The organism is Helicobacter hepaticus ATCC 51449, assembly GCF_000007905.1.
In the GTDB taxonomy this organism is placed as follows: domain Bacteria; phylum Campylobacterota; class Campylobacteria; order Campylobacterales; family Helicobacteraceae; genus Helicobacter_C; species Helicobacter_C hepaticus.
Genome location: NC_004917.1, coordinates 1 through 115,343, shown reverse-complemented (window position 1 = coordinate 115,343; position 115,343 = coordinate 1). Strand labels below are relative to the sequence as shown.

The window sequence follows — 115,343 nt, the reverse complement described above, 5'->3', positions numbered from 1 at the left end:
GTGCAAGTTTTGAAAACTTTAAGGAAAATTATGAGTGGTTTTTGCGCCGTGTGCGTGAAATTATAGGTTCTAGGTAGGATAAAATGAAGCATAATCAGTGGATTAGTATTTCTGATATGATGGCGGGCATTATGATGATTTTTTTGCTCATTATGGTGTCTTTTATGCTTATTACCCAAAAAACACAAGAGGATTTAAAGATACACAACCAAAAATTGCTAGAGCTTAATCAAGCTATGAGTGAGATTGCAAAAAATTATTCTAATCTTCAGCAAGAGCTTTATGAGGCATTATTGAAAGAATTTAGTAAAGATTTGAAACGATGGGATGCGCAAATTGATGAGGATAATACGATTCGTTTTAATGAGCCAGAAGTGCTTTTTGATACAGGAGCGGCACAGGTTAAAAAACGATTTCAAGATATTTTGAATGATTTTTTTCCACGATATGTAAAGATTCTCTCTTTGCCAAAATTTCAAGATAACATTGAGGAAGTGCGTATTGAAGGGCATACATCGCAAAGTTGGTATGTGGCTCATACTCTTGAAGAACGTTATCTTGGTAATGCTGAACTTTCGCAAGCAAGGGCTTTAGAAGTATTAAAATATTGTTTTAATCTTAAAAGTATCAATAATTATAAAGAGTGGCTTATTAAGGTGTTTCGTGCTAATGGTTTGTCTTTTGCTAAACCGCTTGAAGATGATGACAAATCAAGACGAGTAGAGTTTCGGGTTGTTACAAAAGCGAATAAAGATTTACTTAGAATCCTTGAGATTAGCAAAGATTTTGAGATTAAATAACTTCTTTTTAAGCAAAAAATTGGCATAATTGCCAGTTTAATTTATCTGAAGGTTAAGAAATGAAGAGAACTTACCAGCCACACAATACACCTAGAAAACGCACACACGGCTTTCGTGCAAGAATGAAAACAAAAAATGGTCGGCGTGTTATTAACGCAAGAAGAGCAAAAGGTCGTAAAAGGCTTTCAGTATAGTTTTGTGCAATAGGTAAATATATTTGGCAAGGTTGGATACCCTCAAGAATAAAGCAGAATTTGATTTTGTTTATAGAAATGCTCAACGATTTTTTCACAAAGATTTTGTGCTTTATATGCTTAAATTTTCATCTATACGAGAGTCTTATCCGCTTCGCCAACAAAGAATATTTCAATCTATTCAATCGCGTAATGCAAAATTGCATCTTGGATTAAGTGTTTCGCGAAAAATTGGCAAAGCATATATGCGTAATCTTATAAAACGCCGTATAAAAGCTATTGCTTATGAAAATTGCGCAGATTTTAAAGATGTGATTTTTCTGATTGTTGTAAAGGAGGGTATAAGAGAAATGGATTTTGCTACGCTTAAAAATAATTTACTTGCAAGTTTTATAAAGATGTATAATGCAAAAAAAACTCGTAATATTCGCGTTTTACATCAAATAAGTCATTATGCAGGATAAAATATGTGGATAGTTCGCTGTGCCTTGATACAGGCTGTAAGGTTTTATCAAAAGTGTCTTTCACCTTTAAGCGTTGGGGCTTGTCGGTATTATCCAAGCTGTTCTGATTATACATTGTGGCTTTTGCGCTTTGATAATCCATTGAAAGCAAGTATCAAATCAATGCAAAGAATCTTAAGCTGCAATCAGTTTTTTGAGGGCGGTGTCGCCTATCCTCAAGCATATTTAGAGTTTAAAGATATTGCATTTATGCCAAAAGATGTGAAATATTGGTTTGTTCCTAACACAAATACAAGATTTTTAGATATAATATGCGTTTTGAAAAAAACTTATAAAATGCGAGTTTATATTATTAAAACACTCTCTTATAAAGAAAGAGGTTAAAATTATGTATCGTCCAAACGAACAAGATAATGGTATGTCCCTCACGCGTGTGCTGATAGCAATAGGTCTTTCTATTGCCTTTTTTGCAATATATGCGTATTTTTTTCCACAAAAACCACATCAAAATACTCATCAAGCACATACAGCTCAAAATACGCAAGATACACAAGAATCTATTCAAGCAAGCACTCATACAGAGATAAATACACAGGTTGCTCCACATCAAAATATTCAAGATAGCACACAAAGTGTGCAAAATGAGATTTCTTCTAGTGCTCAAATGCCACATTCACTTAAGCAAACAATTATTGCTCGTGTAGATTCTGATGAGTTTGAGCTTGAAATTGATGCCCTTGGTAGGATTAAGCAAGTCTATCTTAAAGATGAAAAATTTATACGACACGAGCAAACTAGCCTTTTTGCAATGATAGGAGAGGTGCTTGGTATGAAACCTGCCCACAAAGAGAAACGAGATAAATTACCACTTTTTGGGGATTCTCAACTTCATACAATGGAAATGCGTTTTAGTGATACATCTATCAATCAACAAGCTTTTGATACGCCTTATACAGCAAATATTTCATACATTAAGTTAGAAAATGCGCCTGTTGAAATTGTTCTCACGCAAAATCTTGGTAATCTTGTTATTAAAAAATATCTTACTATTCACCCTAATCTTGCTTATGATGTGCGTTTAGAGTTAAGTAAGCCCAATATAGAATATTTTGTGAGTAATGGTATGCGCCCAACTGCTGATACTGATACTTACGCATTTCGTGGAGTCATAACGCGTAATAATATAGATGGTGTTTTGACAAAGTTTGAAGATGGTGATGCAAGTAGTGATTATTTAGCCAAAAATGCAGCGGATATTCGCTCTTCTAGCTTTGTGGCAAGTGTGGATAGGTATTATACAAGTTTGTTTTTTAGCAATGCCCCAAAAGGTTTATATGTTGTGATGAGCGGTGATAATGCACATAATCCTATGCCTTATGTGCGATTTGAAGGGGACGCAGAGTTTGCAGGATATATAGGACCAAAGGAATATCACGAATTACAAGGAATTGAGAATACACTTACTGATGTAGTAGAATATGGGCGTATCACATTTTTTGCAAAACCACTTTTTTTACTTCTTGAATATTTATATGATTTGTGCGGAAATTGGGGTTGGGCGATTGTATTATTAACGCTAATTGTTCGCATAGTGCTTTATCCTTTGACTTATAAGGGTATGGTATCAATGCAAAAACTCAAAGATTTAGCACCTAAAATGAAAGATTTACAAACGCGTTATAAAGATGACCCACAAAAGCTACAAATACATATGATGGATTTATATAAAAAGCACGGAGCAAATCCACTCGGTGGATGTTTGCCATTGATTTTGCAGATTCCTGTATTTTTTGCTATTTATCGTGTGTTGCACAATGCTGTCGAGCTTAAAAGTTCAGCGTGGATTCTATGGATTACTGACTTATCGGCAATAGACCCCTATTTTGTGTTACCTGTATTAATGGGGGTGAGTATGTATATTTCTCAAAAGCTTACACCTTCAAACTTTACAGACCCTATGCAGGAAAAAATCTTTAAAATGCTTCCTTGGGTATTTACTATTTTCTTTATTATTTTTCCATTTCCTGCAGGGCTTGTGTTGTATTGGACAATTAATAATGTATTTTCTATTATTCAACAAATAAGTATAAATAAAATTATGGAGGGTAAAAAAGCAAAAGAAATCGCGGCTCATCACGATGAAAAAACAAATAAAAGGGGATAGTTATGAAAAAAATTGTAGAGAAGAGTTTGGAAGCAGCTCTTATTAAGGCATCAACGGAATTGAGTTGTTCAGTAGCGGATTTGGACTATGAAATTGTGCAAAATCCTTCAAGTGGGTTTTTAGGCTTGGGAAAAAAAGAGGCAATTATTGTTGTGGAATCAAAACACAAAAATTTGTCAAAGCCCATCAAAGAAAAATATACAAAACAAGAGGGACAAGAGCGATTTAAATCTACACAAACCGCAAAAAGAGATTATCATTCAATAACTGAATATGCAACAGATAAAGAAGAATTTACTTCGCAGCAGCTTTGGGGAAATGAGGCACAATGGGACCTACCATCTCAAGATGATGATGCAAATGCAAGAGAAATTTGCAAAGAAATAAAGGAGCTTTTTGCACTACTTCCCTTTGAGATTGATCGCTTTGAGGTAAGAATGGAAGAGAATAATATACTTTTTGTATATATTGATGGACGCGATTGTGCATTGCTTATAGGAGAGAGAGGTTATCGTTACAAAGCACTCTCATACTTGCTTTTTAATTGGATAAATCCTAAATATGGTTATTCGCTTCGTCTTGAAATCGCAGAGTTTTTTAAGAATCAAGAAGAAATGATTGATATATATCTTAAAGATATTATAGATTCTGTTAAGATTAATGGTAAGGCTCAAACCAAAGTGCTTGATGGGATTTTGGTATATATTGCTCTTAATAAATTGCGCGAAATATTTCCTGACAAATATGTATCTGTGCGTCAAAATGACGCTAATGAAAAATACGTTATCATCAATGATTTTAGACGATAGCACTATTGTTGCTATTGCTACTCCTATAGGTGTGGGGGCGATAAGCATTGTGCGCTTAAGCGGAGAGAAAGCTTATCATATAGCTCTCGCTCTTACACACAAAGAATCTCTAAAACCTAGATACGCTCACTTGTGCCATATTTATGATGCACAACAAATGCCTATTGATGAAGCTTTGGTGCTTTATTTTCCAAAACCATATAGCTATACGACGCAAGATGTATGTGAAGTGCAGTGCCACGGGGGTATTGTAAGCGCAAGAGCAATTGTGCAACTTTGTTTGAAACTAGGCGCTAGAATGGCTCAAGCAGGTGAATTTGCTAAACGTGCTTTTTTGGGTGGGCGATTAGATTTGGCACAGGTTCAAGCTGTTGCTGGGCTTATCCAGTCTCAAAGTCTTGAGGCAAATAAGATTCTTATGCGACAACTTAAAGGCGATTTGGGGACATTTGTAAATCGCACACGTGAAAATCTTCTTGAGATTCTTGCTTTTAGTGAAGTGCACATTGATTATAGCGAAGAGGTAGAAGAAAGTTATATACGAGATATTCAGCAAAAATTAGCGTATGTTGAAAATGAATTATCGCATATTTATCACATTTCTCTTACGCGACAATCTATCATTGAGGGTTATACATTAAGCATTATTGGCAAGCCAAATGTGGGTAAAAGCTCTTTGCTCAATGCGCTTTTAAGATATGAGCGTGCGATTGTAAGTGAGATAGAGGGAACGACACGAGATACTATTGAAGAGATGCTTACTATTAAGGGTAGTTTGTTGCGTATAGTTGATACAGCAGGTATTCGTGAAAGTGATGATAAAATTGAACAAATTGGTATATTAAAAACAAAGGAAGCTCTTATGCGCAGCAATATTATTGTTGCTATTTTTGATGGTTCACGTCCATTTGATGCAGAAGATAAAGCAATTATGGAGATTCTCAAAACTCAATGCCAAAACAAATATATTCTTGTGATTATAAACAAAAGTGATTTGCCACTTCAGTGTGAAGAAGAGTTGCTTCATAATTTACTTCGCTTACATAATAAAGCCTTACTTTGTATGCCCTTGCATTTGAGCACAAAATATGAGGGTGTGCAAAAAGTATTAGAATGCTTAGAAGAAGTTGTAAGCACACATAATGGAGATGAAAGTATGATTCTTACATCAAGTTATCAACTTGATTGTATTAAAAAGGCATTAGAATGTATTGTAAAAGCTCATAATGTGCTTGATATAGGGCAGTTAGAGTTATTTTCATATCAGATACAAGATTGTATAGAATCTATTTGTAAAATTACCCACCCTTATGAAAATGCAGAGTTACTTGATAGGCTTTTTGCCACATTTTGTTTAGGCAAATAAAGCCTGTGCATTTAATAGGAACGTTTCAATATTTTTTATGAAGTATGACATAAGATTGCTAAGTTATAAGTTATTTTATAAATAAACTTGACATTAAATGACTAAACTTATATAATGTAGTTCATATAAAACTTAAGGAGTTTAGTATGAATTTATTTGAAAAATTAACAAACCAAATGAAAGAAACGCTTGATAGTGCAGCTTCGCTTGCCTTACATTCAAGTAATCAAGAAATTTCTCTTGCACATATATATTGGGCGCTTTTAAGTAATCATCAAAGTGTGCTCAATCAGGCTTTGAATAAAATGAATATTGATAAAACTGCGCTTGAGCTTCAAGCGCGCAGTGAAGTAGATAAACTTCCCAAAAGCTCACAGGTGCAAAAAGAGAATCTAAGTATCAGTAAAGAGCTTTCAAGTGCGCTTAATCTTGCTCAAGGCGAGGCAATTAAGAATGGTGATAGTTTTATTGCAGTAGATATGTTTTTAATCGCTAATCTTAAAGAGAGCACTTTTGTAGCTATATTTAAGCCTCTTGTGGATATTGCAGAGTTTAAAAAGACATTACTAAGTCTAAGAGGGGAGAGCAAGATAGAATCTCAAAGTGGTGATGATAATTTGGAATCTTTAAGTAAATTTGGCATTGATTTAACCCAAAAAGCATTAGAAAACACTCTTGACCCTGTTATAGGGCGCGATGATGAGATTAATGCAATGATGCAGATTCTCATACGTAAAAGTAAAAATAATCCTATTTTATTGGGAGAGCCAGGTGTGGGAAAAACTGCTGTGGTAGAGGGTTTAGCACAGCGAATTGTGGCAAAGGCTGTGCCTACAAGTTTGCAGAATAAAAAGCTCATTGCCCTTGATATGAGCGCACTTATTGCTGGAGCAAAATATCGCGGAGAGTTTGAAGAACGACTTAAAAATGTTGTTGATGAAGTGAAAAAAGCTGGAAATATTATTTTATTTATTGATGAGATTCACACTATTGTGGGTGCTGGGGCAAGTGAAGGGAGTATGGACGCAGCAAATATACTTAAACCTGCTCTTGCACGAGGGGAGCTTCACACTATTGGTGCAACTACGTTAAAGGAGTATCGCAAGTATTTTGAAAAAGATGCTGCACTTACACGGCGATTTCAGCCTATAAATGTCAATGAACCAAGCATTAATGAGGCATTACAAATTTTGCGAGGGATTAAGCCAAATTTAGAGGCGCACCATAATGTCAATATTACAGATGCTGCACTTGTAGCAGCAGCCAAGCTTTCAAGTCGATATATTACCGATAGGTTTTTGCCTGATAAGGCGATTGATTTGATTGATGAGGCAGCAGCAGAGCTGAAGATGCAAATAGAATCTGAACCCTTAGAGCTAAGCAAGATTAAAAAACACATTGCCAATCTTGAAGTTGAAAAACAAGCACTCAATATGGAAAAAACAAATGTCAATGAGGCGCGTGTGCTAGAGATTGATAAGGAATTGGAGAATTTGCGTGAGGAAAAAATGAGCTTAGAGGGCAAATTTGAGCAAGAAAAGAGCGTTTTTACGCGTATTGCTACAATAAAAGCGGAGCTTGATAGCCTAAAAAGAGAATCTGAACTTGCTAAACGAAGTGGAGATTATAACAAAGCGGCTGAAATTGATTATGGTAAAATCCCTGATATTCAGGCACAGGAAGCAGCCTTGCATAAACAATGGGAAGAAATGCAGCAAAATGGCACTTTGCTTAAAAATGCTGTTACACAAGAGAGTATTGCGGGAGTTGTTAGTCGCTGGAGTGGGATTCCAATTAAAAAAATGCTCCAAAGCCAAAAGGAGCGCATTTTAGGCATAGAATCTGAACTTGCCAAAAGTGTAGTAGGACAAGATGATGCAATAAAAGCCATTGCTAGAGCAATCAAACGCAATAAAGCCGGATTAAATGATGCCTCTCGCCCTATTGGGAGCTTTTTATTTTTAGGACCAACAGGTGTAGGTAAAACACAATGTGCAAAAACTTTAGCAGAGTTTTTATTTGATAATGCCAAATCACTTGTGCGTATTGATATGAGTGAATATATGGAAAAACACGCTGTAAGTAGGCTTGTAGGAGCACCTCCGGGCTATGTAGGCTATGAAGAAGGTGGCGTGCTTACTGAAGCCATAAGACGTAAACCTTATAGTATTGTGCTTTTTGATGAGGTGGAAAAAGCCCATCCTGATGTGTTTAATATCCTTTTGCAAGTGCTTGATGATGGGCGATTGACTGATAGTAAGGGTGTGAGCGTGGATTTTAGCAATACGATTATTATTTTAACAAGCAATATTGCAAGTGATAAAATTATGGAGATTGGGGATAAGCAAGAGCGCCAAAAGGCTGTGAAAGAAGCACTTAAAATGTATTTTAAACCAGAATTTTTAAATCGCCTTGATGATGTAGTTGTGTTTAATCCGCTCGGACTTGCTGATATTACTCAAATTGTGGATATTATGTTTAAGTCTTTGGCTAAAAGGGCGTTGGAGAAAGGTATTAATGTTACCCTTAGTCAAGAGGCTAGAGAGCATATTGCCCAAGTAGGCTTTGATAGCGTATATGGCGCGCGTCCGCTAAAAAGGGCATTATATGAAGAGGTTGAGGATAGATTAGCAGATTTGATTTTGCGTGATGAGATTAAAGAGGGTGATAGAGTGAATTTTGCGCTTAAAAATGGCGAAATTTGCACACATATAGAAAAAGAATAGAAAATTTACACCAAAGAGTGAGAAAATGTTTCACTCTTATATGCGTGTAGATTTTAAGCTATTTGACTTTTTCAAGATATTCGCCTGTTTCTGTATTGACTTTAATCTTTTCTCCTTCAAGTACGTGGAAAGGCACTTGCACGACGGCACCTGTTTCAAGCGTAGCAGGCTTTTTGCCGCCACTACTTGTATCTCCTTTGAAATTTGGCGCAGTCTCTGTAATGGTGAGTTCTACGACAAGGGGCACATCAACAGAAATAGCTTTTTCATTATGAAATAGAATCTGCACGTTTAGTCCATCAATAATCCATTTTGCTACATCGCCTACTTGGTCATCACTCAATGCGATTTGTTCATAAGTGGTCGTATCCATAAATTGGAACGCACCACCATCGTGATAGAGGAATTGCATTGTTTTTTCTTGAAGATTTGGCTCTTCACATTTATCGCCTGCGTGAAAAGTTTTTTCAATGACTTTACCATCAAGGAATGATTTGATTTTTGCTCGCACAAATGCTGCGCCTTTACCGGGTTTGACGTGTTGATATTCGGTAATTCTATATGGAATCCCATCAATTTCAATTTTTAATCCTTTTTTGAGTTCACTCATTCCAATTGCCATATACGCTCCTTAAATAATATAGGGAATTTCAAGGCTTTATTATATCATAAACTCCTAGATTAAAGCACTACCTTATGGCGTAAATATTTAAATTTTTTCAAAAAATCTATCACAGCCAAGTTGTATAATTTCTCTAAAGCCACGTACAGTTAAAAATTCATAAATACCAGCATCTTGAGGATAATTATCTTCTATACCGATAAGATTAATGTTGTATCGTGAAAAATCAATAGATGCTAAAATGCTCATCCCCTCCCTATATATCTTTTTTTGCTAAACTTAATTTTAAACGTGCTAACTTTGCTTTTATAAAGTTTGTCATAAATCCTCCTTTTTATGAGAATTAAATTTTCCCAGCAGAGCCTAAAATGCCCATTCTTTCCACTATTACTTTTTTCATTGCTTCCATTGCAGGTGCAAAGAACTTACGCAAGTCAAATTGAGTAGGGTCTTCTTTAGCTATGAGGCGCACTTGTGCCATAAATGCTATACGCAAATCAGTATCAATATTGACTTTGTTGATACCGCCCTTGACTGCTTCTTGCAAGAATGCAAATGGCACACCTTTGCTTCCTTTCAAATCTCCACCTGTTGCTAAAAATGCTTCACGCACATAATCAGGTATAGCACTTGCGCCGTGTAAAACAAGGGGGATATTTGTTCTGCGCTTAACTTCTTGTAGCCTTGCAAAATCAAGCTTTGGCTCACCTTTAAATTTAAATGCACCGTGGCTTGTGCCAATAGCAGGGGCAAGATAATCTACTTGTGTTTGTTTGACAAACTCTTCTGCTTCATCAGGGTTAATAAGCACCGCATCTTTTTCATCAACAGAAATATTATCCTCAATGCCCATAAGTCTGCCGAGCTCTGCTTCTACACTTACCCCTTTGTTGTGAGCCATTTGCACGACTTCTTTTGTAATTTCTAGATTCTCGTTGAAAGAGTGATGAGAAGCATCAATCATTACAGAGGTAAAACCAGCTTCAACTGCCTTCCGACAAGATTCTAAACTTGTGCCGTGGTCAAGATTGAGCGCCACAGGGATATGAGGATAGCGATTTGATAGAATCTTAACCATTCCAACCGCCATATCAATGCCCATATATTTAATTGCGCCCTCACTTGCTTGAACGATGATAGGTGATTTTGCTTCATTTGCTGCAAGAAAAATAGCATTAAGCATTTCAAAATTGACAAAATTAAATGCACCTACCCCATAACCTTCCTTATGTGCTTTGAGTAATATTTCACTACCTGAAACGAGCATAGCCCCTCCTTTCTTGATTTTAAATGATTTATTTTGTAATTTTGATTTTAGCTTTAGCGCGTAAAGCCTGAATCTTTTGCATCATACCACCTTGAATACTTTGCATTTTGATGCTATTTTCAATAATTTTTTTAGCATCTTTATAGGGAATGACCTTAGGCTCACTTTTGCGTTCAAGATAGATAATATGATAGCCAAATTGCGTAAGAACAGGCTCTTTTGTGTAAGTGCCCGGTTTTAAGTCAAAAGCAGCTTTAGAAAACATAGGATCCATACCCGCACGTTTAAATACGCCTAAATCCCCACCATTTTTTTGTTGTTTTGAAGCTGGGTCAATCGATTTTGCATTTGCAAGTTCTATGAATTTCGCTTCTGCCTTTGCTTTACCTACTTTATCAAGCTCTTTGATAATTTCTTTTGCTTCAGATTCTGATTTTACAAGAATATGTCGTGCTTTACCTTCTTGGTCAATAAATTCTCCTTCATTTTCTTGGTAAATTTTACGAAGTTGAGCATCATTCATTGTAGGGACTTGCGTGCTATTGGCTTGTTTTTTTGTCCATAAATCAATAAGGAGATTATCTTTAATGCTATTAATGGTATCAGTATATTCTTTAGAAGTATCTAGTTTTTCTTGTTTAGCAGCTTTAAGAATAAGTTGCCTATTTATAAGCTCATTAATGAGCATTTCTTTTTCTTGCTCAGAAAGCTTATTATAGTTGAAGTTTGGGATACTTTGTTTGAGAATTTCCATATCTTTGTCTGTAATTGCTACACCATCAACCGTTGCGTAGGTTTTGGCTTGAAGAGATACGCACACAAGAGAGAAAAGTATTGTGGCGAGAAGTTGCTGTTTCATAATATTGCTCCATAATTAAGATTGTGCGATTGTATCAAATAAAGCTAAATATATTGTAAGCTAAGCGCTTCCTATATCATAATGAGGAAGTATTAAGTTTCTGTGCAAGACTACGTGCAAAATCAATGCAAGAGCTAATAGTTGGGATAGGGCTGATATATGCGTTTATACCTTCCTCAAAGTGGGCAAAAGTGCTTCGCCCAATAGCTACTGCCACATAATGTGAATCCCACCCAAAATTTGTTATAAAACTTTCATATGCACTCGGTGCGCTAAAAATAAGCACACTTTTGGGTTTAGGCTTAAGAGAAGGGGGTAAAATTTGAGAATGATTAATATAAGCAATTGCTTCTTGAAGGGGAATATTCGCATTTTTGAGTAGAGAATCTAGCCCAGATATAATCTTTTGAGCGCGAAGATAAAGTGGTGTGCGCCCTTGCAAAAGCGGGATAATTTCTTTAGCAAACTCTTTTCCGTGAGCCTTTTTGCCAACAAAAGCAATAGAGGCATTTTCCTTGTGCAATAATGCAGCGCTTGAGGGACTAATAACAAAGCTTGGAATTTCTCGCCAATGTGCAAGATTGGGATTGTATGAAATGGATTTGGGTGAGGCAGATTCTATAAGAGAAGTTATCGCATAAGAGGAAGTAAAAATAAGCGCATCAATACCTTTTAGGGTATGTGTAATAGGAATAGATTCTATAACATTGCTTATAAGGCTTTTAACACCTTGATGAGCACGCGTCCCAACAAGAACTACCTCATAGATAGCATCTGCATTTTGCATATCTTTATCATTTAACTTAGAATCTGTCATATTATCTCTATATACCTGTTTTTCTCAAAGTATTCCAAAAATACAAGCCTATGCCACCACTTAAAATAAGGATAATGCCAAGTATAAGGCTTATGAGTGTGGCTAATATTTCAGGAAAGAGCACAAAAAGCACCCCGAATAAAATATAGAATCCTCCTATAAATGTGATGCTTGTATTTGTGTTTGAATATACAATACGTGAGAGTTTCCACGCGTGAATAAGCCATAAAGCACCCTTAAGGATAAGCCATAAAGCAATAAAGAGTGGCACGAAATTTTGCGTGATTTCCTCACCTCCAAAAAGTAAGACTAAGCCAAAAGCACACGAAATCACACCATCAAGAAGCATCATCATATAACGTGATGTAAAGAAATAAAAAATGCCGCCAACACCACTAATAAACATAATAAATCCAACAAAATAGGCAAGAAAGGTCATTGTGTGAAGAGGGTTGGCAATACATATGATTCCTAAAACAATCAGGGCCAAACTCAATATAAACCATAAAATACGATTAGAGCGCATATTTTTCCTTTGTTTAAGATGAATTATTTTTTGAAATACTTAGAGCTAAACCAATTGCAATGCAATTTGCAATGAGTGAGCTACCACCATAGCTAAGAAATGGCACAGCTATACCTTTTACAGGCGTTATACCCGAAATGCCAAAGGCATTAATAATAAATGAAAAACCAATTAAAAGCCCCACACCTATGCAAAAAAGATAATACATTTTATTTTGTGCACGATTAGCAATGCGAAAGAGTCTTAATAAAATATAACCAAATAAACACACAAGAGCAAAAAGTCCTATAAATCCTAATTCTTCGGCAATGCCTGCAAGAATAATGTCTGTATGCACATCACTTAAGAATCCAAGTTTGATAAAACCCTCACCTAACCCAGCACCAAAAAAACCGCCGCTTGACATAGCATTAGTGGCGTGATAAATTTGATAAGGTTCAGGTAAGCCGCTTATGCGGAGGTTTTCAGCCCAACCATAGGGTAAAAGTGCTAATACAGAATCTTGTGCGCTTGCCCACCACGATTTGATGCGCAAGATTCTATGCGGGCTTGTAATAATAGCTACAAATGTAGTGCTTATTGTGCCAAGAAATATGACACCAAGTAATCGCAAACTTCCGCCTGCAAAAACAAGCATTACTCCAAGAGTGAGCGCAAGTAGCACAACTTGCCCCAAGTCATTTTGTAATACGGCAATTAGCACAACTGCTACGATAAATAGCGCAAGATAGGGGATAAATATTTTGATTTCATCTTTGATAGAAAGTCGCACATTGCTGACAAATTTGCGCGAAAAGCTCCACGCAAGAAAATAAACAAAACCAATTTTAAAGAGTTCAGAAGGTGCAATAGAGATAAATGGCAGTCTAATCCAACGCTTTGCTCCACCCGCAGAGCTTACAAAGCTTTGAGGAAGAAAATGCATACCTACCATAAGAATGATAGAAACGATAAAGATTGTTACACCTATGTGCTTGAAATGTGTATTGCAATCAATGCGTGAGAGTAACCACATCAGTCCTATTCCAATTATGGCAGCGATAAATTGACGCAATAGAAAATGAAAATGTTCATAATTATAAAGACTTGTGATATATGTTGCCAATGAGTAGGACATTACCACACCGATGCAAATAAGGAGTGTAACTGCATAAAAAAGCTTAGAATCTGCCATAAAACTCACTCTTATCAAAATAAAATTTAGATTTTAACAAAACATTATGAAAATGTAAAATTAAGAAATTACATAGCACTTTGTATGTAAAGCTTAAGGAGGGATAAAGGTGTAGCCTATGGACAAATACCTGTGAGTGTGCTACAATCACAGCTTTAATATTCTAAGATTCTTTAAATTTAAGGTAAGCAATGAAGGCTCTAATTGTGCCACAAGAATATATACGTAATTTTTCCATTATTGCTCATATTGACCACGGCAAATCCACACTCGCAGATAGACTTATTCAAGAATGTGGGGCGGTAAGTGAGCGTGAAATGACTGCGCAAATTATGGATACGATGGATATTGAAAAAGAGCGAGGTATTACCATTAAGGCGCAATCTGTTCGGTTGAATTATCCATACAAGGGGCAAACTTATACACTTAACCTCATTGATACGCCGGGGCACGTGGATTTTAGCTATGAGGTTTCACGCTCTCTTAGCTCGTGTGAGGGCGCACTTCTTGTAGTAGATGCAAGTCAGGGTGTAGAGGCTCAAACCATAGCGAATGTATATATTGCTATGGAAAATAATCTTGAAATTTTACCTGTGATAAATAAAATTGATTTGCCTGCAGCTGACCCATTGCGTGTAGCAGAAGATATAGAATCTACCATTGGGCTTGATTGCACAGATGTGCTTCAAGTAAGTGCTAAAAGTGGTGAGGGCATTAAAAATCTTCTTGAGCGTATTATAGAGTGTATTCCTGCTCCGAGTGGTGATGAAAATGCTCCTACAAAGGCACTTATTTATGATAGTTGGTTTGATAATTATTTGGGAGCGTTAGCATTAGTGCGACTTGTAAATGGAACATTGCGTGTGGGACAAGAAGTGCAAGTGATGAGTAGTGGTAAGAAATATGAGGTGCTTGCGCTGTATTATCCTCACCCTGTGCAGAAGATTCTCACGCAAACGATTGGCTGCGGCGAGATAGGCATTATCTCTCTTGGGCTTAAATCTGTAACAGAAATGGCAGTAGGAGATACAATCACAGATTCTAAGAATCCCACAAAAGTACCTGTTGAAGGATTTCGTCCAGCTAAACCTTTCGTATTTGCAGGGATTTATCCTATTGAAACAGATAAATTTGAAGAATTGCGCGAAGCACTCCATAAGCTCAAGCTCAATGATTCTGCGCTTAGTTTTGAGCCAGAGACAAGTGTGGCTTTGGGATTTGGGTTTCGCGTGGGATTTTTGGGATTACTGCATATGGAAGTAGTTAAAGAGCGATTAGAAAGGGAATTTTCACTCAATCTTATTGCTACTGCGCCAACGGTGGTATATGAAGTTTATATGACTGATGGTTCGAAAGTTCTCGTGCAAAATCCTAGCGAATTGCCAGAAGTGCAAAAGATAGAATCCATTTATGAACCTTATGTGAGGGCAAGTATTATCACGCCGAGTGAATATGTTGGAAATATTATTACATTGCTTTCAAATCGCCGAGGTGTGCAAGAAAAAATGGAATACCTTAATCAATCACGCGTTATGCTGACATACGCGCTACCAAGTAATGAGATTGTAATGGATTTTTATGATAAGCTTAAATCCTGCACAAAAGGCTATGCGAGCTTTGATTATGAACCTATAGAATATCGTCAAGGAGATTTAGTGCGACTTGATATACGCGTAGCGGGGGAAATAGTTGATGCACTTTCAATCATTGTAGATAAATCAAAAAGCTATGAAAAGGGCAGAGCATTAGTAGAATCTATGAAAGAAATTGTCCCTAGACAGCTTTTTGAAGTAGCTATTCAAGCAAGTGTAGGCAATAAAGTCATTGCGCGCGAGAATATAAAGTCTATGGGCAAAAATGTAACTGCAAAATGCTATGGTGGTGATATAACTCGTAAGAGAAAACTTTTAGAAAAACAAAAAGAAGGAAAGAAACGTATGAAAGCTATTGGGAAAGTAGAGTTACCTCAAGAAGCATTCCTTGCTATACTCAAGATTGACGGATAGCAAAATTCGTTAAAATTTGCTATAATCTTACATTTTAATTTGTATTTGGAGAAATAATGAAAGGCATTATATTAGCGGGTGGAAGTGGAACAAGATTGTATCCTACTACTTTGATGCTCTCAAAGCAGCTTTTGCCTATTTATGATAAACCAATGATTTATTACCCGCTCTCTGTGTTAATGCTTGCACAAATTCGTGAGGTTTTAATTATCTCTACCCCCAAAGATACGCCGAGATTCCAAGAGATTTTTGGAAATGGCGAGTGGCTAGGTATGCGGATTGAATACTGCGTGCAAGAATCTCCCGATGGCTTAGCGCAGGGATTAATTCTAGCGCAAGATTTTGTAGGCAGTGATGAAATAGCCTTAATCTTAGGGGATAATGTTTTTTACGGGCAAGGATTCTCGCTAATGCTTTTAGAGGCAAAAGAGGAAGCTAACAAAGGCAAAGCAACTATTTTTTCTTATCGTGTTAAAGACCCAGAACGTTTTGGTGTAGTAGAAATGGACACCAATGGAGCGGTTGTGAGTTTAGAAGAAAAGCCTTGCAAGCCAAAGAGCAATCTTGCTGCCACAGGATTATATTTTTATGATAATACTGCCATAGAGATAGCAAAATCGCTTAAACCAAGCCCACGAGGGGAATTAGAAATTACTGATGTCAATATTGCTTATCTTAAAGCGGGCAAACTTCGTTCTCAAAGTTTAGGGCGCGGCTTCGCGTGGCTTGATACGGGCACGCACGATAGTCTTGTGGAAGCTTCAAGTTTTGTACAAACTATTGAATTAAGACAAGGCTATAAAATCGCGTGTTTAGAGGAAATTGCCTACCACAATGGCTGGATAGATAAAGGGCAGCTTTTACAAAGGGCTGAAAGCTTAAGTAAAAGTGGCTATGGGCAGTATCTTCGCCAACTTTTAGAGGAAAAATAATGAAAAATCTCCTTATCACAGGTGGAGCAGGGTTTATCGGGAGTAATTTTATTCTCTATTTTTTGCATAAATACCCGCAGTATCGCCTTATCAATGTGGATTCTTTAACTTATGCAGGAGATTTGCGCAATCTCCAAGGTGCAGAGAATACGCCAAATTATGAGTTTAGACAAGGCGATATTTGCGATAAAGACTTTATTAAGGAACTTTTTGCGCATTATGATATTGAGGGTGTGATTCATTTTGCCGCAGAATCTCACGTGGATAATTCTATAAAAAATCCAAGTGCCTTTGTAGAAACAAATGTCAATGGCACTTTTAATTTACTGCATAATGCGTATTTAAACTGGTTTGATGCGCCAAGTCGCCCTAAGACAAACAAAGAGCATTGTATTTTTCATCATATTAGCACTGATGAGGTATTTGGCTCATTAGGAGAAAGCGGATATTTTAGTGAATCCACGCCTTATGCACCCAATTCGCCTTATTCTGCTTCCAAAGCTTCAAGCGATATGTTGGTTAGGAGTTATCATCATACCTATGGGTTGAAAACTTTTATCACAAATTGTTCTAACAACTATGGACCAAAGCAGCACGATGAAAAGCTTATTCCTACGATTATCCGTAATGCTTTGGCTGGCAGTGAGATTCCTATTTATGGTGATGGACAAAATATCCGTGATTGGCTTTTTGTGCAAGATCATTGCAAAGCGATTGATAAGGTGTTTCATTCCTCTTATTTTGGGCAGAGTTTTAATATCGGTGGAGAAAATGAGCAAAGCAATATAGAGCTTGCACAAATTATTTGTGAGATGTTGGATAAAAAATGCCCCAAAGAGCGCAGTTACAAAGAGCAAATTACATTTGTCCAAGATAGAGCAGGACACGATAGACGATATGCGATAGATTCTAGTAAAATGACGCGTTTATTTGGGTTCAAACCAAGTGATTTTTATACCAATCTTTCTCAAACAATAGATTTTTATATTTATAAATATACTTCAATTCCTCTTGCGGGGGGGGGGGGTTAATAAACTCTTAATTCTTACTTTTTTGCCTCTTTTATTGCTTTTTATGCACTCCTTTATCTTACGAAAAAGGGAGTTTAGATGAAAGTAAATCACTTCAATTCACACGAAAAAATTTTGCGTTATACCGACAAGATTGATTATTTTATGAATGCGCATAAAACACTTGTTGTTACCGAGTTAGATTTGACAAATAAATGCAATCACCGCTGTCCGGGTTGCTGTGGGCATAATGAAAACAATGCAGAGTTAAGCAAGGAGCAAATTGATGTGATTATTGCAGGACTAAAAAGTCTTGAGAATAAGGGCGTGATTCTATCTGGCGGAGGCGAGCCGACTCTAAGCCCACATTTTAGTTATGCGATAGAGGAGATAAAACGCGCAGGAATGAATATCGGGTGCAATTCTAATGGTGGATTGCTTGATGAGCAAAAGTGTCGTGTGATTGCACAGAATTTGGAGTATTTTAGAATCTCCCTTGATGCGGGAAGTGTGCCAATGTATGAGAAAATACACGGAATGAAACCTCATCATTTCGCTAAAACTTTAGAGAATATTGAGATGTTTGCAAGGATAAAAACACAAATGGATTCTAAAATTAGCTTTGGGATAGGATTTTTAACAAGCCAAGAGACGCGAGAGGATATGGAAAGCTTTGTGAAGCTTATAAAAGATATTACCAAAAGACAAAAAGGCATTGATTTTGTGCAGTTTCGCCCATTTACCGGCGATACTTTTGATATTGCCCCAATCCTTTTGGAACTGCAAAATAAATACGAAGAAGCGGATTTTAAAATCCTAGCAAGTTATCAAAAATATAATCAAATGCACAATGCGGCTAATCGTGGCTATGAGAAATGCCACGGAATGTTTTTTAGCACTTGTATCAGTGCGGATTTCAAAGTTTGGGCTTGTTTGCACTTCCGTCAAAGCCCTGCACATTTGCTCGGAGATTTAAGAGAGCAGAGTTTGGAGGAGATTTGGCGAGGAAGCAGGATAAGAGAAGTGTATGAGAGTATTGATTGTAAGAACTGCCCAATTTTATGCCGAAATGATAATTTTAATAAAACTTTAGATAAACTCCAGCTTGAAGTAATTAACAGCGAATTTTTATAGAATCTTAAGCTTAAATTCTATAATTTTATGCCACAAAAGTTTAAGGGGAGATAATGAGTATTGCTAAATTGGCACGGAGATTAAGGCTAATTGAGGATAAAATTTGCCTAAGGAGATATAATGATAAAAGCTTGTAAAAAATACATAAAAACATTTAAAACGCATTTCAAAAAGTCAAAAAATGCCAAAAAGATAGAAGCAGATAAACAAAGGCTACTAGCACTTTATGAGGAGTATAAATATGTTTGGGAGTAGGAGTTTTATTAGAAATGAGGCAAATGATTTGGTGTTTCTGGGTGAGTATAAAAGAAAATAAAGCTCCGAAGCGTTTATCTCAAAAAATGTCTATGATTTGCTCTTATACCCTTTTTATTATATCTAAAAACTCTGCATAATCTCTAATATACTCACTCTCATCATAATAATCACTAGCAAGTATCATTAGTTTACACCCATAAGAGAAGTTCCGCATTTCTCGCCACATATTTTTGCCAATATACAACCCAACATCAGGGCGATTAAGCCATACAGATTCTTTATTTTTTCCATCATCAAGCACAAACTCACACGCGCCATCTATAGCTATTACAAGTTGTTCTAGCTCTTTGTGAGCGTGGAATCCTCGCGGCAAATCTGGCGAGGTATCAAACATATAATACACTCTTTTTATAGCAAAGGGCAAGTTTTTAAGAGATTCTAAGGATACTAATTTGCCGCGTTCATCGCCTATGGTTTGGAGTGAGAGAAGTTTATAATTCATCTTGTAACCTTAAGCCACATTGAAACTTAAGGGAATAACAAGGTTTATCTTATGCCCCCCCCCCCATACTTTATGAGCATACATCATATAATCATTAATATACTCGCCTTTGTTATAAGGTGTATTGCTCATCACAAGCAACACGCAACCTTTGGAGAAATCAAACATTTCTTTCCATAGCATTTTGCCTACATACAAGCCTTGTTTTGGACTATCAAGAGTGAGGACTTTTTGGCTTTTACCATCATCAATTTTTACCTTGCAACTCCCACTTAGAGCGACAAATAAAAATTCAGAATCTCTATTAGCGTGTCTCCCTCTAACCGCGCTTGGATTAACATCAAAGATATAAAACACTCTTTTAATCTCAAAAGGGCAGTTTTTTTGGTATTCACACGCGACTAAAGAGCCTTTTTCATCGCTAAAATCAACAAAGTCTATCAATTCATAATTCATCATTTTTCCCAATTTGCATTTATCAAATCACATTATACAAAAACTTTTATGAAATTATCCGCATTTTCTCACAAGACAAAACACTTCTAGTTATATTTAAATTATTAAAATTTTATGATAATATCCCAAATACAAATTCTAAAAAGTTTGGAGCAATAAGGCAAAGATAATGAAAACTTATGTGATTATTTTGGCAAGTGGGATTGGGAGTAGATTGAGTGAATCTCTGCTAAAACAATTGAGTAAAATTGCTGGAAGGGATAGCAATGATACACCCTCTCTCTGATGTGCAGAGTAAAAATATAGGTGAGAATACAAAAATTTGGCAGTTTTGCGTAGTGCTACCAAATGCCGTAATCGGCGAGAATTGCAATATTTGTTCGCATTGCTTTATTGAAAATGATGTGAAGATCGGCAATAATGTAACGATAAAATGCGGTGTGCAGGTATGGGACGGAATCACAATTGAAGATGATGTTTTTATCGGCGCAAATGTAAGCTTTACTAATGATAAATATCCCCGCTCTAAGCAATATCCTAGCACTTTTGCAAAAACGCTTATCAAAAAGGGCGCGAGTATCGGGGCGGGAGCGGTGATATTGCCCGGAATCATCATTGGCGAGCGTGCTACTATTGCCGCAGGTGCAGTTGTAACTAAAGATGTGGGCGATGACTGTACGATTATCCCTCAAATTACCTTGCGGGGGGGGGGCGTTATAAATAATCCCTTATTTGCTACTCTTTCAAATATTAAAATAAAATCTAAAAATCCCAAAAACTCATATCAAGCTATAAATAACAGAGTAAATAACCATGGGAAGGCGATGTGATGAACACATATACCTTTCCGCTCATAGGCAAACATATTTCCCTGCGCTTAGTTTGTTTAAGTGATGCGGGTTTTATTTATTCTCTACGGAGTGATAAAAAGGCACAATTTTTAACGCAAACCACAGGTGGAATCTCATCACAAGAGCAATGGATAGCAGAGTATAAAAAACGTGAGGCTTTAGGCAAAGAGTTTTACTTTATTATCCAATCCTTAGAAGAGCAATCTTTTGGAGCGATACGAATCTATGACTTTAAAGAAGATAGTTTTTGTTGGGGAAGTTGGATTATCAAAGATGACGCACCAAGCTACACTGCCATAGAATCCGCACTTTGCTTATATGCTTTTGGGTTTTATACACTTGGATTTGCTAATGCGCGTTTTGATGTGAGAAAGGCAAATACGCAAGTCGTAGCATTTCATAAACGATTTGGAGCAACAATTATTGCCCAAGATGCACTCAATTTTTACTTTAGTCTCTCTAAAGAGGATTTTAAGGCTATACCTAAGGCATTTGTGGCATTTCTGCCCCCACATTTATCAAATTTATCAAAAGGAGAATAAATGAAAGAAAAAATACAAAATGTGATTTTTGAAGCCTTAAGAAATCTCGCTGATGAAATACAGCACGATGAGCTTAAAACGCCTACATTAGAAACAAAAATTTATGGCATAGATGGACATTTAGATTCTTTGGCACTTGTGAGTTTTATCGCAGATTTAGAAGAAATGCTAAGTGCTTTAAATATCCATATTGTCTTAGCTGATGAAAAAACGATGAGTGCGAGAAACTCACCTTTTAAAGATGTGGCAACACTCACTTCTTATATCCTCACAAAAGTTCAAGTTAATGAATAAAGTTATTGTTATAACAGGCACTAGAAAGGGCATCGGTAAGGATTTAAGTGAATATTATTTGCAACAAGGGCATATCGTGTGCGGTTGCTCTCGTGGAAAAGGAAGTATAGAATCTCACAATTATAGGCATTTTGAGCTTGATGTGAGTGATGAAAAGGCAGTAGTAGCAATGATTAGAGAAGTAAAAAAAGAATTTGGAAAAATTGATGTTTTGCTTAATAATGCTGGCATTGCCTCTATGAATCATATTCTTACTACACCTTTTAGCACAATGCAAAATATTTTTAATACCAATGTTTTTGGGAGTTTTTTGTTTTTACGCGAAGTGGCTAAGGTAATGGTGCAAGATTCTAAAAAACACAATGCAGATTTTAAGCGCACTATGCCTTATAGGATTGTCAATTTTGCTACCATAGCAACGCCCCTAAGATTAGAGGGAGAGGCGATTTATGCTGCCTCGAAGGCGGCTTTAGTCAATCTCACGCAAGTTGTGGCAAAAGAATTAAGCGAGTTTGGTATTACGCTTAATGCTGTGGGTCCTACGCCTGTGCCAACAGATTTAATCAAAAATGTGCCAAAGGCAAAAATGGATTCTCTTTTAAATCAACAGGCTATCAAGCGATTTGGAAGCTTTGAAGATGTTTTAAATGTGATTGAATTTTTTTGTGATGAAAAAAGTCATTTTATTACAGGGCAGGTAATCTATCTAGGAGGGGTAAATGCCTGATTTTTTGCAGCGAATATCCTATTTTAAAGAAAATATTGCTTTTATTTGCGATGATAAATCTTATACCTATGCAGCTTTACTTCAAAGTATAGAATCTAAAAGACAATCCTTGCAGATACCACAAGGTAGTATTGTGGCAATAGTGGGAGATTATAGCTTTGCGCAAATCACTTATTTTTTTGCTCTTTATCGCAAAAAATGTATTATTGTGCCCATTCTTCCTAGAAATATGGATTTTGATGTGGGTGAATTTGGTATTGAATTTATATTACAAGTCCATAATGGAGCAATTAAGCGCGTAGATTCTCAAAAATATGAATTACTCCAATCTTTGAAAGATTCTAAGCAAAGCGGGTTAATTCTCTTTTCAAGTGGCAGCACAGGCAAACCAAAGGCTATCGTGCATAGTTTAGATACTTTCCTTGCAGCATATAGTGCAAAAAAAGCAAACCCTCTAAGGGTGCTAAGCGTGTATTTACCTGACCATATTGCAGGTATTGACGTGGTGTGCAATACTCTAGGTGGAGGTGGGACTTTGGTAATCCCTAAGCAAAGGCAGCCACAATTTATTTTAAGTGCTCTAAAGCAATATGAGATTGAGATTTTACCCGCTTCACCGACATTGCTTAGGCTTTTGCTTTTATCAGATATAACCAAGTATGATTTAGATTCCTTAAAGTTAGTTATTTATGGTAGTGAGCCAATGAGTGAAGCACTCTTAGCATCTTTGCACCAAGCATTGCCCCATACGAACTTTAAACAAGGCTTTGGCACAAGCGAAACCAATGCAATGAAAACAAAAAATATGCAAGAGTTTTTTAAAATTGTCAATGCTTCTTATAAGATTGTCAATAATGAGCTTTTTATCAAATCCCCCACACAAGCACTTGGCTATCTTAACGCGGATAATAGTGTCTTTGATGAGCAAGGATATTTTGCTACGGGGGATTTAGTAGAAGTGAGAGAGGAAGAGGGGCAAAAGTATATAAAGATTATAGGACGAGCTAAAGAAGTCATAAATGTTGGGGGCGAAAAAGTGCTGCCTCAAGAAATAGAGGGAATATTGCTAAAAATGCCCTATATTCAAGATTGTCTTGTTTATGGAGAATCTAATGCGATTACAGGGCAAAGCGTGAGTGCGAAAGTCGTTTTAGATGCTAAAGTTTTATTTTCAAATTTAGAACTCAAAAAACAAATAAGAATCTTCTGTAAAGATAAACTTGCAGCTTTCAAAATCCCTACAAAAGTAGAAATTGTAGAATCTTTAGCAATGAGTGAGAGATTCAAAAAATTGAGAAATGTTCGTGGGGGGGGGGCGTTAAATATTTCCCTTTTTGTCATTATTTTGGAGTCTCAAGTGGATTCCAAAAATGGCACATTCACTTTTATTTGCAATACATATTCTCAAAATCGCAAAAAATCGTCTTATTCTCCATATCTAAAAATATGCACAAATCATCTCTTTGTGCCTTCTAATAATTATTATATGCAGAGGGCAGGGTAATGAAAATAGATAATCTTTGCCCTTTTTTAGCAAAAATAGCACAATGTGATGAGCATTTAAATGCTATTATTTATGATGGACAAAGATTTACCTATGGGGATTTATGGGCAGCATTCAAAGAGCAATTAACATTTTTAGATTCTATAAAACCTAGTGTTATAGGTATTGTAGGAGATTATGATATAGAGAGCGTGAGTTTTTTGCTCGCGTGCATACAAAAAAAACATATTATTGTTCCTTTTGTGGAGCATACACCTGAAGATTCGCTCAAGTGCCAAGAAGCACAAATTGATTATCTCTATACAGGGGGAAAAATTACATCAATTCATTCTCCTGTCAAAAAACACACACTTTTAGAATCTTTATTTAGAGAGCATAAGTCGGGTTTAATTCTCTTTTCAAGTGGCAGCACAGGCAGACCGAAAACTATGGTGCATAATTTGGATAATCTCTTAAATGTCTATTTGTCTAAAAAGACCAAAAAGATGAATGTTTTACTTTTTTTACTTTTTGACCATATTGGAGGGTTAAATACGCTTTTTAATACCCTAAGTATGAATGCGTGCGGAGTTGCTATAAAGCATCGTAAAAATATTGATTTATTATGCAAGACTTTATCAGATTATCACATATCGCTTCTTCCCGCAAGTCCAAGTTTGCTTAATCTTATGTTATTGAGCGAAGCACATAAAAAGTATGATTTGAGTGCTTTAAAAGTCATTACTTATGGGACAGAAAAAATGCCAGATTCTTTATTGAAGCGATTAAAAAGTGCTTTTCCAAAAGCGCATTTTCACCAAACTTTTGGGACAAGCGAGGTGGGAATCACACAAACAAAAACCAAAGAAAATGCTATAAAGTTGGAAAATATTGATTATAAAATCATCAATAATGAGCTTTATCTTAAATCTAAAACACAGACTTTGGGCTATCTTAACGCAGATAATAGTGTCTTTGATAATGAGGGATATTTCGCCACAGGGGATTTGGTAGAGATTATAGAATCTAATGGAGAGGAATACCTTAAAATCATTGGGAGAAGCAAAGAAGTCATAAATGTTGGGGGCGAAAAAGTGCTGCCTCAAGAAGTTGAAAACATACTTTTAGAAATGTCAGATATTAAGGATTGTCTTGTTTATGGAGAATCTAATGCGATTACAGGGCAAAGTGTGAGTGTGAAAATAGTGCTTAGTCAAACTAATGCTCTTTTAAATAATATCCAATTAAAAAAAATCATTAGAATGTATTGTAAAGATAAACTTGCAGCTTTCAAAATCCCTACAAAAGTAGAAATTGTAGAATCTTTAGCAATGAGTGAGAGATTCAAAAAACTACGACTTATCGGGGGGGGGGGATAATAGAGTAATATTTTTCTCTATTTGCTCTCTTAAAAGGGCAAATCTTGTGCGTGGGGAGCTTAAGCTATGCGCGTAAGATTCCCAAATAATTTCAATCATCTCAAAGTGTGTATTGCAGGCAAAAATGCGATTGCGCTTAATGCGCTTAAACTTTTGCGCTCAAAATTTGCTCACGATGAGATTTGTATAATCCCAAATCGTGATGATGTGGGCATAGACACTTGGCAACCCTCACTTTTAAAATATGCTTTACAAACAAGTATCCCTGTCTGCACATTAGAGCAAGTGCAGCAAATCCCAAATGTGCTTTTCCTCTCTTTAGAATTTGATAGACTGCTTAAAGTAGAGCAATTTGCTAGCAAGAGGCTTTATAATATCCACTTCTCCGCCTTGCCTAAATATAAGGGCGTTTATACTTCTATCACACCGATTTTAAATGGTGAGCGCACAAGCGGTGTTACTTTGCATTGTATTGATAATGGCATTGACACAGGAGATATTATCGCGCAAAGAATTTTTGAACTAGGCTTGCAAGAGAGTGCGCGGGATTTGTATTTTAAATATTTGGCGCAAGGCTTTTTATTACTTAAAGAAAATGTGGATTCTTTGATCACAGGTGGCTTTAAGCGCACTAAGCAAGATTTTACGCAATCGTGCTATTTTTCACGCACAGAGATTGATGTGAAAAATATCAACATAAATCTTAAAAAAACAAGTTTTCAAATCCATAATCAATTAAGAGCCTTTATCTTTAGAGAATATCAGCTCCCGCGTTTAAGGGGTGTGAGGGTGGCAAAAAGCATTTTAAGCGAGGAATTTATCGGAGCAAATGTCTTTGAGGAAAGTGAGAATGAGTTTATTCTATCGGGTATTGATGGCTTTAAGATTATCGCACAAAAAGTAGATATTCTTGCGGGGGGGGGGGGGTATAATCCTTTATATAAAGCCCTTCTGCTTTATACTTTTTTCAATCTTTTTTTCTACTCAAAAAATTCTTACACATTATTTTGTCTATATTTACATTTATGCACACGCACAAGCATATTTTACAAAAAGGAGCTTGTATGATAAATACGCATAATTTCCCCAAAATTGAGGGCAGATATATTAATTTACGTGAGGCGGAGGTAAGCGATTCTGCTTTTATCCTCTCTTTAAGAACGGATAAGAAAAAAGCGCAATATATTCATAAGACGCAAAATAACTTGCAAAATCAAATAGCTTATATGAATCGCTATAAGAGTTTAGAGAATGAGTGGTATTTCATCGTAGAGGATAAGCAAGGGAAGAGTCTAGGGACAAATAGCATTTATCCTACTTATAATCAATTTGTTTTAGATTCTCATTTATGTTTTTATGAGATTGGACGCTGGATTATGAGCGATGAGGCGAGTTTTTTGCAAGTTTTAGAATCTGATTTGCTCACAAAACAGGCATTTTTTGAGATTTATAAACTAGATGATAAAAATGTCTTTACAACAAATCCCAAAAATACGCGTGTCTTAAACTATCATCTTAAATTTGGTGCGCTTAAAGCGGGATTTGATGAGAAAGAGGGCTTAGAGATTTTGCTTTTAACACAGCAAGATTATCAAAAGCACAAACCAAAAATGACTTTATTATTACATAAGGAGTGAGTATGGAAAATACAATAGAAAAACGCATTTATAGGATTTTAAGCAGTGTTTTGGATATGTGTGTAGATGAAAGCACACATATTTGTATGGAAAATTGCGAACAATGGAGTTCTTTAGCACATATTGATATTGTAATGAGCGTAGAGGAAGAATTTGGCATTTGCTTTAAAGAGAGTGATTTAGCCTCTATTGTCTCTCAAGAATCACTTATTTTAAAGGTGCAAGAGATTTTATCTCATAATAAAAAGGCTTTATAATGATTCGCTTACCTATTCACCATATTGGCATTGCGAGTGCAGATATACATAAAGAGTTAAGTATTTTTAAGAGTCTTGGATTTATCAAAGAAGATGAGTTTATAGATAAGATGCAGGGAGTTAAAGGGATATTTGTGATTCCAAGTGATAGGGCATTGCCACAATATCGCTTTGAGCTTTTAGAAAATTTGCACGAAGAGGGTCCGCTTACAAATTACCTCAAAAACAAGACAAAAATGTATCATATTGCTTATAAGAGCGAGGATATACAAAAAGATATGCAATCCCTGCTAATAGCGGGGGGGGGGGGGTAATATGCTCATAACGCCCATTACGAGTGCAAGTTATTTCAAAAAAATTTGCTTTGTTATGCTTAAAAACCGCTTGCTAGTGGAATTAGTAGAAGAAAAATAAGTGGAGGAAACAATGGAATTAGATGTATTTAAAGAAAATCTCACGCGAAAAGAGATTTTAGAATTTGCAAGATTGAGAGAAAAGCACGCAAATGTATTTAAAAAATGTAAGATTAATATTCATAGAAATCACGCTTTTGAGGCGATTATCAGTATTATCAATCCTTTTTTGCAAAAAAGTGGTATTTTTGGCGAATTTAATCTTAGCTCTTATGATGAGAGCTTTTTGTTTGCCTTTATGCAAGAGGAAGTGTGGCAAAAGGCGGATTTGGAGATAGTGTGGATTGATTTTAATCATTATAAAAACACAGCGATTTTGCCCTATCTTTTAGAGAGGCTAAAGGCATTAAGACATCTTTCTTTAGCTCCTATTTTGGTTATTGCTTTAGATATTGATACGAATATTGATGAAGATTCAGAGGATTTAAAAGCATTTTTAGACATTAGCGATTGTGAGATTGTTTTTATCTCTCATCTTTTAAGTGGGTTTAATAAAAGTGATTTAATAGATGAGGTGAAAAGTAAAATCACAGGCTCAAGACTAAGTAATTTCGCCTGTGTGAAGCTCGCACAGCTACTTGGGCTTGTGTGGATTCCAGCTTTTTTGCTTCCTCATCTAAAGGCAATCGTATGTGATTTGGACAATACGCTTTATCGTGGTATTTTAGGTGAAGATGGTATAAGTGGAATTATAATCAATGAGGATTATCAAAACTTGCAAAAGCAGATTCTCTCCTACAAAAAGCAAGGATTTTTACTTGCCATTGCTTCAAAAAATGAGGAGGAGGATGCAAAAGAGCTTTTTAAAACAAGAAAAGATTTTGTGCTTCAATGGGGAGATTTTGATATGAAAAAAATAAATTGGAATCCTAAAGCCCAAAGCTTGCAAGAGATAGCGCAGAGATTTAATATAGGATTAGATTCTATACTTTTTATTGATGATAATCTCGCTGAAGTGCAAAGTGTGCAAAGTTTGGGTGTAAAAACGATTTTAGCAACCTCACCATCTGAAGTATTAAGAATCCTTAGTCTTTTCCCACAATTAAAAAAGATAAATGTAAAAAGAGAAGACTTACTGCGTTCTTTAGATATAAGAGCAAATGTGCAGCGAGAATCTTTTAAAGAGTTGCCTAAGAGTGAGTATTTTGAAAGCCTTTGTATGCAGCTGGAGTTTTGCATAAATGATATAGATAATGTAGAGAGGATTGAAGAGCTGCTCAACAAAACCAATCAATTTATCGCAAACTACACACGCCCGAGTCTAGAGCAAGTGCGAGGGTGGATTATGGATAAGCAATATTGTGTTGTGTCTATTGCGATGCAAGATAAGCTAAGCGATAGTGGGATTATTGGCATTTTTGTAGGCAAAAGTGAAGAGACTCATTTATGTCTTATTGACTTATGCGTGAGTTGTCGCGCACTTGGTAGAAAGATAGAGGATATTATGCTTTTTCAATCTTTAAGCTTAATGGCAGATTATTTAAAAGTAAAAAAAGAGAATGTTAAGGTGTATTATCAAAATGGAGCGAGAAATGCGCCATTTTTGAGTTTTCTTGACTCTTTGAATAGAGAATCCAAAAGTGAAAATTTTGTGATTCTCAAAGTTTCAGAGCTAGATACAGACGGACTTAAAATCAACATAAAGGAAGTAAAATGAAAAAAGAACAGCAAAGACTAGAAAACATCGCACAAGATTACGATAATCCACTCCAAGCCAAAGAAGTAACGAACTTGGAGATATTTTATGGATTTGAGATTTTTAAGAGATTTTATCGTGGTGGTGATGTTTTAGAAATGGGTCCCGCAGAGGGAGTGATGACAAAGTATTTAGTGGATTATGTAGAGAATCTTGAAGTTTTAGAGGGTTCCTCGCATTTTGCTAAGAATCTAAAAGAGAAATTTCCTCATTTAAATGTGCATAATGCTTTATTTGAGGAGTTTAAGCCAAGCAAGAAATATGATTGTATCATAATGGGACACGTTTTAGAACACGTAGAATCTCCCAAGCAAATCTTAGAATTAGCCAAAAAATGGCTTAAGCCTAATGAAAATAATTCGGGGGGGGGGGGTATAATTCTCTCTTTAGTGCCTAATTCTCATTCTATTCATCGTCAAGCTGCGGTTAAAATGGGTTTATTAAAGAGTGAAGATTCTATGAGTGAGGCAGATATTTTTCACGGGCATAGACGTATTTATGACTTACAATCTTTACAAAAAGAGTTTGATAGAGCAGGATTAAAGGTTATTGATAGTGGTGGTTATTGGCTCAAGCCTTTATCAAACGCTCAAATACAAGCGCATTGGGATTCTCAAATGATTCTTGCATTTATGGAGTTAGGGGAGGCTTATCCACAAATAGCAGGGGATATTTATGTTGTGGCGCAGTAGCATCAAACATTAAATTGTAGGGTTTTGATTATTGTAATAACAACCTTCGGGCATTAAACTTGTGTCAATATTGTTTTAATTTTGCTAAAATAAGGGCAAATATCATTAAGGAACAATAGAAAGAATGAAAAACTTGTTATTTATTTTTGGGACGAGACCCGAAGCGATAAAATTAGCTCCTGTGATGCTAGAATTTAAAAAATATCCTCAAAAATATAATGTTATCCTCTGCAATACAGAACAACAAAAAGAGTTATCTCATCAAGCTTTGAATTTTTTTGGCTTAAAAGCGGATATAAATCTAGGAGTAATGGTAGAAAATCAGAGTTTATCATCATTGCAGGCTAGAATTTTAGTAAAATTAGAAGAGGTTTTTAAAAATCATAAAGTTGATGGGGTATTTATTCAAGGAGATACGATGAGCGTTTTCGCAGGTGCGCTCACTAGCTTTTATCATAAGGCGGCTATTTTTCATATTGAAGCAGGATTGCGTTCTTACGATTTATTTGAGCCATTTCCAGAAGAAGCAATAAGGCAAATGGTAAGCAGAATTACAACCCTGCATTTTGCACCAACGAAAAAATCTGCTAAATCTCTTAAAAAAGAGGGAATAAGCAAAGATAAAATCTATCAAGTAGGCAATACAGGAATTGATGCACTTTCTTTACTCAATAAAAAAGCATTGCAAAGTGCATCAAAATTTTGGAAATCAAAAAATGTGAATGTTATCAGGGGGGGCATAGTATTGGTTACTGCTCATAGAAGAGAAAATCACGGGCAGAGACTAGAGTATATTTTAGATTCTATAGAGGTACTATCTTCCAAATTCCCCTCTCATCAATTTATCCTACCGCTACACCCTAATCCAAATGTAAAAAATAGAGTTTGCCAAAGGTTATCTATACATCAAAATATCATTCTTACAGAGGCTTTAGATTATCCTCAACTTGTTTATATATTGCAAAAAGCAAAACTTGTTTTAACAGATAGTGGAGGCATACAAGAGGAAGCTCCAACTTTTGGTGTACCTATTTTAATCTTGCGCCATAGGACAGAAAGAATGGAGGGTGTCAAAAAGGGATTTGCAAAACTTGTAGGCACAAAGAGTAGTGAGATTATTAAAGAAGCAACAAAGGTTTTGTCTCAAGGTTACACAATAGATGGTGTAAATCCCTATGGAGATGGAAAGGCAAGCCAAAAAATTGAGAAAATTATAAGGAGATTTTTAAATGGATAAATTAGTAAGTATAGTCCTGCCTACTTTTAATGGAGAGGAGTTCCTAGCCCAAAGTATAGAGAGTGTATTAAAACAGAGTTATAAAAATTTAGAATTGATTATTGTCAATGATTGCTCTACTGATAGCACACCTCGCATTATAGAAGAATTTGCAAAAAAGGATTCTAGGATTAAAATCATTCATAATGCAATCAATCAAAAGTTACCAAAGTCTCTCAACATAGGCTTTAATGCGGCAAGTGGAGAATATTGGACTTGGACTTCAGATGATAATTATTATTTAGAAAATGCGATTGAGGAAATGGTAGCCTACCTTGAGGAAAATCCAAATAAAGTGCTTGTTTGCACAGATTATACCATTATCGAGCACAATGGTTTAAAAGAGCAAGATTTCATCGCAAGTGCAAAGATAGAAGATTTGATTTCTTATGATAGTGTAGGGGCGTGTTTTTTATATAGAGCCAAAATAGCAAGACTCACGGGAGAGTATGATGAATCTCAATTTAAAGTAGAGGATTATGATTTTTTTCTAAAAATAGGACTTGCAGGAGAAATAGGAGTAATTCATAAAAAGCATTATGTATATAGGCGACACCCAAATAGTTTAACCCATACCCAATCACTAGGTGAAGTTACTGGGAAAACAGAGAATTTATTGCAGAAATATTTACCCTTATACTTAGAAAAGTATCCAAACTTAAACCTAAATCTAGCATCTAAGTTGAGATTATGTTTTATCAATGGAGATGATACTAAATTGAAAGAATTTTGGAAAGAAGTTTCTCCAAAAGAAAAAAGAGATTTTTATGTTCATTTGAGGAATTGTTATGTCGGACTAAAAGATAGAAAATATAGAGACTATATTTTTAAACTTGGCTTGTTGTATCGTCTAAAGTTTTGGATTTGGTTCTTAAGTAGAAGAAATAAATTAAGGCAAACAAGATGAGAAATATTTATGTTTTTTATCCTACGCAAGTTATCGGCGGCGCAGAATTACTCTTTGTGCGATTGCTTAATTTTATCTCACAGCATTACCCACAGATAAGAGTAGGCTATATTAATTTTACAGAGAGTTGTATCAATGAATTTTTAAGTGAGGGTGTGGAGAAAATCGCAGTAGATAAAAGCATTACTTTGCCTGAAAATTCTACGATTATTGCTCCTCCTTTTTGTCTCTATAAATTTCCAAAAATAAAAACCAAAAATCTTTTCTTTTTATTTTGGGTATTACATATGGAAGAGATGAACGATACAATGTGTTATTTGTCAAGAACAACCCGAAAAAATGTTATTGACAAAGTGCAAACAATGATAACTCATAACGCCTTAATCTGTATGGACGAAGTAACTAGAATTGCTACAAAGGAATTTTGCTCCTATGAGGTGAATGAAAAGATAATTATGCCCGTAGTGCTTGAAGATTATCCCTGCTCATTTACTAAAGAATCTTTAATTGATGAGGAGTGCATTAATCTCGCTTGGGTGGGGAGGCTAAGTAGGGATAAAATTTATGCTTTAATCAATTTAATGGATAATTTAGAAAAATTAAAGATAGAAAAAAAGATAAAGTTACATATCATTGGAGAGGGAGATTCTAAGCATCTTATTGGAGAATATAAGAATTTTGAAATAATTTATCTAGGCACGCTCTCGCCCAAAGATTTGCCTTTGTATCTCCAAAATAATGTGGATATTTGCTTTGCTATGGGAACTTCTATGTTAGAAGCTGAAAAATGCGGTGTCCCTGCTGTAATGGTGTTTTTTACTATGGAAAAATCCTCTAGTGATTGCTTCCTTTGGACATTTAAGCTTAGAAATTATGTTTTGGGCTATGAAATGAATTTAGGTTTAATCCCTGAAAAAGAGCTAATGAGTTTAGAGCAGATTTTAAATGATTTTTTAGCCAATATGTCTCATCGTTCCAAAGAGGCAAGAGAGCATTTTGAGAGTTTTTTGATAGAGAAACATATAGATAAATTTTTGCAATGTGTGAATGAAACTTCGTATTCAAAAAAAATTTTGAGTAAAGAAAAATCAAGAATTAAGGCAGAGCGTATTAAATTAAAATTATTTAAAAAATTAAGGAAAGTTTTGACATAATCCATTTCATTTTTTGTTCTTAAATACCATATTGTGTATTTTGTAAATAGGAGGGGGGGGTATGAACAAAGGTATAAAAGCTACAATAAGACGATGTCTTTATATCAAAAATGATATGTATAAGGGCAATTTAAGAACAAAAATTTATCTCCCTCTTTTTTTCTTTAAATTTCCTTTATTGCTTAAGCGTTTTAAAGATAATCGTGTAGATTATCGCCTCTTTTTTATATTGCCTATTTTGCGTAAAAGAGGCAATCAAGAAAAATTAGAATTCATAGAACAAACACAAAATAACTATAAGACTATTTTGCAAAGGATTCAATCTGCCTCCAAAGAGGGAAAACCTGTTAGAGTAGGGTTTTTAATCATCTCTGATTGTGTATTTTCTGCCCGAGCAATCTTTGAGCAAATGCTTAAAGATTGCACATTTGAACCTTTTGTGCTTGTAATACCTGATACTTCAAGAGGAGAAGAGAGAATGTTTAGAGAAATGACAAAGACTTATAAAAGTCTTTGTGAATCTTACCCAGAGTATAAAGATAAGATTTTACATTCTTATGATGAGACAAAAAAAGATTTTATTGATTTTAGCTCTACTTTGGATATAGCGTATTTTGATAATCCTTATGATTCTATGGTGTATAAATTTTATACGATATTTTATTTATCACAATTTGCTTTAAGTATTTATATGCCTTATGGTTATACAGGGTATTTAAATTATACTTTAGGTGTTTATGCTACTTTGGAATATAGTTTATTGTGGAATATTTATGTAGAAAATCAAAATAATTGTGAATTGATTAAAACTCATCAAATAGCAAAAGTTAAGAATCTCAAACTCATAGGTTATCCAAAGTTAGATTCTTTAGCAAAATTCTTAGCACAAGGGCAAGAAAGTAATAAGGAGAGAAAGCAAATCATCATCGCTCCTCATCATACTTTAACCTTAGAGGATTTTCCTTTATATCTCTCCAATTTTATGCGCCTAAGCGAATTTTTCTTAAAACTCCCTAAGCTTTATCCTCAAATTGATTTTATTTTTCGTCCACACCCTCTTTTATTTACGCACCTCATAAGATTTAAGATTTATGAGCGAGGGGGGGGGAATAGCGAACTCTTTGTGGAAAATTATCTCCAACAAATCGCACAAATCCCCAATATGATTTACCAAGAGGGTGGGGATTATTTCGAGAGTTTTGCTACTTCTTCCGCACTAATCCACGATTGTGCCGGATTTATGGCAGAATGGCTCTACACTGATAAACCTGAAGCCTTTATTATAGAATCTCAAGATACGATTGAGCGAGAATTTACGCCTTTTGGCAAAGAAATATGCAAACATATCTACCTTGTCTCTAGTGAAAAGGACATTATAAATTTTATAGATTCTGTTGTATTACAAGAACAAGATTCTATGAAGCAATCTCGTCTTACTTTTGCCAAAGAATATATCAAAATCAATTATCCCAATGTTGCACAAATGTGTGTTAGGGAGTTGAAATCTTTCTTGCAGGAGTATAGGGAATGAAACGATTTATCTTTGATTTAGATGGAACAATTACCAAAGAAGAAACCTTGCCCAAAATAGCAAAATTCTTTAATGTCCAAGCAGAAATAGATAATCTCACGCAAGAGACAATCGCAGGAAATATTCCTTTTATGGAATCTTTTATCTCTCGTGTGAATATTTTGGGTAAATTGCCTGTGGATAAAATTGCAGATTTGCTTGAGCAAATAGAAATATATGAGCATTTAAATGCGTTTATAAAGGAATATAAACGTCAATGTTGTATAGCTACAGGGAATTTAGAATGCTGGATTGACAAACTTGTAGCAAAGGTTGGTTGTGAGACTTTTAGCTCTAGTAGCATTTTGCAGGATAATAATGTCTTAAAACTCACCCACATTCTCAAAAAAGAATCCATTGTCAAGCAGTTTCAAGCACAAGGGCAAAAAGTGATTTTTATAGGTGATGGGAATAATGATGTAGAAGCGATGAGGTTAGCAGATATTTCCATAGCCTCTGGTATCACGCATAAACCATCACCGGGTGTTTTATCTGTTGCGGACTATGCAATCTTTAGCGAGGAGGCATTATGCAGACTGCTTTATCAGTTGTTATAAGTTGTGCGGGGATTGGTTCTAGGCTGGGGCTTAATTCTACAAAAGCCTTAATAAACATTGATGGTAAATCCTTGATTGCTTGGCAATTAGAGCTTTTTAAAGATGTAGAAGATGTGCGCATTGTTGTAGGATTTCAAGCGTCTTTGGTGATTGAGGAAGTTTTGAAATATAGGAAAGATGCGATTTTTGTTTATAATCATAATTATTTTGATACCAAAACGGGAGCGAGTTTTTATCTAGGAGCAAGGGATGCAAATACTTATGTAATGGAGTATGATGGAGATTTACTCGTTAATCCCCAAGATATGGCAATGCTTTTAAACCAAAGTGGAGAATGGATAGCTTATACAGATATAAGCTCAAGTGAGCCGGTGTTTGTAAGCGTCAATAGTGCGGGAGAAGTGGAATCTTTCTCTCGTCAAAATGGTGATTATGAATGGACAGGACCTTGTTGCATTAAAAGAGAAAATGTAAAATTCACTTCAGGTAATGTCTATAATCAGCTAGAGACTTATCTACCGCTTAGAGGGATTAAAATCCGTGCAGTGGATATAGACACTTATGATGATTATCAAAACGCACTTAAAATCTTAAAACAATGGAGGAGAGAATGAATTTTTTAAAAAAACTCAAGAATAAAATCAAAAGATATTTTACTAAACCTTTTAAACTAGTGATTCCACAAGAATATGCTAAAGATTTGCAGCTATGGAATAATAATAGAGGTGTTTTTAGCACTTCTTATGAAGCCATCTGTGCAGTGATTTCGCAAAATTCCGAGAAAACTCCTTTGTTTTATTTAACAAGCAAATTTTGGAATCTTAAAAGTGTGTTACCTGCGAGATTTGAAGAGCAAAAAACATTTATAGAATCTAGCTTTATTCCTAAGCTCCAAAAGAGTGATACTCTACTAGATATGGGTTGTGCAAATGGAGAATGGACGTTTATATTTGCTCCTTTTGTCAAAAAAATTATGGCGTATGATTATTCTCCTGCCTTGATAGAGGGTGCAAGGGAAATTAATCAAAAAGATTTTGCCCATATTTCAAACATTACTTTCAATCAAGGTGATGTAAGCACTCTAAAAATAGAACAAACTTATGATTGTATTTCTTTTATGGGGGTTTTAACTTGTATTTTAGAATGGGAAAAGTGCGAGAATATTCTATCCAAACTCTATACTGCTTTGCGGGGGGGGGGGCTTATGATTTATAAAGATAATACCAACTCTAGCGCGGAAGATTTTTATTACTATGCAAATGGGAATTATTGGATGGTGGCGCGAAGTCGCGCGAAATATTTAGCACTTTTTGAAAAGTTAGGGTTTAAAATCGTGCAGGAGAAAATTATACATACCGTTACACAAGAGATTGCGAACACTCAAAGAGCAGTAGAATCTTATATGTGTATCTTACAAAAGGAGTAAGCAATGAAATCAAAGCCTTGCAAATCTAAGGTGGAGAGCTTTTACCCACCCAAATGTTGCTCAAATCATCACAAATCTCGCACAATATAAGATTCCACTTACCCAAGAGGAAATGAGACAATGGAAGCAGTTGAAAAATCAAAAATAGTTGGAATCATCGGTGGAGCAGGAGTAGCTGCTACAAATAAACTCAATGAGCTTCTTGAAATAGAGCTTACCCAAAAAGGAGCTTTTAGGGACGCACATCACCCTCAAATCCTTACTTTTCAAGCGACCCAAGCTCCCTCCCGCAGTATGTATTTAGAGGGTAAGGGAGAGGATTTTACTAAAGATTATATAGACATAGCCAAAAGATTGCAAAATTTTGGTGCACAAACACTCTGTATGTGTTGTAATACTGCGCATTATAGCTTTGAAACTATTAAAGCAGCACTTCCACAAGTAAAAATGCTTAACTTAATAGAATCTGCAGTGCTAAAGGTAAAGCAAAGCGGGGCAAAATCTGTTGGTTTAGTCGCAAGTGATGGTTGTTTAAAAGGCAGAGTATATGAAAGATATTTTGAGAAAATCTGTCCAGAAGTGAAAATCATCTATCCGAATGCAGAGTTTCAAAAAAAAGTTACGCAAGGGATTTGTAATATCAAAAATGCTCATCGTTTTGATACTATGGATTCTAAAGCGCGTCCTAAAAATATCTTTAAGCAAGTATGTGAGCATTTACTCGGGGGGGGGGATATAATCCTACTTGGTTGCACAGATATTCGTGTAGATTATTACGAAAAAGAAAATATAGATAGCCTAGAAGTGCTAAAAGATTTAATTTTAAAAGAGGTGTTGAATGAATGAAAAGGCATTAGATTTTTTTAAGGCTTTGAGCAAAGGAGCAAATCAAAATTCTGTAAAACTTGCAAATAACACGGATTTTTCAGATATTGATGCAAAGTTTATTTTAAAATATGCTAATGAGAAATCACATATTTTGGATTTGGGTTCGGGCAGTGGGCTGATTGTAAATAAAATTTATCCTTATGTAGATAAAATTGTTTGTGTAGATAAATTTAAAGAATTTACAAAGTTTATTGCAAAAGAGCAAAAAATTACAATTTACAATGAAGATTTGTTTGATTTTGATACAAAAGAGAAGTTTGACATTATAAGTGCATTTGGGATTATGCACTATGTGAATGAGGAAGAAGTGCAAGTTTTGTATAAAAAATATCAGCAATTTTTAAAGCCTCAAGGGATTTTTATCATCAAAAATCAATTTGGCATTAATGAGACAATCAATATTTCTGGCTATTCACAGGAGCAAAAGAGAGATTATTACTCACAATATCGGTGGATAGAGAGGGAAAAAGAGATTTTGATTTCTTTAGGACATAGAATCGTAGAAGTGTGTGATATTTATCCGCCCGAAGCAAATCGCTGGGATAATACACATTTTTATGCGATTGTAGCTTCTTGTGTTTAAAAATATAGAGCAATTCATCAATTTTCTGTATAATTCCTCCTTTATTTACAAATTAAAAGGAAAGAGCCTTAATGTCTCCTAAAATCTCTATTTTAGCCCCGAGTTTTAATCACGAGAAGTTTGTTGGATTCTTTATACAATCCATTCTAGCGCAGAGTTTTAGTGATTTTGAATGTATCATCGTAGATGATTGCTCCACTGATAGAAATGTGCAGGAGATTTTAAAGTGCAAAGATACGCGCATAAAGCTAGTCCAACACCCTTATAATCAAGGTATTAATGCAAGTTTAAATACTGCCTTTGAAAATGCAAGCGGAGAATATCTCGTATTTTTAGCTACTGATGATATGCTAGAGCCAAATGCGCTAGAAATCTTGCACCAAAGCTTAGAACAAAATCCTAATGCAAAAGCGATTTATCCACAGCTAATGAAAATAGATAAGGATAATCAAAAGTTAGAAATCCTTGAGGTAGCACGAAGAAGCAGATACGAGCTTTTACATCATCTTTTTATGAAAGGAAATTGTTTGACTTCACCGGGTATGGCTCTAAGAAAGTCAGATTTTGCAGAGATTCTCTATCCATTAGATAGGGCAATGTGTAACTACCAAGATGTGCAAATGCACATAAAATTACTTCTACGGGGGGGGGTCGTGCTTCTTGATGAAATTCTTGTGCTCTATCGTTTTGACGAACGCACGAACAATATTAGCGCACTCAACGGAAATACATTTAAACGCGAAAATATGGAGAAATCTAAACTAATGGATACTTTTTTAGAGTTTAAAAATATCGCTGGAGCGGAGGAATTATGCAAAAGTGTTTTTGCTAGGGAAATTAAAACGCTCAATATTACCCCCAATGCGTCAATTTTGGAGTATTTCTTAGGGAGAGTCGCACTTCTCTCGCCCATAGAGTTAAATAGAATGTGGGGTTATCATCAAATTATGGAATCTTATGCAAGCAAAGAGGGTGCGCAGAAGTTAAAAGAACTCCATAACTTTGAGTTTAAGGATTATTTGAAGCTTATAGAATCTCTTGATGAAGCACATACTAAAATTTATCTTAAATATAAGAAATACAAAAGAGCCTTTAATGCTACCCTTGCTCTATCTCTTGTGCTTTGCATACTTTTAATTGCATTGATGATAAAAGGATAATAATGAAAGATGATTTAGTGATTCTACATCCAGATGGTGGAATAGCAAGTCAAATAGCCTTTGTAGCACTTGGCTTAGCCTTTGAACAAAAGGGTGCAAAAGTCAAATATGATTTAAGCTGGTTTGCAGAGGGGGCTAAGGGATTTTGGAATCCAAGTAATGGATATGATAAAGTCTATGACATCACTTGGGATATTTCTAAAGCTTTTCCTGCATTACATATTGAGATTGCAAATGAAGAAGAGATTGAGAGATATAAATCAAAATACTTGATTGATAATGATAGAGTAATAGATTATGCACCCCCTTTATATTGCTATGGTTACAAGGGCAGGATATTTCATTATCTGTATGCTCCATTCTTTGCTCAATCTTTTGCGCCAAAAGAAGCTCAAGATTCTCATACACCTTTTGCCGCATTGCTCCAAGAGATAGAATCTTCTCCCTCTCCTTGTGGGGTGCATATCAGGCGAGGGGATTTATCCCAGCCTCATATTGTTTATGGTAATCCTACGAGCAATGAGTATTTTGCCAAAAGCATAGAGCTAATGTGCCTTTTGCACCCACAAAGTAGCTTTTATCTCTTCAGTGATGATTTAGCTTTTGTCAAAGAGCAGATTGTCCCACTGCTTAAGGGTAAAACTTATAGAATCTGCGATGTGAATAACCCAAGTCAGGGCTATTTGGATTTGTATCTTTTAAGTCGGTGTCGAAATATCATCGGCTCACAGGGTAGTATGGGAGAGTTTGCGAAGGTTCTTTCCCCTCACAATCCGCTTTTGATTACACCTCGCTATCGTAATATTTTTAAAGAGGTAGAAAATGTAATGTGCGTGAATTGGGGAGAGAGTGTGCAACACCCACCTTTAGTATGTTCTGCCCCCCCCCCACTTGTCTCCCAGCTCAAAAGAAATGCGCCGCTTAATTCGCGCTTATATAAGGAGAAAGATAATGCAAGTGCTTGAAAAGTTTAGGATAAAAAGGTTTGCAAATGGTTCCCTTTCTTGATGTCAAAGCGATAAATCAAAGATTGAGTGCAGAGATGGAATCTGCTTTTTGCGAAGTGCTAGAGAGTGGTTGGTATGTTTTGGGCGAGCAAGGCAAAGCCTTTGAGCGTGAGTTTAGCGCGTATTGTGGGACAAATTATTGTGTAGGTTGTGCAAATGGTTTAGACGCTTTGCGACTTAGCATTAAAGCATTTGGATTTGGCGTGGGTGATGAGATTATCGTCCCTGCAAATACCTATATCGCTTCCATTTTGGCAATCACTGATAATGGCTGCACACCTGTGCTTGTAGAGCCAAGCTTAAAGACTTATAATATTGATGTGGATTTGATTGAGGAGCGTATCACACCAAAAACTAAAGCAATTCTTGTCGTGCATTTGTATGGACAGGCGGTGGAAATGCAGAAAGTTTGGGATTTAGCACAAAAATATGATTTAAAAATCATAGAAGATTCCGCACAAGCGCACGGCGCAATCTATCAAGGCAAGAGAGTAGGGAGTTTGGGCGATGTAAGTGGATTCTCATTTTTTCCGGGTAAGAATTTAGGTGCATTAGGCGATGGTGGCTGTGTGGTTACAAATGATGAAGCTTTGGCACAGAGAATCCGCGCATTAGGGAATTATGGCTCACATATCAAATATGAAAACCTCTATGCAGGGCTAAATTCTAGGCTTGATGAAGTCCAAGCGGCATTTTTGCGCCTCAAACTTAAAATCCTTGATGAGGATAATAAGCGGCGACAAGAGATTGCGAGAGTTTATAGAGAGCAGATTCAAAACGAGCGTATTATCCTCCCGCAGGTTCAAAGCGAGGAGGGGGCGGTGTGGCATCTCTTTGTCGTGCGCACGAAAAATCGCGCGCGTTTGCAAGAGCATTTGAGTCAGAGTGGAATCCAAACGCTTATCCATTATCCTATCCCACCGCACAAGCAGCAGGCTTACAAGCAATATAATCATTTGAATCTGCCCATTACCGAGCGTATTCACAAAGAAGTGCTATCCTTGCCTATAAGTCCTGTGATGAGCGATGAGCAAGTAGGCATAGTGATAGATGCTGTGAATGCGTTTAAAGAATAGAATCTAAGGAGATAAAATGCAATATAAAATCGTAGAACTTACCTGTGGCTTAGGCAATCAAATGTTTCAATATGCCTTTGCTAAGAGTTTAGAGCATCATTTGCAAATGCCCATTTTGCTTGATAAAACTTGGTTTGAAGTAGAGGGGAAAAAGCACTCTATTCCCTTTAGTTTAGATATTTTCAATATTGATTTGCCTTATGCGACACAAGAACAAATCGCCTATGCTAAGGAAAAAATCAGGTATTTTGAAAGCAAACCTAAAATAATAAGAAGTATTCTAAAGCGCATAGGCTATCCTAGAGCTACGAATAGTTGTGCTACTTATGATAAATACATAACAGAGTATTTAAAGCCAAATTCTTTTACATATTTTTATGGTTGGTTTCAAAATCCACTTTATTTTAAAGGCATTTCTTCTCATATAAAGAAGATATTATGCCCCCCCCCCCCATTAAAAGCGAAATAAATAAACATAAATTAGAACAGATTCTCCAAGCTAAAAATAGCGTTTTTATCCATATCAGACGCGGTGATTGTCTCACGCATTCGTGTCAAATAGATGTGAGCTATCATAAAAAGGCAGTGGCTACTATTGTAAGTAAAATAAACAATCCTCAATTTTTTCTTTTCTGTGCGGATAGAGAGTTTGCGCAAAATCTTGATTTGGGTTATCCTTTTGTGGATATGACTACGCAAGAGATTGATGAAAATAATCATTATGAAGATTTAATCCTTATGGCGCATTGCCAAAATGGCATAGTGGCAAATAGCACTTATTCGTGGTGGGCAGCCTACCTTATCAACAATCCCCATAAAATCATCATCGCTCCAACGCCTTGGCTACTTGGCACTGATGAAATTATTTGTGAAAATTGGATTAAGATAGAAGCAGCCAAAGAGGTGGTATTATGAAATACTCTCTTAAAACTTTTGTTAGAAACATTAGATATTTAGCGAGGTATAACCTCAAAGAAATGGATAATAAATTATCAAGTTTGCTTACCTTTACTCCCACTCCAACCTATTTTCTTCATTTTGCAGATATGTTGCGCGATGAAATCAAAAATGACTTTGATAAAATCACACCGCCTATTGTGAAAGATAGCTTTGAGACTTTGGAAATTTTATTACAATCTCAAAAAAGCTTTATCCGCTTTGGCGATGGTGAATACGATATTATGGAGGGTAAAAGCATACCCTTTCAAGAATATGATAAATATCTTGCTCAAACTTTGCAAGAAGCTATTACCTCACAAGATGAGAATCTCCTCATTGGTTTGGGCTATGCCTATTTTCACTTACCTTGTAATAATCGTGTTCCAGAGTTTAAATATACTTGGCTCACAGATAATTATCATACCATTAAGAAGTATCTTGTGCCACACAAAGAATATGGTGCGACAGAAATGAGTCAAGTCTATGCTGGATATAAAGACTATGATTTTGAGCGGCATTATGCGCTACTTAAGCAACTTTTTGTAGATAAAAAAATTGTGGTAATTTGCGGGGATAAAGTATTGGCGAATGTGCAATATAGCATTTTTGAGGGAGTTAAAGAGATTTCTTATATCTATGGAGCGACTAAACACGCCTATAAAGGCATTGCTGCACTTAAAGAGCAGATTCTACATTTTAGCAAAGACTATGTGCTTATCTTTGCTCTAGGACCTGCGGGAAAAGCTTTGGGCTATGAGATGTTTAAGCTTGGCTATCGTGTGCTTGATATTGGGCATAGTATTAAGGATTATGATGCGTATAAACGCAATGTGAAAATGGATTTGCAAGGTGTAGCGCAATTTTTTGCCCCTGATGAGTAAATATATGTTGCACAAGATTGCCCCAAAATGAGCAATTTCAAAACAACTTCTCACACAAGGTTTCAAAGGCTTGATAATGTTGCCAAGATTCTATAATGTCTGCTCTCTCACGCTTTAAATCTTGCAAGTCCTTATCACAAATTGCTTTGAATTCCCTTGCCACTTGTGGGTGTGTAGCAAAATATGCCAACACATCTTTTTCACTTAATGCGGCTGATTTTTTGCATTTCACAATGGCTAAAAGTGTCTCTAGTGTCGCTATAAGTTCGCTTTGGATTTGTGCAAAATGCGTTTGAATGATTTGCTCTTCTTTATACGTTTTGACATAGACCTTGCAATTTTCTAAATCGGGATTGTTTTGATAGGAGAGCGGCATAATTTTATTTGTGATGTCTATGTCTTTTGCCCATTTTGTAAGAGTAAGAGTGATTGTGCAATCTTGTATCGGGAGGCAAAGGTGTAAGGGAAAAAGGAAATATAAATGTGCATATGCTTGCTCTTCAAAGAGATGCCTATCTGCCTCTTTAGGTTTTTCAAAGCCAAAGATATGGCTTAAATCCCTCATTGTTTCAAAAGCTTTGTCTTTAGTAATTTCACTCATATCTACATAATGCTTTTGCGTAATATGCGGCAGAGATGTAAGCAATTCATTGAGGATAAAGCAAGATTGGAACTCATTTTGGTTTTGCCACCCAGTAATATAAGATTCTATTTTATCAAGGCAAGGAGAGTTTGCATTGTAAGATTCTTTAGTTTGGGGATTGTAAGCGTTATATTGTAGATAGTCAAAAAGTTTATTATGCCCCCCCCCCCATTATTTTTATATGCTCTTGTGGGTGCGTAACAAAATTAATGATAGATTTAAGAATAGAAATTGGGTCGCGCACTAAAATCAAAGCTGGCACTTTGGCATTAAGAGTGTGGGTATATTTGGCAAAGTCTTTAAAATTATATTCGCACAGCGCAAGGGCTGCATAGGTTGGATTTGTGCTTAATCTCATATAATTTTTCTTGTATCGTTCAAATCCACTTTCTTTGAACTCTACATTTAGCGAAATGTTGCAGTTTTGCAAAAATTGCAACATCGCATTATGTCCTGTGGCGTGGTAGGTGATAAAGTAAAATTGATAGTTGTGTGGAATTGGGCGATTTAGCCTAAACAAAATGGGTGCTATGAATTTCGCAAACTTTTTGAGAAACATATATTGAATACCTACAAAAATGCCTTGTTCTTTGATAAGGGTTAAGGTTTTACTTTTTGGTTTGTGCATTGAGAATCCTTTAAGTGCAAAATAAGCTTAAATTATATCTAAAAATTAAGGGAGAATAGTTTATGATTTGGTTGGCTAAAGTTAAAGGAGTGGGAATGTTTAGGCAGTTAAAAGCAAAGCTTAAAAAGTCAAAAAATGCCAAAAAGATAGAAGCAGATAAACAAAGTGCAAATCCTAAGCATTATCCATTGCAATTATCTCAAAATGAAATAGAATATGTGCGTAACGCACTTAGTAGTGTGGAGGAAACTTGCTAGTTGCTTCACTCACTTCTTATCCCTTAAGAATCCCCACTTTACATTACACGCTTTATTCGCTTTTGACACAAACGCTTAAACCTCATAAACTTATCCTTTGGCTCTCTAAAGAAGAATTTCCAAATAAAGAACAAGATTTACCTTCAAGTGTGCTTGACTTTACAAATCACGGCTTGGAGATAAAATGGTGTGAAAAAAATATCAAATCTTATAAAAAGCTCATTCCAACTTTGCAAGATTATCTTAATGCAATTATTGTAACTTGTGATGATGATGTGATTTATCCTAAAGATTGGTTAAGCAAACTCTATAATGCTTATGTGGAGAATCCACAATATATCCATTGCCATAGAGCACATAGAATCTCCTTTGATGAGAGTGGTAGTTTATTATCTTATATGCAATGGGAATCTTGCATATCTCATATTCAAACTTCACCTTCATTCTTAAATTTCTTTACAGGTGTAGGTGGAGTTCTCTATCCTCCGCATTGTTTATATAAAGATGTTTTAGATGAGCAGAAGTTTTTACATCTCGCACCTCATCAAGATGATATTTGGTTTTGGGCTATGGCATTGCTCAAGGAGACAAAAATCAATGTCGTAGAGGAAAACTATACAGAATTTATGAGTTATGTAGATTATACAAAATGTGGAGCATTGTGGCTAGAGAATGCAAAAGGTGGAATAAATGATAAAGTCTTGCATACTCTCTTAGAATCTTATCCTATGCTGAGGGAAAGGGTAAATATTAATCAATTAAATTGCGACTAAAATAACGGCTTAAGTCATCTGCAAAAAGTGTTACAATCAGGCTATTTTGCACTTCATTAGCGAGTTTTAGACAAGCTATCAAACACGCTCCAGAAGATATGCCTGCTAAGATTCCCTCATTTTTAGCTAGCATTCTTACACCCTCATAAGCTTCCTCATCTGTGATTTTTTGCACACTATCAATGAGTGAAATATCCATTGTATGAGGGATAAAGTTATTACCAATACCTTCAATATTTGCACAACCCTCTTCACCACCGCCGATAATAGAGCCTACAGGGTCGCATAGCACACCTTTTATGCGAGAATCTTGCTTTTTAAGATAACCAACTATACCGCTAAAGCTCCCTCCGCTCCCAGCACCACATACAAGATAATCAATGAGTGCGTCAGAGCCATTTTCACTATTTGCTTGCACTTTTGCCATATCATCATAAATTTCTTTAGCTGTAGTAAGATAATGTGCTTGTGGATTATCAAGATTCTCAAATTGATTAAGACTTAAAGCATAAGGTGTGCAAGATAACATTTCTTGTGCTCTGTCCATAGCACCTTGCATTCCTTTTTCTTTGGGCGTATTGATGACTTGTGCGCCAAGTGCGCGCATTAGAATCTGTTTTTCAATAGAGAATTTATCAGGTACGATAAGAATAGCTTTGCACCCAAAATGTTGTGCCACAAAGGCGATACCAAGTCCTGTATTCCCCGCAGTAGCTTCAATAATAACAGAATCTTTATGTAAAAGACCCTTTTCCTTAAGCTTTTGGCAGATGTAAAGAGCTACCCTGTCTTTTATTCCTCCTGCAGGATTATAGAATTCTAGCTTTGCAAAAATGCGGTTATTGTTTGCAATATTCAAATGAGTAAGTTCTAAAAGTGGTGTATGCCCTATAAGTTCAAGACTTGAACGATAGAGCATACTATACCTTTGCTTTTTTAATGGCTTGATTTAAATCATCAAGTAAATCTTGTGCATATTCAATACCAACAGAAAGGCGGATAAGATGTTCGCTTATACCCATACGCTCACGCACATCTTTGGGGATTGAAGCATGAGTCATAGATGCAGGGTGGCAAAGCAAGGATTCTACACCTCCTAAACTTTCGGCTAAAACGATTGTTTGCGTGGATTTAAAAAAGATTCTATAATCATAATTTTTTTTGAGTTCAAAACTTAGCATTCCTCCACCGCTACGAGCCTGTGAGTTTTGTATTTGATAGCCTTCATCACTTTTAAGTCCGGGATAATATACCTTTTCAACCCCACTATGCTCGCTAAGTGCTTGTGCTAAAAAGAGAGCATTTTCACAATGGCGCTGGAGACGCACCCCGAGTGTTTTCATACCGCGAATAAGCAAAAAGCTATCAAAAGGTGCTAACACTCCCCCAATACTATTTTGTAAAAAGCCGATACGTTCTGCAAGTGCAGAATCATTTACAACTACGAGTCCTGCTATAAGGTCGCTATGTCCTCCAAGATATTTTGTTGCTGAATGCATCACGATATCAATGCCAAGCTCTAAAGGTTTTTGTAAATAAGGCGTCATAAAGGTATTATCTACAATGCTTAAAATACCTTTTTTTTTCGCAAGTATAGCAACCTGCTCTAAAGGCGTAACACTTAGAAGCGGATTTGCTGGAGTTTCAATAAGCACAGCTTTGACTTCAGGCGTAATAGCAGATTCTAATGCTTTCAAATCACGTGTATCAACAATTTTATAGCTAATATTAAAATGTGAAAAAACTTTATCTAAGATTCTAAAAGTGCCACCATAGACATTATTTGAAATGATAATGCAATCTCCACTTTGAAAGAGACTTAAAATCGTGCCAATAGCTGCCATACCCGAAGCAAAAGCGAAGCCAAATTTTCCACCCTCACATTGGGCAATAAGGCTCTCAATGCCATCTCGCGTTGGATTCTTAGTGCGTGAGTATTCATATCCTAAATGTTCTCCGAGCGCACTTTGGGCATAGGTAGAAGTTTGATAGATAGGGATATTAACTGCACCTGTTCGTGGGTCTGTGGTTGCTCCCCCGTGTATCAGCAATGTATCAAGCGTGCTTTTCATACAATATCCTTTATTTACAAATATATTTGACTTGAATTTTTGCTGTGATTTCTTGCTCTTTGGGTGAGGGCAGTTCCCAGCTTACATCAGAAGAAGCACTCATATTGCTTACTTTAGCAAATTCGCGTGGTGCGAGAGTATTATTAATAGCATCAGCACTTACAAGGGTGCATTTCTTATCAAGAATCTTGGAATATTCTTGCGCACTTTCTTTAGCAAGCTTAAGCGCGCCACCAAAGGTTTTATCTTGAGCTTCTTGCCAAGCTTGAGGAGTAGCAATGATATTAACATTAGGAGCAAGGAAGCTAAGATATTTATTTTTATTGATTTTTTTATCAATATCAGCAATAAAGGCATCATAATCTTTTTTTTGCTTACTTGGCACATCGCATTCAAGACTAAAGCTAAGTGTGTAGCCAACGGTATCACGTGCTGCTCCATCTTTATATTGAATATTTGGACGTAAATCGTGATTGCCGCCTTCACAGAATCCTTTTCGCTTACTAAGCGTAATAATGTCATTGAGCGTATTGGCAATATCTTTTTTGGTTGCAGATTCTATCTCACCACCTTTACGCAAAGTATCACTTTCTGTAATGCGAATACTTGCTTTATAAGCATTAGGCATAATATTTTGTGAAAATGAGACATTTTTATACAAACAAAGTGCATCTTTGGGGCATTCATTGGTGTTAAATGCGTTTTTTTCATCACTGCACGCACTTATCATAAGGGTAAATCCTACAATCCCTAATATTGAGGCAAAAGATAAAGCTTTCATAATCACTCCTTGTATAAAATAAGTGTGGATTATAGCTATTTTGGGTAACTTGTTAGTAATCTAGCATACCATCTTGGGGCAAAATTAAATGAATATCTTTGGGGAGGTAACCTAAGAGTTTATCAAGAAATATACTATTGCCTAGCATATCGCCAAGCAAGAGAACATTATCAATAGCAAGATTTGTTTTGGTATCACGCACGAGGGTAGCAAGAAATTCACTTAGAGAATCAAGCACGCCATAAGCAAGAATCTCATCTTCCATATCTGCGCATTTAAAGCTTATGCAAGAGCGGACAATACGATTGTAATCAAGTGAAATTGTATTATCTTTGCGTAAAAGTTTATAATCAATGCGCGGTCCTCTTTCGCGAACAAAACGATAGGCACGATAAAAAAGTGCATTTTTATCAGTTGGAGTGTCATAAGTGGAGCTAAAGCCAAGTATAAATGAAATAACACCAAATATATCAGTAAGATTATGTGAAAGCTGTGATGTTTCGGGCAAGGCAAAGATACGTTTTAAAAGCTGTGGAGAATGTGCCCCAAAGCTTTTAATGAGTTCATCTCCGTTTTCATACGATTGAATAATGTTTTGGAGTATAAGATGAGGATTACATTCAAAGGCAATATCAAGAAGGATTTTTGATTTTTGATCTTTAATAAGAAATGCGCTTGGGTGAGTTGTGCTAAGGTAGATGATGAGATGAGATTGAGGGAGGGAATCTTCAGAGGGTGTAGAAATATCAGTTTGTGTATATGTGTGAAGATGTGCGTTAATGAGAGATTCTAAAGTATATTGCTGTGCAATATGTGTATCAATGAGTATGCCATTATGCGAGATAGTGAGAGTTTGTGCATTGAATGCTTGAGAATGGCAAAAATCAAAAGGCGCTGGATAAGTGTGTTGCATATCATAAGAGAGAAAAAAGTATCCGATATCATCTTGCAAAAGTAATGCACTAATGAGGGCTAGAGGCATATCATAGGGAAGTCCAATTAATACTAAGCCACACTCATCAATAGGGAAGTGTTCTTGGAATACTTCCTTTGGCACAAGATGTGTAAGAGGTTTTTCAAAACTTGCAAGCGTATCAATATGGGCTTGATGTGTGCGAAAGTAAGTTTTAATTGAGGCAATATCACAAAGTATAGTTGTGTGTGTATGGGGAGTGGGAGAAAGAGAGAGAATCTGCAAGCCTCGTTGTGTGCAAAAAGGCACACTTTGTTTTTCCTTAAGCATATTTACAATGTGTATAAAATATGTTTTATCTGGAGAAATAAGCGGTTTGTGTGCATAGGAATTAGGCGGATTAAGAAGTGCGAACATATCACTTGAGGGATTAAGAATCTCTTTTGTCTCTAAGGCGGTATAATAATATGTTTTGGGTGTATGAAATTGTGTGAGAATAGTGTGCGAATCTTGAAATGAATTTTGTATATGCAGAGGTAATTCAGGGAATGCGTGAGGAAGAGATTGGCGAAGAGATTCTTTGCAAAGAGTTGTATAAAATGGTGTTGGTGGCGCGATTGTATGTAATTCGCGAAAGCAAAAATACAATGAGAGTGGGAGTTCAAGTGAAATCTCATTGGCAAATTGTAAAATAAGTTGGGCGTAGGCTTTGCTTTCGTATGGACAATCAAACAAAGAAGGAATAGGCTGATTTGGACAAATTTGCGTATAAGATTCTCTTAAGGCTGGTATGTTGGGGATTAAACAATGTGTATGTTCTGCGTATGTATAAAAAAATGCTTCTAAGTTAAGGACTTGAGCTTTTGAAGCAAGGAGAAAGAGAAAAAAGCTTTCATCTTGATTTTTATTATAGAATCTAAAATCATAAATCATTCATAGCCTCTAAAAGAACCATTAGCGACTTCTTGTAAATCTCTATTGTCAACTTTTTGTGCGTGGATACCATTTTCTTCTAAAAATTCTAGAGCAAGCTTTTCCATAATCTTTGCACCTTCTTTTACAGGTTGCGAGAGAGTAAAAGCTGTATCTTCGCCAATGACTTCAGGAATGATGCCAATAATTTTAACAGGGGGTAAATCACCATTAATTGCGGTAAGACGTAATGTTTGAAGCATCTCTACTTCGTGTGCGCTTCCTGCCCAAGTGATAATATTTGGCACATTATCAAAATCAAAATAATATACCTCACCAATGTTGGCATTATTGACATCTACGCAATCAAGAATAAGAACCTTATCATAAGAAGTAATCAGGGGAATGAGCATAGAAGCAAGTGTGCCACCATCGACAAACTCTACCTCATTTTCCCCGCTAAAGCGATAATTGAGTTTAAGAAAGTTGGCTAAATGCACCCCAATACCCTCATCACCAAAGAGGATATTACCAATGCCAAGCACTAAAATTTTCATACAAGCCTTAAACTTTTACTTCATCAGTGTAGCGTATACCGCTTACAATAGCATCTACACCACCATTTGGGTATTTAATTGAATTCCATACTGCAAAATAAATATGCACTGGAATAAAGATGATAATCGCCCAAGTAAAAATATGATGCAGATTCCGCACACTTGATAATCCTCCACAAAGCACCTCTACCCATTTAAAGCAAAATTCTAAAATTGCTCCAAGTCCATTATTATAAACATTATAATAAAGCACAACTCCCGTGAGAGATATAAGGAATACGAGTATGCCAAGGCATAAATAGGTTACAAATTGTATAGGATTGTAAGTTCCATCAATATGAGGGTGATTGCCTATAAACATATAGGTTTTAATTTGGGCTATCCATATTTTAGGTTGTAGCGCTTGGTTAAGCGAGATTCTTTCAGGCAAAGATTTTTTGTCAAAGAAAAAAAGATAGATTCTAAAAAATGAGATGGCAATAAGCACAAAACCCATAATCAAATGCACGCTTCTGATATAACCTTGCAAGTAAGAAGTGCTTACCGCACCCATACTTTGTTCAATAACAACTTGCCCTTGTATACTTCCTTGCAAAGTAGCTTGTGTCGTATCGGGATTTGACATAATAAAAGGATAAGCGATATAGAATCCTGTAGCAATGAGCGTAAAGATACATAGTGCTCTTAGCCAGTGAAATATGCGCGTGAGCCCAGAAAACTCTTCGTGCATATGAAGCTCTTTTTTAAACATTTCAATTTTATTTGTATTCATATCGCCTCCTTTATCGTAGTCTTGCAAATGATGGCTCTACCTTATATTGACTTAGTTCATTGCCTTTTGTGTCCATAACATGCACTGCGCAGGCAATACACGGGTCAAATGAATGAATATGACGAATAATCTCTAGCGGTTGAGTAATATCTTTGACTTGTGTGCCAATAAGGCTCATTTCATAGGGTCCTTTTTTACCATTAGCATCACGTGGTCCTGCATTCCAAGTTGAAGGCACAACAGCTTGATAGTTTTCAATAACACCATTTTTTATACGCACCCAGTGGCTAAGCATTCCTCGAGGCACATTACCGATAAAGCGTCCTTTGTATTCTTTGTTTTTATCAATACTATAAGGTGCACAAGTATTTTTATCTCCAGAGGCAATATTGGCAACAAGTGCATTGAAAGCTTTTATGCCGTGGTCTGCGACAACTTTACATTCAATAGCACGTGCTGCAGTTCTACCAAGAGTGCTAAAAAGAGCTTCTTTAGGTAAGCCCGTAACGCTAAGAAGTTCATTTACAATATCAACAATAGCTTTGTTTCCACTTGCATAACCTACTAGCACACTTGCAAGCGGTCCAACTTCCATAGGTTCGCCATCATAACGAGGAGATTTAATCCACGAATATTTGCCATTTTCGTCAATAACTTTAGAATCTATAAGCTTACCATCAGGTCCAATAGTTTGGGCGTCTTTAAAGCCTGTGTATTGAGGATTTGTTTTGCCATCATAGGGGTGGAGTGGCTGATTATCCTCATACCACGAATGTATAGCTTCTTCTGTGATTTTGCTCTCATCAATAGGATATACTTTACTTAAATCACCATCTTTTATGATTCCACTACTAAAAAGCCACTCTTCAGGTCCTACTTGCATTTCTTGGAAGCTGATAAAGTTTTTAACTCCACAACCTTTTAATACAGAATCTTCATTTTTGTAAGCTTCGGCTGCCATAATAATATCTGCCCAATATGCGCGATTGATAAATTCAGTAACTTCTTTATACTTAGTAAGCCATTCGCCTAAACGGCTTGGGTCTAAAATATCCATAACAGAAGTTACGCCACCTACAGTGAGACTTTGTGGATGTGGATTTTTTGCACCAAAAATTGCCATCATTTGTGCAATGACACGTTGCACTTCAAGGAGTTTAAGATAATGCGAGAGAACAATGAGATTTTGCTCTGGAGTAAAGTGATAAGTTTTGTGTCCCCAATACGCATTAGCAAATGGTCCAAGCGCACCTTGTTTAACAAAAGTGCTTACTTTTTCTTGCACAGCTTTGAGTTCATTTTCACCAGTGCAGATAGGATTTGGGCTATATTTGAAAGCAAGTTTTGCAGCAGCAGCGCAATCAGCTTTTAATGCAGAAGTAATATCACACCAATCAAGTCCGTGCAAGGTATAAAAATGCACAGCGTGGTCGTGTAAAAAAAGAGAAATATTCATTAAAGTGCGTGTAAGGATAGCATTGAGTGGAGGCTTAATCCCTAGCGCATTTTCTACAGCAGTAATTCCTGCTTTGTAATGGGAATAAGTACATACACCGCAGATTCTTTGAACGATAAAACCTGCATCACGTGGATCGCGATTTTTAACGATTGTCTCTAAACCACGCCATAATGTTGAAGTTGAGAACGCATCTTGTATCACATTATTTTCATCAACAATAACCTCAATTCGTAAGTGCCCTTCAATTCTTGTAATTGGATCTACAATAATACGTTTTGTCATATTCTACCCCTTATTTTGCATTTTGTGTTGAACTAATAATTGCGTGTGCGGCAATACCTATGGCTGCAGCCCCAAGCACTACAGCACCGATTGTATCTGCCGTTTTGTCTGCGCCCATTCCATTAAAACTTGTTGCATAAAGACGATTGCCTATAGGCTCTTCAAATGGGTTCATTGTATCCCAAAAGTGAGGCTCACTACAACCTATACAGCCGTGTCCTGCTTGAATAGGCCAACTTGTATGTTGGTTAAATCTTAATTTTGAGCAATTGTTAAAAGTATAAGGTCCTTTACAGCCTACTTTGTAAAGGCAGTAGCCTTTTTGTGCATTTTCATCGCCAAAATGTTGAACGAATTGTCCTGCATCAAAACGTCCTCGACGTTCGCATAAATCGTGGATTCTTAGTCCATAAGCCCAAGTTGGACGATTATATGCATCAAGTGAAGGAAGTGAGCCAAAAAGGATAAAATGCAACACATTTCCTACAATGTTTTTTTCACTTGGCGGACAACCAGGCACATTAATGACACTGCGGTTAGTAATTTCGCTAAGAGGCACAGCATTTGTTGGGTTAGGATGTGCAGCTTGGACACCGCCAAAGCTTGAACAAGTGCCAATGGCAAAAATTGCTTTTGCGCCTTTTGCTGCGTGTCGTGCTTCTTCTGCACCTGTGCGAGCGTGTCCTCCGATAGTGAGATAAAACTCACTACTGCCTTTGGGGATACCGCCTTCTACCATTAAAATATATTGCCCAGCATATTTTTCGATGGCATTTTCAAGATTATGTTCGGCTTGCCAACCTGAAGCAGCCATAACGGTTTCGTGGTATTCAAGGCTTATATAATCAAAGATTAAAGAATCTATGCTCGGCGCATCACTGCGAAGTAAGCTTTCACTGCAACCTGTGCATTCTGCCATATGTAACCATACCACAGGGAGACGATTAGCAACTTCTGCAGCTTTAGCAGTGAGCGGGGCAAAAGTTGCGGGTAAGGCTAATGCAGCTGTCATCATTCCTGACCATTTCATAAAATCACGGCGAGAGAATCCTTTAGATTCTAATTCTTGTAATAAGTCTTTTTCTGCATTATGAGCAGGAAGCTTGGAGAGCTCATCAAGCCTTTGGGAAGCCTTTTTAAACAACTCTTGGTATGCATCTTGTGTTTTCATAAAAACCCTTTCCTTATGATTTTTGTTGTTAAGCAATAGTATTTTACATTAAATTTGAGATTTTGTTTATAATTGTTTATAAAATGCTTTGATTGTTTTATTTCAAATTACTAAAAGTAGCCAAACTCTAATTTTAAAAATCTTGATGTTTTATTTTGCTTTTTGAAATATTTTTAAAAAATAAAGCAAAATTATAAATTTTATTGTTCAGTAAATTTTTTATTGAATAAAGCAGTGTATAATATTTTGGATTTTAAATACTACTATGACTTTAAGTTGCCTTTAGGAAAAGGTTATATTTTGGGGGAGTAGCAGATTTAAAATATATCTTAAAATGACAACAAAGGAGTTTGTTATGGCTAAATATAAAGAATTAACTAATGATAACTTTGATACAGAGGCTTTAAGTGGCGTAGCATTGGTGGATTTTTGGGCACCTTGGTGCAATCCTTGCAAGATGCTTTCTCCAGTAATAGATAAACTTGCAGATGAATATGAAGGTAAAGCAAAAATTTGCAAAGTTAATGTTGATGAGCAAGGAGAGTTATCAAAACGATTTGGTATTAGAAATATTCCTACAATCTTATTTATGAAAGATGGGGAAATTAAAGACCAAGTTACAGGCGCAATGCCAGAGCAAGTTATTCGACAAAAGCTTGATTCGATTCTTTAGAATCTTTAGAGACTTCGCTTTAAGCGGAGTTTCAAGATAAGCAATACATATAGTTTTATATGCTAAAATATTTTAAAACATTCCCTCGACTTTATCTTAATTATCACCTCCTTATTCTCTTAAGTAGCGCTTTTATTGTTTTTTGTCTTAATCATTTTTTTAATACTACTTTTAATACTACTGCGCACCAAGTGGGTTTTGATTATCTTGTATGGCTAAATGGTGTAATACATATTTTGATTTTGGCTTTAGCTTTTGAGATAATAAGTCTGCGTTTAAGTGTGAAATATGTAATAGGTATAGTGCTATTATTGTGTAGTGTGTGCGGATTCTATATGGATTCTTTGGGTGTTGCATTTGATGAGGATATTATCCAAAGCATATTTGAAACACATATAGACGAGGCTTTTGATTTAATGAGTTTCGGACTTATTAAATATGTTTTATTATTTGGCGTATTTCCTATTATTTTGCTTACCTTTATTAAACTCAAAAAAAAGCCTTTTGTTCGCGCATTTACCCAAAAAATTGTATTTATTATAATATTAAGTATGCTTATTGGGGGAAGTTATGGATTATGGGGCAAGGACATTGTTTTTGTGTTTAAAGCGCAAAAGAAACTTGAGAAGATACTCAATCCTATTGCACCTATTCGTTCTTTATTTCTTTATATCCAACATTTACAGGAAAAGCAAAGTTTTGTTCCTACTCTTATCGCCAAAGATGCAACTTTAGCTAAAGAGATACCACCACAGATTGTTGTATTTGTTATTGGTGAGAGTGCAAGAAGTGCAAATTTTGCTCTTAATGGCTATGTAAAGCCTACAAATCCTTATACAAACACACTTAATATAATAAGTTTTAAAGAATTTTATTCCTGTGGCGTAATTACAGCTATTTCTGTGCCTTGTATGCTGACAAATTACACCCAAGAGACTTATACGAATCGGAATCTTTCTTTATATATCAATAATATCCTTGATATAGCTCAAAGTGTAGGATATGAAGTGTGGTATTTGGGCAATAATGGTGGTAAATGCGTGGGGGGCTGTGATAGAAATATTAAGCACACTATAATTTATCCAACTGATAGCCTTGATAGCGTTATGCTTCCCGATATAAAAAACATTATTGCAAATGCGCATAAGATGAGGCAAAATACCTTTATTGTCGTGCATCAATATGGAAGCCACGGAGCATCTTATAATAAGCGCTATCCGCCAGATTGGACGCGATTTACCCCTGTGTGTGAGGAAAAGGAGCTTTCAAAATGCACCTATGAGGAGATTATAAATGCTTATGATAATTCGCTTGTATATAGCGATTGGATATTGGCTCAAATGATAGAGAATCTCCAAAAGATAGATGATATGCGCTCTATGCTATGGTATGTAAGTGATCACGGAGAGAGTTTGGGGGAACTAGGGCAATATATGCACGGAGGGCTAGGTTATAATCTTGCTCCAAAGTATCAAAAGCATATTCCTTCAATTATGTGGTTTAGCACAGGGTGGGAAAATGCTCCTGCTAAAGCGCGGGAGCGTATAAATCATCATTTAAGCCACGATTATGTGTTTCATACATTGTTGCATATACTTGGTATTCACACGCAAGATTATCAGCAAGCCCTTGATATAATGCCCTAACGCCCCTCTTCTATTTGAAGTATCTCTGTGCCTTTGAGGAGCTTATCAATATCCTTGCTCTTAGGGGCAATGCCTTGTTTTCCATTGTATTTAGTCATTACATCATCATAAGTTTTTCTCATTGTATCAATATTGCGTCCAAGTTGCTCTAGCACATTTTCAAATTTTTCAATACGTTCAAAAAGTTTTTTAATTTCATTAAATATCTTGTTGATATTTTTATCGCGGTATTCAATCTGCCATAAATTATGAATAATTTTTAGCACTGCCATAATCGTAGTAGGGGAGACAAGCACCACACCTTTTTGGTATGCTCTATCATAAAGCGTAGAATCATACTGCATTGCTTCTAAAAATGCTCCCTCAATAGGAATAAACATCAGCACAAAATCAAGCTTTTGGCCTTGCAAATATTGATGATAATTTTTGGCACTCAAATTGTTAAAATGCATTTGTATGGAGTGTGCTAATTCTTTTTGCGCACTTAATTTTTGCATTTCATTTTGAGCATTGCATAATTTTTCGTATGCTACAAGCGAAGTTTTAGAATCCACAATCACGCATCTCTGCTCATTACCACTTTTGGGTAATTTAACAATCGCATCAGGGCGGAGTATTTGTGATTGTTCATCACGCATACTTATTTGTAGCTCATATTCTCGTCCCTCTTGCAAACCACTATTTTCAAATACGCGTTGCAAGATGATTTCACCCCAATTTCCTTGTGCCTTATTCCCACCTTTGAGAGCATTTGTGAGATTATGTGCGTCATTTGAAAGCTGCACATTGAGTTTGCTTAATTGCTCAATTTGTGTTTGTAGGGCAGTGTGTTGTGTAAGCGTAGCGGTATGATTATCGTTTAATTGCTTTGTGAATCTTGTGATTTCTTCTCGCAAAGGTTGGAGTGAGAGGAGTTGCATTTGATTAAAGCTTTGGGTATTTTGACGCAAAATATCTGCACTTATGGCTTTAAAGGCATTTTTTAGCTCTTCTTTGTTTTTATCTTGTTCCTCTTGTGTGTGATAAAATTGCTCTTTAAGTGTGTGAATCATATGTTCAGAGCGTGTTTTTTCCTCTAATAATCGTGCTTCACATACTTTTTGCATATCGTTAAGTCGCTGGGTATGAGAAGATTCTATCATTTGGAGCGTAGTTGTGGCTTGAGCGTATTCAAGGCTAAGTGTTTGAATGTGCTTTTCAAGATTTTGGATTTGTATTTGTAGAGATTGTGTAGTAGCATTATGAGTAGCGATAAGTTGAGATTGCTTTTTTTTAAAGCGATGATGAAGCCATAACCATATACTGCCACCACTCAAAACAAAACTTGCACATATAATAAGAAGTAGGGTAGAGATATGAAGTAACATTTAAGAATCCTCACGCACAAAATCGCCACTTTTACCACCGCTTTTTGATTGCAGAGCAATATCACTTATAACCATAGACTTATCAATGGCTTTAAGCATATCATAGATTGTTAAAAGCCCGATACTCACACCCGTGAGCGCTTCCATTTCTACACCTGTTTTACCCTCACATTTGACTAAAACACCAAGTGTGATAGAGTGTTCAGCGGGATTTGGGGTTATATCCACATTGATTTTATTTATCATAAGCGGGTGGCACATAGGGATAATTTCACTTGTTTTTTTACTCCCCATAATAGCGGCAATAATCGCTGTTTGTGTAATAGGACCTTTTTTTCCTGTGTGATTTATAGCAGATTCAAAAGCTTGCTCGCTCATTGAGATAACACCGCTTGCATAAGCCTCACGTGTAGTGATATGTTTATCGCTCACATCAACCATTGTTGGATTGTTTTGTTTATTGAGATGTGTAAGCTGCATACTATTCCTTAAAAATAAAGTTTATAGAATCTAAATATAGCATTATATCAATTTTGGCTTATATCGCTTACACAATTTAATACTATATTTAATATATTAAATACTATTTTAATTTTGATATAAATTAAAATAGTATAGTATTACAAAAAAAAAAAAAATAACCAAGTATTGTATTAATTCAAGGTTTGGTGAAATTGACTTTAAGGAGACACAATGAAAACACTAGAAGAAATTAAGGCTATGGATAGAAAGCAAAGAAATGCTCTTCAAGAAGAGTTATTTGCACTCGTTTTAACAAATGATATAGAAAGGGTAAAGGCATTTTTACAAGAATATCCCTTACAAGAGAGTTTTTATGAGGCAAATATTAAAGACGGCACATACAAGCTTTTTTTATTTCAAGTAGAATATGTCCTTGCCGAAGCAGCAATGGCGTATGAGAAATATAAAGACCCTGCAATGATAGAGTTTTTACAAGAATGGGGCTTAAGGATTGATTACCACCATAATGGATATGGAAGGAATGCCTTGACATCATACATTGAAGAAGGTGGCGAGGATGAAGTAGTCATCAAGTATCTTTTAGATAAGGGCTTAACTTGTGAGAAAAGAGGAGATGATGGTTATGGCCGGACTTGTATGCATTGGTGGGCTAGGCGTAATTATTATGAGACTCTTAAGATAGCCATTACCAAAGCAGGAGCAAATGTAGATGTGTTAGACAGACTTGGAGAAACACCTTTGTTTCATTCAGTAGAAGAATCTTCAAACTACAAAGCTACTCAGATTCTAATAGAGCTTGGGGCAAATGTGAATTATTATGACGGATCTTACACTCCCTTAGATGCAGCACAAGGAGCTAAAAATAAAAAGCTTCTCAAAGACGCAGGGGCTAAGAGTGCTAGGAGTTTTCGCAAGATTGAAAAGGAGGCGCATTTGGCATTTGGAGTGGATCTTGATGAACCAGATAAAGAGGCTTATCACGCGGCGTTGGATAAATTAACAGACGAACAACGCGAAGAAATAAATAAACTCGTCAATCAAGGAATTGCTGAGATGATGAGCAAGCAAAAGGCTAAGTAATGGCTAAGGTAACTCTTAATTTTAGTGATGTGAAGTTTCATATCAAAGAATTTCAAAAGGTTTAGTGTAAGGATTAAATCTATACATTGGCTTCCTTCAATTTTATGGGCTTAACTTTTTAATCCAATAAAGAAGCTTTATTGATAGAATCCACATACTTAAAACCTATTCATACTCTTTCTCCAAGCTTTCCAAATATTCTTTTACAGGGTCACATGCTAACCATTCATCTTCACTCATTTTATCTTCAAAATCTGCATATCCATATGCGGCAGGGTCATCATAAAGCTCCATATCCCTTGTTTCTATGATAGAGTCTAGTCTATCAGATGCACTACATTCTATACCACTCTCATCAGGATTTAAAGATTTTAAAGTATTTAAAATCTCAAAAGCTTTTGCATATTTTTTTTCATATTTTTCTTTATTAAATTTCCCTCTTTTGCCATGATTAAAGTAAGTGAGATGATAAAGTGCCTTATCAAGTGCTACAGCTAGAAAACTGCATCCCTCATATTCTTCACAGTCGTCATAATCTTCTATCACTTCAATAGGTTCATTAATATTTGCTCCCGCTTTAATTGCTTTATGGAAGTTATCCACATTTGAACGAAGAATTGCTTTTAAAAGCTTTTCATTTGCACTGCTTTGTTTTGTAGGAATAGGAATGTTAAGCTTTACTTTTTTTCTATCAGCAATAAATTCTTTATTTTTCACTTTAGAGAGATCCCAAGTATCAAGATTTTGATTAAATGATTTAGCATAAGAAAACATAAATTTCATATTTTCAACGCTTTTTATATCCCATTTAGCTAATGGTTGATTAAATGATAAAGTTTCATAAAACATACCATACATATTTCTAACATTAGATACATTCCAGCTTTCTAAAGGCTGATTAAATTTTTTAGCCTTATCAAACATTTCACTCATATTTGTAACATTGCTTGTATCCCATTTATCTAATGGCTGATTAAATACATCTGTTTCACCAAACATATTTCTCATATTTGCAACATTAGAAACATTCCAGCTTTCTAAAGGCTGATTAAATTTTTTAGCTTTGTAAAACATGTCACTCATATTTGTAACATTGCTTGTGTCCCATTTATCTAATGGCTGGTTAAATACATCTGTTTCACCAAACATACCGCCCATATCTCTAACATTGGATACATTCCAGCTTTCTAAAGGTTGGTTAAAAGACCGGGCATAATAAAACATTTTACTCATATTTGTAACATTGATTGTGTCCCATTTATCTAGGGGTTGGTTAAAAGACTGAGCTCCATAAAACATACCACTCATATTTCTAACATTAGATACATTCCAGCTTTCTAAAGGCTGATTAAATTTTTTAGCCTTATCAAACATTTCACTCATATTTGTAACATTGCTTGTATCCCATTTATCTAATGGCTGATTAAATACATCTGTTTCACCAAACATATTTCTCATATTTGCAACATTAGAAACATTCCAGCTTTCTAAAGGCTGATTAAATTTTTTAGCTTTGTAAAACATGTCACTCATATTTGTAACATTGCTTGTGTCCCATTTATCTAATGGCTGGTTAAATACATCTGTTTCACCAAACATACCGCCCATATCTCTAACATTGGATACATTCCAGCTTTCTAAAGGTTGGTTAAAAGACCGGGCATAATAAAACATTTTACTCATATTTGTAACATTGATTGTGTCCCATTTATCTAGGGGTTGGTTAAAAGACTGAGCTCCATAAAACATACCACTCATATTTCTAACATTAGATACATTCCAGTTTTCTAAAGGCTCATTAAATGATAAAGCTTTATGAAACATTTCACTCATATTTGTAACATTGCTTGTGTCCCATTTATCTAAGGGTTGGTTGAAAGACTGGGCTCTATAAAACATATCACTCATATTTCTAACATTGGATACATTCCAAGATTCTAATGGTTGATTAAAAGACCGGGCATAATAAAACATTTCACTCATATTTGTAACATTGCTTGTATCCCATTTATCTAAGGGTTGGTTAAAAAACTGGGCTTCGTAAAACATACCTTTCATACTGCTAACATTACTCATATCCCACTTGTTTAATGGATGGTTAAAGTTTTTAGCATTGTAAAACATATAGTTTGTATTAGTAACTTTACTCATATCCCAATCTTCTATTCCGCTAAAATCTTTCCTTTCACTATCAGAAAAAACAAAACTCATATCTGTAATTAGGCTTATATCAATATCTTTTAAATTTATACTTTCATCTTTTACTAAAGCCTTTAACTCATCTCTTTTGTTTGGCTTGTATTTATCGCCGCTTTTTATTTTTTCTAAATCTTTTTTGGTATAGAGATAATAAATTGGATTTAATTTTTCAAGATATTCGTCGCTTACTTCTATAAAAATCTTCCAAAGAGGTTCATTATGGATTGTATCATAGTAGATTGCATTTTGTTGAAATATGATTTCGTTTTGTCTTTTGTTTTTACCTATTTTTTCACTTTCTTCACATATAGAATTTTTACAATTTTTTGCTTTTTCTTCGCTTTCTAAAAGCTCTACAAGAGTTTTTCCACCTGCTTTTTGAATGATTTTGCTTATGCTTTGGCTTTCACTCATTTCTAGTGGCGTTTCTCCCCACTTATTGATAGCATTAACATCAGCTCCTGCATTAATGAGTGCTTTTATAGTGCTTAATTGTTTATCAAAAACCGCAATATGTAATGCTGTTTCATCACAAAATATGTCTGTTCTGTATTTATCAACCCTTTCATTGATGTCTTTTATCTTACCACTCTCTATGACTACTTGTGCAAAACTACTATCAGTATTTACTGCATAGTGTAATAAATTCATTCCTTCAATATTTTTTATATTAGGGTCAGCTCCAATCTCTAAAAGAAAGCGTAAAAGCTCAAGCTGCTTAGGTTTTTGCTTTTTGTCTTGATATTTATAATCAGAAACGAGATCAAAAACAAGTGGTTCAAATTCGTGGTCGTATGACATTTTATAATAAAATAAAGTATTTATATTTGCACCCTTATCCACTAAAAGCAAAATAACTTTTTTTATTTCTTCTAATTGGTTTTTTTTACTTATACACAAAAGATAAAGCAGGATATTTAAATATTTTTTATCGTGAATAAATTGCAAAATAAACTCATAATATTCATAAGAAAAATATACAGGATGAAGGAATATGAATTGTGCCATTGTCAGCCTATCTCTCCAATGCAGGTTTTTTACACTTTTAGCTTCTAAAGGTTCTAATAGATATATCCTTTCCATATCCTCATTTTTTACATATTCCTGCCATTCTTTAAAAAACTCATCTTCTGCAGTATGCTTAATTTTACTATCAAAAAACCATTTAAGCATAGTGTTTTCTTGAATTTCCTCATAAGTTACTATCTTTTCTTGTGTGTTTTGCATTTGCTCTCCTTAAAGATATTTTTAGAATCTTTAATCATTGATTCCATAAATTTTGATATAAAACATTGTATTCTAACAAAAAAAAAAAAAATAAGTTTAGGTTATGAAATAAGTTTTTTTGTTCGGTATTGAAGTAACATTTTTTAATTAAATTTGCATTTACTATTTAAATAATTTATGTTTTAGGGCGGAAAATGTGGATATTAGCAGTATTAGCGTGGATATAGCCTCCCTCAATTAAATCAATGCAATAAGGCACAGCAGGAAATACGGCTTCTAAGCATTCTCTAATGCTTTTAGGCTTACCCGGCAGATTGATAATAAGACTTTTTCCGCGAATCCCCGCACTTTGACGAGAAAGAATCGCTGTTGGGACATATTTGAGGCTTACACTCCGCATAAGCTCCCCAAAGCCGGGCAGCATTTTTTCACACACATTTTGTGTCGCTTCTGGGGTTACATCTCTTTTGGCTGGTCCTGTGCCACCTGTGGTAACGATTAAATCACAACCTTTTTTATCGCTTAAAAGCTTGAGGTTTTTTTCTATTAACTCTTGCTCATCGCTAATGATGTGATAGTGATATTCACAAGGATTTAAAATAAACTCATTTAAAACCTCTTGTATTGCTTTGCCTGAAATATCCTCATATACACCTTGAGAGGCTCTATCACTTGAAACCAAAATGCCTATTTTGATAGTGTGCATATTTTGCATTATGCTCCTTTAAATGAAGTAGATTTGGGATAAGCATTGATAAATGCTGCAATTTGCCCCACATCGTTGAGATTAAAAATAGGCAAATTAGAGGGGAGAATATGGGTGTTTTTGACACTCTCATCAATAGCAAAAGCATTTGCATAAGGAATATATGAAGATTCTATATGCTCTCTTGCTATCACAATGCGTGGAAAAGGCAAAGTTTTAAGCCCTTCAATAAATATATAATCATAGCTTTTAAATTGCTTTAATACTCTAAATAGAGCATTAGATTCTATTTCTTGCGTGTTTTGAGAATTTTCATTATGCTTTATTTGTAAAATCGTGCGAGTAGGGGAGAGCAGGGCTACTGCACTAGAGCGTTGAAAAAACTCATAAGAATCTTTGCCTTGTGTATCAAAAATTGCCTTATCTTTTGGGTCGTGCTTAATCACAGCAACCTTTGCCTTTGGCTTTAAATATTCACAGAGTTTGCAAATAAGTGTCGTTTTGCCACTATTACTTTTTCCACTAAAGGCAAAGATAATGGGCGTGTGCGTGAGTTTAGAATGATGTGTCATTTTGACTACCTAAAATACCGCTACCTTGCAAAGGTTTGCTGCGTTCTTTGGCATAGATTCTTTGATGATTGATAACATCATATTTCCAAATAGGTGCATTTGCTTTAAAATCCTCTATAAAGTCTTCATATATACCAAGCACACCTTTGCGTTGTGCGGAAATAATGCCACACATATAAGAGCTTTGTCCGCATAGCACATCGCCTACGCTGTGAGCCATACAAATATATGTATCAAAATGATTCTGCGCTTTTTGTTGCCATTTATCAAACCATTTGCGTAAAAGCGGCTCATATATATCAAAACTCAATGCGCTTATGTTATTTTCTGCACGCACGATACCCGTAAAAATACTCAATGCTCCAGCATTTTTGCTTTGGGCGAGATTCTCCCATTTGGTATAAATCTCACAAGTAGGCAATGCTCCTTTATAAAGATTGAGCATCAGCCACCGCATACAGGAGGAAGAAGTGCCACTTTATCGCCATAAGAAAGAGGATAGGAGAGGTCTTCAATAATTTCATCATTGACTGCCACAGCACTAATATCAAGCCACGAACGCAATGTCTCGTCTTGGTTGAGAATCTCTTTGAGCTCATAAAGTGTGCGTGCTTCTAATTCGCGCGAGGGAATATCGCTCATTGGACCTAAAAAATCAACTCTAATCATCTCTCTCTCCTTTTTTAGATTCTAAAAAGCATAGCAAAGCTAAAGTTAAAACTGATTTAAGAGCATTATTTGGATAGATTCTCCTGCTTGTAAGTTACTGCCATTTTCTGCAAGAAGTGCGAGGGCAGTATTATGTGTGAGATTATTAATCATTGAACTTTGCAAGGATTTTTTAGTGCTAAATTTAACTCCAAGTGTGCCATTATCATTTATAAGCTCACAGGCACGAAATTCCATACGAGAATCTGTGCGATATACATCTTCAAGGAGCTTTGCTTGAAGTGTTATGGGTTTATAGATGTTATTTTGTAATCGTGCAAGAATGAAGGAGCCAAAAAGTAGAAAAGTTATTGCACACGAATTTGGGAATCCGGGCAACCCAAGCACAAAAGTTGTTTTATTAGCATTACAAAATATACCGCAAGTTACAGGTTTGCCCGGCTTTAGTCGCACACCTTTAAATTGTATTTGTGTAAGTTCTTTTATTACTTCTTGGGTGTAATCGTAATCCCCCATACTCATACCTCCAGCACTAAGAAGCACATCACATTCTTTAAGCGCTTGTTCATAAGTAGCTTTAATCAGCGCTTTATCATCTTTAAGAATAGGATAGATAATAGGCTCTTGATTCATTTCTAAAAGTAAAGATTCTAAAAGATGAGTGTTTACACTTCGGACCATATTTGTATGCTCACTCATTGCACCTACTTCAACAATCTCATCACCTACACATATCACGCCTACACGCACTTTTTGATAGACTTGAATAAAATTACAATTCAGTTCAGCGAGCAAACCAATTTCAAAAGCACCGATTTTATCGCCTTTACGCAACAAGATTTCACCTTTTTTATAATTATCACCCACTTGCCGAATCCATTGAGATTTACACACTTGTTCTTTAGGCACATTGAGGAAGATTCTATTATTTTTAAGTGTGATATGCTCTACAATGATAAGTGTATCGGCATTTATAGGCATTAAAGAGCCGGTAAAAGTTTTGATTGCATAGCCTTTTTCAAGAGTTGGACGTGTAGGATTCCCTGCTTTATTTGGTGGGAGGATTTTTAAACCTTGAGAGAGGAGCAGGGGCAAGTCTTCAAAAATGATTGCATAGCCGTCCATTGCTGCAGTAGGATAAGCAGGATAATCCTGCGGTGCGCATATATCTTGTGCGCAGATTCTATGAAGTGCATTTTTGAAATGCACTTGTTGTGTGCCAAGGGGTTTAATGGGGAGGTTTTGCAAAATTTCTAATGCTTCCTCATAGCTTATGAGTGTGGGATAAGCTGCCATATTTCTCCTTTTAAATTTCAATCCTTGCCCTACGCATTAGAGCAAGTGCCCAAGCTTTTGTTTTTTGACTTCCAAATATGCTTGATTATGGGGATTGCTTGGCGTGATAATGCTATGACGCACAACTTTTGCATAAGGTGCTAATGCGTCTATTTTACGCGGATTATTTGTAAGAAGATTGATGTGTGTAATATGAAAATGTTTAAAAATTTCTCCCACAATTTCGTAACTACGCATATCACCTGCAAATCCGAGTTGTTGATTTGCCTCCACTGTGTCATAGCCTTTATCTTGCAGGGCATAAGCATTAATTTTATTAAATAATCCAATACCACGTCCTTCTTGACGCAAATAAATAAGCATTCCACCTTCGGTATTGTGCGCAATTTGTTCCATTGCTAAGGCAAGTTCATTACCACAATCACATTTTTTTGAACCAAAAACATCGCCTGTGAGACATTCAGAGTGAATCCTTACAAGAGGAGTTTCTCCAAGTGTATGTGTAAAAACTACAAGATGTTCAAAAAGAGTGTTATTTTTCCCATATTCACGAAAACTTTTAGTAAAAAAGTTACCAAAACGCGTAGGAAGTTTGGCTTGTTCTGATATTTCATATTTCATTATCTTTCCTTTTGATAATATAGCAGAGAGTTTTTGTGAAGCACATTGTAAAATAATTTGTTAAATCTTAATTTATTTTATTAATTTTTATTAATTAATAATTATTATCTATTAATTATTTTTAGCTAATCTCATTACTCAATACAAATTTTATATATAAGGAGATACGATGTCAAAGAAATTTACGACAGCAACAGGCACACCATTAGGTGATAATCAAAACTCAATTACAGCAGGCAAAAAGGGACCTACACTTTTACAAGATACTTGGCTTTTAGAAAAACTTGCACATTTTGATAGAGAGAGAATCCCAGAGAGAGTGGTGCACGCTAAAGGAAGTGCAGCATATGGTGAATTAACAATTACAAATGATATTACTCAATACACAAAAGCAGAACTTTTTAACAAAGTGGGCAAAAAAACAAAAGCATTTTTGCGTTTTTCTGTGGTGGCAGGTGAGCGAGGAGCAGCAGATGCAGAGCGTGATGTGCGTGGTTTTGCACTCAAGCTTTATACAAATGAAGGAAATTGGGATATTGTAGGTAATAACACACCTGTGTTTTTTATTAAAGATGCGATTAAATTCCCTGATTTTATTCATACACAAAAACGAGACCCCAAAACAAATATGAAAAGCCCTACGGCAATGTGGGATTTTTGGAGTTTGCACCCAGAATCCTTACATCAAGTAACGATTTTAATGAGCGATAGGGGTATTCCACGAAGTTACCGAGAAATGCACGGATTTGGTAGCCACACATATAGCTTTATCAATGCCAAAAACGAGCGCTTTTGGGTGAAATTCCATTTTGTTTGTTTGCAAGGTATTCATAACCTTACTAATAAAGAATCAGAGGCAGTTATCGCCAAAGATAGAGAATCTCATCAAAAAGATTTGTTTGAAAATATTGAAAAGGGTAATTTCCCTAAATGGCGATTCTGTATCCAAGTAATGAGCGAAAAAGAGGCGGAAAACTATCGTTTTAATCCTTTTGATTTAACAAAAGTATGGAGTCATAAAGATTATCCGCTTATTGAAGTGGGGATTTTAGAACTCAATAAGAATCCAGAGAATTATTTTGCAGAAGTAGAACAAGCAGCTTTTAATCCTGCAAATATCGTGCCCGGAGTAGGATATAGCCCCGATAAAGTATTGCAAGGGCGGCTTTTTAGTTATGGAGATACACAAAGATACCGCTTAGGCATTAATCACACTCAACTTCCTGTAAATGCACCTATTGTGCCTGTGAATAATACGCATCGTGATGGTTTTATGCAGCAAGGTCAGTTTGGCGATAGACGCAATTATGAGCCAAGTTATTTTAATGATTATGTTGAAGATAAAAACGCACTTGAACCACCACTTTTTGTGCAAGAGGGTGATGTAATGTATAAATATGACCATCGCGAATATGAAGATGATTATTTTGTGCAAGCAGGAGATTTGTATCGCTTGATGACTGCAGAGCAAAAAGAAGCATTATGTCAAAATATTAAAGAATCAATGGAAGGTGTGCCAGATGAAATTAAAAAACGTCAGCTTGAGCACTTTAAAAAAGCAGATAAAGCGTATGGCAAGAGAGTGGCAGAGCTTTTGGGGTTATAAGTGAAATTTACGCCAGAGGAAGAGCATAAACTTGAAGAGCTATGTCAATATGCTTTTGAATGTGCAAGAAATAATGATGTAGATTCTTTAGAGATAATGCTTAATGCGGGATTGAATGTGAATCTTGCTAATCATCAAGGCAATACGCTCCTTATGTTAGCCGCATATCATAATAACCTTGAAGCAGCAAGAATACTCCTTGAAAGAGGCGCTTTGGTTGATAAGAAAAATGATAAGAATCAAACGCCTCTTGCAGGTGTATGTTTTAAAGGTTATGATGAAATGGCGCGATTGCTTCTTGCCTTTGGGGCAAATCCTAATGAAAATAATGGTATGGGGCTAACACCCATTACTTGCGCGTGTCTTTTTAGGCGAAAAAATATTCTTCGCCTCTTGCTTAAATATTCTCAAAACAAACTCACTTTTATGCAAAAAATCAGTCTTTTTTTCTTAGGCATTAAGAAATTCCATTTTTAAATTTATTGCACTGCATTGATGCTCTCTTGATTATGCTTGTTTTTGAATACGCCAATAACATATATAGCCTACTAAACATAGTATTACAAAGCCGAGTGTATATAATCCTGCTTGTTTGACTATATTTTTAAGCTCTATTTCTTGCGTGGTTGGAGTAGTGGAAGTAAAAGCGTGGATTATAGAATCTACACTCATATCTGTGCCAAACCATACACCTGCATAATATCCAATGAGTGTGAGGATAATAACCCAAATCCCAGCACCAAGAGATGTATAAAGACAAAATTTTACAAGATTCATTCTTGCAAGTCCTGCAGGAAGAGAGATGTATTGTCTTATAATTGTAATAAGTCTTCCTACAAATGTGCTCATTGGTCCGTGTTTAATAAAAAAAGCCTCCATTTTTTGCATTGTAGATTCTGTAAAAAATACATATTTTCCATAGCGGATAAGAAAATCTCTTCCAAATTTGAGTGCAATGTAATAATTAAATAACGCACCTGCAAGAGAACCAGCAATGCCACAAATCACAGCAATAATAGCATTCATTTCACCTTTAAAAACTAAATATCCAGCGGGTATCATTACTACTTCAGAGGGGAAGGGAAAAAAACTTGATTCTAAAAACATCATTATAAAAATCCCTATATAGCCTAAATTACCTACAATTTCTACAATACTATTGATAATATTTCCAAGTAGCGCTCCCAAACTTTTACTCCATTAAGTCAATAAATTTATTTTATAAATATCTCGTCATTATTTTAGTTTGATATAATGCCATACTTTTTTAATTAATTTAGAATCTATAGAAGTGAAAGTATAAGACATAGATTAAACACAAGGGGAAAAAGAGGTATGAAAGAGTTATTTGAAGGGGCAATCAAGTTTCGTGAGGAAGACTTTAATGAGCATAAAGAGCTTTATGAAAGTCTTAAAAAAAGACAAGAGCCTCATACATTGCTTATTACTTGCACAGATTCTCGTGTTGTGCCAAATCTTATCACAAATTCTTTACCTGGAGATTTGTTTGTCATACGCAATATGGGAAATATTGTCCCACCCTATCTTGGAAGCGATAAAGGCATACGTGGAGGATATTTAGCAACGACTTCGGGTATTGAATATGCGCTGAGTATTTTGGGCATTAAAAATGTTATTATTTGTGGGCATAGTGATTGTGGTGCGTGTTCTGCTATTTATGAACCACCAGAGGAGCTAGAAAAAGCGCCTTATGTCAAAAAATGGATTGAACTTTTAGAGCCGGTTAAACAAAAAGTTGATGCACTTAAACCCGGCTCAAAGGCAAAGCGTAGGTGGCTTATGGAGCAGGTTAATATTGAACATCAGCTTGAGAATCTAATGACTTATCCTTTTGTGGAAGAGCGTTTTGATAGAGGAGAGCTTAATATTTATGGGTGGTATTATATTATTGAAACAGGAGAGATTCTTAATTATAATATGATACAACGCGAATTTAAGCCAATTAATAAAATTAAATCATAAAGGAGAGAAAATGATTTTAATGAGCGGACCTTGCGTAATTGAAAGTTATGAAGCACTAAGTGCAGTAGCGCAGGCATTAAAGCCTTTGAGTGAAAAGGCACATATTGATTTTTATTTTAAGGCAAGTTTTGATAAGGCGAATCGCACGAGTTTAGAGAGCTATCGCGGACCTGGGTTAGAAAAAGGACTTGAATTACTTTCTGAAATTAAAAAACAATTTGGATATAAAATTATTACTGATATACACGAAAGCTATCAAGCAAAGCATATTGCAAAAGTAGCAGATGTGATACAAATCCCTGCATTTTTGTGTCGTCAAACAGATTTAATAGTTGAGGTAGCAAAAACTGAACGCATTGTGAATATCAAAAAAGGGCAATTTATGAATCCTTCCGATATGCAACATAGCGTATTAAAGGCAATTAAAACGCGTGGAGGCACGCAAGCTACCTATGAGCAGTCGCAAAAATATGGTATATGGCTTACAGAGCGTGGGAGCACTTTTGGTTATGGGAATCTTGTCGTTGATATGCGCTCTTTGGTGATAATGCGCTCTTTTGCACCTGTGATTTTTGATGCTACGCATAGTGTGCAAATGCCCGGTGCAGCAGGAGGTAAAAGTGGAGGAGACAGCTCATTTGTGCCTTATCTCGCTAGAGCTGCGGCTGCAGTAGGTGTAGATGGATTTTTTATGGAAACACATCTAAATCCAAAAGAAGCTTTAAGTGATGGACCAAATATGGTGCAAACAAATGCACTTATTCCACTTATAGAGCAGTTGTATGATATTGAAAATCTTACACAACATAAAAATGGCAAATAGATTCTAAAATCAGTCAAGAGGAGTGAATAATGAACATTATTGAGGGTAAATTACAGCTTATAGGTGATGAGAGAATTGCAATTATTAGTTCTCGCTTTAATCATTTGATTACAGATAGATTGGTAGAAGGCGCTAAAGATTGTTTTGTGCGACACGGCGGACGCGATGATTTGCTTGATTTGGTGCTTGTTCCTGGTGCGTATGAGATTCCATTTGCATTACAAAAGATTCTCTCACAAGGCGAGTATGATGGTATTTGTTGTTTGGGTGCAGTGATACGAGGCTCTACACCACATTTTGATTATGTTTCTGCAGAGGCGACTAAAGGCATAGCGAATGTTACGCTTAAATATGGCGCACCTGTAACTTTTGGTGTTCTTACAACTGATAGTATTGAACAAGCTATTGAACGTGCTGGAACAAAGGTTGGAAATAAGGGCTTTGAAGCAATGGCTAGTCTCATTGAGCTTATCAATCTCTATCGTAAAATTGGAGCTTAAAGAGTAATTTATGGCAACACGCACACAGGCACGAGAGGCAGTTATTGGTATGCTTTATGCCTATGATTTAGGAAATGAAAGTATCATTGAAATTGCGCGGAGTATGCTTGAGGAAAAAAAGATTAAAAATAAGCAGCAAGATTTTGCTTTTTCACTTTTGCAGGGTGTGATAGAGCATCTTTCTCAGATTGATTTGTGCATTGCTCCCTATTTAAAGGAATGGGAATTTTCACGACTTGGTGGAATGGAGCGCGCGATGCTAAGACTTGGAGCTTTTGAAATTCTTTATACAGAAACGGATACACCTGTAATAATCAATGAAGCAGTGGAGCTTGGGAAAATGTATGGTGGCGAAGATAATGCACCACGTTTTATTAATGGTGTGCTTGATGCGCTCAGTAAGGCACATACAAAAAATAAAAAAAGTGAAGATTGCAGCAAAACACAAGATATTATAAATGACGCCTTAGGCAAGGAATCTTAAATGAAATTGTGTATTGCTCTTGATAATCCACATTTGCAAGATAATCTTATGTTGCTTCAAGCATTAGATTCTCTTTCTCAATGTCAAAAACACGATATATGGCTTAAAGTTGGTTTAAGAAGCTTTGTGCGTGATGGCATAAAAGGTATAGAAAAGCTTAAAAAATACGGCGATTATAGAATCTTCCTTGATTTAAAACTTTATGATATTCCAAATACAATGCTTGAGACGATTATAGAGATGCAAAAAATTGGCATTGATATGCTTACCATTCATACAAGCTGTGGATTTGAAGCAATGAGGACTATTGCAAAGCTTAAAGAAAATCAAAGTAATATGCCCTTAATCGTAGGTGTAAGTGCGCTCACAAGCTTTGATAATGAGAGTTTTATGGAGATTTACAATGCTTCACTTTTTTCCCACACACTCAAACTTGCTTCTTTAGCATTTCAGGCAGGGATTGATGGGGTAGTGTGTTCAGTGCAGGAGAGTTTAGCAATAAAAAAGGCAACTTGTAGCACATTTTTAACTATTACACCTGGCATTCGTCCTTTTGGCGAGAGTGCGAATGACCAAAAGCGAGTGGCAAACTTGCAAGAAGCGAGAGAAGCAATGAGTGATTTTGTCGTTATTGGGCGTCCAATTTATAAAGACGAAAATCCACTTAGCGTAGTGGAGAGAATCTTGGCTTTTCAAAGATAAAAGATAGTAAAGCAAAAAATAATCAATGGAGCAAAAGTGAGAGTTATACAGAGCATTTGTGAGATGAGGCATTATCGTGCAGGAATAGCAAATGATAAAACAATAGGCTTTGTAGCCACAATGGGTGCGCTTCATCAGGGGCATTTAAGCCTTATGAAAGCCTCGTTGGCAGAGAATGACTACACAATAGTTTCTATTTTTGTCAATCCCACACAATTTGGAGCTAATGAGGATTTTGGTGCTTATCCACGCACATTAGAGGCAGATATAGCACTTTGTGAGAGAGTAGGTGTAAGTGCAATTTTTGCCCCAAGTATAGATGATATGTATGAAGATGATGAGGTAGGATTCTCTGCGCCAAAGAAAATGGGATACATCTTAGAGGGATTTGATCGTCCAACACACTTTGCAGGTGTTTTACAAATTGTGCTTAAACTTTTTTGTTTGATTAAGCCTCATAGAGCGTATTTTGGACAAAAGGACGCACAACAAGTGCTTATTTTGCAAAAAATGGTGCGTGATTTATTTCTTGATATTCATATTGTGCCTTGTCCAATACAAAGAGATAGCGATGGTTTAGCTTTAAGTTCGCGCAATATTTATTTAAGTGCGAGTGAGAGACAAAAAGCTTTGTGTATCCCCCGCACGATTGAGCTTGTAAAAAAGCGGATTCTTCAAGGAGAGAGAGAAGTTGCCACACTTAGGGAGATTGCTTTACAATCTTTGCAAAGTGAGGATATTACACTTTTTTATGCACAATTTTGTAATCATAAACTTGAGCCTATTACCCATATTGTGGAGAATAAAAGTATATTTTTAATTGCTGCAAAAGTGGGACAAACCCGTTTGCTTGATAATTTATGGATTTAGGGGGAGAAAATGAAATTTAAAAACCTGCTTTTAGTGGCAATATTTTATAGCAATATATGGGCTTATGATAGCATTGATGAGGCACTAGAAAATGGTATTTCAAGTGGAGATATTACTTTTTATGGAAGCTATACAAATGGTGCAGATTCTATAAATAAAGCTAAAAATGATTTAAATGAATCTGGCTATATGGTAGGTTCTGTGGGTTTAGCCTACCATTCTGCTTTTTGGAAGTATTTGCGCGTTGCTGTGAGCTTTCGTGCAGTTGGGACATTATATGAGCAAGATAAAGATTCGCAATGGAGTAGTGATGCATTCTTAAATAATCCGGGACGATATGGAAATGGCGATGCTTCAAGAGATTTTTATATGAATGACCGCACAATGCTTGGGCAGTCTTACATAGAATATTTTGATGGTGATACAAGCGTGAAAGTAGGGCGTGTATTTGTAGATTCTGAATGGGCAGATAGGCTTATAGATGGTGTGAGTGTGCGTAATCGTTCCTTGCCAAATACACTTATTGAAGCGTTATGGGCAAAAAATAATGGGTATGTGCAATATAATAAAATGACAGGATTCTATGATGTAAATCCCCATAGTGCATTAGGGCTTACACAAGTGAGCTTAAAATATCATCTTGGTGATGCAGTGAGCTTTAAGGTTTATGGCATTGCCAATCCAGAGGTTTTTTATGCAACGGGGATAAAAGCGAGTGCGCGATATGAAAGTTCACAATCCTACATCGGCTTAAGCGGACATTTTGCGACAAGTTTTGAACAAAGTTATGGTAGGTTTAATGGTGAAAATGGCAATGGATATAACACTGATATTAAAGTATATGTGGGTGTAAAAGATATGGCTGAAGCAAGTGGTGGATTTGTGGGGAGTGGGGCAAATGTTGGCTGGGGTTCGCTTAATACACTTGGTAATAGTATAAGCCCATTTTTTATGTGGGGTGGAAGAGCTTTGCTTGAAGGAGTAGATGCGAGTTTATGGTATGGCAAAGTGATGTTTGCTATTGATAGAGTGAGTTTTGCGGTGGTGTATGGTAGCACGAAGTTTAGGGGGATTAGCTACACGAGTATGCAAAATCCTTACGATAGGGTAAATGAAGTGAATCTTTTAGTTGATTTTGGCTTTACAGAGCATTTAAGTGCGCTTTTAAATGTGTTTAATACACACGGAGGAGCACAAAGATATTATCCACATACGACAAATGTAAATCTCGGTATGAAACTAGCATTTTAAAGTAACTAAGAATAAATATTAATTTTATTGACTTCAGATTCAAACTAAGCTAAAATGATGCCATTTAAAGAGTAGGATATATAATGAAACCAATTACGATTGTATGCGTAGGGCAACCAAATGTTGGAAAAAGTTCATTAATTAATAAAATTTGTGGTGTTCATTTAAAAGTAGGAAATTTTACAGGCGTAACGATTGAAAAATCTGAAGCACAACTCACTTACAAAGGCTATAATCTACGAATCATTGACTTACCCGGCATTTATTCGCTTAATGATTATTCGCTTAATGATTATTCGCTTGAGGAGCGTTTAACAAAGCAGTTTTTAGAAAATGAAGATTATGATGTGATTTTAAATGTGCTTGATTCTACAAATTTAGAACGTTGTTTATTCCTTACTACGCAGCTTCTAGAGCTTAATTCGCGTATGTGTTTGGCATTAAATATGAGTGATGAGGCAAAAAAAGAGGGTATTAATATTGATAATGCGCTTTTAGGAGAGATATTAGGCGTAGAATGCGTGAGTGTATCGGCTTTGCGTGGAGAAAATGTGCAGCTTTTACTTGATACAATCATCAATATTGCCACTCTTGCTCCCAAAGCAAGTAAGCGTGTTTATACAGATTTTTTAGAAGAAGAAATTGCAAATATGAATACATTTTTAGCCCAAAAGCATTATGATGATGTGCAGATATTATTAAATCAAAAGCACAGAGGTTTGCAAAGTTTGCGTGATATAGCGATTAAACTTCTTAAACAAGATAGTTTTGTAAGTAAGGCTCTGCACGATAAAGGGTGTTGGGTAGAATTAAGTGAATATACACAAAAGTGTATTCAAAGGTTATATACCCAAAGTGGTGAAAATAATGTGCGCGATATTTTAAATAATGATGCCCTTAGCTTTGCAAAAGGTGCAAGTATGGAATCTAGTCGTATTTCCACTCCTCTTAAGCATTCTCTAACGCAAAAAATTGATGCGCTTTTGCTCAATAAATATCTTGGAATCCCTATATTTTTGTTTTTGATGTGGCTTTTGTTTCAGATTACTTTTTATGTAGGAGAGTTTCCTAAAGTATGGATTGAGGAGGGTGCAGCAGATATTGGTGCGTGGATAGAGGAGCATTTGCCCTATGAATTTCTTGCTTCTTTACTCTCTGGAGGGATTATCGCAGGGGTTGGAGCAGTATTAAGTTTTTTGCCTCATATTTTAATACTTTTTTGTGGAATTGTATTTTTAGAAAGCACTGGATATATGGCACGAGTCGCATTTTTACTTGATGGATTCTTTCATAAATTTGGCTTACACGGCAAGAGTTTTATACCTCTTGTAACAGGTTTTGGTTGCTCTGTCCCTGCATATATGAGCACACGAATGCTTAAAAATCGTAATGATAGAATGCTCACACTTTTTATTATTAATTTTATGAGTTGTGGTGCGCGTTTACCTGTTTATACACTTTTTATTGGAGCTTTTTTCGCTCCACAAGTAGCTGGAAATGTGCTATATGGAATCTATATTTTTGGCGCACTTGTGGGTCTTTGTATGGCAAAGATTCTAAAGCTTACCGCATTTAAAGGTGATGATGAACCTTTTGTGATGGAAATGCCTAAATATCGTTTGCCCACTTTAAGACTTATAGCTTTTAGTGTATGGCACAAAGCAGTGAGCTATATCAAAAAAGCAGGGACTTTTATTTTACTTGCTTCTGTGATTATTTGGGTTGGGACGCAGTTTCCTAAAAATGCAGTTTTAGAGGAGCAGATGACACAATCAGTGCAGATTCTAAAAGAGAATATGAATCTTACACAAGAAAATGACGCATTGCAAAATGAAATAGATGAGATTTATCATAACTACCAAGCAGCTTTAGTAGAGCAAAGCTATCTAGGACGCATAGGGCAATTTATTCAGCCTATATTTGCACCTATGGATTTTGATTGGAAACTTTCTGTTTCACTTCTTAATGGACTTTTAGCAAAGGAAACAATCATTTCGAGTATGGGTGTGTTGTATGCACTTGGTGATGATATAGATGAAAATAACACCACACCTTTGCGCGATGTACTTCAAGAGCATATTAGTCTGCCTAGTGCGATTGCATTTATTTTATTCATTATGTTTTATAACCCTTGTTTTGCAGCAAGCATTGTCTTTGGCAAAGAAGCTGGTGGGAAGCGATATATTGCATATTTATTTATTTTTACAAGCGTGGTATCATATATATTTGCGCTTTTTGGATATGCCCTAACGCATTTTTTTATTAGAGTATCAACTTAGAAAGGAAAAGCTTGAAAATCCCTCTCTATTCAAATTTAAAAGCAAAGCTAGAATCTAAAGGATTAGATCCTATTATAAGTGGGCAAGTTGCGTGGTTTAGTAGTAGTATTATATATGGGATTGTATGCGCGCTTTTTTTAAAGTTTTGTAATTTTATAAGCGGTATAGAATTGTTATTTTTTGGACTTTCAATAGTTTTGTTCTTATCTTTTTTATATAAATCCACTTTAATAATTTCATTTTACGCTCTTTTAAGTATTATCTGTGTTTTATTTGTTGGCGAAGCATTGAGTATTATGTTTATTGTTTTTTTTGCTTTATTTTTGTTTTGTGTCATAAGCTTTATATTAATAAAAAAAGCAAGATATGATGTGTTTATGTTTGTGGTTTATTTATGTATGTGGTTAGGTTTTATCTTTTTATTTTTTCATCTGTATATTAGGATGTAAATTTATTTGGGTAGATAAATGATAAGAATGTGAATCTTGCGTGGCACGCCCGAAGGGAGTCGAACCCCTAACCCCCAGATCCGAAGTCTGGTGCTCTATCCAATTGAGCTACGAACGCGTAAGTGTAAAAAGTAATGGGGTGGGAGATGGGGCTCGAACCCACGACCCTCAGAGCCACAACCTGATGCTCTAACCAACTGAGCTACACCCACCATAACGAAAGAAAAAGAATGGTCGGGGCGAAAGGATTCGAACCTTCGACCCCTTGGTCCCAAACCAAGTGCGCTAACCAGACTGCGCTACGCCCCGATACAAACAAAAAGCACGATTATATTACAACAGCACCTTTTTGTCAAGAATGAATTATTTGCATTTAAGTCTTTTAGATAGTTTGTGCATTTTAGGCGTCAAAATTTTTATTCTGTATGTATTTTATTGTTTAAAATAATCTTATTTTACAATCGTGCGATATATTTCTTCCATAAGCCTTTGTAAAAAACAAAGCCAAAGATACCTGCACGCAAATATGTTTCACAGCAAATAATAGCAAAAATATATCCTACTGCAATGTTATAATGCACACACAGCCACATTGGGAGAATCCTCAAAACCCAAATGCTCCCTGTGTTAATCCACAGAGAAAGCTTCGTTGCACCGCTTCCTCGCAATGCTCCATCAAGCACAAAAATACAAATAAGGGGCACTTGAGAAAGCCCTACTGCAAGGAGATAATCAAAAGAGTAATGAATCACCTCTGTTTCTGTGCTAAAAATAGCGGAGAGTTCTTTGCCCAGCATACATAATCCTATACCTAATATGCCCATAACTACTGATGAGATAAGTAAAATTGTTTTGATAAAAGATTCTGCTAAGTCTAATCGTTTTGCACCGAGCATTTGTCCAACTAATGCCATTGCTGCCACTTGGAATCCAAAACCGGGCATAAAAATGAAGCTTTCCACTCTTGAGCCAATTTGAAATCCAGCAATGACTTCCAAACCATAATCAGTCATAAATTTTGTAATAAGCACAAGGGAAAAAATTGTCAAGCCTCGCTCAAGGCCAGAGGGAATACCAATATGGAATCCATTATAAAGCGTATGCCATTTAAAGGTGGGTGAAAATGTCAAATGGCGGTGTAGCCCACAGAGAATGCCAAGTAAAACTAGCCCTTCGAAATAAGTAATGATAACATTTGCTATGCCAGCTCCCATAATACCAAATGGTGGAATACCAAGCTTTTCCACCCCAAAAATAAGCATAAAATTAAGGACAATATTTAAGCTTGTAGCGATGATTTTTACAAAAAAAACGCTTTTAGTATCGCCTACGGCTGAAAGTGCAGAAATAAATATTGTCTTAAGAAAAAGTGCGGGAATCCCATAAAAAATCCAACCTAAATACAACATACCTAGCTCTTTGGTTTCCCCACTCACACCCATCCAGTCAAAATACAACTCATTGCTTACATATGCAAGTGCATAAATAGGAATAGAGCAAAGCCCAGCCCCGATGCTCATTGTGCTTAGAATCTGTCCCGCTTTAAGGTTATTTCTCTCTCCAAATGCACGCGAGACTTGTGCGTTTGTGCCTACATAAAAAATGGTTGTGAGTGCAAAGAGAAACATCCAGCAATTCATACCGAGTCCAAGTGCCACGATATTATGTTTTGTAACTTCAGAATCGGGTGAAATATGAGCAATAAAATACATTCCTATGGCGATATTAGCAATATCAAGCAAAGAGTTTCCTCCAGAGGGCAAGGCAATACTTAGAATCTTGCGGAGACGTTGCTTGAAGTTATATGTCATCAAAGACTCTTTGTAGTGTTGGTGTGTGTTTGAGAGCAGGGTTTATATTGAGCGATAAAGCGCATAATGTGCTGATATGCGGGATTTATTGTATGAGTATCTTTTCTGTTTTGTTTATAAATACTTTGATGTAAAATTTGAAAGCCCCTTTTGGAGCTAAATACTGCTTCAAGTTCCCCTGCGTATAATATTTTGTTATTGAGAGGTTGATGAGAGGATTTATCAATAAAGGTTTCAAAAATGAGCATAGCATTGGGTTTAAGTGCTTTAATTATGGCATCAAAAAGATTCCTATCAAGGAAAAAGCTATCAAGTATGACATCATAATGTGTTTGGGGTAGGGTAAAAGTATCTAAATCTGCTAAAATAGGTGTAATATAAGGGATATTTGCAAGATTCTCTAATGCAACACAAGATATATCAAGTCCATCAACCTCAAAGCCCATTTGGGCTAAAATCTTAGAATGTCGTCCATTGCCACAGGCAATATCAAGTGCTTTTGGAGGTTTAGAATCGGTAAAAGAAAAATTTCGCTTAAGTATCTCGCACGTTTCAAGCACAAATGGGCTTGGTTCATTGGGCATAAAGCCCTCTTGATACCGAGCATTCCATTTGAGTGCGTCTTCTTGCATTCAATATCTTTGCAATAATTATTTTATACAAGTGAAGGAAATTTTAATTTGCCACCGCCAAGAATATGCAAATGCAAATGTGGGACTTCTTGCCCACCATCAGCACCGATATTGGTAATGATTCTATATCCGCTTTTATCAATGCCTACCGATTTGGTAACTTCTTGCGCAAAACCACACAACTCTCCTAAAAGTTTAGAATCTGCACAATCAAAATCTTTTACACACACTTTAGGAATAGCGAGAATATGCACAGGGGCTTTGGGATTAATATCATAAAAAGCAAGAAATCGCTCATTTTCAAGCACTTTTTTACAAGGAATCTCGCCTGCTACAATTTTTTCAAAAATCGTTTTTTCTGCCATATTCGCTCCTTAAAGTCTCTTTTTATAGTGGTTTGATAAAAAAGAATTGATATTATAACTTTTAAACCTGAATAGAATCTATAATATGCTACAATGCCGACTTAATTTATATATCACTTATAGTTCAAGGAAGGAAAGACGTTGAAGACACAAATGCAAGAGATAATGGCAAAACTAGAGCAATTAGAGAATCTCAATGATTTAGAGCGTTTGCGTGTGGAAGTAATGGGGAAAAAGGGCATTTTAACTCAGCAATTTGCACTCCTTAAGAATCTTGAGGGCGAGACAAAAAAAACCTTTGCCAAAGAGCTTAACAAAAATAAAGAAAATTTTGAAAAAATGCTTGAAAGTAAACGAGAAAGCCTATTAAAAGTGCAGATGAATGAGAATCTCACCAAAGAAGTAGTTGATGCAAGTTTATTTACAGCCTTGCGTCCAAAGAGTAATGGACACCCAATTTATCAAACAATGGATAGAATCATTGATTTTTTTGTCAATATGAATTTTGCAATTCAAACAGGACCTTTAGTAGAAGATGATTTTCATAACTTTGAAGCACTTAATCTTCCTGTATTTCATCCGGCACGAGATATGCAAGATACTTTTTATTTTAAAGATTCAATGCTTTTGCGCACACATACCTCTCCTGTGCAAATTCGCACTATGCAATCACAACATATTCCTATTCGTATGATAGCTCCGGGTAGCGTTTTTAGGAGAGATTATGATTTGACTCATTCACCAATGTTTCATCAAGTTGAGGGCTTAGTAGTTGACGAGAAAGATAAAATAAGTTTCGTGCATCTTAAATATATTTTAGAGGATTTTTTGCATTATATGTTTGGCGATGTGCGCATTCGGTTTCGTTCAAGCTTTTTCCCCTTTACAGAGCCAAGCGCAGAAGTGGATATTAGCTGTGTATTTTGCGGTGGTAGCGGTTGTAGAGTATGTTCTCACACAGGGTGGCTTGAAGTATTGGGCTGTGGTATTGTCAATCAAAAAGTATTTGATGCTGTGGGTCATAAAAATGTGAGCGGATATGCTTTTGGGCTTGGCGTTGAGCGATTTGCTATGCTTCTTCATCGTGTGAATGATTTGCGTAGCTTTTTTGAGACAGATTTACGTGTATTGGAGCAATTCTAATGATTTTTTCAAAACATTTATTATCGCATTTTGTTGATATTTCACATCTTGATATTGAGCAAATGTGTATGAGATTAAGCAGTATGGGACTTGAGGTAGAATCTGCGTATCCATTGAAGATGCCACAAAAGGTTGTCGTAGGCAAGATACTCTCACTTACACCTCACCCCGATGCAGACAAACTTAATGTATGTAAAGTCAGTATTGGCTCACAAGAGTTGCAAATTGTGTGCGGGGCAAATAATGTAAAAGCCAATCAATATGTCGCTGTGGCACTTGAAGGCGCAGTAATACCTCATACTAAAAGTGGCGAGATTGTGATTAAACAAACAAATCTACGTGGTATAGAGAGTTGTGGAATGCTTTGTTCTAGTGTGGAGTTAGGATTGCCAAAGATAAATGATGGAATTATGGTGCTTGATAGCACAGCTGGTCATTTGGAGCTTGGCGTTGAGCTAGGGAATCTTCCTCTTTTTAATGATTATGTGATTGAAGTAGGGATTACGCCTAATCGTGGTGATTGTCTTAGCGTGCTAGGCATTGCGCGTGAACTTGCTACAAGCTATGATTTGCGCCTAAAGCACGAAGTAGATATGGATAATGTGGTTACGCTTGGTTTAGGTAGGGTGTTGCAGATTCTTTGTGATGAAAAAATTGAAGCTCATTTACTCTATCGCGTGGTTGAAGTCAAACAAGCTTATCTACCTCTTGATATTGCACTTTGTCTTGCCCGTAATGGGAGTTTGGTTGATGATATTATGTGCAATTTTTTAGAATATGGCACTTATATGACAGGTGTTATACTTAATGCTTACAAACTCTATGATTGTGAGAATAAAGATATTGTTTTGGATAATGGTTTGGTGGCACAACTCCGAATCAAAAAAGATGAGAACGGCTTAGGAGCAGTTTTTGCTCACCAAAAGCTTTCCATAATTGGTGTATCTTATGGTGAGCGGCACTTTGGCACACGTTCTGAAATTTATATTATTGAAGCGAGTTATGTGAATCCTACTTTAATTGCCAAAAGTCTTTATAAGCACGCAATAAAAGGTGATGTGCAGCTAACTTATCGTAGCACAAGAGGGAGTAATCCAAATTTGGAGCAGGGCATTGACTTTTTATGTAGAAAAATGGTGCTTGTTTCTGATGCACTTGTGTATTCTGGCTCACATAATATTGTCCAAAACATTGATGAAATTACGATTAAAACAACGTTTAAGGCTATTAATCAAATTATAGGCATAGAGCTTGATAAAGAAGAGATAGCCACTATTTTAAAGCGACTTAATTTTAAGCTTGATGCAACTTGTGATGAGAATTTTTTTATGGTTACTGTGCCAAACTATCGGCACGACATTCAAAGTATCCAAGATGTAGCTGAAGAAGTGCTTAGAATCTATGGTATTGACAATGTTTCCTCTGTGCCATTACTTTGTTCTCAATCCCATAATATTAATAACACATATTTTACCTACAAAAACACGCGCAAACTTGCTTATGGATTGATTGCTTATGGTTTTGTAGAGTGTATTCATTATGTCTTTGCTTCTTCCCAAAATTTAGAACGATTAGGTTTTGTGCGACTTGATGAAGATTTAGAATTGCTCAATCCTATCACAAACGAGCTTGATACGCTTCGGACAAGCCTACTTCCGGCTATGCTTGATTCTGTGAAACGTAATGAGAATCTTGGCTTTAAAAATATTACACTTTTTGAGATTGGAAGTGTGTATAGTTCAAAACGAGAGGAAAAAAGTAAGCTTGCACTTGTTGCAAGTGGCTGTATGCAAGATGAATGTTATCCACACACCAAAGCTGTTAAATGGAATCTTTTTGCTTTTGGGACTATATGTCAGAGATGTGTTGGAGATTTGAGTTTTAGAAATATTCGTGATGAAGCAAATGCAAAGGAGCTTTTGAGTCATTTTTGTTTTACAGATGAGAGATTGCTTCACCCTTATCAGAGTGCATTTGTTTATCAAAAAGACAAGCCCATAGGAATAATTGCCAAATTGCATCCACAAGTTGCTACCAATATGGATTTAAGTGAGGAAATATTTATATGCGAAATTGAGATCGGTATGAGTGATTTTTCTCTCCCGCAAGCCTATGAATTTTCAAAATACCAAAAATCTACACGTGATTTAACAATCCTCATTGATAAAGATATTCCTTTTTATCGTGTGCGCCAAATTCTTCTTGAAGATCAAATTGCTTATGTTAAAAATATTTATCCTATTGATGTGTATTATGATAAGGCTTTAGGAGAAAAAATGGCATTAAGCATACGTATTGTGCTTCAATCTGATGAGGGCACATTACAAGAAATGCAATTAGTGCAAGCAGTGGAATCCGTGCTTAGTGTTTTAGTGCGCGAGTTTGATGCTGTATTACGCACTTAGATATATTATGATAATTTACAACAAAGGATAGTCAATGCAAAAAACCTCACCACATATTACAGATGAAGATATACCTTTATTACAAAAAATGTCGCACACATTAGGGTTTTTGTGTGCAGATATGGTGCAAAAAGCAAATAGCGGACATCCCGGCGCACCTATGGGACTTTCAGATATTGCAAGTGTGTTACATTTTCATATTAATCTTGCTCCAACACAACCTCAATGGTTAAATCGAGATAGAATTATTTTTAGTGGAGGACACGCAAGCGCACTCGTATATTCGCTCCTTCATTTATGGGGTTTTGAGGTGAGTATGGCAGATTTGCACTCTTTTAGGCAATTAGATTCTAAAACACCCGGACACCCTGAATATAGACATACTCAAGGTATTGAGATAACAACAGGTCCCCTTGGGCAAGGTATAGCAAATGCAGTGGGTATGGCTATGGCAAGTAAATATGCACAGAATTTGTTTGGGCGGGAAATCATTTCGCATAATATATATTGTTTATGTGGCGATGGGGATTTACAGGAGGGTATCAGCTATGAAGCAGCTTCTTTAGCTGGACATCACGCTCTTTCAAATTTGATTCTTATTTATGATAGTAATCATATCACAATAGAAGGCGATACGCAACTTGCGATGAGTGAGGATATTGCTAAACGTTTTGAAGCACAGGGTTGGGAAGTTTTAAGCTGCGATGGACACGACTATATACAAATTCACAATGTGCTTACCAATGCTAAAACTTCTTCAAAACCCATACTTATTATTGCTCATACCATTATCGCTAAGAATGCCCTTAGTCTTGAGGGTAGTCATAAAGCACACGGCGCACCTTTGGGTGAAGAAATTATCGCCACAGCAAAGCAAAAACTTTCTTTTCCTGCAGAATCTTTTTATATACCTGATGATGTAGCACTTGCTTTTGGCACGATGAAGGAGCGTGGTGAGTTGAACTTTGCACAATGGTATAAAAATTATGAGAATCTCCCTCAAATTGCAAAAGAACGGCTTGATAAAATGAGAGAGCCCGATGTTTCCCATATTGTTTATCCACAATTTGCACTTGGCGAAAGTATGGCTACACGTGTGAGTAATGGCAAGATTCTTAATAGTATTTCTCAAGCGTTAGAAGGATTTATTGGGGGAAGTGCAGATTTAGCACCATCAAATAATACACAGCTACAAGATGAGGGTGATTTTCCGCAGGGTAAAAATTGGCATTTTGGTATCCGAGAACACGCAATGGGTGCAATTTGTAATGGTGTGGCAAATTATGGCTTATTTTTACCTTTTTGCGCAACATTTTTTGTTTTCAGTGATTATATGAGCCCAAGTGTGCGTGTAGCAAGCCTTATGAAAGCGAAAGTATATTATATTTGGACGCACGATAGTATAGGTGTGGGTGAAGATGGTGCGACACATCAGCCCATTGAACAATTAAGCCATTTTAGAGCAATGCCAAATCTCCTTGTTTTTCGTCCCGCTGATGCAAATGAGAATATTGCTTGTTGGCAGGTTGGCTTAGATTCCAAGCTACCTTGCGCTTTTGTGCTTAGTCGTCAGAATCTCCCCGTTATTATGGAATCCACTCCTCAATTAAAAAAGCAAGTGCAAAAAGGCGGTTATGTATTGCGTTCGTGCGACAATGCAGTTATTACCCTTATGGCAAGCGGAAGTGAGGTAAGTCTTGCACTCAAAGCGTGTGAAACACTAGAAGATTTAGGTATCAAAACACAAGTAGTAAGTGTACCTTGCCTTGATTTGCTTTTGGAACAACCTAAGGGTTACATCAAAGAATTATGCGGAAAAAGTGCAGTGCTTGCTATTGAGGCTTCAAGAGGCTTAGAATGGTATGCAGTGGCTGATGAAGTGATTGGTATGCAGAGTTTTGGTGCTTCAGGGAAAGGCGAAGCCCTCTTTAATCGTTTTAATTTTAATATAGATTATATCATAGCTGCTGCACAAAAGCTTATTCAAAATTAAAAACATACAAAAGGGCAAAATATGGGCAGAGAATCTACCCTTTATGTATATAGCTCTCATCGTTCTTTGATGCAAAATAGCAACGAAGGAGAAATTTTTGCTCCGAGTATGATGATGGGAGATTTTTTTACGCAGCTTATTATTATTGATGGATATAGAGCATTACCACGAGGTATGCGACTACCTCTTGTTATGAGTGTATTAAAAGAGTGTGCCAAAGAGCTTGAGAGGGCAAAATTTATTTTTGAAAAGAGTTTTTTGGGATTTTTGGAAACTTCTAACTTTTTGTTTGATTTTTTTGATGAAATCGCTCAATCGCAAATACATATTAAAGATATTCCATCACGTGATATTTATGATGATTATGCAGATCATTTATATGTGTTAGAATGGTTGGAAAATCGCTACAAAGAGCGACTTTTTGAGCTTAAATGCTATGATGGATATATTCTTCCAGCACAAGCCCAACCACGTTTTAATGAAGCATTTGTGCGGCATTTTGAATGTATTGAAATTTTTGTAGAGGGGATTATTAGTCCTATTCATCAGGAAATGCTTTTAAATGCGGCAAAAATAATTCCTATAAAAGTGCATTTTTGGGTTGATGAATTTAATATTTCTTTGCCTTTTTTGCCCTCACATATTTTAAAACAATGCAAGCCATTTTTTAGATACAGCGCAGAATTAGACACAGGGAAGATTATACAATCTACCCCTCTACCACCTTTAGGAAAAATTGATGCTTATGGTTTTGCTTTGGGCATATCGCAAGTGGCATTAGTATTTGCCAAGATTGATGAATGGATAAAAAATGGTGTGCAAGAACAGGATATTGTGGTTATCGTGCCAAATGAAAACTTTGCTAAATATCTTTTTTTGCTTGATAGAGCGCATAACTTAAATTTTGCAATGGGTGAGGATATATCGCGCACTAAAGTTTATAAATATCTTCAAGATTATATTCACTCTCAATTAAAAAATATAACTCATATTCCACAAACTTATGCTCAAGTGTGTAAAGATATAATAGCTATGCTTGCTGGCTTTGAGGATAGGCAAAGCAAAAGAGTGCGTGAGTATGTGAGTGAGATTCTCTTTATGTGGGAGAATGTAGGTTTAAAAGAAACTACGCATATGGAGATTATTGAGCTATTGCTTGAGGAGCTTAAACATTATAGTATTGATGATATAATGGGTGGAAAAATACGTGTAATGGGTGTTTTGGAATCAAGGGGTTTTGCTTTTAAAAAGGCTGTGATTGTTGATTTTAACGAAGGTGTAATACCTAGCAAACAAGAGAGTGATTTATTTTTAAATTCTGCGTTACGTCAAAAGCTTAAAATGCCGACTATGAGGGATAAAGAACGTCTCCAAAAGCATTATTATTATGGCATTTTTAGCACTGCCGATGAAATAGCAGTAGCATATGTATCAAATGAAGATAATCACCCAAGCTTTATGCTTGAAGAATTGATGCAAAAGAGTGCAGTGAAGCATAAGAATGGAGATAATTTCTTTACTTTGCTTCCACAAGGGAGAAAATTAGAGTATTGTGAAGATGAAATAAGTGGGCGTCTGCCTCGCACCCTTACGCCTAGTAAATTAAAAGTATTTTTGGAATGTCCAAGAAGGTATTATTATCTTTATGAAGAATGTATGAATGATCTTTCTCTTTTCCAAGAAAGCGCATCTATGGGAAATATTGTTCATCAATGCTTAGAATCTGTCTATAAGCCATATGTAGGGAAAAAGGTAATCTTAGATGAAAAGGCACTTTATAAGAGTGCGCAATTATGGTTAGAGCATTCTTTAGTCTCGCATAGTGCATTACAAAGCGCGCATATTGAGTGGCTTAAATGTGAGTTGAAACATTTTTTTGCCCTTGAGAATGGACGTGAGGTAGAGATTTTGCAGCTTGAGGGAGAAAATATGGAAGTTTCATATGGTGATTTTATCTTTTATGGGCGACCTGATAGGATCCAAAAAGTTGGCGAGAGTATAGAAGTCATAGATTATAAATATCGTCAGTCTTTTAAAGTGCAAAGCCTACAAAAGAGCACAGATTTTGCACTTATTTTATATATGCAGGCGTTTAAGGCTCACTATCCCCAGTATGCCCATTTAGCAATCAGTGCGTGGTATTGGGATATTAAAGGAGGTGAGAAAAAAGAGGAGAATAATGAAAAAAGCAATATTCTTTTTGAAAAGATTGCTTGCCTTAAAGATAATGTTGTATTTGCTAAGAGTGAGCAGCGCTCAAATTGCCGATATTGTGAGTTTATAGACTTGTGTGATAGAAGTTAGAGTAAAAAATTAGCTAAGCCATTTGTTAGCAATTTTTGTTAGTGCAGCAGTGTTGTCGCTTGCAAAAAATTGCAGTGATTTAAGTGCATAACGCGAAGTAAGGTGCAAGTGGTTTTTTAAATACTCTACAATAGCTTCACCCGAATGGATAAGCATACTTTGATGATTGAAATAGGAATCAAGGGCTGGAGCAATAAGCGGAAAATGTGTGCAGCCTAATATTACAGCTTGAGGGGGAGTTGTGATTGAGGCAAAATAATGATGAAATACGCTTTCAAGCACTGCGCCTTCAAGCAATCCTTCTTCAACGATAGGCACAAAAAGCCCTGTGGCAAGACTTTTAAGATTCCAAAAACCTATATTTCGTAGTCTTGTTTCGTATTCACCAGAGTTAATTGTTGCACGTGTGGCAATAATGAGAATTTCAGAATCTGTATCTTTAAGGTTATTTTGCACTGCTAATACACCCGGCTCAATCACTCCTACAATAGGAATCTTACTATGTTTTTGCATCTCTTGTAGCGCATAGGCACTCACAGTGTTGCAAGCGACAATGAGAATATCAATATTATGTGGTGTAAAGAACTCAAGTGCCTGAAGTGAAAATTTGATGATTGTTTGTTTATCTTTGACACCATAAGGCACACGAGCGGTATCGCCATAATAAATGATGTCCTCAAAGAGTTTTGCATTAATGAGGCTTTTAAGCACGCTTAAGCCACCAACACCACTATCAAATACCCCTGCTCGCATATATATCCTTATTCTTGACTATTCATCATATTTAAAAACTCTTCATTATTCTCTGTTTGTTTCATTTTTGAGTAAATGAAAGTGAGTGCTTCAATATCGTCCATTGTGTGCATTACATTGCGTAGCATCCATACTTTTGTGAGATTATCTTTGCCAAGAAGCAAATCATCTTTACGTGTCCCACTTTTAAGCACATCAAAAGCAGGGTAGATTCTGCGGTCAGCTATAGAACGTGCAAGGACAATTTCACTATTACCTGTGCCCTTAAATTCCTCAAAGATGACCTCGTCCATTCTTGAGCCTGTTTCAATAAGTGCAGTCGCGATAATAGTAAGGCTGCCACCTTGTTCAATGTTACGTGCTGCACCAAAAAATCGTTTAGGTTTATGCAAAGCATTTGCATCAACACCACCACTTAGCACTTTACCACTTGAGGGAGTAGCAGCATTATATGCTCGAGCAAGACGTGTGATAGAATCAAGAAGAATTACTACATCTTTACCCATTTCAACTTTTCGTTTAGCACTCTCAATGACTAAATCTGCTACGCGAATGTGGTTTGTTGCTGGCATATCAAAAGTAGAGCTAAAAACTTGTCCTTTGACGCTTCGTTCCATATCAGTAACTTCTTCTGGACGCTCATCTACAAGCAATACCATTAACTCAACATCGGGGTGATTTTTCGCAATGCCGTGAGCCAATTCTTTCATTAACTCTGTTTTTCCTGTGCGTGGAGGAGCAACAATAAGGGCACGTTGTCCTTTACCAATAGGGCTAAAGAGATCAAGCATACGTCCTGTAACCTTGCTAGATTCGTATTCAAGCTTAAGCTGCTCTTGTGGGAATAGAGGGGTAAGGTTATCAAAAAGAGGGCGATTTTTGTTTTCTTCAAGCGACATATAGTTAATTGCTTCAATTTTAAGGAGAGCATAATATCGCTCTTGGTCTTTTGGTGCACGCACTTGCCCTGTTACTATATCACCATTACGCAAAGCAAAACGGCGAATTTGAGATTGTGATACATAAGTGTCATTTTGAGAATCTGCAAGACTTTCGGTTAATGCGCGTAAGAAGCCATAGCCTTCATTTGTGATATCTAATATACCCGAAAAAAGAATGTATCCACCCTGATTAACTTGAGTTTTGAGAATCTCAAAAATTAAATCTTGTCGGCGATAGTCACTTGGATTTTCTACTCCGATTTCTTCAGCAATATTGATGAGTTGTTTAATGCTTTTAATACGCAAATCTTCAAGCTGATAGCCTTCCACAGGTGTATGAGTTCGTTTATTGTCTGCCATAAAATTCCTTAGCCAAAGAGAAGATGTTAAGAAGTTCAAGAAGTCTTTAGAATCTACAATAGCTACATTTGATTCTAAAGCCTACTCCAAAGGAGTCTTCAAAAAGATTGAAATGCAGATTCTAATCAAAACTTCCTTTGAAGTCAAGAGTGAGTATGTATTTTAGATAATACTATTTTTAATATTTTGGTCTAAATCAGGGTGAATTTTATAAACTTTATTCTTAATTTTAATAAGAATTCCTGTATCGATAAGTTGTTTAAAAGTTTTTACAATCGTTGGCTTACTCACGTGTAAATGCGCAATAATATCTTCATAAGAGCCATAAAATATATTGTCCTCATCGCAGTTTGCTAAGAGAAATTGAATGATGGCAATTTTTTTGCCACCTACAAAGGTAGAAATGGCGTTAATAAGAAGATTTTTTGAGGCAAGCTCATCAGCCTGTAAGAAAGGTAAGATTGCCTTATTGAGTGCGTGGAGTAGCTCTTCAACATTAATAGGTTTTAAAATGTAGCCATCTACGCGTAAGCGAATAGCATCAAGAAGGTATTTTGTCTCTGTATGTGCAGTAGTAATCACTACGGGCACATCTGGGTGCGTGTATGAGTTACGAATAGCGTTAATGAGCTCAATACCATTCATTTTTGGCATAAGTATATCTGTTAAAACTAAATCAATCTTATGGAGTTTGAAGAGATTGAGCGCTTCTTGTCCATTTTTGGCAATAAGTAGGCGTCCTACATAATCTCCAAGCACCATATTCGTAAGATTGGCTGTGTCGGTATCATCCTCGGCATACAAAATAGTGAGTTTGCTTAGTGCATCAAGATTCATAATTATCCTTTTGTATTGGTATGTGAATGGTAAATTCTGCTCCAAAATATTGGTTCTGCTTACCCCATTGTGTATTAGATACGCTTATTGTGCCATTGAGTTGGCGTTCAATGATTTGTTTTGCCATATAAAGTCCCACGCCTGTTCCAACCGATTTATGTTTAGTGGTGAAATATGGTTCAAAAACTTTTGATTTATCTTCCAAATCAATGCCTCCCGCATTATCTTTCACACAAAGAATAATATTATATCCTAGCTTATCTAATGAAATTTCTATGAGTGGATTCTCAAACGATTTATCATTTTGACTTTTGAGCTTGAGTGCGTCAATGGCGTTATTGATGAGAATTAAAATCACTTGAGTAAAGGAATTTTGGTAACCAAGCATATTTAAATCTTGTGCTTGTGGGCTTACATCTACTTCAATACGAATAAGATTCTCTTGAAATTGAGCTTTAAGCAGCTCAATAGAATTCCGAATGCTTTGTGAGAGCTCAAAAAATTCTTTATTTGTTTCTGGGTGAAAGAAATTACGAAAATTTTCAATCGTATTTGACATTTCTGTGGCAATTTTCATACCATATTGTGTTTGTTGGTTTATAAATTCATTATCAAGTTTTTTTTGCATTGCTCTACTTTTAAAGCTTTGGATAAGTATCATAAGAGAATTAAGTGGTTGGCGCCATTGATGGGCAATATTTTGTATCATTTCTCCCATAGAAGCAAGCCTAGCTTGTTGATACATAATCAAGTCTTTTTTACGATTTTGCTCAACTTCATATTCTATTGATTTTTGCAGATTGACATTAAGAGATTGGAGTTCTTTGGTTTTTGATTGCACGAGTTGCTCTAAAAGTAAATGATTGGTATTGATAGATTGTCTGATAGAAAAGGCAAGAATAATGATTGTTGCGATGATAATAAGCATAAAGATTGCGAGGACAATAAAGGTATTTTTATAAAGAGAATCCGTGATTTTTTTGCCATAAAAAGCAATATCAAAAGAAATGAGAAATTGTTCTTCAAGTAGCGAGGAAATATCCTCTCCATCATTAATAAAAGCTTTATCAATAGATTCTATAAGAGCATTTTCTTTAGAAAGTAATCTTTGAATCTGTTGATAATAGTGCATTTTAAAAGTCTTAGCATACCACTCGCGCAAATGACTAATAGTAGAATTTTGATCTTTTGGGAGATTATAAGTTTTATATTGTTCCCATATTTCAAGGAGTTGCAGGAGTATCTGGTCGTTTTTGTGTATATCATATGCTTTATTTAATAAGGTGAGTGTATACATATTATGACTTTGTGATGAGTTAATGTCAAATTCACTCTTTATCCCCATAAGAGCAAGTAAGCCCACACTTGCTATAAGTGTAAATCCGATGACAATAATCCATACTAAAATGGTTGTTTGTGCTTGGAAGGAAATTTTATCAATAAGGTGGGTAATGGTATTTTTCATATAAGCTCTTTTGCATTTGCTATGGCATCAGCAAGGGCACGTGAGAGTAAATCATATTGAACAAAATATTCTCTATTCTTTTTAAGCGCATAGCTAATTTGCTCTCTTAGTCTCTCTTGCATTTCAAGAAGTTTTATTTGTTCTTTGCCTAAAGCAGCGAGATTTTTTTGTGTATTTTCTATGTATGTAAGCATATTAGATTTATTAAGTATAAGCGTGTTAATTTCATTTGTAATAGCTTCTATATATACTTTTGAAGCTTTTTTATCTACAAGCATACGCAATTCTTTGTTTTTAGATTCTAAAAGTTCTTGATAGGAAGATTCTTTTGTAAGGGTATCTTTTTCTTCAGTATCATTTTGTTGTATTTGGTTGTTGATACTATGGATTTTCTCTTCAAAATCATCTAAACGTTTTTGCATTTGAGATATATCAAACTCTATGGCTTTTTTATTTTTTAAGCATTCCTTAATAAGCGGTATAGTCCAAGGATTACCATTATTATCAGTAATAAGAGGCTTTTTGAAAATCTTGCCCCTTAATTCAATAGAGCCTCCATTATAAAATTCAATAAATGCAATGGCATTCACATTATCTTTCGCACATAGCTCTAGGAGTTCTTTTGCTACAATTTCAAACATAACCCACGCATATTGTTGGGCTATATCCATACAATAAATACTCTTTGCTAAAGAATCTATATGATGTAATTGCAAACTTTCAATATATACACGCAATTTTTGAATAGCAAAAAACTTAAATCTTTTGTTAAAGCCTAGATTGTCAATCTGTTTTAAGTCAATATCTTTTTGCAGTATTAGAAGCGTATTTTGGATAATAAGAGATTGGACATTTGTCATAGAGAGCGCATTATCAAGCACCATTCTATCTTCATTACTTAGGACATTTATATGGGAGTTCCGATTAATTTGGCGGATTTCATTATTGATTTTTACTATTTCATAATCAAATTTAAAAAGCTTAATATTGCCGTCTTTAAAAAATAAAGCATCGCGCGCTTGTATGCCAAATACATTGCGCAAAGCAATTTTTATCATTTCGCGTTTGGTGCTTTGGGTATTTAAATCAAGTGTTGTATCTACAAAATGAAAAAGTTCCTCAAAATCTTCTTTGGAAGGTTCTTGTTTATAAAGCGTGAATTTATGTTTTTTTAAAAAATCGCAAATGCGCTGCACATAAAGATTATGGGTGTGATTTTTGATGTGTGTTATAACCTGAAGTTGATTTTTATCATAATGCACAAAAGCCCCCAAACCACATTGATTATAAAAATGCAAAATTGCCATACGAATCTCGTTTTCTAGCATTGGATTTTCCTGTATTAGTGTAAAAAGATGTTTTTGGCTTTGTGTTTTGGCATCTGCAATGCACGTATGAGTATCAAAGCTCTCTTGTAAAATATAGAGAGCCTCATCATATACTGCATTTAAGGGATTAGTATTATTCATACTTCACTCTCTTCACTCTTTTTAAGTATCTGAACGATTTCTGCGCGAAAGCACGCTATTAATTTGCTCTTGTGAAGCAGTTTTAAGAGATTCAAAGCTACCAAAGTAATCTAAAAGTTTTTTAATTTGTGCTTGAGTATAATTTTTTCCCATCATTTGTGCCTTTTGTATATCTTTTTGTTTTTTATAGCGGTGATAAGTGATAGCATAACGATGCACTTCATCACGGAGTTTTTGGAGGAATTGTAGTCTTTTATCGTTTGGTTTTAGTTTAAACTCTGCATTTTTGCTTCGCAAAATATCAAAAGCATTACCTTTTGCACGATAAGCTTTGGCATTATGTTTCATTTTAGCAATTGCTAGGACTTCAACATTTGCCCCTACGCTTTTTAAAATATCAAGAGCTAGATTAATTTGTGCCCTGCCTCCATCAAGTAGCCATAAGGCAGGTGGTGGATTAGAATCAAAACTTTGAGCTCGGCGTAAAAGCATTTCGTGCATTTGGCTGTATTCATCACTTGTGTGAAGCTCATATCGCCGATATTTAGAACGAATAAAATCATCATTTTCATACACAATCATACCGCCCACATTGTGTGTTCCGCTATGATGAGAGGTATCAAAAACCTCAATAGAATAAGGTATTTGGCTTAATACACACAACTCTTTAATGCTTACAAGTGTAGAGAATGTATTGTTTTGCTGTGTATGTAATCGTCTTATTTCAAGAGCATTTTTATGTGCGAGTTGTAGCAAGTCTTTTTTTGCACCTCTTTGTGGTTGGACGATTTTGAGAGAACTGCGCGTTTGCTCTCTTAAGAGTTGTTGTAAATGCAGTAAGTCAGGAAAGTCAAATGGAGGAATGAGAATCTCTTGAGGTAAGAGTGGTATTTGAGTTTTATAATGGTTAAGTAAAGCTTGGGTGTAGAGTTGTGGAAGATTATGGGATTGTATATCATCGTGTAAAAGGATAAAATCACTTGAAATAATGCGTCCATTGCGGATAAAAAGCATCATTAAAATATGCGTATGCAACGCAGTATGAGATTTTTTGTGAGAATCTTGCGAGTTTTTGCCACAATCTTGTTCTTGTAATACAAATACATCATAATCTCCGCTCATCATATCAATAATAGATTGGTTTTTCATTTGTGTAATTTTTTGGATTCTATCACGCATTATAGCAGCTTCTTCAAATTGCAGATTATGAGAGAGGGTATGCATTTTAGATTCTAGTATTTTTAATAAGGCTTTTTTGTCTTCAATAAGTGCAATACCTTGTGCAATAGTTTGGGCATAAGTCTGTATGGAAACTTTATTCTCACAAGGTGCAGGACATTTGTGAATCTGATGAAAAATACACGCTTTTTTGCCTTTGACACAGGATTTTTTCTGCACAAGTGGTAGATTATCATAGAGGCTATCAAGTAATTCCCTTGCTCCGCTTACAAAAGGTCCAAAATATTGAATCTGATTTGATTTGAGCACTTGGCGAGTGAGCTCAAAGCGAGGATAGGGAAGGGATTTATCAATGTAAATATAAGGATAAGTTTTATCATCGCGCAAAAGGATATTATATTTTGGTTTGAGGCTTTTGATAAGAGAATTTTCAAGGATAAGCGCATCTTGTTCATTATTTGTTAAAAGTGTATGGATACGAGTGATTTGAGATACCATAAGAGCGATTCTTGGACTAAGATTATTTTTTGGCACAATATGTTTGTTTTCAATACTCAAGTAGCTTTTAATGCGGTTTTTTAGATTCTTTGCTTTGCCTACATAGAGTAAAGTATCTTCATTATCAAAAAATTGATAAATGCCAGATTGTGTTGGTAAATCTGCTAAATGCACAAGGAGATTATAACTTGTAGATTCTTTATTGCTCATTTTGTGCGTCCCATTGGCGCTTAATACCTAAACGCAAGGATTCAATTTTTTCATAAATTGCGGTATTTGTTGCAAGATTTTCAAAATCTCCGTTAGAATGCTCATAAAAAGTTTGGACACTTGAGGGGTGCAAGGGTGGTGGAGCAAGGATATGGTTAGGGGCATATGCATATACTTTTTCAATAGAGCTAAGTGTTGGGAAAAGTTCTTTATGCTGTTTTAAAGTCTTTATTATATATTTATGCTTATAATGATTAAACTCTACGCATAAAGCTTTGTGTTTAAAGGCAAAAAGTAATTGATTATTTTTAGGGAAGATAAATAGAATCTGCTCCCTTTCTAAAGGCGTAAGAAAGGTATTTTTAAAGCGTGCAATCTCACTTTGTTTGTCTAGTCTAGGTGCTAGATGAGGAAAGTCTCGCTTAAGATAGGAGCGTATATGGCACATATTTTTCGTATTATCTATTGTTTTCATTTGATGATTTTAGCATATTTGGTATTTATTTTTTTTGTAGGTTGTGGATACAAAGCAAACCCGTTTTATAAAGAACCAACAAAGCAAGAAGTAGAATCTGAAAATCCCCAAACTCATAACAAAAAAGTGCTTTTTTATGGTATAGATTCTACACCCTCACCAAGTGAAGAACGGGACTGGTAATGGGACAATATGATGTGATTATCATTGGCGCAGGAGTGGCAGGATTGTATTGTGCGAGACATTTGCCTCCTGATTTAAAAGTATTAATTTTATGTAAGGCTCAACCTTGGGAATGCAATACATTCTATGCACAAGGCGGTATAAGCATAGCAAAAGATGAAAGTGATGTCCCTTTGCATATACAAGATACGCTTCTTGCAGGCGCACGTTTAAATACCCTAGAATGTGTCAATAGGCTTGTAAAAGGTAGCAATGAGATTCTTAGTGAGCTTATTGCAAGTGGTTTAGCATTTGATAGAGATGAAAGGGGTGCGCTGCTTTATGCTAAAGAGGGAGGGCATTCTCACGCGAGAATCGTCCATTCAGGAGGAGATGCCACAGGGCGTAGTCTTCATACGCATCTTATTGATAAACTTCGTGCGACATTGTGGAAAAATGCTGAAGTAGTAGATTTGCTCATTGAAGAGGATAAATGCTATGGCGTATGTGTGCAGACAAAATCCGGATTACATAATCTCTATGCACATCATATAGTTATTGCAAGTGGGGGTGTTGGGGGATTATTTAAGTACCACACAAATGCCTATACAATCAGTAGCGACATACACGGCATTATTTTAGAACATAATCTCGCCTTGCAAGATATGGAAATGTTACAATTTCACCCTACGACTTATATCAATAATCCTCAAGCACGAAAATATCTTATCTCTGAAGCAGTGCGCGGCGAGGGTGGAGTGATTGTTGATAGAGAGGGCAGGAGATTTTTGTTTGATTACGATGAGCGAGGGGAGCTTGCTCCGCGTGATATTGTGGCACGAGGGATTATGGATTATTGTCTTAAATATCAGCAAGAGGCTTTTTTGGATTTAAGTGCATTTACTTATGATGGGTTTAGAGCGCGTTTTCCTAACATATTCCGCGATTTGCACACTTGCAAACTTAATATCCCTACAGATAAAATACCCATTTCACCAGCATTTCATTATTCAATGGGCGGTATTTTGACAAATGCAGATTCTCTCGTGCAGGGCATGAGTAATCTCTATGCGATTGGAGAATGCGCGTGTAATGGAGTTCACGGGGCAAATCGCCTTGCTTCAAACTCGCTCCTTGAGGGGCTTATCTTTGGTAAAAATGTAGCCCAACATATTGTAGAGAATCGGACGCAAACACCTATTCGACATTTTCCTGTATGCGATGAGGTGCTAGAAAAAGAGGGTGATAGTAAGCTTAAAAATGTTTTGCGTGAGATTATGTGGGATAAGGTGGGGATTATTCGCTCTCAAAGTGGATTAGATTCTGCACTTGGAGGGATTGAAGTGATGTTAGAATCTCATATCGGGCGTATGTTACGCTTAAGACTGCTTGTAGCAAAAAAGATTGTTCAATCCGCTTTAAAGCGCAAACAAAGTATAGGAGCTCATTTTAGAGTGGATTAATATTTCAAGGAGGGAAAAAGAATGATGAAGTTTGTTTTTATGGCGATATGTTTGTTAGTAGGACTTAGCTCTTATTCAAAGCAAGTTTTGCTTACAGAGTTAAAAACTGCCAAAGAGAGTGAAAGAAAAATTATTCCTCAAAACAAAAAGGAGCTTATCTCTCTTATCAGACAAGGCACACCACTTGATAGAATTGATACAAGTAAAATCACGGATATGAGTGGATTATTTGATGTAGATATTATTAGGGGAAATGAATTTTTTAAAGGTATAGAAACTTGGGATACAAGTAATGTTACAAGTATGGTTGAGATGTTTGTTAATCAAGAATACTTTAATCAAGATATAAGCTCTTGGAATGTAGCTAAAGTAAAAGATATGAGAGGAATGTTTAAAAGCACGCATTCTTTTCATCAAAATCTCAATGCTTGGGCTGTAAGTGAGGATTGCAATGTTGAGGGTATGTTTAGAAATTCAAAACTTATCCCTAAAATTAATGGGTATTGGAGTAAGGATAAGAAGCTTAGTCTGCAAGAGATTCTAAAACTTCCCCAATGGTATATAAGAAATTCTAATGATGAGAGAATTATACGCATTTTTATAAGAGATTTTTTACTACCAAAATTAGAGGCAAAAAAATCCTTAAATGAAGTGCAACAATCAATCCTTGCAAAATATCTTAAAACAAATAAACAATCCGCAACGCAAGATTTATTGCTTGTGTCAGATTTTAGGATTATCCAAAAGATAAATCAATTTCAAAAAGTCCCTGATTTTGCTTTATACGAGCAAGGATTTAAACTTTATAGAGATTATTTTATAACAAGATATTTTAGTGAAAACAATGTAAATTTTATTAATACATATTTTGAAATACCAGAGGTATGTGATTTTAGAGATGAAGGCATAAATGATTTTTGTGCAGTGCGCAGTGATGGTGAAAACTTTATAATGCTAAGTTTAAAAAAGCCACTCAAACTACAAGGCACACTTGTCTTTAAATGGATGGCTGGCTACGATGGAGTAAGATATGAGAGTTCTCAACCTTTTTTGCTCAATACATATCTAGGAGAACAACCCATCAATGTCCTTGATAAGAGTTTGTTTCAACTTGCTTTGCCAAATGAGATTCAAAAAGGGCTTGCTCAATATGAGATTGAAGTTTGGCTTGAAGTAGCAAATAAGCGAAGCAATATGCTAAAAAATTTTAATGGCGATACTACAAATGCACAAATAGCCTATGGCTTGAATGATTATGGTGACCAAATACTGAACGTCAAAAATATTACATTTATCTCTCAACCAAAACTCAAGTTTTATAATAGAAGGGATTATAGTGGAAGCGGATATACTCATTTGGCTTTACATACACAAGATGAGTATGTCAATATCCGCCAAAGTCCAAATGGCAAGGTAATATCTAAAGTCTTTACCAAAGATGAAGACAAGATTCTTTTAATAAGCCTTATAGGTGGTAATGATATAAATAAAACACAATGGATAAAAGTGCTTTATTTTCCGCCAAATGTAAATGACGCAAAAAAAGCTATACTAGGCTATATCCACAAAAGCCAAATAAGTAATTACTGAATACAATGGCTTACAAATTTTGAGTAATTATCAATGATAAGCCCACCTTTACGGAATCCTAAGCCACAAGATTCATAAGCAAAAAAGACATTTGGTTGATAAAATGCACCATTGTGAGTATTTAGCTCATAAAAGGCTTGATACACAGGCTTGTGATTACCATAAATGCCACTTTTAGATTCTATACTTTGCCCTTGTGTATTGAGAATCTCCACATTTGCTCCCTCGCGCCCAAATGCCCTTTTGCATACTTGTTTGGTATTTTGAAGAGGTGAGAAATCAGCAGGAAGTAGCAAAGGGTGATTAGGAAATAAATCCCATAGAATCTTCAGCATTCTTTTACTTTGAAAAAGCAATGTGTAGGCGGGATTAAGAAAAATTGTATTATGATTTTGCATCATTTCACTCATTAAAAGTGCGAGTTCAGGCTCATCAATAGCGATATTTTCCCACGGAATGAGTTTGAAAAGAAATTCATAATTTATGCCATTATGGCTTACACCCTCTGTGGCAGAGAAATTGATAACATCAATAGGTGCAAAATCGCATATAAAGCCAGATTCTTTAGCGATATACTCTAAAAAGCGCGTAGTTGTAATATCTTCATAAGAATCTGAAATACAAGAAAATAGAATTTTCCAACCCTCATATAGCTCCTCAAAACGAGAAGTATCATCTTCAAGGGTGATTAATCGTTTAAAGTTTTCACTCAAAGCATTATGGATATTATTAAATTGTGCCTCCTCATCAAGCCCATTATGCTTAAGTAATGCCCATTGCAAAAGTGCGCTTTCATAGAGCATAGTCGGCGTATCTGCATTAAATTCTAAAAGTTTAATCGGTGTGCCATCAAGCCCACCAGCCAAATCAAACCGCCCATATAAATGCCAATGTATATCTTCTTCCCAGCTTTGTTTTATCGCACCAATAAGACTTGGTGGAATGTCTAGCTCAAAGAATAAGTCGTTTTTTATCACATACCCTCCAGCTTCTATAAACATATCATAAAGCTCATTTCCTGCCTCATAGTAAGCCTCTGCCTCTGCTCCGCTTATGTGTATAAGCTCATCACTAAGATATGAGGTATTGTCCATATCTGTATGCCAAGTAAGCCCCATAGATTCTAAAACATTTTTATCAGGAAGTGAAATATTAGTAATTGTCATATTAGCTCCCCATACTGCCTGTATTTCTGTTTGTGCTTGTTGATTGAGAGCTATTGCCCCCTCCAAAGAATCCACTTTTGCCACTACTTGTTTTGCTTGCACCACTTGCACCTGTTTTAGCACTATTAAAACTATTTTTACTTCGCTCATAAGCTTGAGGCGATTTGTAATTGCGTTGGGAATTTGCTTGATAATTAGGATTATTAAAGAGTTTATTACCGATATAGCTACCAAGAATCGCTCCTGCAGCACTTGCAAGTATTGCTCCGCCTAGTCCTAAGCCACCGCCATTTGGATTTGTAAGCTGACTTTGTCCTGAATCAATAGCAACTTCTTCTTGTTTGATAAGTTCATCAATTTCTTCTTGTGAGAGGAGTCGTTCTTGTCCATTTTTATCTTTAAGCATTACACGTGTTTGTTCACTTGGATACTCTTCAAGCACCTTATAACTTCCATCATTTTGTTCTTCAACGATAACAAATGCGCCATTTTTTTGACTATTTTGTAAGGTGTTATTAAGAGCATTATTTTGCCCTGAATTTTGCTCGCACGCATTGAGTGCGAAAACAGCCATAACTCCTAATCCTCCAACCATAGCGTAATTTTTAATTTTATGAATATGTTTCATTGATACTCCTTATAAAATGTAATATTATACCAAAATTTGAGACTTTTTTTTATGGTGCAAATGGATGTATAAATGCAGGACATCAATGCTTGCAGGCGTGATTCCGCTAATTTCATTTGCCTCAAATAAGCTTTTAGGGGTGAATTTTTTAAGTTTTTCAATCACTTCAAGGCTTAGTCCGGGGATATTATCAAAGATAAAATCTCGTGGAATTTCCACTTGTAGCATTTGTCTCATTTGTCCTATTTGCTGCTTTTGTTTTTGAATATAGTCAAAATATTTAGATTCTATAAAAATCTGTTCAATAGCTAAATCACTCATAGATTCTACATCTGTTATTCCTAAATGCGTCAAAAGAGTGCGGAGAAGAGCACAATCCAATTCTTCACGACCAACAATATGAATAAGGAGTGCTTTATCGCTAATGGGTGGAAGCCCTAATGAGGCAAGCATAGTGAGATTGCTTGATGAGGGTGTGATATGATGATTTTGTAAATAATTTATTGTGTGCTCAATATGAGTTTTATCTGCCATTATTTGTGTATAACGCACCTTATCTATTAAGCCAAATTTATATGCATAAGTTCCAAGACGCAAATACGCATTATCCTCTCGCAGCAAAAGACGATATTCGGCACGTGAAGTAAAAACACGATAGGGTTCTTTTGTGCCTTTTGTTACTAAATCATCAATCATTACGCCAATATAAGCCTCATTTCGCGCAAGAGTAAAAGATTTATTTTGCAAAGAAAGTGTAGCATTAATCCCTGCCATAATGCCTTGTGCAGCAGCTTCTTCATAGCCCGTAGTGCCATTAATTTGTCCTGCGAGGAAGAGATTTGCGCATTTTTTTGTCTCAAGTGTATGATAAAGCTCAGTAGGTTCAACATAATCATATTCAATAGCATAACCATAGCGCGTTATATGTGCATTTTCTAGTCCTTTAATGCTATGAATCACCGCTTCTTGCACATCAATAGGTAGTGAAGTAGAAAGTCCATTGATATAGTATTCCACAGCCTCTTGTGTTTGCGGCTCTAAAAAGAGTTGATGACGACTTTTATCGGCAAAGCGATTGACTTTATCTTCAATACTTGGACAATAACGGGGTCCTACACCCTCAATTTGCCCTGTAAAAAGTGGTGCGCGATGAAAGTTATCGCGGATAATTTTATGAGTGTTTTCATTGGTATAAGTTACAAAACAAGGAAGTTGTGTGGGTGAAAAATTTATCGTTTTATAGCTAAAATGAGGTGGTTTCTCATCTCCATTATGTATTTCAAGAGCGGAAAAATCAATGCTTCGTCCATCAATTCTTGCGCAAGTCCCTGTTTTTAATCGCCCAAGAGTTAAGCCCATATCTTGGAGTGAATTGCTAAGATTCTGTGGACTCATTTCACCAAAACGTCCATTTTGTAATTTTGTTTCTCCGATATGCACAAGCCCTCGTAAAAAAGTGCCTGTGGTAAGGATAACTTTTTTTGCAAAATAAGTTTTTCCAATGTTAGTTGTTACGCCTTTTACAATATAGCGTCCTTTAGAATCTTGCTCATAAATTAAAGATTCTACGCTTTCTTGAGAGATTGTTAGATTAGGAGTATTAAGAGCTATTTCTTTTGCAAAAATACTATATCTATCCATATCTATTTGTGCTCTTGTGCCACGCACAGCTGGTCCCTTAGAGGCATTTAAGATTCTAAATTGTATGCCGCATTTATCTGTGATTACACCCATAACGCCACCAAGTGCGTCAATTTCCTTAACAAGATGTCCTTTTCCTAGTCCCCCTACGGCTGGATTACAACTCGCTAAGGCAATATTTTGAATTAGAAGTGTGATAAGATGTGTTTTTGCACCCATTTTTGCACTTACAATGCTTGCTTCAACTCCTGCGTGTCCACCTCCAATAACCAAAATATCATATTGCATAAATTATCCTTCAAAAATTTTATGGCATTTTACTCTTATTTGATTATTTTTGCTACCCTCACGCTTATATAAAGTGGATTTTTAGATATAATAACTAAATTATAATATTTTTTAAGGATAGAAAATGAAAAAGAAGGCATTACGTTCTATCGGAGTTTTTTCAAATTTAAGTGAAGAAAGTCTCAATGAGCTCGAGAACATTACAAAATTGCAATATATTGAGAGAAACGCAATTTTGCATTATGAAGGGGAATTATTACAATCAGCAAGTTTAATTGCACGTGGTTGTGTAGAGCTTTATAAAATGGATAAAAATGATAATGAAATGTTTTTATGCTATGTAGATAATAAACGCAAAGGAGCAAGACTTATTAACGCTTTTGGCTCTTTTGAACCTTATGAAGCCACAGCGAATGTGCGTGGAGTAGAGCCAAGTGAAATTGTATTACTTGATTTGGCAAAGCTTGCTCAACTTGTTACATCTAATATTGAAATAAGCAATGCATTTTTGTCAGAATTTATGGATAAAATGATTGTATTTAAAAACTTTATTACTTTTAAAGAAACTTATGATAGCACCTCACGTGTAGCTTATATGCTTTATACGCAAATTGAACGTTTCAATCAAGTGCAGCGGCAAATTATAGCGCGTGAATTAAATATCAAGCTTGAGACTTTAAGCAGGATTTTACAAAAAATGTTTCAACAAGGCTTGATTGCTAAAAATGAGCGGAGCGAAGTTTATATTAAAGATACGGATGCCTTTATAAAACTTTATGGAGAGGTTAAAACTTCACGTATCAAATAATGTATTGACTTGTTCTATAAAGTCCATTGCATCTACATTTGTGCCATTTATTATGATTCCAAAATGGAGGTGTGCACCGCTCACTCGTCCCGTATCCCCACTTTTGGCTATTATTTGTCCCCTTTTGATAGTATCTCCTTGTTTCACTTCAAAATCATTCAAATGAAAATATACACTATAAAGTCCTTCTCCGTGGTCAATAACGATTGTTTTTCCAGAAAGATAGCGCTCTTGGACAAGGGCAACTTTACCATCGTTACTAGCTTTCACGCTTGTGCCTATGGTTGCGCGAAAATCTGTGCCTCCGTGATAGCTTTTAAGTGTGCCATTAAAAACGCGTGCAGTGCCATAAGGGCTTGTGATAACCGAATCTAGTGGCTTTATAAATGGCTTGTCCCATAATCGTCCCTTTGTAATTGTGCGATATACTTTGAGCATATCGTTTCTTTCTTTTTCAATCCTTTTTGCGATATTATCAGGATAAGTAATCTTATCTTGTGAGACAACAATTTGTTCTTTTTTGTAAGTTTTTTGTAAAATAGTAATTTCAAGTGCGGTTTTACTCCCATTTTTAAGAGTTTTTACGTTTTTATCATAATATCCAATAGGAATAAAGGCAATAAATACATCTTTTTGGGTGGGGTGGGACATAAAATGTAGCATTTTTTTATTATAACTCAAAGACAAAGGCTTATCGGTATGATAAATAAAGGTTGTGCCATTATAGGCAGTATTTGGTTCAAGAGCGTAGAGCGCATTAAAACAGCAGCATAACAAAATAAATATAGGCGTAAAGATTCTCATAAAAAACATAGATGACTCCTAAGATTGTTTTCCCCCTCCATTTAGGAAACGAAGTAGATTTTGAAATTATAGCAATTCAAAGCTTAGATTAAACAATTTTAGGATAAAATCCAGCTTTTTGTTTGATGCAAAAAGAATACTTCAATTCGCAAGGATACACTAATGTATGCAATATTTAAGAATGGAGGCAAACAATACAAGGTTGTTGAAGGAAGCATTATTCTTCTTGATAAGATGAGCCTTGAGCCAAAGTCAAAGGTTGAATTGAACGAAGTTTTAGCTATTGTTGATGGAGACAAAACCGATGTTGGCACACCTTTTGTAAAGGGTGCAAAGATTGAGGCAGAAGTCATTAATGAAGGCAGAGGCAAAAAAGTCGTTACATTCAAAAAACGTAGAAGAAAAGATAGTAAAACAAAAAGGGGTTTTAGACGCGATTTTACTCGTGTGAGAATCCTCAAAATTGTGGCAAAATAATCTTTAAGGAGTAAATATGGCACATAAAAAAGGTCAGGGTAGCACTCAAAATAATCGTGATTCTGCTGGACGCCGTTTAGGTGTAAAGAGATTTGGTTCGCAATTTGTGCGTGCAGGAAATATTATTGTTCGACAAAGGGGCACAAAAGTGCATCCGGGCGATAATGTGGGCTTGGGTAAAGACCATACAATTTATGCACTCATTGATGGTGTTGTAAAATTCCAACAAAAAGATAAAAATCGCAAAAAAGTTTCTGTAATTCCTGCTTCTTAAGATATTCAATATCAATGAAGATTCTATAAATCTACAAAATTTGTAGAATCTCAATCTAGCTTCCAATAAATAATGACATAGTAGTATTCAAAACTGCTCACTGAAAACTAAATACAAGGATTTTGAAATGTTTGTTGATAGCGTAGATATTTTTATCGCTTCTGGTAAAGGTGGAGCTGGCGCTGTAAGTTTTCGAAGGGAAAAATTTGTTATACACGGAGGTCCTGATGGCGGTGATGGTGGCGATGGCGGTGATGTATATGTGGAGGTAGATAACAATACTGACACGCTTTCTAAATTTCGTGGCGCACGGCATTATAAAGCAAAAAATGGACAACCCGGTGGCTCAAGACGTTGTAGTGGAAAAAGAGGTAATGATGTTGTGATTAAAGTGCCGCTTGGCACACAGATTCTTGATTTTGACACTAAAGAACTTATTGTGGATATGGACACTTGTCCTATGCGTGTGTGTTTGCTTAAGGGTGGTAAGGGTGGCTTAGGAAATACACATTTTAAAAATGCAGCCAACCAAGCTCCTACTTATGCTCAAAGTGGCTTAAGCGGAGAGGAGAAGCATATCCTCTTAGAATTGAAGCTTATTGCTGACGTGGGGCTAGTAGGATTCCCAAATGTAGGAAAATCTACACTTATTTCAACCCTCTCAAATGCAAAACCAGAGGTCGCAAACTATGAATTTACTACGCTTATCCCTCATCTTGGCGTGGTTGATGCAGATGAGTTTTCTTCTTTTGTAATGGCGGATATTCCCGGAATTATTGAGGGAGCAAGTGGAGGAAAGGGCTTAGGCATAGCGTTTTTAAAACATATTGAGCGCACAGGATTCTTACTTTTTGTGCTAGATATTATGCGTGAGCAGAGTTTAAAGGAGCAATGGGAGATTCTCTCCTTAGAGTTAGAAAAATTTTCTCCAATTTTATCGCAAAGAGCTTTTGGAATCGTGCTTTCAAAAAGTGATATGCAGCATTTGGGAGAAGAGTTTGCAGACAAATTTGACAAGCAAACACAAGAACTTGAGCAGTTTTTAGCTCAAAAAGGTAATCCGCAAAGTTTTATTTTGCCTATTTCAAGCATTCAAAAGAGCGGACTAAAGGAATTAGTTTTTGAGATTCTAAATTCTCTTCGCATTAATCCTCAATCAATATTACAATAAACTTCATCTTTAATCTCATATTTTTATATCATAATGTTACATTATTCTACATAAGTATATTTTATTTTTACCAACTCTTTTGCTTTTAAGCAAAATCGGGGGGGGGGCTAAAATTGAATTCGCATTATCAATGCAAATTTAATTCGATGAAAGGTGGTTTCTAATGAAAACTACAAAATTATTTGTAAGTTCAGTAGTGGCTTTAGCGTTATCAAGTTCTGCACTTGTAGCTGAAGAAAGTGGTGTTTTTGTGGGTGTAGGTGTAGGCTATGGTGGCTCTCAAATAAAAGCTGGTAGCGAAAAGCAAAACTTAAGTGGTATAAGCTATGAAGTGATTGCTGGTTATAAACAATTCTTTACACAAGATTTTGGTTTGCGCTATTATGCAAACTTTGCCTATGCAGATGCAAGTAAAAAAGCAAGTGGTGGTGATAAAATAACAGGTAATGTAATGGATTATGGAGTGAATGTTGATGCGCTCTATAACTTTATTTCTGGAGATACAAGCTTTGGTGCATTTTTGGGACTTGGACTTGGTGCTAACTCTTGGGGTGGCAAAACTTTTAAAGATGATAAAATGGATAAAACAGGTTTAAATCTTGCGCTTAATGTTGGTTTGCGCACAGAGATTGCTAAAGCACACGGCATTGAAATTGCTGCTCGTGTGCCTTTTATCGCTACGACATTGCAAAAAGCAGATGCGGCAGGTAATCCAAAAGTAACAGCCTCACATACTTATAATGCTGGTGTGAGATATATCTTTAGTTTTTAGGATATAAATAAAACCTCCAACCCTTAAGTGAAAATCGCTTAAGGGCTAACTTAAAAGCTCCACTCATCTCATAAAAACCTTATTCTCATATTTTTAAGCCTAAACTTAAAGTCATATCTTTACAATATAATTCTTAGGAATGATAAAAAATAAAATATGGAGACAAAATGTGGGTAGCAGGGATTGATGAAGCAGGGCGAGGTTGCATTTGCGGGGGGTTATTTATCGCTGGAATCATTGCTAATGAGCAAGTAATCGCACAATTTGGGGCAAAAGATAGTAAAAAAATGTTACCAAAACAGCGTGTGCGTGTTTATAATGCACTTTTAGATTCTCAAAAGAGAGGGGAAATAGGATTTTATGTGGCACAAATACAAGCGTGGGATATTGATAAATATGGTTTAAGCTGGGCTATGAGAAGCGGTATAGAGGAAGTTCTATCTTATCTTGGCTCATATATGTTAGAGCAGAATATATTAGTGCAAAATCAGCCATTGGATATCGTAATAGATGGCAATACGACTTTTGGGGCGCATATTCCTACGTTTTTAGCACATAAAGATGTGCATTTAAAGACTTTGATTAAAGGTGATGAGTTGATGCCTATTATCTCGTGTGCATCTGTTGTAGCGAAAGTAAGCAAAGATAGCCAAATGTATATGCTTGATAATCTTTATCCTCAATATCTTCTTGCTAAAAATAAAGGATATGCAACCTTAGAACATAAAAAACAGATTATGAGGTATGGATATTGCCCACATCATCGCAAAAGTTTTAAAATTTCGCCTTGAGCACAGGAGTTTTAATATTAATTAAACTTAAAAGAGATAGAATACAAATTTTATAATTCAAAATAATATTTTAGTAGGAAGTATAATGTTACCACGTTGGAGTGATGATTTTAGCGTTCATCATCAGATTATTGATGAACAGCACCAGAAGCTTTTTGCTCTTGCTCATAGAGCGTATAAAGCTGCTAATGGTCACGTTGCAGTAAATGATATAAAAAATATTCTTATTGAGTTTTTTGATTATATGAAAACGCATTTTAAAGATGAAGAGGAATATATGAAGGCAATCGGTTTCCCTCAATTAGAAGAACATAAAAAAATACATCGTCAAATTGTCAATGATATGGCGGGTATGGTAAAAAATGTGCATTCAGTGGATGTACTTAAAGAAATGATTGCTACAATCGCAAAAGATTGGCTTTTAACGCATATTTTACAAGAAGATATGCGGATTGAAAAATATCGTAGAAAGGCACAAAGAAATAGCCCAGCTACTCAACCTCAAAGATTCTATATTTACACTTGTGCGTGTCCAGGTAAAGAGCATAAACTCACAGAAGCAATCCATACTTTTGTCAAAAACAGCAAATCAGGTATCCATTGTAAAGAGTGTCATTGCACGATTGCATTTCAACATATATTGGAGTAGAGTAAATTAAAAAGAGGGGGGATTTATGTTGCCAGAATGGAGTGATGATTTTAGCGTTCATCATCAGATTATTGATGAACAGCACCAGAAGCTTTTTGCTCTTGCTCATAGAGCGTATAATATTGCGAATAATAATAAAAGTTTAGCAAGTGATGTGAAAAATATTCTTATTGAGTTTTTTGATTATATGAAAACGCATTTTAAAGATGAAGAGGAATATATGAAGGCAATCGGTTTCCCTCAATTAGAAGAACATAAAAAAATACATCGTCAAATTGTCAATGATATGGCGGGTATGGTAAAAAATGTGCATTCAGTGGATGTACTTAAAGAAATGATTGCTACAATCGCAAAAGATTGGCTTTTAACGCATATTTTACAAGAAGATATGTGCTATGAAAAATATCGTGAAGAACAACAAAATGCAACTTGTGAGGTGAAATATTATTATTACACTTGTGCGTGTCCAGGTAAAGAGCATAAACTCACAGAATCTATGCACCTTTTTATCAAAAATTCCTCTCACCCTACTAATTGTCAAGAATGTCATCAACCTATTCAGTTTAAAGAGCAACGTTAGATTTTATAAATGTGCTTTATTTATAAACCAAGTTGAATATCTTGTTTGCCTTGCGTGATAATATGGGTATATTGTTTATAGATTTCTTTATAATTAGGTAAAATTGTGTTGTTGAGTTCGTCAAACCACATTAGTTTAAAATCTTTAAAATGTGGATTATAGTAAGTGTAGATAAGCTCTGCACGTGGATTTGAAAGTTTAACTTTACCATCTTGAATCTTTGTGATATGCACGCTTCCTAGCATACCAATACGTTTATTTGTACCTCTTTGCCCAGAGATAAGGTTGCCAAGTGAATAATATACTAAAGTATTACCTATCCATTCTGCAGGCTGCACTACGTGTGGGTGTGTGCCGATTATCAAATCCACACCCAAATCTGCTAGAAACTTTGCCAAATCACGTTGTTCTTTAGAGGGAGTAAAATCGTATTCAATACCCCAGTGCATTGATACCATAAGAAAATCTACTTGCGAGCGAATAGCTTTTATATCTTTTTCAAGCATAGCCTTTGTATATACATTTACTAGATATTCCTTGCCCTTTGGTAGAGGAATGCCATTCGTGCCATAAGTATAAGCCAAAAGTGCATATTTAATACCATTTTTTTGCTCAATCTTTGGTGTATTGCGTTCTAAAAATGAGTTATAACTTCCAGCAGTAAGGACAGGTTTTTCCTCCCAATAAGCTAAAGAAGAACGCACAGCCCTTTCTCCCCTATCAAGTGTATGGTTATTAGCAAGAGAGATGAGATTAAAACCTAGAGAAAGCATATTATCGCCAAATTCTTGAGGTGAGTTAAAGTTTGGGTAAGTGCTTAAACCAAGCTTTACACCCCCTAGAATCGTCTCTTGATTATAAAATGCCAAATCATATTTTTCTACCACAGGCTTTAATGCGGTGAGCATAGAACTAAAATCATAACTTCCATCTTCTTGTTTGGCATCTTTATATACAGTGGAATGAAGCAGGGCATCGCCCGCCATAATGAGATTAAGCTCTTTAGCAGTTGCAAAAACACAAATGCTCCATAGGCTAAAAATTAAGGTTACAAGTATTTTTTTCATTTTTGCTCCTTTGTGGATTTTATTGCATTTTTTAGATTGTCAAGTAAAGCACGGAGTTTGTGAATATCTTTTTTTCCTACTTCTTTTTCTATACCAGAATTAATATCAAGCAAAGTGGGCTTAAGAGCTAAAAAATCTGCAATATTGTGTGGATTGATTCCTCCTGCGATACACAAGTATCTCTCCTGTAACGAGCGCAAAACATCTTTATTGATACTTTGCCCAGAACCACCCCCTTGCGCACTTTTGGAATCTACAAGACAAAATATACCCTCATAATATGGTGTAAAATCCTCTATGTGAGCAATATTTTGCACAGGATAAAAACAAAAAAGTGCCTCTTTAAGGTCGCTCTTAGCAAATATATCAGGTGTGAGGGGATTCAATGCGTGAAGTTGAATTGCATCAATGTAGCCTTGCTGATAAAGAGATTTTGCCTCATTGAGTGCTTGTTTATCATCATTTATTACGGCTATGCGTAAAATATGTGGATAGAGTTTTTGCAAGGCTTTAGCAATGTCTTTAATCTGCTTAGATTCTATGTATCGTGGGCTGTGTTTAACAAGAATAAAACCGAGCATATCTATTTTTTCTTGCCCTACCATAAGTGCATCATCAAGATTTGTAATGCCACATATTTTAAGTAGAGGTTTAGATTGTGGGGAGTGCGCACTTAGGGATTCAAATATTTGGCGATAAAAGCGAGGTTTTTGTGTTTTGCCAAGTGTGAAAGCGTGTTTGAGAGATTGCAAAGCAGTAGTTGGATTTTTATGTGAGACAAGATAACTTCCGCAAAGTAGTCCATCAAAGTCTAAAGAGCCTATTATAAAAGCAGAGTAAGGAGAATCTATACCGGATTCAAAGATGATTTTACTATGAGAAAGTGCATTTTTAAGCGCACAGGCTGCAGGAATATTAATCTCAAAGGTGTGAAGACTGCGCGAATTAATGCCTATAAGTGGTGCTTGAAGTGGTGCAATAAAGTCAATTTCAGCTTGAGTATGCACTTCAATAAGTGGTGTAATTCCAACTTTTAAACATTCCTCATAAATCATTTTAAAATGAGAAAATCCCCCATCTTCATTGATAAACATCGCTACAATTAGCAGCACCATATCTGCTCCAGCACGATAACTAACATCAACCTCTTGAGGATATTGAATAAAGTCTTTGCGCAGGATACAGGCATTAGGATAAGCAGATTTTACGGACATTAAATCAAGTAAGCTTCCTCCAAAATAGTGTTCCTCACAAAGCACCGAAATTGCTCCAACACCGCCATTAAGATAATCCCCAGCAAGTTTTGTAACAGAGGGTATCTCCTTAATAGTTCCAGCTGATGGTGAAGAGCGTTTTATTTCGGCAATAAAAAAGACAGAATCTAAATGAGGTTTGATTAAAGGGTGGATTCTTTGCTTTGGAATCTCATAGCCAAAATCAAAGCCTTTAAGGGTAATATCTTGTGAGCGTTGAGTTGTGATTTTGGCTAAAACTTCTACCATATATTATTATCCTTTGCTGTATTGTGAAAGAAGCGATTGTAACATATTTGAGGTAATCACCTAGAAATAATATGAGAGATTGATTGTGCCTGAATAACTTTGAAATGCCAAGTGTGAGCGTGAATAAAATGTATAAGCACTAAGAGAGAATTCTTTAGCTATAGGCATAGAGCCACCAAAATGAAGTGTAAGCCCAAGTGAATTTTGAGGGTTAAAGTTAAGAACTGAAGAGCCAAAATGAGCGGAAAAAGAGGAATTTGTGAGTGCATATTGAATCTGCGCTCCTCCAAAGAGAAAGTGTTGCTTTTTTAAGTAGTATTGCCCTTGTGTGCCAAGTGAGAGTTGTGGCAAATGAGAAAGCCACATAGGAGCTGTAAGCATAGCGGAGGTGGTATCTGAAACAAGATTTTCTTTGAAGGCACTTTGTAAGCCAAAAGCATAGTTAATCCCTATAAATGGCTTTATCCATAGTTTTTCAAAGCGCAATAGATGAGCGATTTGGGCTGATAAACCAAGCTCGTGATAAGAATAGCGTGTTTGAAAAGCACTGTTGTTTAATAAAAGATGTCGTTTAGCTTTGTTAAAACTAGCACCATAGTATGCAAGGAGTGAAACTTCTATATATGGTAGGGAGATTCTATCATATAAACCTACAAGAAAAGAGTTTGTGTCAAAATGAGTTTGCAAGTGGGTAAGTGTATGGGTAGCGTTTGTATTTCCATAAGCAGCAAAAGCGCTAAGAAAATGTGTCTTATAAGGAATTTGGGCACTAATATTTACACCATTAAGAGGGGATTTAAGTGAGCCACGTGAAGCAATAGAGCTTAAAGGAGCTATGTTTAAAACAGATTTGCGCGGAGGGGGCGTTACTTGAGCTTTAAGCGGCATAATACTATTTTGAACTATAGCCCATATATTTAAAGGAGAGGCATAAAGGAGCATAGATTCTGCGCTTTCATTAATATTATTTCCTAGTTTTGTAAGGTAATTTTTATTGCCATAAGCATAAATACTTTGTTGTCCTATTGTATTAGGATTGTAAAGACTATTTTCAAGCGCGGTAAGAATAGTTTTTGATTGTATAGGAAGAGTGTTCATAAAAGCGTTAATGGCTTGAGTGTTTTTATTAAGTGTGATTGTTGTGCTATTTTGGTAATGACTAATTCTCGCGTTTAAAAATTCACTTTTGCTCCCATTTAGTAAGACATCTCGATTTGCATTAAGCCTGCCAGTATGCCAACCACCAGCGATTCTATGATCTGTATTAAGCGTTGCTCCTGTAATATCAACTTTAGCTATACCACGATTGGTTACATTTCCATCAATCTGCCCCATTTTCCCATTATACCAACCTAAAATAAGTGTATTATTAGCTCCGTTGTTCATTCCTCCATCAACTTTGATTGTGCCACCATAAATTTGCACACTTGAATTTTGTGTTTTTCCAAGTTCAACGCCTTGCGCATTAATAAGGTTACCCGTAATATGAATTGTTCCACCATAGTTTATAAGATTCCCTCCACCCGGGCTTGGTGCATCATTTTGCCACCAGCTTCCTTGCACTGAATCAGCACGCGGAGTGCCACCATTATAAAAATTCCCATTCACTTTGACATTGCCATAATTAATAAAATGCGAAGTGCCAAGATTTGTGATTGTTTGGCTTTGTCCTATGTTATATACATCTCCTGTAAGTTCTATTGTGCCCTTATTGTGGAGAGTATTTTGGAATCTTATTGTGCTAGAATCTAAAATCATTTGTGCATTATTATTTATAATGCCTTTAGAGCTTATTATGACAAAATCAGTATTGCTTATATTAAGTGTTGAGCCATTGCCAAGATAAAAATTTGCATTGCGTGAAAAATGCACTTTTGATGAAGGGGCAAATTCACTCGCAGGTATTTTTTCTCCTTTTTGCAAAATAATCTCAAGAGCAGCATTATTATTAAGTGTAAGCCCACCAGAGAGGGCAAATGTATGAAAATCATTTATACTTAATGTTGAATTTTCTCCTACATTAAGATGTCTCATATAAAATACAGAATGCCTATGGTTATAAGGATTTGTAGGAGTATTTGCAACGAGAGAAAGCTTCGAAGAACCATTATGGGTAGAATAGCTGAAGTCATAGCTTCCAGCATTATTGCTCATTAAGCCAAATGCGCAATATTGATTCCCACATACTGAAGTAAGAATATCGCTTCTACTCTCTCCATTTTGCAAGATAATGGAGCTTGGAAGATTTCTAGTATAGTTTTGTGCTTTGAGCGAGAAAAAAGCCATAGAAAGTAAAAACACAATGAAAAAAGTTTTATATTGCACTATGTTTGTGTTTTGCATAATCCCCCTTCCGTCACTTATTTATATTTAATTGAACGATTTATATTTAACTTAAAAGTATAATGCAAGTAAACTTAATTTTTTAACTATGTTATGTAGATAAATAAAGATAATTTATAGATTTTATACTTGGTTTAATG

Annotated in this window: 116 protein-coding genes, 3 tRNA genes and 2 pseudogenes (1 of these 121 running past the window's edge); 72 read left to right on the top strand and 49 right to left on the bottom strand. The window is 35.8% G+C overall.

Going from position 1 to position 115,343, the window contains the following annotated elements:
* The 9 genes from HH_RS00595 to HH_RS00550 all read left to right on the top strand — a co-directional run.
* Positions 1–77, top strand: the final stretch of a protein-coding gene (locus tag HH_RS00595) for a hypothetical protein (protein ID WP_011114961.1). It extends 1,843 nt beyond the left edge of the window; the window shows 77 of its 1,920 coding nt (coding positions 1,844–1,920); its start codon lies off the left edge, out of view; the stop codon is at positions 75–77.
* Positions 78–83: 6 nt separating this feature from the next.
* Positions 84–800, top strand: a complete 717-nt coding sequence (locus HH_RS00590; RefSeq protein ID WP_011114960.1) for an OmpA/MotB family protein — start codon at positions 84–86, stop codon at positions 798–800.
* Positions 801–859: 59 nt separating this feature from the next.
* Positions 860–994: a 50S ribosomal protein L34 gene (gene rpmH, locus HH_RS00585; RefSeq protein ID WP_011114959.1), complete on the top strand. Its 135-nt coding sequence runs from the start codon at positions 860–862 to the stop codon at positions 992–994.
* A 23-nt stretch (positions 995–1,017) separates the two neighbouring features.
* The gene (rnpA, locus tag HH_RS00580; protein ID WP_011114958.1) at positions 1,018–1,458 is read left to right on the top strand and encodes a ribonuclease P protein component; all 441 of its coding nucleotides are present in this window, start codon (positions 1,018–1,020) and stop codon (positions 1,456–1,458) included.
* 3 nt (positions 1,459–1,461) lie between these two features.
* The gene (gene yidD, locus HH_RS00570) at positions 1,462–1,842 is read left to right on the top strand and encodes a membrane protein insertion efficiency factor YidD (protein WP_083750341.1); all 381 of its coding nucleotides are present in this window, start codon (positions 1,462–1,464) and stop codon (positions 1,840–1,842) included.
* A 4-nt stretch (positions 1,843–1,846) separates the two neighbouring features.
* Complete coding sequence (gene yidC / locus HH_RS00565) at positions 1,847–3,622, top strand: membrane protein insertase YidC (protein WP_011114955.1); 1,776 nt, start codon at positions 1,847–1,849, stop codon at positions 3,620–3,622.
* Positions 3,623–3,624: 2 nt separating this feature from the next.
* Positions 3,625–4,431, top strand: a complete 807-nt coding sequence (locus HH_RS00560) for a Jag N-terminal domain-containing protein (protein ID WP_011114954.1) — start codon at positions 3,625–3,627, stop codon at positions 4,429–4,431.
* Positions 4,394–5,797 (top strand): tRNA uridine-5-carboxymethylaminomethyl(34) synthesis GTPase MnmE, encoded by a 1,404-nt coding sequence (gene mnmE / locus HH_RS00555; protein ID WP_041308905.1) that lies wholly within the window; start codon positions 4,394–4,396, stop codon positions 5,795–5,797. Before HH_RS00560 ends, mnmE begins: the two co-directional genes overlap by 38 nt.
* A 146-nt stretch (positions 5,798–5,943) precedes the next feature.
* Positions 5,944–8,523 carry an ATP-dependent Clp protease ATP-binding subunit gene (locus HH_RS00550; RefSeq protein WP_011114952.1) on the top strand — a complete coding sequence of 860 codons (2,580 nt, stop codon included), beginning with the start codon at positions 5,944–5,946 and terminating at the stop codon, positions 8,521–8,523.
* A gap of 58 nt (positions 8,524–8,581) precedes the next feature.
* Here the strand turns inward: HH_RS00550 and efp are convergent, their stop codons facing one another.
* The 7 genes from efp to HH_RS00520 all read right to left on the bottom strand — a co-directional run bounded on the left by efp (position 8,582) and on the right by HH_RS00520 (position 13,788).
* Positions 8,582–9,145 (bottom strand): elongation factor P, encoded by a 564-nt coding sequence (efp, locus tag HH_RS00545; RefSeq protein WP_011114951.1) that lies wholly within the window; start codon positions 9,143–9,145, stop codon positions 8,582–8,584.
* 87 nt (positions 9,146–9,232) lie between these two features.
* Complete coding sequence (locus HH_RS09470; protein ID WP_011114950.1) at positions 9,233–9,394, bottom strand: hypothetical protein; 162 nt, start codon at positions 9,392–9,394, stop codon at positions 9,233–9,235.
* Positions 9,395–9,488: 94 nt separating this feature from the next.
* Positions 9,489–10,412, bottom strand: a complete 924-nt coding sequence (locus HH_RS00540) for a class II fructose-bisphosphate aldolase (protein WP_011114949.1) — start codon at positions 10,410–10,412, stop codon at positions 9,489–9,491.
* A gap of 28 nt (positions 10,413–10,440) precedes the next feature.
* Entirely contained in the window at positions 10,441–11,271 is an 831-nt protein-coding gene (locus HH_RS00535; protein WP_011114948.1) for a peptidylprolyl isomerase, read from the bottom strand.
* Positions 11,272–11,347: 76 nt separating this feature from the next.
* Positions 11,348–12,088: a uroporphyrinogen-III synthase gene (locus tag HH_RS00530; RefSeq protein WP_011114947.1), complete on the bottom strand. Its 741-nt coding sequence runs from the start codon at positions 12,086–12,088 to the stop codon at positions 11,348–11,350.
* Positions 12,089–12,095: 7 nt separating this feature from the next.
* Positions 12,096–12,614 carry a DUF308 domain-containing protein gene (locus HH_RS00525; RefSeq protein ID WP_011114946.1) on the bottom strand — a complete coding sequence of 173 codons (519 nt, stop codon included), beginning with the start codon at positions 12,612–12,614 and terminating at the stop codon, positions 12,096–12,098.
* 13 nt (positions 12,615–12,627) lie between these two features.
* Complete coding sequence (locus HH_RS00520; RefSeq protein WP_011114945.1) at positions 12,628–13,788, bottom strand: FtsW/RodA/SpoVE family cell cycle protein; 1,161 nt, start codon at positions 13,786–13,788, stop codon at positions 12,628–12,630.
* Positions 13,789–13,979: 191 nt separating this feature from the next.
* On the opposite strand from HH_RS00520, the gene lepA reads away from it, so the two are divergent.
* The 5 genes from lepA to HH_RS09760 all read left to right on the top strand — a co-directional run bounded on the left by lepA (position 13,980) and on the right by HH_RS09760 (position 19,125).
* Complete coding sequence (lepA, locus tag HH_RS00515) at positions 13,980–15,794, top strand: translation elongation factor 4 (protein WP_011114944.1); 1,815 nt, start codon at positions 13,980–13,982, stop codon at positions 15,792–15,794.
* A 56-nt stretch (positions 15,795–15,850) separates the two neighbouring features.
* Positions 15,851–16,726 (top strand): glucose-1-phosphate thymidylyltransferase RfbA, encoded by an 876-nt coding sequence (gene rfbA, locus HH_RS00510; RefSeq protein WP_011114943.1) that lies wholly within the window; start codon positions 15,851–15,853, stop codon positions 16,724–16,726.
* Positions 16,726–17,757 (top strand): dTDP-glucose 4,6-dehydratase, encoded by a 1,032-nt coding sequence (gene rfbB, locus HH_RS00505; protein WP_011114942.1) that lies wholly within the window; start codon positions 16,726–16,728, stop codon positions 17,755–17,757. The genes rfbA and rfbB overlap by 1 nt, the downstream gene beginning before the upstream one ends.
* 78 nt (positions 17,758–17,835) lie before the next feature.
* A complete protein-coding gene (locus HH_RS00500) occupies positions 17,836–18,870 on the top strand; it encodes a radical SAM protein (RefSeq protein WP_011114941.1) in 1,035 nt (344 codons plus the stop codon).
* Positions 18,871–18,990: 120 nt separating this feature from the next.
* Complete coding sequence (locus HH_RS09760; protein WP_264357600.1) at positions 18,991–19,125, top strand: hypothetical protein; 135 nt, start codon at positions 18,991–18,993, stop codon at positions 19,123–19,125.
* A 103-nt stretch (positions 19,126–19,228) separates the two neighbouring features.
* On the opposite strand, the gene HH_RS00495 is transcribed toward HH_RS09760, so the two are convergent.
* Positions 19,229–19,630, bottom strand: a complete 402-nt coding sequence (locus HH_RS00495) for a sugar 3,4-ketoisomerase (RefSeq protein ID WP_011114940.1) — start codon at positions 19,628–19,630, stop codon at positions 19,229–19,231.
* Positions 19,631–19,639: 9 nt separating this feature from the next.
* Entirely contained in the window at positions 19,640–20,086 is a 447-nt protein-coding gene (locus tag HH_RS00490) for a sugar 3,4-ketoisomerase (protein ID WP_011114939.1), read from the bottom strand.
* 266 nt (positions 20,087–20,352) lie between these two features.
* On the opposite strand from HH_RS00490, the pseudogene HH_RS00485 reads away from it, so the two are divergent.
* From HH_RS00485 to HH_RS00355, 27 genes and pseudogenes are all read left to right on the top strand, one after another.
* Positions 20,353–20,766: pseudogene (locus tag HH_RS00485) on the top strand (DapH/DapD/GlmU-related protein); the annotation flags it as partial.
* A gap of 149 nt (positions 20,767–20,915) precedes the next feature.
* Complete coding sequence (locus HH_RS00480) at positions 20,916–21,479, top strand: GNAT family N-acetyltransferase (protein WP_011114937.1); 564 nt, start codon at positions 20,916–20,918, stop codon at positions 21,477–21,479.
* On the top strand, positions 21,480–21,773 hold the full coding sequence (locus tag HH_RS00475) for a hypothetical protein (RefSeq protein ID WP_011114936.1): 294 nt from the start codon (positions 21,480–21,482) through the stop codon (positions 21,771–21,773). It begins immediately after the preceding gene.
* Positions 21,766–22,500: an SDR family NAD(P)-dependent oxidoreductase gene (locus HH_RS00470; RefSeq protein ID WP_011114935.1), complete on the top strand. Its 735-nt coding sequence runs from the start codon at positions 21,766–21,768 to the stop codon at positions 22,498–22,500. Before HH_RS00475 ends, HH_RS00470 begins: the two co-directional genes overlap by 8 nt.
* The gene (locus HH_RS00465; protein WP_011114934.1) at positions 22,493–24,004 is read left to right on the top strand and encodes a class I adenylate-forming enzyme family protein; all 1,512 of its coding nucleotides are present in this window, start codon (positions 22,493–22,495) and stop codon (positions 24,002–24,004) included. Before HH_RS00470 ends, HH_RS00465 begins: the two co-directional genes overlap by 8 nt.
* Positions 24,004–25,362, top strand: coding sequence for an ANL family adenylate-forming protein (locus HH_RS00460; protein ID WP_011114933.1), 1,359 nt, complete (start codon positions 24,004–24,006; stop codon positions 25,360–25,362). Before HH_RS00465 ends, HH_RS00460 begins: the two co-directional genes overlap by 1 nt.
* Before the next feature lie 66 nt (positions 25,363–25,428).
* The gene (locus tag HH_RS00455; protein ID WP_050720578.1) at positions 25,429–26,430 is read left to right on the top strand and encodes a formyltransferase family protein; all 1,002 of its coding nucleotides are present in this window, start codon (positions 25,429–25,431) and stop codon (positions 26,428–26,430) included.
* Positions 26,427–26,999, top strand: a complete 573-nt coding sequence (locus HH_RS00450; protein WP_011114931.1) for a hypothetical protein — start codon at positions 26,427–26,429, stop codon at positions 26,997–26,999. Before HH_RS00455 ends, HH_RS00450 begins: the two co-directional genes overlap by 4 nt.
* A 14-nt stretch (positions 27,000–27,013) precedes the next feature.
* On the top strand, positions 27,014–27,256 hold the full coding sequence (locus HH_RS00445; RefSeq protein WP_041309188.1) for an acyl carrier protein: 243 nt from the start codon (positions 27,014–27,016) through the stop codon (positions 27,254–27,256).
* Positions 27,256–27,670, top strand: a pseudogene (locus tag HH_RS00440) (VOC family protein). Before HH_RS00445 ends, HH_RS00440 begins: the two are co-directional and overlap by 1 nt.
* Positions 27,671–27,682: 12 nt before the next feature.
* Positions 27,683–29,326, top strand: coding sequence for an HAD-IIIC family phosphatase (locus tag HH_RS00435; RefSeq protein ID WP_011114927.1), 1,644 nt, complete (start codon positions 27,683–27,685; stop codon positions 29,324–29,326).
* Positions 29,323–30,057: a class I SAM-dependent methyltransferase gene (locus HH_RS00430; RefSeq protein ID WP_011114926.1), complete on the top strand. Its 735-nt coding sequence runs from the start codon at positions 29,323–29,325 to the stop codon at positions 30,055–30,057. Before HH_RS00435 ends, HH_RS00430 begins: the two co-directional genes overlap by 4 nt.
* Positions 30,058–30,181: 124 nt before the next feature.
* The gene (gene wecB / locus HH_RS00425) at positions 30,182–31,294 is read left to right on the top strand and encodes a non-hydrolyzing UDP-N-acetylglucosamine 2-epimerase (RefSeq protein ID WP_041308902.1); all 1,113 of its coding nucleotides are present in this window, start codon (positions 30,182–30,184) and stop codon (positions 31,292–31,294) included.
* The gene (locus HH_RS00420; protein WP_011114924.1) at positions 31,287–32,240 is read left to right on the top strand and encodes a glycosyltransferase family 2 protein; all 954 of its coding nucleotides are present in this window, start codon (positions 31,287–31,289) and stop codon (positions 32,238–32,240) included. Before wecB ends, HH_RS00420 begins: the two co-directional genes overlap by 8 nt.
* Entirely contained in the window at positions 32,237–33,394 is a 1,158-nt protein-coding gene (locus HH_RS00415) for a glycosyltransferase (RefSeq protein WP_011114923.1), read from the top strand. Before HH_RS00420 ends, HH_RS00415 begins: the two co-directional genes overlap by 4 nt.
* A gap of 61 nt (positions 33,395–33,455) precedes the next feature.
* The gene (locus HH_RS00410) at positions 33,456–34,925 is read left to right on the top strand and encodes a hypothetical protein (protein WP_011114922.1); all 1,470 of its coding nucleotides are present in this window, start codon (positions 33,456–33,458) and stop codon (positions 34,923–34,925) included.
* Positions 34,922–35,521: an HAD-IB family phosphatase gene (locus tag HH_RS09665; protein WP_011114921.1), complete on the top strand. Its 600-nt coding sequence runs from the start codon at positions 34,922–34,924 to the stop codon at positions 35,519–35,521. The genes HH_RS00410 and HH_RS09665 overlap by 4 nt, the downstream gene beginning before the upstream one ends.
* Positions 35,494–36,135, top strand: a complete 642-nt coding sequence (locus tag HH_RS09660) for an NTP transferase domain-containing protein (protein WP_011114920.1) — start codon at positions 35,494–35,496, stop codon at positions 36,133–36,135. Before HH_RS09665 ends, HH_RS09660 begins: the two co-directional genes overlap by 28 nt.
* On the top strand, positions 36,132–36,947 hold the full coding sequence (locus HH_RS00395; protein ID WP_011114919.1) for a class I SAM-dependent methyltransferase: 816 nt from the start codon (positions 36,132–36,134) through the stop codon (positions 36,945–36,947). The genes HH_RS09660 and HH_RS00395 overlap by 4 nt, the downstream gene beginning before the upstream one ends.
* A 120-nt stretch (positions 36,948–37,067) precedes the next feature.
* A complete protein-coding gene (locus HH_RS00390; RefSeq protein ID WP_011114918.1) occupies positions 37,068–37,793 on the top strand; it encodes an aspartate/glutamate racemase family protein in 726 nt (241 codons plus the stop codon).
* Entirely contained in the window at positions 37,786–38,418 is a 633-nt protein-coding gene (locus HH_RS00385) for a class I SAM-dependent methyltransferase (protein ID WP_011114917.1), read from the top strand. The genes HH_RS00390 and HH_RS00385 overlap by 8 nt, the downstream gene beginning before the upstream one ends.
* A gap of 71 nt (positions 38,419–38,489) precedes the next feature.
* Positions 38,490–39,578 (top strand): glycosyltransferase family 2 protein, encoded by a 1,089-nt coding sequence (locus tag HH_RS00380; RefSeq protein ID WP_011114916.1) that lies wholly within the window; start codon positions 38,490–38,492, stop codon positions 39,576–39,578.
* A gap of 2 nt (positions 39,579–39,580) precedes the next feature.
* Positions 39,581–40,543, top strand: coding sequence for an alpha-1,2-fucosyltransferase (locus HH_RS00375; RefSeq protein ID WP_011114915.1), 963 nt, complete (start codon positions 39,581–39,583; stop codon positions 40,541–40,543).
* A gap of 26 nt (positions 40,544–40,569) precedes the next feature.
* Complete coding sequence (locus tag HH_RS00370) at positions 40,570–41,661, top strand: DegT/DnrJ/EryC1/StrS family aminotransferase (RefSeq protein WP_034368123.1); 1,092 nt, start codon at positions 40,570–40,572, stop codon at positions 41,659–41,661.
* A gap of 16 nt (positions 41,662–41,677) precedes the next feature.
* On the top strand, positions 41,678–42,130 hold the full coding sequence (locus HH_RS00365; protein WP_011114913.1) for an alpha-1,2-fucosyltransferase: 453 nt from the start codon (positions 41,678–41,680) through the stop codon (positions 42,128–42,130).
* Positions 42,100–42,576: an alpha-1,2-fucosyltransferase gene (locus HH_RS00360; protein ID WP_011114912.1), complete on the top strand. Its 477-nt coding sequence runs from the start codon at positions 42,100–42,102 to the stop codon at positions 42,574–42,576. The genes HH_RS00365 and HH_RS00360 overlap by 31 nt, the downstream gene beginning before the upstream one ends.
* The gene (locus HH_RS00355) at positions 42,573–43,481 is read left to right on the top strand and encodes a GT-D fold domain-containing glycosyltransferase (RefSeq protein ID WP_011114911.1); all 909 of its coding nucleotides are present in this window, start codon (positions 42,573–42,575) and stop codon (positions 43,479–43,481) included. Before HH_RS00360 ends, HH_RS00355 begins: the two co-directional genes overlap by 4 nt.
* 37 nt (positions 43,482–43,518) lie before the next feature.
* On the opposite strand, the gene HH_RS00350 is transcribed toward HH_RS00355, so the two are convergent.
* Positions 43,519–44,082, bottom strand: a complete 564-nt coding sequence (locus tag HH_RS00350; RefSeq protein WP_041308899.1) for a DUF2972 domain-containing protein — start codon at positions 44,080–44,082, stop codon at positions 43,519–43,521.
* Positions 44,083–44,278: 196 nt separating this feature from the next.
* Positions 44,279–44,752: a hypothetical protein gene (locus HH_RS00345; RefSeq protein ID WP_011114909.1), complete on the bottom strand. Its 474-nt coding sequence runs from the start codon at positions 44,750–44,752 to the stop codon at positions 44,279–44,281.
* A gap of 95 nt (positions 44,753–44,847) precedes the next feature.
* On the opposite strand from HH_RS00345, the gene HH_RS09465 reads away from it, so the two are divergent.
* Together HH_RS09465 and HH_RS09090 are read left to right on the top strand one after the other, a co-directional pair.
* Positions 44,848–45,009, top strand: coding sequence for a hypothetical protein (locus HH_RS09465; RefSeq protein ID WP_011114908.1), 162 nt, complete (start codon positions 44,848–44,850; stop codon positions 45,007–45,009).
* Positions 45,003–45,782, top strand: a complete 780-nt coding sequence (locus tag HH_RS09090; protein WP_011114907.1) for a hypothetical protein — start codon at positions 45,003–45,005, stop codon at positions 45,780–45,782. The genes HH_RS09465 and HH_RS09090 overlap by 7 nt, the downstream gene beginning before the upstream one ends.
* On the opposite strand, the gene HH_RS00335 is transcribed toward HH_RS09090, so the two are convergent.
* Genes HH_RS00335 through HH_RS00300 form a run of 8 tightly spaced genes read right to left on the bottom strand, consistent with a single transcriptional unit; the run spans position 45,760 to position 54,701 of the window.
* The gene (locus HH_RS00335; protein WP_011114906.1) at positions 45,760–46,701 is read right to left on the bottom strand and encodes a cysteine synthase family protein; all 942 of its coding nucleotides are present in this window, start codon (positions 46,699–46,701) and stop codon (positions 45,760–45,762) included. The genes HH_RS09090 and HH_RS00335 overlap by 23 nt on opposite strands.
* A gap of 1 nt (position 46,702) precedes the next feature.
* Positions 46,703–47,854 carry a trans-sulfuration enzyme family protein gene (locus tag HH_RS00330; RefSeq protein ID WP_011114905.1) on the bottom strand — a complete coding sequence of 384 codons (1,152 nt, stop codon included), beginning with the start codon at positions 47,852–47,854 and terminating at the stop codon, positions 46,703–46,705.
* A gap of 10 nt (positions 47,855–47,864) precedes the next feature.
* Positions 47,865–48,635 (bottom strand): SIMPL domain-containing protein, encoded by a 771-nt coding sequence (locus HH_RS00325; protein WP_011114904.1) that lies wholly within the window; start codon positions 48,633–48,635, stop codon positions 47,865–47,867.
* Positions 48,636–48,687: 52 nt separating this feature from the next.
* The gene (locus HH_RS00320; protein ID WP_011114903.1) at positions 48,688–50,481 is read right to left on the bottom strand and encodes a hypothetical protein; all 1,794 of its coding nucleotides are present in this window, start codon (positions 50,479–50,481) and stop codon (positions 48,688–48,690) included.
* Entirely contained in the window at positions 50,478–51,017 is a 540-nt protein-coding gene (locus tag HH_RS00315; RefSeq protein ID WP_011114902.1) for a HyaD/HybD family hydrogenase maturation endopeptidase, read from the bottom strand. The genes HH_RS00320 and HH_RS00315 overlap by 4 nt, the downstream gene beginning before the upstream one ends.
* Before the next feature lie 7 nt (positions 51,018–51,024).
* Positions 51,025–51,789, bottom strand: a complete 765-nt coding sequence (gene cybH / locus HH_RS00310; RefSeq protein ID WP_011114901.1) for a Ni/Fe-hydrogenase, b-type cytochrome subunit — start codon at positions 51,787–51,789, stop codon at positions 51,025–51,027.
* Positions 51,790–51,799: 10 nt separating this feature from the next.
* Complete coding sequence (locus HH_RS00305) at positions 51,800–53,530, bottom strand: nickel-dependent hydrogenase large subunit (protein ID WP_011114900.1); 1,731 nt, start codon at positions 53,528–53,530, stop codon at positions 51,800–51,802.
* A gap of 10 nt (positions 53,531–53,540) precedes the next feature.
* Positions 53,541–54,701: a hydrogenase small subunit gene (locus HH_RS00300; protein ID WP_011114899.1), complete on the bottom strand. Its 1,161-nt coding sequence runs from the start codon at positions 54,699–54,701 to the stop codon at positions 53,541–53,543.
* Positions 54,702–55,056: 355 nt separating this feature from the next.
* Here HH_RS00300 and trxA point away from each other — a divergent pair, with 355 nt between their 5' ends.
* Together trxA and HH_RS00290 are read left to right on the top strand one after the other, a co-directional pair.
* Complete coding sequence (gene trxA, locus HH_RS00295) at positions 55,057–55,374, top strand: thioredoxin (RefSeq protein ID WP_011114898.1); 318 nt, start codon at positions 55,057–55,059, stop codon at positions 55,372–55,374.
* Positions 55,375–55,433: 59 nt separating this feature from the next.
* Positions 55,434–57,020: a phosphoethanolamine transferase gene (locus tag HH_RS00290; protein ID WP_011114897.1), complete on the top strand. Its 1,587-nt coding sequence runs from the start codon at positions 55,434–55,436 to the stop codon at positions 57,018–57,020.
* Here the strand turns inward: HH_RS00290 and rmuC are convergent.
* Both rmuC and moaC read right to left on the bottom strand, forming a co-directional pair.
* A complete protein-coding gene (gene rmuC / locus HH_RS00285; protein ID WP_011114896.1) occupies positions 57,017–58,387 on the bottom strand; it encodes a DNA recombination protein RmuC in 1,371 nt (456 codons plus the stop codon). The genes HH_RS00290 and rmuC overlap by 4 nt on opposite strands.
* Complete coding sequence (moaC, locus tag HH_RS00280; RefSeq protein WP_011114895.1) at positions 58,388–58,867, bottom strand: cyclic pyranopterin monophosphate synthase MoaC; 480 nt, start codon at positions 58,865–58,867, stop codon at positions 58,388–58,390.
* Positions 58,868–59,080: 213 nt separating this feature from the next.
* Here moaC and HH_RS09085 point away from each other — a divergent pair, with 213 nt between their 5' ends.
* A complete protein-coding gene (locus HH_RS09085) occupies positions 59,081–59,950 on the top strand; it encodes an ankyrin repeat domain-containing protein (protein WP_011114894.1) in 870 nt (289 codons plus the stop codon).
* Between the two features lie 165 nt (positions 59,951–60,115).
* Here the strand turns inward: HH_RS09085 and HH_RS09605 are convergent, their stop codons facing one another.
* The 7 genes from HH_RS09605 to ribA form a co-directional block, all read right to left on the bottom strand.
* Complete coding sequence (locus HH_RS09605; RefSeq protein ID WP_011114893.1) at positions 60,116–63,376, bottom strand: BspA family leucine-rich repeat surface protein; 3,261 nt, start codon at positions 63,374–63,376, stop codon at positions 60,116–60,118.
* Between the two features lie 175 nt (positions 63,377–63,551).
* Complete coding sequence (gene mog / locus HH_RS00265) at positions 63,552–64,082, bottom strand: molybdopterin adenylyltransferase (protein WP_034365739.1); 531 nt, start codon at positions 64,080–64,082, stop codon at positions 63,552–63,554.
* Positions 64,083–64,090: 8 nt separating this feature from the next.
* Positions 64,091–64,654, bottom strand: a complete 564-nt coding sequence (mobB, locus tag HH_RS00260; RefSeq protein WP_011114891.1) for a molybdopterin-guanine dinucleotide biosynthesis protein B — start codon at positions 64,652–64,654, stop codon at positions 64,091–64,093.
* Positions 64,638–65,099: a molybdopterin synthase catalytic subunit gene (locus HH_RS00255; protein ID WP_034365728.1), complete on the bottom strand. Its 462-nt coding sequence runs from the start codon at positions 65,097–65,099 to the stop codon at positions 64,638–64,640. Before HH_RS00255 ends, mobB begins: the two co-directional genes overlap by 17 nt.
* Entirely contained in the window at positions 65,099–65,323 is a 225-nt protein-coding gene (locus tag HH_RS00250) for a MoaD/ThiS family protein (protein ID WP_011114889.1), read from the bottom strand. The genes HH_RS00255 and HH_RS00250 overlap by 1 nt, the downstream gene beginning before the upstream one ends.
* Positions 65,324–65,368: 45 nt before the next feature.
* Positions 65,369–66,619 carry a molybdopterin molybdotransferase MoeA gene (locus tag HH_RS00245; protein WP_011114888.1) on the bottom strand — a complete coding sequence of 417 codons (1,251 nt, stop codon included), beginning with the start codon at positions 66,617–66,619 and terminating at the stop codon, positions 65,369–65,371.
* Between the two features lie 36 nt (positions 66,620–66,655).
* Entirely contained in the window at positions 66,656–67,240 is a 585-nt protein-coding gene (ribA, locus tag HH_RS00240; protein WP_011114887.1) for a GTP cyclohydrolase II, read from the bottom strand.
* Between the two features lie 169 nt (positions 67,241–67,409).
* On the opposite strand from ribA, the gene HH_RS00235 reads away from it, so the two are divergent.
* Positions 67,410–68,846 (top strand): catalase, encoded by a 1,437-nt coding sequence (locus HH_RS00235; protein WP_011114886.1) that lies wholly within the window; start codon positions 67,410–67,412, stop codon positions 68,844–68,846.
* Positions 68,847–69,323 carry an ankyrin repeat domain-containing protein gene (locus HH_RS00230; RefSeq protein ID WP_011114885.1) on the top strand — a complete coding sequence of 159 codons (477 nt, stop codon included), beginning with the start codon at positions 68,847–68,849 and terminating at the stop codon, positions 69,321–69,323. It begins immediately after the preceding gene.
* A 30-nt stretch (positions 69,324–69,353) separates the two neighbouring features.
* Here the strand turns inward: HH_RS00230 and HH_RS00225 are convergent, their stop codons facing one another.
* Positions 69,354–70,034: a DedA family protein gene (locus HH_RS00225; RefSeq protein WP_011114884.1), complete on the bottom strand. Its 681-nt coding sequence runs from the start codon at positions 70,032–70,034 to the stop codon at positions 69,354–69,356.
* Between the two features lie 147 nt (positions 70,035–70,181).
* On the opposite strand from HH_RS00225, the gene HH_RS00220 reads away from it, so the two are divergent.
* The 9 genes from HH_RS00220 (at position 70,182) to HH_RS09075 (ending at position 78,187) form a co-directional block, all read left to right on the top strand.
* Complete coding sequence (locus HH_RS00220) at positions 70,182–70,829, top strand: carbonic anhydrase (protein WP_011114883.1); 648 nt, start codon at positions 70,182–70,184, stop codon at positions 70,827–70,829.
* Positions 70,830–70,839: 10 nt separating this feature from the next.
* Positions 70,840–71,652, top strand: a complete 813-nt coding sequence (gene kdsA / locus HH_RS00215) for a 3-deoxy-8-phosphooctulonate synthase (protein WP_011114882.1) — start codon at positions 70,840–70,842, stop codon at positions 71,650–71,652.
* Between the two features lie 29 nt (positions 71,653–71,681).
* A complete protein-coding gene (gene ribH / locus HH_RS00210; RefSeq protein ID WP_011114881.1) occupies positions 71,682–72,152 on the top strand; it encodes a 6,7-dimethyl-8-ribityllumazine synthase in 471 nt (156 codons plus the stop codon).
* 10 nt (positions 72,153–72,162) lie between these two features.
* Positions 72,163–72,636: a transcription antitermination factor NusB gene (gene nusB / locus HH_RS00205; RefSeq protein WP_011114880.1), complete on the top strand. Its 474-nt coding sequence runs from the start codon at positions 72,163–72,165 to the stop codon at positions 72,634–72,636.
* Entirely contained in the window at positions 72,637–73,338 is a 702-nt protein-coding gene (gene pyrF / locus HH_RS00200) for an orotidine-5'-phosphate decarboxylase (protein WP_011114879.1), read from the top strand. It abuts the gene before it with no gap.
* A gap of 36 nt (positions 73,339–73,374) precedes the next feature.
* Positions 73,375–74,208, top strand: coding sequence for a pantoate--beta-alanine ligase (panC, locus tag HH_RS00195; RefSeq protein WP_011114878.1), 834 nt, complete (start codon positions 73,375–73,377; stop codon positions 74,206–74,208).
* Positions 74,209–74,217: 9 nt separating this feature from the next.
* Positions 74,218–75,459, top strand: a complete 1,242-nt coding sequence (locus HH_RS00190; protein ID WP_011114877.1) for an Opr family porin — start codon at positions 74,218–74,220, stop codon at positions 75,457–75,459.
* Positions 75,460–75,542: 83 nt separating this feature from the next.
* A complete protein-coding gene (gene feoB, locus HH_RS00185; protein WP_011114876.1) occupies positions 75,543–77,738 on the top strand; it encodes a ferrous iron transport protein B in 2,196 nt (731 codons plus the stop codon).
* A gap of 11 nt (positions 77,739–77,749) precedes the next feature.
* Entirely contained in the window at positions 77,750–78,187 is a 438-nt protein-coding gene (locus tag HH_RS09075) for a hypothetical protein (protein ID WP_011114875.1), read from the top strand.
* Positions 78,188–78,228: 41 nt separating this feature from the next.
* Here HH_RS09075 and HH_RS00175 read toward each other — a convergent pair.
* The 6 genes from HH_RS00175 to HH_RS00150 form a co-directional block, all read right to left on the bottom strand.
* Positions 78,229–78,305 (bottom strand) — tRNA-Arg (locus tag HH_RS00175).
* Between the two features lie 17 nt (positions 78,306–78,322).
* Positions 78,323–78,399: transfer RNA gene (locus HH_RS00170), tRNA-His, on the bottom strand.
* 19 nt (positions 78,400–78,418) lie between these two features.
* A tRNA-Pro gene (locus HH_RS00165) sits at positions 78,419–78,496 on the bottom strand.
* 146 nt (positions 78,497–78,642) lie between these two features.
* On the bottom strand, positions 78,643–79,998 hold the full coding sequence (locus tag HH_RS00160; RefSeq protein ID WP_041308894.1) for an MATE family efflux transporter: 1,356 nt from the start codon (positions 79,996–79,998) through the stop codon (positions 78,643–78,645).
* Positions 79,998–80,630, bottom strand: coding sequence for a class I SAM-dependent methyltransferase (locus HH_RS00155; RefSeq protein WP_041308892.1), 633 nt, complete (start codon positions 80,628–80,630; stop codon positions 79,998–80,000). The genes HH_RS00160 and HH_RS00155 overlap by 1 nt, the downstream gene beginning before the upstream one ends.
* Positions 80,631–80,653: 23 nt before the next feature.
* Positions 80,654–80,995: a histidine triad nucleotide-binding protein gene (locus tag HH_RS00150; protein WP_011114872.1), complete on the bottom strand. Its 342-nt coding sequence runs from the start codon at positions 80,993–80,995 to the stop codon at positions 80,654–80,656.
* A 153-nt stretch (positions 80,996–81,148) separates the two neighbouring features.
* Here HH_RS00150 and pheS point away from each other — a divergent pair, with 153 nt between their 5' ends.
* The 4 genes from pheS to HH_RS00130 are packed head-to-tail and all read left to right on the top strand — an operon-like array spanning position 81,149 to position 88,840.
* Positions 81,149–82,138, top strand: coding sequence for a phenylalanine--tRNA ligase subunit alpha (pheS, locus tag HH_RS00145; protein WP_041309170.1), 990 nt, complete (start codon positions 81,149–81,151; stop codon positions 82,136–82,138).
* Positions 82,138–84,543, top strand: a complete 2,406-nt coding sequence (gene pheT, locus HH_RS00140; RefSeq protein WP_011114870.1) for a phenylalanine--tRNA ligase subunit beta — start codon at positions 82,138–82,140, stop codon at positions 84,541–84,543. The genes pheS and pheT overlap by 1 nt, the downstream gene beginning before the upstream one ends.
* Before the next feature lie 34 nt (positions 84,544–84,577).
* Positions 84,578–86,536, top strand: a complete 1,959-nt coding sequence (tkt, locus tag HH_RS00135) for a transketolase (protein ID WP_011114869.1) — start codon at positions 84,578–84,580, stop codon at positions 86,534–86,536.
* A gap of 21 nt (positions 86,537–86,557) precedes the next feature.
* Complete coding sequence (locus HH_RS00130; RefSeq protein ID WP_041308890.1) at positions 86,558–88,840, top strand: PD-(D/E)XK nuclease family protein; 2,283 nt, start codon at positions 86,558–86,560, stop codon at positions 88,838–88,840.
* Between the two features lie 9 nt (positions 88,841–88,849).
* Here HH_RS00130 and murI read toward each other — a convergent pair whose 3' ends face one another.
* The 7 genes from murI to HH_RS00095 all read right to left on the bottom strand — a co-directional run bounded on the left by murI (position 88,850) and on the right by HH_RS00095 (position 97,000).
* On the bottom strand, positions 88,850–89,593 hold the full coding sequence (gene murI / locus HH_RS00125; protein ID WP_011114867.1) for a glutamate racemase: 744 nt from the start codon (positions 89,591–89,593) through the stop codon (positions 88,850–88,852).
* Positions 89,594–89,601: 8 nt separating this feature from the next.
* Positions 89,602–90,894 (bottom strand): transcription termination factor Rho, encoded by a 1,293-nt coding sequence (rho, locus tag HH_RS00120; RefSeq protein WP_011114866.1) that lies wholly within the window; start codon positions 90,892–90,894, stop codon positions 89,602–89,604.
* A gap of 162 nt (positions 90,895–91,056) precedes the next feature.
* On the bottom strand, positions 91,057–91,731 hold the full coding sequence (locus HH_RS00115) for a response regulator (RefSeq protein WP_011114865.1): 675 nt from the start codon (positions 91,729–91,731) through the stop codon (positions 91,057–91,059).
* Positions 91,721–93,196 (bottom strand): sensor histidine kinase, encoded by a 1,476-nt coding sequence (locus HH_RS00110; RefSeq protein WP_011114864.1) that lies wholly within the window; start codon positions 93,194–93,196, stop codon positions 91,721–91,723. Before HH_RS00110 ends, HH_RS00115 begins: the two co-directional genes overlap by 11 nt.
* Positions 93,193–94,665: a hypothetical protein gene (locus HH_RS00105; RefSeq protein ID WP_041308887.1), complete on the bottom strand. Its 1,473-nt coding sequence runs from the start codon at positions 94,663–94,665 to the stop codon at positions 93,193–93,195. Before HH_RS00105 ends, HH_RS00110 begins: the two co-directional genes overlap by 4 nt.
* 21 nt (positions 94,666–94,686) lie before the next feature.
* Complete coding sequence (gene uvrC, locus HH_RS00100; RefSeq protein WP_011114862.1) at positions 94,687–96,552, bottom strand: excinuclease ABC subunit UvrC; 1,866 nt, start codon at positions 96,550–96,552, stop codon at positions 94,687–94,689.
* Positions 96,542–97,000, bottom strand: coding sequence for a hypothetical protein (locus HH_RS00095; protein WP_011114861.1), 459 nt, complete (start codon positions 96,998–97,000; stop codon positions 96,542–96,544). The genes uvrC and HH_RS00095 overlap by 11 nt, the downstream gene beginning before the upstream one ends.
* On the opposite strand from HH_RS00095, the gene HH_RS00090 reads away from it, so the two are divergent.
* From HH_RS00090 to HH_RS09070, 3 genes are read left to right on the top strand one after another with little or no spacing between them, the layout of a single operon-like run.
* Positions 96,992–97,210, top strand: a complete 219-nt coding sequence (locus HH_RS00090; protein WP_041309167.1) for a hypothetical protein — start codon at positions 96,992–96,994, stop codon at positions 97,208–97,210. The genes HH_RS00095 and HH_RS00090 overlap by 9 nt on opposite strands.
* Positions 97,210–98,652: an L-aspartate oxidase gene (locus tag HH_RS00085; RefSeq protein ID WP_011114860.1), complete on the top strand. Its 1,443-nt coding sequence runs from the start codon at positions 97,210–97,212 to the stop codon at positions 98,650–98,652. Before HH_RS00090 ends, HH_RS00085 begins: the two co-directional genes overlap by 1 nt.
* 21 nt (positions 98,653–98,673) lie before the next feature.
* Positions 98,674–100,242 carry a BspA family leucine-rich repeat surface protein gene (locus HH_RS09070; protein WP_011114859.1) on the top strand — a complete coding sequence of 523 codons (1,569 nt, stop codon included), beginning with the start codon at positions 98,674–98,676 and terminating at the stop codon, positions 100,240–100,242.
* On the opposite strand, the gene HH_RS00075 is transcribed toward HH_RS09070, so the two are convergent.
* From HH_RS00075 to mnmG, 3 genes are read right to left on the bottom strand one after another with little or no spacing between them, the layout of a single operon-like run.
* On the bottom strand, positions 100,236–101,408 hold the full coding sequence (locus tag HH_RS00075) for a glutathionylspermidine synthase family protein (RefSeq protein WP_011114858.1): 1,173 nt from the start codon (positions 101,406–101,408) through the stop codon (positions 100,236–100,238). The genes HH_RS09070 and HH_RS00075 overlap by 7 nt on opposite strands.
* 1 nt (position 101,409) lies before the next feature.
* Positions 101,410–102,036: a UPF0323 family lipoprotein gene (locus HH_RS00070; protein WP_011114857.1), complete on the bottom strand. Its 627-nt coding sequence runs from the start codon at positions 102,034–102,036 to the stop codon at positions 101,410–101,412.
* A gap of 24 nt (positions 102,037–102,060) precedes the next feature.
* Complete coding sequence (gene mnmG / locus HH_RS00065; RefSeq protein ID WP_041308883.1) at positions 102,061–103,965, bottom strand: tRNA uridine-5-carboxymethylaminomethyl(34) synthesis enzyme MnmG; 1,905 nt, start codon at positions 103,963–103,965, stop codon at positions 102,061–102,063.
* A gap of 124 nt (positions 103,966–104,089) precedes the next feature.
* Between mnmG and HH_RS00060 the strand changes: the two genes are divergently transcribed.
* Positions 104,090–104,773 carry a Crp/Fnr family transcriptional regulator gene (locus HH_RS00060; protein WP_011114855.1) on the top strand — a complete coding sequence of 228 codons (684 nt, stop codon included), beginning with the start codon at positions 104,090–104,092 and terminating at the stop codon, positions 104,771–104,773.
* Here HH_RS00060 and HH_RS00055 read toward each other — a convergent pair.
* Positions 104,759–105,586 (bottom strand): M23 family metallopeptidase, encoded by an 828-nt coding sequence (locus tag HH_RS00055; RefSeq protein ID WP_011114854.1) that lies wholly within the window; start codon positions 105,584–105,586, stop codon positions 104,759–104,761. The two genes, HH_RS00060 and HH_RS00055, sit on opposite strands and share 15 nt — an antisense overlap.
* Positions 105,587–105,739: 153 nt before the next feature.
* On the opposite strand from HH_RS00055, the gene rplU reads away from it, so the two are divergent.
* The 7 genes from rplU (at position 105,740) to HH_RS00020 (ending at position 110,291) form a co-directional block, all read left to right on the top strand.
* A complete protein-coding gene (gene rplU, locus HH_RS00050) occupies positions 105,740–106,054 on the top strand; it encodes a 50S ribosomal protein L21 (RefSeq protein WP_011114853.1) in 315 nt (104 codons plus the stop codon).
* Positions 106,055–106,070: 16 nt separating this feature from the next.
* Positions 106,071–106,328 carry a 50S ribosomal protein L27 gene (gene rpmA, locus HH_RS00045; RefSeq protein WP_011114852.1) on the top strand — a complete coding sequence of 86 codons (258 nt, stop codon included), beginning with the start codon at positions 106,071–106,073 and terminating at the stop codon, positions 106,326–106,328.
* Positions 106,329–106,455: 127 nt separating this feature from the next.
* Positions 106,456–107,499, top strand: coding sequence for a GTPase ObgE (gene obgE / locus HH_RS00040; RefSeq protein WP_011114851.1), 1,044 nt, complete (start codon positions 106,456–106,458; stop codon positions 107,497–107,499).
* A gap of 163 nt (positions 107,500–107,662) precedes the next feature.
* Positions 107,663–108,271, top strand: a complete 609-nt coding sequence (locus tag HH_RS00035; RefSeq protein WP_011114850.1) for an outer membrane beta-barrel protein — start codon at positions 107,663–107,665, stop codon at positions 108,269–108,271.
* 167 nt (positions 108,272–108,438) lie between these two features.
* The gene (locus tag HH_RS00030; protein ID WP_011114849.1) at positions 108,439–109,062 is read left to right on the top strand and encodes a ribonuclease HII; all 624 of its coding nucleotides are present in this window, start codon (positions 108,439–108,441) and stop codon (positions 109,060–109,062) included.
* 85 nt (positions 109,063–109,147) lie between these two features.
* Positions 109,148–109,711, top strand: a complete 564-nt coding sequence (locus tag HH_RS00025; RefSeq protein ID WP_011114848.1) for a hemerythrin family protein — start codon at positions 109,148–109,150, stop codon at positions 109,709–109,711.
* A gap of 25 nt (positions 109,712–109,736) precedes the next feature.
* Complete coding sequence (locus HH_RS00020) at positions 109,737–110,291, top strand: hemerythrin family protein (RefSeq protein WP_011114847.1); 555 nt, start codon at positions 109,737–109,739, stop codon at positions 110,289–110,291.
* Between the two features lie 20 nt (positions 110,292–110,311).
* On the opposite strand, the gene HH_RS00015 is transcribed toward HH_RS00020, so the two are convergent.
* The 3 genes from HH_RS00015 to HH_RS09065 are packed head-to-tail and all read right to left on the bottom strand — an operon-like array spanning position 110,312 to position 115,203.
* The gene (locus tag HH_RS00015) at positions 110,312–111,358 is read right to left on the bottom strand and encodes a CapA family protein (RefSeq protein ID WP_011114846.1); all 1,047 of its coding nucleotides are present in this window, start codon (positions 111,356–111,358) and stop codon (positions 110,312–110,314) included.
* Positions 111,355–112,860, bottom strand: coding sequence for a bifunctional indole-3-glycerol phosphate synthase/phosphoribosylanthranilate isomerase (locus HH_RS00010; RefSeq protein WP_011114845.1), 1,506 nt, complete (start codon positions 112,858–112,860; stop codon positions 111,355–111,357). The genes HH_RS00015 and HH_RS00010 overlap by 4 nt, the downstream gene beginning before the upstream one ends.
* 60 nt (positions 112,861–112,920) lie before the next feature.
* Positions 112,921–115,203, bottom strand: coding sequence for an autotransporter outer membrane beta-barrel domain-containing protein (locus tag HH_RS09065; protein WP_011114844.1), 2,283 nt, complete (start codon positions 115,201–115,203; stop codon positions 112,921–112,923).
* Positions 115,204–115,343: the final 140 nt, after the last annotated feature.

Coding starts and splice junctions, on each gene's coding strand:
- HH_RS00410 (WP_011114922.1), top strand. CDS start 33,456: ATGAACAAAGGTATAAAAGCTACAATAAGACGATGTCTTTATATCAAA.
- HH_RS00110 (WP_011114864.1), bottom strand. CDS start 93,196: ATGAAAAATACCATTACCCACCTTATTGATAAAATTTCCTTCCAAGCA.
- HH_RS00455 (WP_050720578.1), top strand. CDS start 25,429: ATGCGCGTAAGATTCCCAAATAATTTCAATCATCTCAAAGTGTGTATT.
- HH_RS00290 (WP_011114897.1), top strand. CDS start 55,434: ATGCTAAAATATTTTAAAACATTCCCTCGACTTTATCTTAATTATCAC.
- HH_RS00375 (WP_011114915.1), top strand. CDS start 39,581: ATGAAAGATGATTTAGTGATTCTACATCCAGATGGTGGAATAGCAAGT.
- HH_RS00030 (WP_011114849.1), top strand. CDS start 108,439: ATGTGGGTAGCAGGGATTGATGAAGCAGGGCGAGGTTGCATTTGCGGG.
- HH_RS00480 (WP_011114937.1), top strand. CDS start 20,916: ATGAACACATATACCTTTCCGCTCATAGGCAAACATATTTCCCTGCGC.
- HH_RS00335 (WP_011114906.1), bottom strand. CDS start 46,701: ATGCTCTATCGTTCAAGTCTTGAACTTATAGGGCATACACCACTTTTA.
- HH_RS09660 (WP_011114920.1), top strand. CDS start 35,494: ATGCAGACTGCTTTATCAGTTGTTATAAGTTGTGCGGGGATTGGTTCT.
- HH_RS00070 (WP_011114857.1), bottom strand. CDS start 102,036: ATGAAACATATTCATAAAATTAAAAATTACGCTATGGTTGGAGGATTA.
- HH_RS00245 (WP_011114888.1), bottom strand. CDS start 66,619: ATGGCAGCTTATCCCACACTCATAAGCTATGAGGAAGCATTAGAAATT.
- tkt (WP_011114869.1), top strand. CDS start 84,578: ATGCAAAAAACCTCACCACATATTACAGATGAAGATATACCTTTATTA.
- HH_RS00190 (WP_011114877.1), top strand. CDS start 74,218: ATGAAATTTAAAAACCTGCTTTTAGTGGCAATATTTTATAGCAATATA.
- kdsA (WP_011114882.1), top strand. CDS start 70,840: ATGATTTTAATGAGCGGACCTTGCGTAATTGAAAGTTATGAAGCACTA.
- HH_RS09065 (WP_011114844.1), bottom strand. CDS start 115,203: ATGCAAAACACAAACATAGTGCAATATAAAACTTTTTTCATTGTGTTT.
- rpmH (WP_011114959.1), top strand. CDS start 860: ATGAAGAGAACTTACCAGCCACACAATACACCTAGAAAACGCACACAC.
- HH_RS09085 (WP_011114894.1), top strand. CDS start 59,081: ATGAAAACACTAGAAGAAATTAAGGCTATGGATAGAAAGCAAAGAAAT.
- HH_RS00435 (WP_011114927.1), top strand. CDS start 27,683: ATGGAATTAGATGTATTTAAAGAAAATCTCACGCGAAAAGAGATTTTA.
- ribH (WP_011114881.1), top strand. CDS start 71,682: ATGAACATTATTGAGGGTAAATTACAGCTTATAGGTGATGAGAGAATT.
- HH_RS00450 (WP_011114931.1), top strand. CDS start 26,427: ATGATAAATACGCATAATTTCCCCAAAATTGAGGGCAGATATATTAAT.
- HH_RS00015 (WP_011114846.1), bottom strand. CDS start 111,358: ATGAAAAAAATACTTGTAACCTTAATTTTTAGCCTATGGAGCATTTGT.
- HH_RS09605 (WP_011114893.1), bottom strand. CDS start 63,376: ATGCAAAACACACAAGAAAAGATAGTAACTTATGAGGAAATTCAAGAA.
- HH_RS00490 (WP_011114939.1), bottom strand. CDS start 20,086: ATGAATTATGAATTGATAGACTTTGTTGATTTTAGCGATGAAAAAGGC.
- HH_RS00520 (WP_011114945.1), bottom strand. CDS start 13,788: ATGGCAGATTCTAAGCTTTTTTATGCAGTTACACTCCTTATTTGCATC.
- HH_RS00345 (WP_011114909.1), bottom strand. CDS start 44,752: ATGCACAAACCAAAAAGTAAAACCTTAACCCTTATCAAAGAACAAGGC.
- mnmE (WP_041308905.1), top strand. CDS start 4,394: ATGAAAAATACGTTATCATCAATGATTTTAGACGATAGCACTATTGTT.
- HH_RS00355 (WP_011114911.1), top strand. CDS start 42,573: ATGAAATACTCTCTTAAAACTTTTGTTAGAAACATTAGATATTTAGCG.
- HH_RS00250 (WP_011114889.1), bottom strand. CDS start 65,323: ATGATTAGAGTTGATTTTTTAGGTCCAATGAGCGATATTCCCTCGCGC.
- mobB (WP_011114891.1), bottom strand. CDS start 64,654: ATGACACATCATTCTAAACTCACGCACACGCCCATTATCTTTGCCTTT.
- HH_RS09470 (WP_011114950.1), bottom strand. CDS start 9,394: ATGAGCATTTTAGCATCTATTGATTTTTCACGATACAACATTAATCTT.
- HH_RS00105 (WP_041308887.1), bottom strand. CDS start 94,665: ATGAATAATACTAATCCCTTAAATGCAGTATATGATGAGGCTCTCTAT.
- ribA (WP_011114887.1), bottom strand. CDS start 67,240: ATGAAATATGAAATATCAGAACAAGCCAAACTTCCTACGCGTTTTGGT.
- HH_RS00055 (WP_011114854.1), bottom strand. CDS start 105,586: ATGTTTTTTATGAGAATCTTTACGCCTATATTTATTTTGTTATGCTGC.
- moaC (WP_011114895.1), bottom strand. CDS start 58,867: ATGCAGCTTACACATCTCAATAAACAAAACAATCCAACAATGGTTGAT.
- HH_RS00495 (WP_011114940.1), bottom strand. CDS start 19,630: ATGAATTATAAACTTCTCTCACTCCAAACCATAGGCGATGAACGCGGC.
- HH_RS00380 (WP_011114916.1), top strand. CDS start 38,490: ATGTCTCCTAAAATCTCTATTTTAGCCCCGAGTTTTAATCACGAGAAG.
- rpmA (WP_011114852.1), top strand. CDS start 106,071: ATGGCACATAAAAAAGGTCAGGGTAGCACTCAAAATAATCGTGATTCT.
- HH_RS00430 (WP_011114926.1), top strand. CDS start 29,323: ATGAAAAAAGAACAGCAAAGACTAGAAAACATCGCACAAGATTACGAT.
- pheS (WP_041309170.1), top strand. CDS start 81,149: ATGCAAGAGATAATGGCAAAACTAGAGCAATTAGAGAATCTCAATGAT.
- HH_RS00020 (WP_011114847.1), top strand. CDS start 109,737: ATGTTGCCAGAATGGAGTGATGATTTTAGCGTTCATCATCAGATTATT.
- rho (WP_011114866.1), bottom strand. CDS start 90,894: ATGGCAGACAATAAACGAACTCATACACCTGTGGAAGGCTATCAGCTT.
- HH_RS00305 (WP_011114900.1), bottom strand. CDS start 53,530: ATGACAAAACGTATTATTGTAGATCCAATTACAAGAATTGAAGGGCAC.
- HH_RS09465 (WP_011114908.1), top strand. CDS start 44,848: ATGTTTAGGCAGTTAAAAGCAAAGCTTAAAAAGTCAAAAAATGCCAAA.
- HH_RS00115 (WP_011114865.1), bottom strand. CDS start 91,731: ATGAATCTTGATGCACTAAGCAAACTCACTATTTTGTATGCCGAGGAT.
- HH_RS00255 (WP_034365728.1), bottom strand. CDS start 65,099: ATGCTCAATCTTTATAAAGGAGCATTGCCTACTTGTGAGATTTATACC.
- HH_RS00025 (WP_011114848.1), top strand. CDS start 109,148: ATGTTACCACGTTGGAGTGATGATTTTAGCGTTCATCATCAGATTATT.
- cybH (WP_011114901.1), bottom strand. CDS start 51,789: ATGAATACAAATAAAATTGAAATGTTTAAAAAAGAGCTTCATATGCAC.
- HH_RS00390 (WP_011114918.1), top strand. CDS start 37,068: ATGGAAGCAGTTGAAAAATCAAAAATAGTTGGAATCATCGGTGGAGCA.
- HH_RS00415 (WP_011114923.1), top strand. CDS start 32,237: ATGAGAAATATTTATGTTTTTTATCCTACGCAAGTTATCGGCGGCGCA.
- HH_RS00560 (WP_011114954.1), top strand. CDS start 3,625: ATGAAAAAAATTGTAGAGAAGAGTTTGGAAGCAGCTCTTATTAAGGCA.
- pyrF (WP_011114879.1), top strand. CDS start 72,637: ATGAAATTGTGTATTGCTCTTGATAATCCACATTTGCAAGATAATCTT.
- HH_RS00540 (WP_011114949.1), bottom strand. CDS start 10,412: ATGCTCGTTTCAGGTAGTGAAATATTACTCAAAGCACATAAGGAAGGT.
- HH_RS00420 (WP_011114924.1), top strand. CDS start 31,287: ATGGATAAATTAGTAAGTATAGTCCTGCCTACTTTTAATGGAGAGGAG.
- HH_RS00470 (WP_011114935.1), top strand. CDS start 21,766: ATGAATAAAGTTATTGTTATAACAGGCACTAGAAAGGGCATCGGTAAG.
- HH_RS00590 (WP_011114960.1), top strand. CDS start 84: ATGAAGCATAATCAGTGGATTAGTATTTCTGATATGATGGCGGGCATT.
- HH_RS00090 (WP_041309167.1), top strand. CDS start 96,992: ATGGCACATATTTTTCGTATTATCTATTGTTTTCATTTGATGATTTTA.
- pheT (WP_011114870.1), top strand. CDS start 82,138: ATGATTTTTTCAAAACATTTATTATCGCATTTTGTTGATATTTCACAT.
- HH_RS00035 (WP_011114850.1), top strand. CDS start 107,663: ATGAAAACTACAAAATTATTTGTAAGTTCAGTAGTGGCTTTAGCGTTA.
- HH_RS00075 (WP_011114858.1), bottom strand. CDS start 101,408: ATGACAATTACTAATATTTCACTTCCTGATAAAAATGTTTTAGAATCT.
- HH_RS00475 (WP_011114936.1), top strand. CDS start 21,480: ATGAAAGAAAAAATACAAAATGTGATTTTTGAAGCCTTAAGAAATCTC.
- HH_RS00465 (WP_011114934.1), top strand. CDS start 22,493: ATGCCTGATTTTTTGCAGCGAATATCCTATTTTAAAGAAAATATTGCT.
- HH_RS00300 (WP_011114899.1), bottom strand. CDS start 54,701: ATGAAAACACAAGATGCATACCAAGAGTTGTTTAAAAAGGCTTCCCAA.
- yidD (WP_083750341.1), top strand. CDS start 1,462: ATGTGGATAGTTCGCTGTGCCTTGATACAGGCTGTAAGGTTTTATCAA.
- HH_RS00360 (WP_011114912.1), top strand. CDS start 42,100: ATGCCCCCCCCCCCCATTAAAAGCGAAATAAATAAACATAAATTAGAA.
- HH_RS00330 (WP_011114905.1), bottom strand. CDS start 47,854: ATGAAAAGCACGCTTGATACATTGCTGATACACGGGGGAGCAACCACA.
- HH_RS00370 (WP_034368123.1), top strand. CDS start 40,570: ATGGTTCCCTTTCTTGATGTCAAAGCGATAAATCAAAGATTGAGTGCA.
- obgE (WP_011114851.1), top strand. CDS start 106,456: ATGTTTGTTGATAGCGTAGATATTTTTATCGCTTCTGGTAAAGGTGGA.
- feoB (WP_011114876.1), top strand. CDS start 75,543: ATGAAACCAATTACGATTGTATGCGTAGGGCAACCAAATGTTGGAAAA.
- HH_RS00395 (WP_011114919.1), top strand. CDS start 36,132: ATGAATTTTTTAAAAAAACTCAAGAATAAAATCAAAAGATATTTTACT.
- uvrC (WP_011114862.1), bottom strand. CDS start 96,552: ATGAGCAATAAAGAATCTACAAGTTATAATCTCCTTGTGCATTTAGCA.
- HH_RS00350 (WP_041308899.1), bottom strand. CDS start 44,082: ATGAGTGAAATTACTAAAGACAAAGCTTTTGAAACAATGAGGGATTTA.
- HH_RS00130 (WP_041308890.1), top strand. CDS start 86,558: ATGGGCAGAGAATCTACCCTTTATGTATATAGCTCTCATCGTTCTTTG.
- rmuC (WP_011114896.1), bottom strand. CDS start 58,387: ATGTTACTTCATATCTCTACCCTACTTCTTATTATATGTGCAAGTTTT.
- HH_RS00150 (WP_011114872.1), bottom strand. CDS start 80,995: ATGGCAGAAAAAACGATTTTTGAAAAAATTGTAGCAGGCGAGATTCCT.
- HH_RS00530 (WP_011114947.1), bottom strand. CDS start 12,088: ATGACAGATTCTAAGTTAAATGATAAAGATATGCAAAATGCAGATGCT.
- HH_RS09070 (WP_011114859.1), top strand. CDS start 98,674: ATGATGAAGTTTGTTTTTATGGCGATATGTTTGTTAGTAGGACTTAGC.
- HH_RS00320 (WP_011114903.1), bottom strand. CDS start 50,481: ATGATTTATGATTTTAGATTCTATAATAAAAATCAAGATGAAAGCTTT.
- HH_RS00085 (WP_011114860.1), top strand. CDS start 97,210: ATGGGACAATATGATGTGATTATCATTGGCGCAGGAGTGGCAGGATTG.
- trxA (WP_011114898.1), top strand. CDS start 55,057: ATGGCTAAATATAAAGAATTAACTAATGATAACTTTGATACAGAGGCT.
- mog (WP_034365739.1), bottom strand. CDS start 64,082: ATGCACACTATCAAAATAGGCATTTTGGTTTCAAGTGATAGAGCCTCT.
- rfbA (WP_011114943.1), top strand. CDS start 15,851: ATGAAAGGCATTATATTAGCGGGTGGAAGTGGAACAAGATTGTATCCT.
- murI (WP_011114867.1), bottom strand. CDS start 89,593: ATGCGAGCAGGGGTATTTGATAGTGGTGTTGGTGGCTTAAGCGTGCTT.
- HH_RS09665 (WP_011114921.1), top strand. CDS start 34,922: ATGAAACGATTTATCTTTGATTTAGATGGAACAATTACCAAAGAAGAA.
- mnmG (WP_041308883.1), bottom strand. CDS start 103,965: ATGCAATATGATATTTTGGTTATTGGAGGTGGACACGCAGGAGTTGAA.
- HH_RS00500 (WP_011114941.1), top strand. CDS start 17,836: ATGAAAGTAAATCACTTCAATTCACACGAAAAAATTTTGCGTTATACC.
- HH_RS00525 (WP_011114946.1), bottom strand. CDS start 12,614: ATGCGCTCTAATCGTATTTTATGGTTTATATTGAGTTTGGCCCTGATT.
- HH_RS00220 (WP_011114883.1), top strand. CDS start 70,182: ATGAAAGAGTTATTTGAAGGGGCAATCAAGTTTCGTGAGGAAGACTTT.
- HH_RS00550 (WP_011114952.1), top strand. CDS start 5,944: ATGAATTTATTTGAAAAATTAACAAACCAAATGAAAGAAACGCTTGAT.
- efp (WP_011114951.1), bottom strand. CDS start 9,145: ATGGCAATTGGAATGAGTGAACTCAAAAAAGGATTAAAAATTGAAATT.
- rfbB (WP_011114942.1), top strand. CDS start 16,726: ATGAAAAATCTCCTTATCACAGGTGGAGCAGGGTTTATCGGGAGTAAT.
- wecB (WP_041308902.1), top strand. CDS start 30,182: ATGAAAAACTTGTTATTTATTTTTGGGACGAGACCCGAAGCGATAAAA.
- HH_RS00385 (WP_011114917.1), top strand. CDS start 37,786: ATGAATGAAAAGGCATTAGATTTTTTTAAGGCTTTGAGCAAAGGAGCA.
- HH_RS00325 (WP_011114904.1), bottom strand. CDS start 48,635: ATGAAAGCTTTATCTTTTGCCTCAATATTAGGGATTGTAGGATTTACC.
- HH_RS00095 (WP_011114861.1), bottom strand. CDS start 97,000: ATGTGCCATATACGCTCCTATCTTAAGCGAGACTTTCCTCATCTAGCA.
- yidC (WP_011114955.1), top strand. CDS start 1,847: ATGTATCGTCCAAACGAACAAGATAATGGTATGTCCCTCACGCGTGTG.
- HH_RS00315 (WP_011114902.1), bottom strand. CDS start 51,017: ATGAAAATTTTAGTGCTTGGCATTGGTAATATCCTCTTTGGTGATGAG.
- lepA (WP_011114944.1), top strand. CDS start 13,980: ATGAAGGCTCTAATTGTGCCACAAGAATATATACGTAATTTTTCCATT.
- HH_RS00235 (WP_011114886.1), top strand. CDS start 67,410: ATGTCAAAGAAATTTACGACAGCAACAGGCACACCATTAGGTGATAAT.
- HH_RS00160 (WP_041308894.1), bottom strand. CDS start 79,998: ATGACATATAACTTCAAGCAACGTCTCCGCAAGATTCTAAGTATTGCC.
- HH_RS00155 (WP_041308892.1), bottom strand. CDS start 80,630: ATGCAAGAAGACGCACTCAAATGGAATGCTCGGTATCAAGAGGGCTTT.
- HH_RS00535 (WP_011114948.1), bottom strand. CDS start 11,271: ATGAAACAGCAACTTCTCGCCACAATACTTTTCTCTCTTGTGTGCGTA.
- rplU (WP_011114853.1), top strand. CDS start 105,740: ATGTATGCAATATTTAAGAATGGAGGCAAACAATACAAGGTTGTTGAA.
- HH_RS00060 (WP_011114855.1), top strand. CDS start 104,090: ATGAAAAAGAAGGCATTACGTTCTATCGGAGTTTTTTCAAATTTAAGT.
- HH_RS09760 (WP_264357600.1), top strand. CDS start 18,991: ATGATAAAAGCTTGTAAAAAATACATAAAAACATTTAAAACGCATTTC.
- HH_RS00010 (WP_011114845.1), bottom strand. CDS start 112,860: ATGGTAGAAGTTTTAGCCAAAATCACAACTCAACGCTCACAAGATATT.
- nusB (WP_011114880.1), top strand. CDS start 72,163: ATGGCAACACGCACACAGGCACGAGAGGCAGTTATTGGTATGCTTTAT.
- HH_RS00460 (WP_011114933.1), top strand. CDS start 24,004: ATGAAAATAGATAATCTTTGCCCTTTTTTAGCAAAAATAGCACAATGT.
- HH_RS00365 (WP_011114913.1), top strand. CDS start 41,678: ATGCAATATAAAATCGTAGAACTTACCTGTGGCTTAGGCAATCAAATG.